Here is a 115,343-nt window from a genome sequence, read left to right as displayed (position 1 = left end):
GGGGATGGACAGATCCTACAAACAATAATGAATACGCAATAATGGGCGTAGAAAACGGAACTGTTTTTATTGATATAACAGACACTAATAACCCTGTATATTTAGGTAAATTACCTACAGCAACAGTTAGTAGTTCTTGGCACGATATAAAAGTATACAAAGACCATGCTTTTATTGTAAGTGAAGCTAGCAACCACGGAATGCAAGTTTTTGACTTAACAAAACTAAGAAATGTTGCAAACCCTCCTGTTAATTTCACTGCAGATACACACTTTACTGAATTTGGTAGTGCACATAACATCGTTATCAATGAAGATTCTGGTTACGCCTACCCTGTAGGAACAAGTAAAACAGGAACATATAAAGGTGGTCCTTTATTTATCAACATACAAGATCCTAAAAATCCTAAAAGCGAAGGCGGATGGGGAACCGATAATTACAGTCACGATGCACAGGTAATAAACTACAATGGTCCCGACGCTAGATATATTGGTAAGGAAATTTTAATAGGAAGTAACGAAAATGAAGTTGTAATTGTTGACATTAGCGATAAAGCAAACCCTGTAAATATTTCTAGAATATCATACGCAAATGTTGGTTACACACATCAAGGTTGGTTTACTGAAGATACAAAATATTTTATTTTAGGTGACGAATTAGATGAACAACGCTTTGGAAACAAAACAAGAAATATTATTTTCGATTTTACGGATTTAGAAAACCCTAAAGAACATTTTACTTACTTAGGTCCAACTGCTGCAATAGATCATAACGGATATGTAAAAGACAATACTTTTTACTTAGCCAATTATACCGCAGGTGTACGTTTTATCGATATTTCTAGCATAGAAAGTAAAACCATCACAGAGACTGGTTTTTTCGATACTTACCCAAGTAATAACGGCGCTAATTTTAATGGTGTTTGGAATGTATACCCTTATTTTAGTAGTGGTAAAATAGTAGTAAGTGACATTAACAAAGGCTTATTCATCATAAAAAAACAGTAAATGCCTAAAAAAATCTTCTTCTTATTACTTATACTGATGTATGGTTGTAGTAATGATACGAACCTACAATTGCCTGCAAAAACAATACAAGTTGATTTTGTTAAAACTTACGGTGGCACAAAAAATGAAAGTGGAAGAAGTATTGTTGAAACTTCTGATGGTGGTTATATTGTTTTAGGCTTCACACAAAGTATCGATGGAGATATTATCACAACAAAAACAACTGTTCAATATGATTATTGGCTTTTAAAATTCAATGAAAATGATGAATTACAATGGCAAAAAACATACGGAGGTTCAAACGACGAGAAAGCATACAAAATTATTCAAACCAAAGATAATGGTTTTGCCGTTATTGGCTACAGTAAAAGTGATGACGGAGATTTAAATTCTAACCAAGGATTTGAAGATATTTGGGTTTTGAAGCTAGACACAACAGGGAATATTATTTGGAAAACAAGCACAGGATTTTCTGGTACAGACCAAGGTTTTAGCTTAATTCAAACCTCAGACAATGGCTATTTTATTGCAAGTATATTAGACGTAACAGCATCCGGAGGTTTAGGAAACGCAAAAACAGCCGCAAAACATGCTGGTGGCGATTATTGGGGAATAAAACTAGCTGCTAACGGTACAATTGAATGGCGTAAATATTTTGGTGGCACAAATACAGATACTTGTTACGACATAATTGAAACTTCTGACGGTTATTTAATGGTTGGTTCTTCTGATAGTGATGATGTTGACATTACAAATAACAAGGGTGGTTATGATTTTTGGATTATAAAAATTGATAAAACAGGAACCTTACTTTGGGAGAAATCATTTGGCGGTGATGAAATTGATGAAGCCAGAGCAATTACAACAACCGATGATGGTAATTTTATAATTATTGGAGACACCCGTAGCGCTACCAAAGATGTAACACAAAATAATGGAGGAGCAGATTTATGGGCCATAAAAATAACTTCGGATGGTGATTTAATTTGGCAAAAAAATTACGGTGGTGCTAGCTTTGATGTTGGCCGTTCTATTCGTAAAACCATCGATGGTGGTTTTCTTATTTCAGGGAGCTCAAGAAGTGCTGATAACGAATTTACCAACAAAGGGCAAAATGATGCTTTAATTCTTAAAATTGATGCAAACGGAAATCAACAATGGCAAAAAACTATTGGCGGTACCGAAATAGATTTTTGTTACGATGCAATAGAATTAACAAACGGAAATATTATCGCCGTAGGCGAAAGCAGCAGCAACAATCAAGACATAACAACAAATAAAGGTTTTTCAGACCTGTTGATAATCAAATTAAAATAAAAATGAAGCAATATATAGTCCTTTTCTTAAGCATATTATTTTTCTCATGTAGTTCAGACAACGATGAGTTAATTAAAGAAGTTAGTGTGAAAATCAATTTTACCCAAAATTGGGATGGTGATTCTTTTCAAAAATCAGATTTAAGCAACACAGAACTCACCAATAAATTAGGAACTAAACTTACTATTGATAAATTACGTTATTTAGTATCAAAAATCACTTTAACAGATGCAGCCGATAAAGCTACTGTTTCTGAAGGTTATAAATTAATTGACTTAAGCGATCAAGAAAGCTTAGTATTTAGTCCGTCATTAAAAATAACTGAAGGGAATTATAATTTAGCCATCACTTTTGGTTTTAATAATGATGATAATATAGACGGGACGTATGCCGATTTAAATACGGCTTCTTGGAATGTTCCGATGATGTTAGGTGGTGGTTATCATTTTATGCAACTAGATGGAAAATACAAAGATGATGTTCCTAATGAAAATCCTTATAACTTTCATGTAATTAGAGCTTACGACACAACAACATCAACACCAGAAGATACTTCTTTTGTTGTAAGTTTAGGTAACGTAAACATTAAAAGTGATGCTAACATAGAGGTTAAAATGAATATTGCTGAATGGTTTAAAAACCCTAATGACTGGGATTTAAACGAAAAAAACACCAACTTAATGATGGATTTTGATGCTCAAAAGGAAATGTCTGCAAACGGTAAAAGCGGTGTTTTTAGTTTAGGAAAAATCTCACAATAAGGACGAGACAATGAAAAAAGGTATATCCATTTTATTACTATTTCTTTTAATGAGTTGCTCATCAAAAGAAGAAAATGATATATATACTCCTGTACCAGTAAATTTAGAAATCCCTGAATTATTTCTACAAAAAATAATTGCACCAGTAATACCCACAAACAATCCGTTAACCGAAGAAGGAATTGCTTTAGGTAAAAAACTATTTTTCGATAAAATATTATCAAAAAATAATACACAATCATGTGCTACATGTCACAATCCTGCAAAAGCCTTTACAGATAACACGCAATTTAGCGAAGGTGTAGATGGATTACTTGGCAAGAGAAACTCAATGCCTTTATTTAATTTAGCGTGGAATTTCGATGAACGTTTTACTTGGGACGGGAAAGAACTTAGTTTAGAGCGACAAGCGTTAGAGCCTGTTCGAAATCCGATAGAAATGCACAGCAAATGGACGAATGTTGCTGAACGCATTAAAAACAACCCAGAATACCCAACATTATTTCAACAAGCTTTCGGAAACACAAAAATAGACTCTATTTTAATTACCAAAGCAATCGCTCAATTCGAAAGAACACTTATTTCTGGAAACTCTAAATTCGATCAATTTTTACTCGGAAAAACAACATTAACTCCACAAGAACAAAACGGATTTGATGTTTTTATGGATGAAGCCCGTGGCGATTGTTTTCATTGTCACGGAAGTAATAACAATCCACTTTGGACCGATAATAAATTTCACAACAACGGCCTGGATGCTGTTTTATCTGATATTGGATTAGGTAAAGTTACTGGCGACCCAAATGATAATGGTAAATTTAAATCACCATCACTTCGTAACTTAAAATTTACTGCACCTTACATGCATGACGGTCGTTTTGCTACTTTAGATGAAGTTATCAATCATTATTCAACAGGTTTACAATCTTCTTCAACGATTGACCCTTTAATGAAAAAAGTAAATGAAGGTGGCGTTAATCTTTCTGACAACGACAAATCTGACTTAAAAGCTTTTTTACTTTCCTTATCTGATAATGATTTTGTTAATAATTTAAATTTTCAAGAATAATCAGAAAATCAAATAAACCCATCAAAAAACACAATGACGAGTTATGTATTTAACTGATACTTATATTGTATATTTGCAAACTATTTAGAGTTAATCCACTTAAGTAATGATAAAAGTTTCAGATATAGCAAAAAAGAAAGTTATCGAGTTAATGACAGATGATGGTTTTGATGCTACAGTAGATTTTGTGCGTGTTGGTGTAAAAAGCGGAGGTTGTTCAGGTTTATCTTACGACCTAACTTTTGACAAAAGCACACAAGAAAACGATAAAATTTTCGAAGAGAACAACGTTAAAATCGTTGTTGATAAAAAAAGTTTTTTATACTTAGTAGGAACTACATTAGAATACTCTGGAGGTTTAAACGGAAAAGGATTTGTATTTAACAATCCGAATGCAAACCGTACCTGTGGATGTGGCGAAAGTTTTTCACTATAATATTACAACTCAATTATGAGCAAGTATACAGAAGATGATTTAAGAGAAGAGTTAAAAACCAAAGAATATGAATATGGTTTTTATACTGAAATAGAAAGCGAAACCTTTCCTAAAGGACTGAATGAAGATGTAGTTCGTGCAATTTCTAAAAAGAAAAATGAACCAGAATGGATGACCGAATGGCGTTTAGAAGCATTTAGAGTTTGGCTAACAATGGAAGAACCAGAATGGGCAAATGTTCATTACGAAAAACCAAATTTTCAAGATATTGCTTACTATTCTGCACCGAAAGAAAAGCCAAAATTAAATAGTTTAGATGAAGTTGATCCGGAATTATTAGATACTTTTAAGCGTTTAGGTATTTCTTTAGATGAGCAAAAAAAACTAGCCAATGTTGCTGTTGATATTGTAATGGATTCAGTTTCTGTTGCTACAACTTTTAAAGAAACATTAGGTAAAAAAGGTATTATTTTTATGCCTATTTCTGAAGCTATTCAAGAACATCCTGAATTAGTAAGAAAACATTTAGGAACTGTAGTTCCTACTACCGATAATTTTTATGCCGCATTAAATTCAGCAGTTTTTTCTGATGGATCTTTCTGTTACATACCGGAAGGCGTTCGTTGCCCGATGGAATTATCTACTTACTTCAGAATTAATGAAGGAGGAACTGGTCAGTTTGAAAGAACTTTAGTAGTTGCTGACAAAGGTAGTTATGTTTCTTATTTAGAAGGCTGTACTGCACCAAGTAGAGATGAAAATCAATTACATGCCGCAGTTGTTGAATTAATTGCGTTAGATGATTCAGAAATTAAGTATTCAACAGTACAAAACTGGTATCCTGGAAACAAAGAAGGTAAAGGTGGTGTTTATAACTTCGTAACCAAAAGAGCTATTTGCGAAACCAACGCAAAAGTTTCTTGGACACAAGTTGAAACAGGATCGGCAGTTACTTGGAAATACCCAAGTTGTATTTTAAAAGGAAACAACTCTGTTGGAGAATTTTATTCGATTGCTGTAACTAATAATTATCAGCAAGCTGATACCGGAACGAAAATGATTCACTTAGGTAAAAACACCAAGTCGACTATTATTTCGAAAGGAATCTCTGCAGGTAAATCACAAAATTCATACAGAGGATTGGTTCATATAGGGCCACGTGCAGAAAACGCTCGTAACTTCTCTCAGTGTGATTCTTTATTAATGGGTAACGAATGTGGCGCACACACGTTTCCATACATCGAAACTAAAAACAAATCAGCACAAATAGAACACGAAGCTACAACGAGTAAAATTGGTGAAGACCAATTATTTTACTGTAACCAACGTGGTATTGATACTGAAAAAGCAATTGCGTTAATTGTTAATGGTTTTAGTAAAGAAGTATTAAATAAGTTACCAATGGAATTTGCTGTAGAAGCACAAAAACTATTGGAAATTAGTTTAGAAGGAAGTGTTGGATAATTTAAATCATAAAATGATGAAAAAAATATTTTTACTTGCACTTATCGCAATTACAGCTATTAGTTGTAAAAACACTGATAAAAAAGAAAATGCTGATAAATTAGCTACTGAAGAAGCTACTGTGAAACTATATGTTTTAAATGGTGGATCTATATTAGTCAATAAATTAGAGGTTTTTTCTCAAGACACAACGTATACAGGACAAACAAAACAATTTACTGATGCTTATTATGTTATTTCACACCCGAAAGGAAATTTAATGTGGGATGCGGGTCTACCAGAAAACTTAGTTTTACCAAAACCAGTAACTCCTGGTGACGGAACATTTACAGTACAAAGAGCAGACTCATTAGCAAATCAATTAGCAACAATTGGTTTTAAAATTAAAGATTTTAAATATTTTGCAATGTCTCATTCTCATTTCGATCATACTGGGCATGCAAACTACATGAAAGATGCTACATGGCTAATACAAGAAAACGAATATAATTCAGTTGCTGGAGATTCTTTAAAACAGAAAAATCCTGCGGTAGCAGCATTAAAAAATGTTAAAAAATTAAATGGTGATTACGATGTTTTTGGCGACAGTACTGTTGTTATAAAATATATGCCAGGTCATACAGTTGGCCATCAAGCTTTATATGTAAAAGTATCAGGTATTGAAAAGCCAGTTTTATTAACGGGTGACTTATATCATTTTGAAGAGAACAGAGCCAGTAAAGGTGTTCCTTCATTCAACTATAATGTTGAGCAAACTTTAGAAAGCATGCAAAAATTTGAAGCTTTCGCTAAAGAAAAAAATGCTGAGGTGATCATTCAACATTCGCCAAAAGCTTTCAAGAAATTACAAAATCTATTAAAAAAGTAACTAGTAATGTTAAAAATAGAAAACTTACACGCTAACATAGAAGATAAATCAATTTTAAAAGGATTGAATTTAGAAGTTAAAGCAGGTGAAATTCACGCTATAATGGGGCCAAATGGTGCTGGTAAAAGTACGTTAGCCAACGTAATTGCGGGAAAAGAAGAATACGAAGTTACAAACGGTTCTATAGAATTAAATAACGAAGATATTAGCGAATTAGGCCCTGATGAAAGAGCGCACAATGGTGTATTTTTATCTTTTCAGTACCCTGTAGAAATTCCTGGTGTTTCGGTTACTAACTTTATTAAAACAGCAATTAACGAAAATCGTAAAGCTAAAGGTTTAGAAGACATGCCTGCAAAAGACATGTTAAAAATGATTCGCGAGAAATCTGAATTATTAGAAATAGACCGTAAATTTTTATCTCGTTCTTTAAACGAAGGTTTTTCTGGTGGGGAAAAGAAACGTAACGAGATTTTTCAAATGGCAATGCTAGAGCCAAAATTAGCTATTTTAGATGAAACAGATTCTGGTTTAGATATCGATGCATTACGTATTGTTGCTAATGGTGTAAACAAATTAAAATCTAAAGACAATGCTGTAGTTGTAATTACACACTACCAACGTTTATTAGATTATATTGTTCCTGATTTTGTACATGTATTATACGATGGTAAAATCGTAAAATCGGGTGATGCTTCTTTAGCTTTAGAGTTAGAGGCAAAAGGATATGATTGGATTAAGGAAGAAGTTAATTCTTAAGAAAAATGGAGTTAAAAGATAAATTAACCACGTCATACGTCGCTTTTGAAAATGGAGTGGATATCAATTCGGACATACACGATATTAGAACAAAAGCGCTACAGAATTTTGAAGAATTAGGTTTTCCTACTAAGAAATTAGAAGCTTGGAAATACACTTCTTTAAATGCTGTATTGAAACAAGACTATAGTATTTTTCCTACTTCGGAAAACGCTATAGAATTAGCAGATGTTAAGAAATATTTCATCCACGATATAGATACTTATAAAATTGTATTTATCGATGGGAAATATAGTTCTTTCTTATCTGAAACTACACATGATAAAATTGATGTTTGTTTAATGTCATCTGCATTAACAAAACCAAAATACAAAGCTGTTATTGAAAACTACTTCAATAAAATTGCAAAGCAAGATAATTTAACATCGTTAAATACTGCATTTGCAAAAGAGGGAGCTTACATTAACATTCCTAAGAATGTAGAAGTAGATAAGCCAATTCAGGTTATCTACTTTACTACAGGTTCTGAGGAAGCTATCATGACGCAACCTCGTAATTTAATTGTTGCAGAGCAAAATGCACATGTTCAAATTATAGAGCGCCATCAGAGTTTAACTTCTAATTCGGTTTTAACAAATGCCGTAACAGAAGTGTATGCTGCAAAAGATGCAACGGTAGATATTTATAAGATTCAGAATGATGATGAAAATGCTTCTTTGGTAGATAATTCTTACATAGAGCAAAAATCAAATAGTATTGTTTCTGTACATACTTTTTCTTTCGGAGGAAATATTACCCGTAATAACTTAAACTTTTATCAAAGAGGAGAGCATATCGATTCTATCTTAAAAGGAGTTACTATTACTGAAGGAAAACAACATGTAGATCACCATACATTGGTACATCATATCGAACCAAACTGTGAGTCTCATCAAGATTACAAAGGTATATATGGTGACCGCTCTACAGCTGTTTTTAACGGAAAGGTAGTTGTTGAAAAAGAAGCGCAGAAAACAAATGCGTATCAACAAAACAACAACATTCTAATAAGCGATAAAGCAACAATAAACGCAAAACCTCAGTTAGAGATTTTTGCTGATGATGTAAAGTGTTCTCACGGTTGTACGATTGGCCAATTAGACGAAGATGCTTTATTTTACATGCAACAACGTGGAATTCCGAAGAAAGAAGCGAAAGCATTACTAATGTATGCGTTTGCTAATACGGTATTAGAAAGTGTAAAAATACCAGAAGTAAAGACACGAATTAACAAGTTAATCGCAAATAAATTAGGAGTAAATATAGGTTTTGATTTATAAAACTCTTATATTCACACATATAAAACAAAGGTCGTTCAATATTGAATGGCCTTTATTTTTAATAAATTATTTATTTTTTGTAATGATTAATAAAATGATTCGTCAAAAATAGACAAATGTAAAAACTATAAAAAAAATGAAAAAAACTATTACATTGATTGTATTGCTATTTATTAGCATTCAATCTTATTCACAAACCGATGTGTTTAACGCGCTTCTAAAAACGTATGTTGATACTGAAGGGAACGTAGATTATAAGGGTTTAAGAAAAAATCGTGCTTTATTAGATATTTACTTAAACCATTTAGAAAATCAAATTCCTGGTAGAAATTGGTCTCAGAATAAAGCAAAAGCTTTCTGGATGAATGCATACAATGCATATACTATTAAATTAATATTAGATAGTTACCCTTTAAGAAAGATAACTGATATAAAAAGAAAAGGTAAAAATGCCTGGAAAATTCCTTTTGCTGTTGTTGGTAAGGAAACCTACTCTTTAGATTATATAGAGCACAAAATATTGCGTAGATGGCACAATGACCCTAGAGTTCATGTTGGTATAAATGCAGCCTCTAAATCGGGTCCTACTTTCCCTAATTATGCTTTTACTGCTAAAAACTTAAATAGTACTTTAGAGTTGTTAATGAAGAATTTTATAAATGATACATCTAAAAATAAAATAACAATAACTAAAGTTGAAGTTTCAAAAATGTTTGAGTGGTATAAAGAAGATTTTACAGAAAAGAATACTTTAATAAATTATATTAATAAATATTCTACCATCAAGATAAACGATGATGCTGAAGTAACCTTCTTAGAATATGATTGGCATTTAAACGGTTTGCAATAACCTATAAATTTCCCTACTTATAATCCCCCCACTCCCCCCTTTTTTTCTAATTATTAACTATGTATTAATATCTATTTTTATAGTTTCTATGTTCATTCCTCTCTCATTTAGCTAATTTATCCACTAGCTTCTCTAAATAAGATACTTGCTTAGTTAATATCATCTATTATATACTCAATTTATATCTTTATTTGAGGCTTTTTTTGTATTCTTTCGTGCTATAAAAACCCTATAAAAGTTACTTTCTCTTCTGTTAATTGCTTTAGTTTTATTTCGCAACAACTAGTCAACCATCTTAGTACTTAAAGTAATTTATCTATAACTCTACGTTTCATTATTGATTTATTCTTTTAATGTGGCCTTACAAAACATTAAAATCGCAATACGTTCGTTACATTAAGCTGTTAATGTAATTTTTTAATCATTTTTTCGGAATAGAATAGTAGTTTACTAAACTCTACTAAATAAAAGGAAAAATATCTGTTTTAAGGAAGCTAAAAAAAAAAAGTATAGCCTTGATTAAAACGGCATCCTTTTTCTGATTCATTCTAAACTCGAAATAACGTCAAAAAAAAGCCACACCTTACAAAAAGCAACTTCTCTTTGACAAACAGAAAAAAGATATAGTGGAAAGCAGCTAATAGCTACAAACAAAAAAAATCCCAAGCAACAGCTCGGGATAAATTTAAAACTTTCTTTTTCATGTTAAGCAAAGATAATTGTGTCAAATAATAAATACTTTATCATTATTTATTATTTCAAAAATAAAAATAATTTTATTATCAAAAAATACTTAATATTAGGTATTTATAAAAGCAAAAAATCCCATGCTTTCGCATAGGATTTTAATATTTATAGGGCAACATTGTTACCTACATTTCTAATGCTTTCTTAATGTTGTTATCCATTAATAATTCTTCTGGATTTTCTAACGCCTCTTTAACGGCAACTAAGAATCCTACAGACTCACGACCATCAATAACTCTGTGATCATAAGATAATGCAACGTACATAATTGGCTGAATTACTACCTCTCCATTAACAGCCATAGGACGGTTAACGATATTGTGCATTCCTAAAATTCCACTTTGAGGTGGGTTTAAGATTGGTGTAGATAACATAGATCCAAATACACCACCATTGGTAATTGTAAATGTTCCTCCTGTCATTTCATCAACAGTTATTTGCCCATCACGAGCACGTATAGCTAAACGCTTTACTTCGCTTTCAACACCTCTAAAAGATAAATCTTCAGCATTTCTAATTACAGGAACCATTAATCCTTTAGGTCCAGAAACTGCAATAGAAATATCTTGAAAGTTATTTTTTATTTGATAATCTCCATCAATCATAGAGTTTACATCAGGGTACATTTCTAAAGCTCTAACAACTGCTAAAGTAAAGAATGACATAAAACCTAATCCAACACCATGTTTTGCTTTAAAATCTTCTTTATACTGCTTACGTAAATCGAAAATTGGCTGCATGTTCACTTCGTTAAACGTAGTTAACATTGCAGTTTCGCTCTTTACAGCAACTAAACGTTGTGCTACTTTACGACGTAACATCGACATTTTTTTACGCTCTGTACCACGAGAACCATTTGTTGGTTGCGTTCCCATAGAAGGCACAGCATTTACTGCATCATCTTTTGTTACACGACCATCTTTTCCTGTTCCTTTTACTGAACCAGCATCGATTCCTTTCTCAGCTAAAACTTTCTTAGCTGCAGGTGAAGCAGTACCAGTTGCATACGTTGCAACTTTTGGTTCTTCTTTTTTAGGAGCCTCCTTTTTCGGGGCTTCTTCTTTTTTTGTTTCAGTAGACAATTCTCCTGCTGGTTTTTCAGCACTCATGTCTATAAGACAAACAACCGCTCCAACCTCAACAGCATCACCTTCTTCTGCTTTTAAAGTAATAACTCCGCTTTCTTCCGCAGGCAATTCTAACGTTGCTTTGTCAGAATCTACTTCGGCAATAGGTTGATCTTTTTCAACATAATCACCATCTTCAACTAACCAAGTTGCTATTTCTACTTCTGTAATTGATTCTCCCGGAGAAGGAACTTTCATTTCTAAAACACTCATGTTTCTTTATTTTTATTCGGAAATATTTTATTTTTTTGGGCGTTCGAGCGGGCTTTTCACTATATGTTTTTAATTTGACTACTTCTCGACTCCGCTCGAAGAGACAAATTAAAAGGATGTCGTTTCAATCCCTAACGCATATACTTTTTGGTTGTTGATATTAATCAAAAACCATATCTAATACTCTTTGGTGACGGCGTTTAAAACGTGCACTTGAACCTGCAGCTGGTGCCGAATGGTAATCTCTCGATGCACATTCTAACTTCGCTAACTCAAAACGTTCTAACATGTAACTCCAAGAACCCATATTTTTAGGTTCTTCTTGTGCCCAAACGTAACGTTCTACATTCGGATACCTATCCATCACTTCTTTTATTTGCTCGTTGTGTAAAGGAAATAATTGCTCTATTCTTACTAAAGCAACATCTTCTCTCTCTAATTGTTCACGCTCTGCTAATAAATCATAGTAGAATTTACCTGAACAAAACACCATTTTTTTCACTTTAGCTGTATCAACAGTATCGTCAATTACCTCCTTAAAAGCACCGTTACCTAAATCTTCAATAGTATTTACTGCTTTTGGTAAACGCAACAAACTTTTAGGTGTAAAAATAACCAATGGCTTTCTAAAATCACGTTTCATCTGACGACGTAATATGTGATATATATTTGCAGGTGTAGAACAATTTGCAATCGTCCAATTATCTATTGCAGATGATTGTAAGAAACGCTCAATTCTACCTGATGAATGCTCTGGTCCTTGCCCTTCATATCCGTGAGGTAATAACATTACCAATCCGTTTTGCAACTTCCATTTATCTTCTGCTGAAGATATATATTGATCAAATACAATTTGTGCTCCGTTTGCAAAATCTCCAAACTGAGCTTCCCAAATAGTTAATGTATTTGGTGCTGCCATTGCATAACCATAATCGAAACCTAAAACACCATATTCAGATAAATGAGAATTATAAATTGTCATTTCTCCTTTATTCTTCGGATTCGTGTTTAATAAATTTACACGTTCTAAAGTTTCTTCGTCTCGCATAATAGCGTGACGGTGAGAGAAAGTTCCTCTTTCTACATCTTCTCCCGAAATACGAATATTAAATCCTTCTTCAAGTAAAGTTCCGTATGCTAAATTCTCTGCCGTACCCCAATCTAAAGTATTATCTTCAAAGACCATTTTTTCACGGCCTTTTAAAATACGTTCGGCTTTACGAACAAACTTATGTCCTTTAGGAGTATTAGATATTACTTTAGCGATATCTTTTAATGCCTCAACCGAATATGTAGTATCTACTGGCTTTAACATGTCTTGCAACTGCTTACGAACAAACCCTTCCCATACTGCTGGCATGAATTCTTGAATTTTAGACGTTGCATTCTTTTTAGATTCTGTAAATTCAGCTTCTAAATGTGATTTAAAATCGTCTGTTATTTGCTGTACATATTCTGCTGAAATACTGCCTTCTTTAATTAGTCTCTCAGTATAAATATCTTTTGCATTTTTATGCTTAGAAATTGCTTTATATAATTTTGGCTGTGTAAAACGAGGCTCATCACCTTCGTTATGACCATATTTACGGTATCCTAATAAATCAATATAAATGTCTTTTTTGAATTTCATACGATATTCAACAGCCATTTCCATTGCATGACAAACCGCTTCTGCATCATCTGCATTAACGTGTAATACTGGCGACAACGTTACTTTAGCTACATCTGTACAATAGGTACTAGAACGAGCATCTAAGTAATTCGTTGTAAAACCAACTTGATTGTTTACTACAATATGAATTGTACCACCAGTTTTATAACCATTTAAAGTCATCATTTGCGCAATTTCATACACGATTCCCTGACCTGCAATTGCAGCATCACCATGCACTAAAATTGGTAATATTTTACTATCGTCTCCGTTATAATCTAAATCTACTTTAGCACGTACAATACCTTCTGCTACTGCTCCAACAGTTTCTAAATGTGATGGATTTGGAACCAAATTCATCTTCATTTTCTGTCCGCCTTTGTATGCCTTACTTAAGGTTAACCCTAAGTGATATTTTACATCACCACCAATATCTTGATCTTCAAAATCTTTACCTTCAAATTCGCTAAACAAATCGCGAACAGGTTTTTTAAAGATATTTACTAACGTATTTAAACGACCACGGTGGGCCATTCCTAAAACACATTCTTCAACACCATATTTTTCAGCTGCATCACGAAGTGCTACACTTACTCCTGGTATTAATGTTTCACCTCCTTCTACAGAAAAACGTTTTTGACCTACATATTTTGTCTGCAAAAAACTTTCAAAAACAGAAGCTTGGTTTAATTTTGTTAGAATATATTTTTTGGCATCAATACTATAATTAGATTGATTATCATTTTTATTTAAACGATTTTGCCACCATTTTAATTCTTCAGGGTTACGTAAGTACATATATTCAACACCAATACTATCACAAAAAATAGCTTTTAGGTGTTTAATAATTTCCTCTAATGTTTTTGCTCCAATACCTAAAACGCCTCCTGCGTTAAAAACGGTAGATAAGTCTGATTGATTTAACCCGAAGTTCTCGACATCTAATGTTGGAGAATATTTTCTACGCTCACGAACTGGGTTTGTCTCTGTAAAAAGATGTCCTCTTGTTCTGTAACCGTTTATTAAATCAATTACTAAAAACTCTTTATGTACTTTCTCTGGGATTTCAACAGAAACTACTTCATCAGTAAACGAATAATCTTCGTTAGCTAAATCGTATCCTTGAAAAAAACTTCTCCAACTTGGTTCTACTGCATCTGGGTTTTTTTGATACTGTTCGTATAAATCTCCTATAAAACTTGTATGTGCTGCGTTCAAGAACGAAAACTTGTCCATATATATTTACTATGCTTTTTCTATCAATAAGAATAATGATGACAAAAATACAACTTTTACTAAAAACAAGACTTTTTTTTATGCTAAATTTAAGCCTAACAATTATATCAGAAAGATAAGAAAGCTTCCACATAAACTAATACCAACCCGAAACAAACTACTGACAATCAAGCATAAACATTTTTTATTTTATTTTTTATCAAAAAATGTTTGCAAATATGAAAAAAGCCCTTAAATTTGCACTCGCTTTTAAAGCAAGTCCGCTTTAAATTCCTCCTTAGCTCAGTTGGTTAGAGCATCTGACTGTTAATCAGAGGGTCTTAGGTTCGAGTCCTAAAGGAGGAGCAAAAAAGGCTTACATTCGTGTAAGTCTTTTTGTATTTTTACACTATGCTATTTCCTAAAAAACTTATCCGAAAAATATTACTACGTAAAGAGAACACTTCTCTCAGGGCACTTGGTAGTGAAACTCATTTAATAGATTTTTCATCAAATGATTATCTAGGTTTTGCTAAATCTGATTTGATTTTCGACAAAACCCACCAATTTTTAATTGATAAAAACATAAAACAAAACGGAGCAACAGGTTCTCGTTTACTTTCCGGAAATCACAAACTATATATTAGTGTTGAAAAAAAAATCACTGAATTCCATAATACGGAGGCTGCTTTAATATTCAATTCTGGCTACGATGCCAATATAGGCTTCTTTTCGTCTGTACCTCAACGCAGCGATATTATTTTATACGATGAGTTTATTCATGCTTCTATTCGCGATGGTGTCCAATTATCAAACGCTAAAGCTTATAAATTCAAGCATAATGACATAGAAAACCTAAAGAATAGAATCTTGTCTGTTCGAGCTGAGTCGAGAACTCAAGAATCAGAAATTTATGTTGTTACCGAAGCTGTTTTTTCTATGGATGGTGACTCGCCTGATTTAATTGCTTTAGTTGAAACCTGTAAAAAACACAAGGTTTATTTAATTATAGATGAAGCACATGCTGTTGGTGTATTTAATAATGGACTTGTTGAAAAATTGAATTTAGAAAATGATGTTTTTGCTAGAATTATAACTTTCGGAAAAGCATTAGGTTGCCACGGAGCGGTAGTTTTAGGCAGTAATGAGTTAAAACAATACTTAATTAATTTTGCTAGAAGCTTTATTTATACCACCGGATTATCACCACATTCATTGGCAACCGTACTTTGTGTTTACGATGAACTTGAGAGCTCTAACGGAATAGAGAGCTCAAAAAAATTACATCGAAATATTCAACATTTTATATCAGAAACAAAACGACTTAATTTAAAGTTTATAAATAGTGATTCTGCTATTCATTGCTGCGTAATTCCTAGTAATGAAAAAGTAAAATCAGCTGCAAAAAACCTTAAAGAAAAAGGATTCGATGTAAAGCCAATTTTATCTCCCACAGTAACAAAAGGAGAAGAGAGATTACGTTTTTGTTTGCATGCTTATAATTCTAGGCTAGAAATCACCAATGTTTTAGAACATCTTGCTATTTTTGTTTAATTATGGAAAATACTTTTATAACAATAGCAACCTTTAATTACTCTTCAGAAGCTCATATAATTAAAGGTAAATTAGAATCTGAGGGGGTTAAAGTCTTTTTAGCTGATGATTTTACAATTGATGTTGATCCTATGCTAAGCAATGCAGCAGGTGGCGTTAAAATAAAAGTACATAATTCTGACAAAGAAAAGGCCTTGGATATTTTAAAGACCATAAGCGAATACTGTGTAAGTGATACAGGAGAAAAAATAACCTGCCCTAAATGTAATAGTAATAAAATTAATTATTTTTCTACTATAAAAGATTTAAAGTCTTTGCTTCATTTTTTACTGGGCTTTTTGATTTCTGCACTACCCTTTTACATTAAGTATAAATATCGATGCGAAAACTGCAATACTGAATTTGACAAATGAAAAAATATTTTATTACCGGAATTTCTACTGAAGTAGGAAAAACTATTGCTTCAGCAATTGTAACCGAAGCATTAAAAGCTGATTACTGGAAACCGATACAAGCAGGCGAATTAGAAAATTCTGATTCACACAAAATAAAGCAGCTAATTTCTAATTCAGCTACTATAATTCACCCAAACTCTTATGCACTAAACACGCCTATGAGTCCGCATGCAGCTGCAGAAATAGACGGAATTACAATTGAATTATCAAAAATAACAGCTCCTAAAACTGATAACAATTTAGTTATAGAGGGCGCTGGCGGATTATTAGTTCCGTTAAATAATTCGGAAACCATTTTAGATATTATCAAACCCGACTATAAAGTAATTATTGTTTCTCGTCATTATTTAGGGAGCATTAACCATACTTTATTAACGGTGAATCTATTAAAAGAAAAAGGCTATGATGTTGCTCTTATTTTCTCTGGAAATGAACATAAAACTACAGAAGAAATCATCAAAAAAATGACAAACGTTTCTGTAATCGGGCGCATTGATGAAGAACCTTATTTTGATAAAAATGTAGTTAGAGAATACGCCGAACTTTTTAAAGAGAAGCTATTGAATTTATAAACGCCCTACTGAACTTATTATCAGTATAACGAAAAAACAAAAAATGACACTTCAAGAAAGAGATAAAAAGCATTTGTGGCATCCGTTAAAACAACACCAAACACATCCAGATAGTTTAGGAATTGTAAAAGCCAAAGGATGTATTTTAACCGATGAAAATGGCTATGAATATATCGACGCTATTTCATCTTGGTACACTTGTATGTTTGGGCATTGTAATGATTTTATTACCAATCGTGTTTACCAGCAAATGCAAACATTAGATCAAATAATGTTTAGTGATTTTACACACGAACCTGCTGTTAAATTATCCGAAGAACTGATTAAAATTCTTCCAAAAAATCAAAATAGAATTTTCTTTAACGACAACGGATCAACAGCGGTAGAAGCGGCTATTAAAATGGCATTGCAATACTATTTTAATAAAGGTGAAAAACGAACTACTTTCATTGCTTTTGAAGATGGTTTTCATGGTGATACTTTCGGTGCGATGTCGGTTTCTGGCTTATCAGCTTATAACGGTCCATTTGAAGATTTTTTAATGGATATTGAGCGTATTCCTGTTCCGAACGGGAAAAATAATCAAGAAATTTTAAATCAGTTAGAAAAAATCGTTGCAAAAAATAATATTGCTGGCTTTATTTACGAACCTTTAGTACAAGGTGCTGCCGGAATGAAAATTCATGAAGCAGAAGATTTAAACGAGATTTTAAATTTTTGCAAAGAAAATAATATTTTAATGATTGCTGATGAAGTGATGACTGGCTTCGGAAAAACAGGAAATCATTTTGCTTCGGATGAAGTTGCTACAAAACCAGATATTATTTGTTTAAGTAAAGCTTTAACTGCTGGTTTAGTGCCGATGGCAATTACCTCTTGTACTGAAGAAATTTACAGTACTTTTTTAAGCAATGATATTGCTAAAGGTTTTTTTCACTGTCACACCTACTCCGCAAATCCTATTGCTTGTAGTGCTGCTTTGGCAAGTATCGAGTTGCTACAAACCACAAAAACTCAAGAAAGCATACAAACTATTATAGCTTCTCACAAAACGTTTGAAGAGCGTATTAAAAAGCATCCAAAAGTAACAACTACAAGAACTAAGGGTGTAATTTTAGCAATCGATTTAAAAACCAATGCGAATCGTTACGGTACGTTACGAGATCAATTATTAAAACACTTTATGAATGACGGCGTGTTTTTACGTCCGTTAGGAAACACCATTTATATTCAACCGCCTTATGTAATTACAAAAGAGCAGTTACAAAAAGTATACACCACTATCGAAAAGGTTTTAGATATCTTCTAAGACCTTTTCTTTAACTAATAAATTTATTTCTGCTTGTGTTTCTTTAATACGCACATATAAATCTTCATAAATCCATTCGCCATTAGTTCTTATTCCGCGAATAATTAGTGTTCCTTTTCCGTTTGGTCCCGAAATCGGAATTGAGAAATCAACGTCTCCTTCATCGTTATTTATTGATATATTTCCTGATGGAATTCCGTATTTTTCAATTGGCTCCCCTAAATAAAGAAGTACTTCTTTATTTTTAGAAGCTTGTTCTATAGCATACTCTACAGGCGTAGCATTTGTAATCATTTCTGATATGCCAAAAAACGCAGCGCCAATACCAAAAACAAACAATAAAATAAGCCCGATACATCCGCAGCCACAACCACCAACAGGCACTACCCAACCCCAATTTCTACCAAACCAACTTTTTTGTTCCTGCACTTCCATTTGTTCTCTTTTTTTCACAATATAAATATTTATTTATTTCGTAATGCTTGATTTTACCTTTATTTTTGTGAAAACTTTAATACGTTGAAAAAACCAATTTCTATTACCTCTTTTGCTTCCGTTTCTGCTTTAGGAAGTACTCCTGAGCAAATTTGGGAGAACTACTTAAGCACAAAACATTTCTTAACGCTAAGAAAAAATGTTTGGACAGGTAGCTTGAATCAACAAGATAAACTTGCTATTACCGAAATAAGAAATTCAGATAATAAATATAAAAACTTAGACGATTCGGTTATATATACTTTGTATGTAGCAAGAAAGGCTATTGAAAAAACGAATTGGAATTCTGAAGATAACTTCGGAATTAACATTGGTTCGTCAAGAGGAGCAACTTCTTTATTTGAAAAATATCACAAAGAATTTTTAGAAACTGGTAAATCTTCAACCTTAAGTTCGCCAACCACTACACTAGGTAATATTTCTTCTTGGATAGCACACGATTTACAAAGTAACGGGCCAGAAATTTCACATTCAATTACCTGCTCTACAGGATTACATTCTTTGTTAAACGGCGTTGCATGGTTGCAGTCTGGCATGTCAGAAAAATTTATGATTGGTGCTAGTGAAGCTTCTTTAACTGATTTTACGATTGCCCAAATGCAAGCGTTAAAAGTGTACTCGAAAGAAACCGATGAATATCCCTGTAAAGCTTTTGATTTAGAAAAGAAACGAAACACAATGGTTTTAGGAGAAGCTGCTGCCGTTTTTTGCTTAGAAAAAGGAGTTCAAGAAAATGCAATTGCACTTATTAAAGGTGTAGGTTATGCTACAGAGGTTTTAAAACACAATACTTCGGTTACTGCAAATGCTGATTGTTTTCAGAAATCTATGAAAATGGCTTTAGGCACAATTTCTGCTGATGAAGTTGATGTTATTGTAATGCACGCACCAGGAACTATAAAAGGAGATTCGTCAGAAATTAACGCTATACAAAAAGTTTTTTGTAACAAAACACCTTTCTTAACTACTAATAAGTGGAAAGTCGGACATACTTTCGGTACTTCTGGCTTGCTTAGTTTAGAATTAGGCGTATTTATACTACAGCATCAAAAATCAATTGAAGTTCCGTTTGCCAAAAAACAAGACCAACCAAAAAAAATAACTAAAGTGTTAGTAAATGCAGTTGGTTTTGGTGGTAATGCTGTTTCCGTTTTATTGACAAAATAATAGTGCGTCTTTCAGTCAATTTATTTACTTTTAGTAACTTATTAAAATAACTGCTTTATGATGGAATGGTTTAATGAATTAACTTCTTTTCAGAAAATGTATTGGGTTGTTACAATTGCTTCAACCATAATATTTTTATTTGTTCTTATAAGTACTTTTGTGGGAGCTGATACTGATGATATAGGTGATGTTGATGCCGAAATAGATGCCGATACTGGTGCCGGATTTCAATTTTTTACTTTTAAAAACATGGTTGCTTTTTTCACCATTTTTGGATGGAGCGGAATTACAAGTATCGATGCTGGAAACTCAAAAAGTATTACCTTATTTATTTCTATTTTCTGTGGATTATTAATGATGACAGCGATGGCAGCATTATTTTACTACATCAGTAAATTAACTTCTAGCGGAACTTTAAAAATAGAAAATGCGCTAAACGCTATTGGCGAAGTGTATTTAACCGTAGGAGCTAAAAAATCTAAAATAGGAAAAGTACATGTTAAAGTACAAAACTCGTTAAGAGAATTAGAAGCATTAACAAATCACGAAACAGATTTAACACAGGGAACTGTGATAAAAGTAGTTGAAGTAACACCAAACGGATTATTAATTATTGAACCTCAAAAATAAAAATTGACTATGCTAAAAGGAACACTATTACAAATTGATGGGTTTGCAGGACCTATCGGAATCATTATTGCGATTCTATTTATTTTTATCTTATTTATCACTTTAATTAAACGCTATAAAAGATGTCCTTCGGATAGAATTTTAGTAGTTTATGGTAAAGTTGGTGGTGGCCAATCGGCAAAATGTATTCATGGTGGAGCCGCATTTATTTTTCCGGTAATTCAAGATTATCAGTTTTTAGATTTAACGCCTATTTCGATAGAAGTAAATTTAGTAAACGCACTTTCTAAACAAAATATTCGTGTAAATGTACCAAGTAGATTTACAATTGGTGTTTCTACAGAGCCAGGAATTATGCAGAATGCTGCAGAAAGATTGTTAGGTTTAGATCAAGATAGTATTCAAGATTTGGCGCAAGAAATTATTTTTGGTCAGTTACGTTTAGTTGTTGCTTCTATGGATATAGAAGAAATTAACAATGATAGAGATAAATTTTTAACCAATATTTCTCAGTCTGTAGAAACAGAATTAAAGAAAGTAGGATTAAAGTTAATCAACGTAAATATTACAGATATTGTTGATGAATCTGGTTATATTGAAGCTTTAGGTAAAGAAGCTGCTGCACATGCAATTAACGCCGCTCGTAAATCGGTTGCCGAAAAAACAAGAGATGGTTCTATTGGTGAAGCAAACGCTGTACAAGACGAAAGAAGTCAGGTAGCTGCTGCAAATGCAAAAGCTGTAGAAGGAGAAAACACTGCAAAAATTGCCGTTGCTAATTCAGATTCTTTACGTAGACAACGTGAAGCAGAAGCAGAACGTACCGCAATTGCATCAGAAAAAGTACAAACTGCAAATGCCTTAAAAGAATCGTATGCTGCAGAGCAAGAAGCTGAAGTTGCTAGGGCAGAAAGAGAACGTTCTTCTCAATTAGCAGATATTATTGTACCTGCCGAAATTGATAAAAGAAAAGTTGAAATTGATGCGGAGGCAAAAGCCGAAAATATTAGAAGAATTGCAAAAGGTGAAGCAGATGCAATTTTATTTAAAGCACAAGCAGAAGCACAAGGTTTATATGAAGTTTTAACAAAACAAGCAGCTGGTTTAGATCAGGTTGTAAAAGCAGCTGGTAATAGCTCTAAAGACGCAGTTTTACTTTTAATTGCTGATAAATTACCTGAGTTGGTTAAAACACAAGCCGAAGCTATTAAAAACATTAAGATTGATAAAATTACTGTTTGGGAAAACGGTGGAGGGAAAGATGGAAAAACATCAACTTCTAACTTTATTTCTGGCATGTATAAAGCAGTACCACCTTTACAAGAAATGTTTAACATGGCAGGAATGGAGTTGCCTGAGTATTTAAAAGGTAAAGAATTACCTACTAAAAATATTGAAGAGGCTAAAGAAGATAATTTACCTTCTTAAACTTTAAATTAATAAATATAAAATTCCGCTTTCATAGCGGAATTTTTGTTTCTTATAATTCTTTATTTTTAATGAATATTCGTTTTGATTCAGAATTGTGTCTTTATAACAAATAGTATTGATTCATGATGAGAACCTGAAACAAGTTCAGGTTGAAGGAAGCAATTTATAGTAAAGGCAATTAAGTGACATTTATTAATTGTCTGTTCGAGCGGAGTCGAGAACTCGTTAAGCTTAAAACAATCTCGACTCCGCTCGAACAGACAATAAAAGAATAGAAGTTGACAATCAAAACACAGAAGTTACACTCTATCTTAGCAAGACTCTGCTCGATTTGACAAAAAGAAATAAAAAACTAGTAGATAAACGTTGTTCTTATAAATAAGTTTAGCCCTGATAGAGCGGTTTGTTTGAGCTCTTTTTTACTGCCTGTTCGAGGGAATTTTGAAGGATGAAAAAATTGTATCGAGAACAGCTGAAAAAAAAGCGAGTAGCGAAAGCAGGAAATAGCTTCTAAAAACAATAGAAAGCCAATTAGTTTTTTTATTTTTGACAACACAAACAACTTGAATTCATGAGCGAAGTAAGACATAACTGGACGAAAGAAGAAATTCTTGAAATATATAATAAACCTATGATGGAGCTTTTATACGAAGCTGCAACGATTCATAGAAAAAGTCACGACCCTAATGTAGTACAGGTTTCTACATTATTATCTATAAAGACTGGTGGCTGTTCTGAAGATTGTGGATACTGTCCGCAAGCGGCACGTTACCACACCAATGTTGACGGAAACGATTTAATGTCGGTTCAACAAGTAAAAGCACAAGCTTTAAGAGCAAAATCTGGTGGAAGTTCTCGTGTTTGTATGGGTGCTGCTTGGCGTAATGTAAAAGACGGCCCAGAGTTTGACCAAGTTTTAGACATGGTAAGAACCATTAACAAACTAGATATGGAGGTTTGCTGTACTTTAGGTATGGTTACCGAAAACCAAGCGCAACGTTTGGCTGAAGCTGGTTTATATGCCTATAATCACAATTTAGATTCATCAGAAGAATATTATAAGGAAGTAATTTCTACACGTGGTTACCAAGATCGTTTAGATACGATTAGCAATGTTCGTAAAACAAATGTAACTGTTTGTTCGGGTGGAATTATTGGAATGGGAGAAAACGCAGCAGACAGAGCAGGAATGTTAGTTGCTTTATCTACTTTAGATCCGCAACCAGAATCTACACCTATTAACGCGCTAGTTGCTGTTGAAGGAACGCCGTTAGAAGATGAAAAGCCTGTAGAAATTTGGGATATGGTGCGTATGGTAGCTACCACACGTATTGTTTTACCAGAAACGCAAGTACGTTTATCGGCAGGAAGAACACAAATGAGTAGAGAAGGACAAGCTATGTGTTTCTTTGCAGGAGCAAATTCTATTTTTGCAGGTGATAAGTTACTTACAACACCAAATCCTGATGTTAATGAAGACATGAAAATGTTTAAAATGTTAGGAATGAATCCTCAAAAGCCATTTACTAAAAAAGTACAACCGCAAACAGTGGAGGCTGCAGACTCTAAATTTGAAACATTAGGTGAAAAACCAAAATGGACAAGACCTGACCATAAAATTGAACGTAACGAAGAGAAAAAGCAAGAAGCTTTAGCTTTTAGAAAACAATAATTACAGCTTTTATTAAACATAAAAAAGCGCCAATATTGGCGCTTTTTATTTTTTAAAATCTAAATAAAGTATTTCTTTTTTAGATTAAAACCAACCTTTTTGGTTTACTTGGTATGTTTGTACAAACTCTTCATCAGATTTTGTTAAATAGATAATTCCTTCTATAAAAGGCACTAAAGAAGCAAAACCACAAGTTACAAACGTTAATACTACTTGAATAATCCCTTCTTTTGTATACCCTAAGATAAATTTATGAATACCTAATGATCCAATTACTATTGCTAGAATACCCGCTAAAATTCGTTTACTTTCTTGATTTGGAACAGCGCTTCCATTTTCATCAATTACATTCATTTTTTTTGTTTTTAATAATTAGTTGATGCCGAATTTATAAAAAAGCTTCGTCTTTTGGCTCCCAAAGTTCAATTTTATTTCCGTCTAAATCTATAATCCAACCAAACTTACCATAATCATACTCTTCTATCTTGCCTAAAACCTGCACTCCTTTTGTTTTTAGTTCTTCTAATAATTCTACCAAATTTTCTACGCGGTAGTTAAACATAAAATCTTTATCTGATGGCTGAAAATGTTTGGTATCTTTTGTAAACGGACTCCATTGTGTAGATGCTTTTTTACCTTCGTTATCTTTCCACCAAAAAGTACAACCCCAATCATCCGTATTAAAACCTAAATTATTTTTATACCAATCTTTGGTTTCTGATACATTTTCTGTTTTAAAAAACACACCGCCAATTCCTAAAACTTTACCTTTTTTCATTATTTCTTTTTTATAGCCGATTCATAAATAGCAATCCATTCTTTAACCGTCATTTTTGTACAGAGTTCTTTGATTAAATCAAACGGAATTTCTTCCATTTTTTTAAATCGAACACAGCTTTTACCCATATCTAATTTACTTTTACAATGTTTCGGATATTCAGCAACAAACCAATCGAATAATTCTTTTTTAGCATAAATTCCGCTATGATATAAATTGATTGAATTTTTCTGTGAAGCAATATTTATAAACGGCAGTGGTAATTTAGGGTCACAATGATAACCATCTGGATATACAGCATGAGGTACATAATAGCCAATCATATTGTAACTCATACCTTCTTCAAAACCTTTTGGAAGGTTGTTCTTAATAGTATTTCGTAGTTTCTCTAGAACTGCTTGTCGCTCTTCCGGAATTTGCACTATATATTCTTCAGGTGAATTGGCTTCGTATTTCATTATAACTGATTTTAAAAGCTACAAGTTAACAAAATTTTGCTTTTATTTTATCTACAATTGTTTGTGCTAGTTTCTCTTTACTTTCAACCGTCCAGCCTGCAACATGCGGAGAAAGTAAAACATTTTCTGAATTTATTAAATATTGAAATGCGGATGGCATCTCTTGATTTACAAATAAATTTTCAAATGATTTTTTCTCGTATTCTAGAACATCTAAACCTGCACCTAAAATTTTATTTGACTTTAGGGCATCAACTAAATAGGCAGTTACAACCGATTTTCCTCTTGCCGTATTTAATAACCAAAAAGGATTCGAGAAAGCATTGATAAAATCAGCGTTTATCATATTCATCGTCAAAGCTGTTTGTGGAGTATGCAAGCTTAAAACGTCCGATTTTTCTTGTAATTCTTCTAATGAAACTTGCTTACAATTTTCATCGCCAACATTTGGTTTAATATCATAGCAAATTACATCTACATCAAACCCGCGAAGTTTTTTGGCAAAAGATTTACCCATATTACCATAGCCGATTAAACCAATTGTTTTTCCGTCGAGTTCAATTCCGCGATTTTCTTCTCGCAACCATTTACCATTTCTAACTTCTTTATCTGCTTTATTTAACTTATTAAAAAGTGATAATAACATTCCCAAAGTATGTTCACCAACAGCATTTCTGTTTCCTTCAGGAGCCGAAATTAAATACACGCCTTTTTTCTCGGCATAGTCACAATCTATATTTTCTAAACCAGCACCTACTCTACCAATAAACTTAAGATTGGTTGCTTTATCTAAAAAAGTAGCATCAATAGAAAATCTACTTCGGATGATGATTCCGTCATAGCGATGAATTTTAGCTTCAATTTCTGATTTTGTAGACTTATAATCTTCTTCATTCTTAAAACCTGCATTATTTAATTGCTCTAATAACAACGAGTGATTTGAATCTAAGTGAAGTATTTTCATTTTTTATCTTATAAAAAAAAGCCTTCTTTTCAGAAGACTTTTCAGTTTAATATTGTTCTTTTTCGCTAGGGAAATCTTGCGATTTCACATCGGCTATATAATTTTGAAAAGCGCCTGTCATTTCTGAGTATAAATCTAAATACCTACGTAAAAAACGCGGATTAAATTCATGGGTCATTCCAATCATATCATGAGTAACTAATACTTGTCCGTCTACGCCTGCTCCAGCTCCAATACCAATAACAGGTATTGTAAGCGCATCTGCTACTTTTTTAGCTAAACCTGCAGGTACTTTTTCTAAAACAAGAGCAAAGCAACCTATTCTTTCTAACATTAAAGCATCTTTTATTAATTGTTCTGCTTCTTCCTCTTCTTTTGCTCTTACTGTATAGGTTCCGAATTTATAGATAGATTGAGGTGTTAATCCTAAATGTCCCATTACCGGAATACCAGCATTTAAAATACGTTTGATAGAATCTTTTACCTCTTTACCTCCTTCTAATTTTATTGAATGACCTCCAGACTCTTTCATTATTCTAATAGCAGAACGCAATGCTTCTTTAGGATCTGATTGGTAACTACCAAAAGGCAAATCAACCACGACTAAACAACGTTCAATAGCTCTTACTACAGAACTTGCATGATATATCATTTGATCGAGTGTAATTGGTAAAGTTGTCTCATGACCCGCCATTACGTTTGATGCCGAATCACCTACCAAAATCACGTCAATTCCAGCTCCGTCTACAATTTTTGCCATCGTATAATCATAAGCAGTAAGCATAGAGATTTTTTCTCCGTTTGCTTTCATATCTACTAAAGACTTCGTTGTTACTCTTTTATATTGTTTTTTAGCTACTGACATTGTTTTAAATTTTCTTGATTGTAAAAATACGCAATTATTCGCTTGATTTATCCCTAAATACAAGTTAGCAATACATTATTTAATCTTTATGGAAGTAGTTAATCTTCTGTTAATTATAATTTAACTGAGTTCATTTTTAATAATTTCACTTTTCAAAGCCAAACTACTATGCCTAAAATAATTACATTTATTATTATTTTTATTCTTACTTCTGTTACCAGCGCTCAAAACACCACAGAGAGCAATGTTATAAAAAAGACTGTTGAGATTTTTTTTGACGGACTTCATAAAGGTGATAGTACTTTAGTGAGTTCAACCTTTCATTCAACAATTAAAATACAAACTACTTTTACGGATAAAGACGGAAAAAAAACTTTAGTAACCGATAGTAAAGAAAAGTTACTAACAGGAATTGCAAATAAAAAAAGTGACCATACTTATTTAGAAAAAATTCTTTCTTGGCAAATTCAAGTTGATGGAAATTTAGCTTCTGTTTGGATTCCTTATCGATTTTATTTAAATGATAAATTTAGTCATTGTGGCGCTAATTCTTTTCAATTATTTAATGATAATGGAAGTTGGAAAATAATTTATTTAGTAGATATGAGACGTAAAAATGACTGTAAACCTTTAAAAAAATAAAATGAAAAAAATATTAATTATCATATTATTACTTATTCAAAATATCAATGCTCAAGAGGCTAAAATATTCTTACCTCAATTATTTAACGGATTACCTAATGTTAGGGATTTTTCTATGATTAATACTGGTGATGAGTTTTATTTCACTGTAGAAAGCTATACAAAAGAATACTCGTTTATTGCATTTTCAAAAAAAATAAATAATTTATGGACGAAACCAGAAACGGTTGCTTTTTCAGGAAAATATAAAGATTTAGAACCTTTTTTATCTCCAGATGGATTAAGGTTATTCTTTGCATCTAACAGAAAAAATAACACTTCCCCAGAAATCAAGAATGATATTGATATTTGGTATGTTAAAAAAAATACATTGGCTGATGTTTGGTCTGAACCTATAAACGTTGGTGAAACAATTAATACTTTGGCGGATGAATTTTATCCGTCGGTTACAAATAGTGGCGATTTGTTTTTTACAGCTTCTTATGCAAATTCAAAAGGGAAAGAAGATATATATGTAAGTAGGTTTATTGATAATAAATATACAACACCTGTTTCATTAGGCACTAATGTAAATTCAGAAAAATATGAATTCAATGCTTTTGTTTCTCCAGATGAAAGCTATATTATATTTACATCGTACGGAAGAAAAGATGATTTAGGTAGAGGCGATTTATATATCAGTAAAAAAGACTTAGATAACAATTGGCTGCCAGCAAAACATTTAGGAAAGAAAATTAATAGTCTCAAATTAGATTATTGTCCGTTTGTTGATATTAACAAAAACATTCTATACTACACCACAAATAAAAGTGACATTCCGAAAAGCTTTAAATCAAGAAAAACCATTAAACAAACTATTAATTTTATAAACAGCAATCCCAATGGGTTAAGCAGAATATATAAGGTTTCATTAAATAAAAAATAACTTATATTTGGGGTGATGAACCAAACAGACAAATCCAACACTTTATCTCCAAATAACTGGGTAGATGCTTATGCTGATTATTTATTTAATTATGCTGTAGCACGTGTAAATGACTCTAATACTGCTAAAGATTTAGTTCAAGAAACATTTTTTGCGGGCCTTAAATCTGCTAAGAATTTTCAGGGTAAGTCAACAGAAAGAACATGGTTGGTTTCCATATTAAAAAGAAAAGTAATAGATCATTATCGAAAAATAAATTCTAAGAAAGGCCAGGCTGAAGTTAGAATGAATTTTTATGAGAATGGTGAAAACGAAGGAGATTGGATTGAAGAACGTGTGCCACAATCTTGGGATAATGAGATTGATAAAAGTATTGAAAACGTTGAATTGAAATCTCAACTAGATAGCTGTATAGATAAATTACCTGAGAAATATGCTATGGTTTTTAGAATGAAAACTATACAAGAATTTGAGACAGAAGAAATTTGTAAGGAATTAAATATCACTCCGTCGAATCTATGGGTTATCATCCACAGAGCAAGAACACAGTTAAGAAGCTGTATGGAAAAAAATTGGTTTAACAAGTAAGACGTAATGTTTAAAAAATTTAAATTAACATGCAATGAAGCAACTACAATTTGTGATAAAGCACAATATGGAGAGGCATCATTCTATGAAAAAATACAACTTAATTGGCATCTAATAGTCTGTAAAATATGTGCGATCTATACTAAGCAGAATAGTAAAATGTCAGACATTTTTAAAATGAAAGCTGCTAATTGTAAAAGTGAAACAAGATGTTTATCTAACAAAGATAAAGACGCAATAAAGGAACAGTTAAGTCAAATTAATTGATTCTTTTGTTTTTTAAGATTGAAACGGAATTTATTTTATAATAAGTTCCGTTTTTTTATACCTTTGAACCAAAAATAAAACCATGCATTTTCTTCCTGAAAAAATTGATACTTATGTTGTTAATCACTCACAGCAAGAGCCAAAAATATTACAAGAATTAACCAAAGAAACTTGGCAAAAAGTATTAAATCCTAGAATGTTGAGCGGCGCTTTTCAGGGAAGAGTTTTATCAATTATTTCAAAACTAATTAATCCGAAATCTATTTTAGAAATTGGTACTTATACTGGTTATTCTGCACTATGTTTAGCCGAAGGTTTAGCTAAAGATGGAAATCTTTATACTATTGATAAAAATGAAGAATTAGAAGAACTACAAACTACATATTTTCAAAAATCAGATTACAAAAATCAAATCCATCAATATATCGGAAATGCGATTGATATTATTCCAACATTAGAAACTAAGTTTGATTTAGTTTTTATTGACGCTGATAAATCAAATTATCTAAATTATTTCGATTTAATTATTGAAAAAATGAATAGCGGTGGTGTTATTTTATCTGATAATGTACTTTGGAGTGGAAAAGTAGTCGAAGAGCTAAATCCGAAAGATATCGACACTAAAGTTCTTTTAGAATATAACAGGAAGCTTAATGAAGATAATCGCATAGAAACTGTTTTATTGCCGATAAGAGACGGATTGACTATAAGTAGAGTTAAATAGTTTTTACTACCTACGTTTTATAGGCCCTGTAAAATCATCAATGTTATCTTTAACCTTATTAACTTCTTTATTAATATCTTTTACGAAGTCGGTATCTATACCTTGGTTTTTGGCACTGTTGTTTATTTCTTTTTTAATATCATTTGTAGCGTCTTTTACCTGACGTATACCTTTCCCGAGCCCTCTAGCTATTTCTGGAATTTTATCTGCTCCGAATAACATAACGACTAATAACAAGATTACAAAAATCTCAGGGCCTCCTATAAATAAAAATACTGTATTCATTAGTACAAAGGTAATTAAAATAGATAGTAAAATTCTTTATAAAATAAAAAAAGCCAAACTTTAGGTTTGGCTTTTTTTTATGATGTTTAAGTAATTAATCTGCTAGGATAATTACTTTATTATCTTTCATCTCTAAAGTTCCAGATTTGATTGCTAAAGTTAACACTTTATCATCTCCTGGTAAACTTACAATACTGCCATGTAAATCATCAAAAACTAAGTGATTTTGTGTGTGCACATGCACTTTTACGGTTCCTTGATTTAAAATAGACACAACTGGTGCGTGATTATTTAACATCTGAAATTCACCGTTAATACCTGGTACAGTTACAGAATCTACTTCTGATGAAAACAAGATAGCTTCTGGAGTTACAATTTCTAAAAACATAATTTCAATAGAATTAATTATTGTTAATTGTTATTTGAACTATGCTTCAGCTAACATTTTCTCTCCAGCATCAATTGCTTCTTGAATTGATCCTTTTAAGTTAAATGCTGCTTCAGGATACTTATCTAATTCACCATCAATAATCATATTAAATCCTTTGATTGTGTCTTTAATATCAACTAAACATCCTGGTATACCAGTAAATTGTTCAGCTACGTGGAAAGGCTGAGATAAGAAACGTTGTACACGACGTGCTCTGTGAACTACTAATTTATCTTCTTCAGACAATTCTTCCATACCTAAAATTGCAATAATATCTTGCAATTCTTTATATCGTTGTAAAATTTCTTTTACGTTTGTTGCTGTATCATAGTGCTCAGCTCCTAAAACTTCAGCAGATAAAATTCTTGAAGTAGAATCTAATGGATCTACTGCAGGATAAATACCTAATTCTGCAATTTTACGAGATAATACTGTAGTTGCATCTAAATGGGCAAACGTTGTTGCTGGTGCTGGATCTGTTAAATCATCTGCAGGTACATAAACTGCTTGCACAGATGTAATAGAACCTTTCTTAGTAGAAGTAATACGTTCCTGCATCGCTCCCATTTCTGTAGCTAATGTTGGCTGGTAACCTACGGCAGAAGGCATACGACCTAATAATGCCGATACTTCAGAACCTGCTTGTGTAAAACGGAAGATATTATCTACGAAGAAAAGAACATCCTTTCCTTGCGCTTCTCCTGCTCCATCACGGAAATATTCTGCTATTGTTAAACCAGATAATGCAACACGTGCTCTTGCTCCAGGTGGTTCGTTCATTTGTCCGAATACGAAAGTAGCTTTAGAGTCTCTCATTCCTGGCTTATCTACTTTAGATAAATCCCATCCTCCTTCTTCCATAGAGTGCATAAAGTCATCACCATACTTGATAATTCCTGACTCTAACATCTCTCTAAGTAAATCGTTTCCTTCACGAGTTCTTTCACCTACACCAGCGAATACAGATAAACCTCCGTGTCCTTTTGCGATGTTGTTAATTAACTCTTGAATTAATACTGTTTTACCTACTCCTGCTCCACCAAATAATCCAATTTTACCTCCTTTTGCATACGGCTCAATTAAATCAATTACTTTAATACCTGTAAACAACACTTCTGTTGAAACTGATAAGTCTTCAAATTTTGGTGCTTGACGGTGAATTGATAATCCTGCATCACCCGTTTTAGGCAAATTACCTAATCCGTCAATAGCATCACCTGTTACGTTAAACAAACGACCATAAATATCGCTTCCTATTGGCATTTGAATTGGGTTTCCGGTAGCGATTACTTCTGTACCTCTACTTAAACCATCTGTCGCATCCATTGAAATGGTACGAACTGTATCTTCACCTATATGTTGTTGAACCTCTAATACTAAAATTGAGCCATCAGCTTTTTTAATTTCTAATGAATCGTAAATTTTTGGTAATTCAGCATTTTCTGTATTAAACTCAACATCGATAACTGGACCAATAATTTGAGAAACTTTACCTGTTATTGTAGACATTACTATATGTAATTAAAGTTATTTAATTTGCTATGTGAGCTTTAGCTCATTTTTCAAAGTGCAAAGGTAATTTTTTTAGTGGAATTTAAAAAACGTTTGACGCTATTTTTACTAAAAATATTGCACAAAAAAATGCCTCACAAATGTGAGGCATTTTATAAAACTTACGTTTTAATTAAATTATTTTGTTAATTTAATTTCAACACGTCTGTTTTGAGCTCTACCAGCTCTTGTTTTGTTATCAGCAATAGGATAGTCTTCTCCAAATCCAGCAGAAACTAATCTTTTAGCAGGAATACCAGATTTAACAACTAAATAATCCATAACAGCCTTAGCTCTTCTTTCAGATAAACTTTTGTTATTAGAAGCTCTACCTTGACTATCTGTGTGACCTTGAACACTAAAGTTAGCTTTAGAATATTCTTTCATGATCGCAGCAATTAAGTCTAATTTACCAGAAACTCCAGCTCTAAAAGTTGTTTTTCCTGAGTTAAAATAAATAGCTCTTGCGAAGTCATTTAATTTTTTCTCTGCAGCTTTTGTAATTACTACTTCAGGACATCCGTTGTTAGAAGCAACACCTGCAACTTTAGGACATTTATCGTCTTTATCTAAAACTCCATCACCATCAGTATCTGGCCAAGGACAACCTGCGTTTGCAGCAGGACCAGCTACAGCAGGACACTTATCTTTACCATCAACTACACCGTCTCCGTCAGTATCAGGACATCCGTTGTTTGCTTTAGTTCCTTTTTCAGTAGGACAAGCATCGTCTTTATCAGCAATACCATCACCATCAGTATCAGGACAACCGTTTAAAGCAGCTAAACCAGCTACCTCAGGACATGCATCATCTGCATCTTTGATTCCGTCATTATCAGTATCAGGACACCCGTTAAATTCTTTTAATCCTGCAACCTCTGGACAAGCATCGTCTTTATCGAAAATACCATCACCATCAGTATCAGTACCACCAAATTTAAACACTAAACCAACTGAATGTTGGAAGTGATCTTGTACTTTATCACTAAACTCTTTTTTACCACCAGTTTGAAAGTTTAAACCTAAGTTATCGTTAAACCAAGTATTGAAACCAAAACCTGCATTTAACATACCTTCTCCTTGATCATCTAAAGAAGTGTAACCACCCCCTAAATATACATAAGGATCAAACCAAGAAGTTTCACCAACTAAGTTATTTAAGTCATACTTTACGTTTGCATCAACAGCCCAATAAAGAGCATCGCTATCATTTTTCGCTCTAAAAGTTTCAATCTTGTTTATAGACCCTGCTAATTCTAAAGTAAAACCTTCGTTTAAATACTTTCCAACAGTAATTCTAGAGATAGAAGGAAGAACATTCCAGTCACTAGTACCAATATAATCTTTTGCATATCCTGAAAATTCAGTTGGAATTCTAACGTCTACGGCGTTAACTCCAAAACCAACCGCCCATGGGTTGTCCGAATCTTGTGCGTTTATCGTTCCTACAGTAGCGAACGTAAACAAAGCTATCACAGCTAATTTGATTTGTTTCATTATAAAAAATTTAAATTAAAAGTTCGTTTATATATTTAGCAAATGTAAGTTGTTAAAACTTATTTACAAAAGCAAATCTACAAAAACTTACAATAAATGCAAGTTTTAGTTTAAGATATTTAAATCACTCCCAGCTCTTTCCCTACTTTTATAAAGGCTTTTATCGCTTTATCTAAATGTTCTTTTTCATGTGCTGCAGACAACTGCACGCGTATTCTTGCTTTTTCTTTTGGCACAACTGGAAAGAAAAAACCAATAACATAAATACCTTCATCTAATAATTTATTTGCCATGTTTTGAGAAAGCTTTGCATCATACAACATAACAGGTACAATTGCAGCATCAGCACCTACTAAATCGAAACCAGCTTTCTCCATTTCTGTTCTAAAGTAGTTTGTATTCCATTCTAACTTATCTCTTAAAGAAGTATCGTTAGAAATTAAATCAAAAACTTTTAACGCTCCTCCAACTAAAGAAGGCGCTAATGAGTTTGAAAATAAATACGGACGAGAACGCTGACGCAATATTTCGATAATTTCTTTTTTACCTGTGGTATAACCTCCCATAGCACCACCAAGTGCTTTTCCTAAAGTACCGGTTACAATATCAACACGATCCATTACATTCTTAAGTTCAACAGTACCACGACCAGTTTTACCGATAAATCCGGTTGCGTGACATTCATCAACCATTACCATTGCGTCATATTTATCAGCTAAATCACAAATTTCATCAAGCTTTGCTACAATTCCATCCATAGAGAAAACCCCATCAGTAACAATAATCTTAAAACGGTGTTCTTGTTTATTTGCTTCAATTAACTGCGCTTCTAAAGAACTCATATCATTATTGTCATAACGATAACGAGCTGCCTTACACAAACGAACTCCGTCTATAATAGAAGCATGATTTAAACTATCAGAAATAATAGCATCTTCTTTTGTTAATAACGGCTCAAAAACTCCACCATTTGCATCAAAAGCTGCAGCATATAATATCGTGTCTTCTGTTGTATAAAATTCTGCAATTTTTGCTTCTAGTTGCTTATGAATATCTTGTGTTCCACAAATAAAACGAACAGACGACATACCGAAACCATGTGTACCCATAGTATCTTTTGCTGCTTGAATTACTTCAGGATTATTTGACAATCCTAAATAATTATTCGCACAAAAATTAATTACCTCCTCGCCTGTTGCTATTTTTATAGCAGCATCTTGAGAAGATGTTATAATACGTTCTGATTTATACAATCCCGCGTCTTTAATTTCCTGAATTTCTTGCTGTAGTTGTTCTTTTATTTTTCCGTACATAATTTATATTTTAGTTACATCTACAATCGATGTGGTATTTATATTTAAAAGGTCAAAGTTAATTGTTAAACTTCTTCAACCAAAATTTCTTCATTAATATATATAAGTAGTTTTTTATCCACCTTAAAATCCATCGATTTTAAAACACGTTCGTATCGCAATAATTGCTGATGATAACTTTTGGATGGTTTTCCTGTTTTGTAATCGATAATAGTTACAATATTATTCGTGTCAATCACCAATCGATCGGGAATTAGAATCTGATTATCAACATCAACAATTTCACGCTCATTATATATAGTTACTTCTTGTGAATAATAATGTTGCAAATCTGAATGAGCTACAATTTTATTAATATCCGTTTTAATCGTTTTTGCTTGTTCTTTGTCTATTACACCTTGTTGCTCGTATTGATTCACTATTTTATCTACATCGCGCTGAGTTGTAATTTTCGCCATCATTTCGTGAATCAAGTTTCCAAACTCAATTGCTTTTCCTTGTTCAGTGTTCCATAATTTCGATGCACTTGCCAACATATGAATATTGTGCTCTTGCCAAGGCGTAGATATAAATTCTTCTTGAATCGCTGCCAAAGAAGCGATTTCTTTACGTTTACTTATTCGCGTTATATCGCCAAAAGAATACTCCGACTGATCATTATTCCAAAGATTTTTTTCTTTTAGATAATTGATAAATATTCCTGAATAAAAATTAACATTCTCTTCTCCTTTAGCCGTAATTTTATATTCGGTAATTATATGCAACTGTTCTACCGAACGCGTTAAAGCAACATACAAAAGATTAAAATTATCTAATTCTAATTCTTCTCTTTGTTGGTCGTATATTTCTAAACTTCGATCGTTTATAGCTTTTAAATCTTTATTAAACGGCACTAATAATTCCTTAAAATTTTCAAAGTCGGCTGGTAAATCATCCAACCAAATTTTCGGATTTATTTGTCGATAAATTTCTAAATCGTACGGAAAAATAACCACCGGAAATTCTAGTCCTTTCGATTTATGAATCGTCATTACCTGAACAGCGTTTCCACTTTCGGGAGCCACAATGCTTAAATTTGCTTTTTTATCTTCCCAAAAATCTAAAAACTCCTGAATACTCGTTCCTTTTCTCTGTTGTTCTAAAACTACATCTAAAAAGAATTGCACATAGGCATCTGAAGAGTTTATTAATTTAAAACTTCGGATGATTTCCTCTACTTTTTCATAAAACGGTAATTGATGAAAATCAGCTAATTCAAAAGACACTTGGTAACTTAATAACTCTTTAAAAATTGCATCATTCGGCTGATGAATCATTGCTGATATAAAAGCATGTTTTTCCGTTTTCAACCCTAAATGCTCGTGTAAGAAATACAAAACCTCTAACAATGCTTCTTTATCATTCGGATGTTGAATTACCTGTAAAACATCAACAATAAAATTTACTTTCGAGCTGTTTTGTAGCAACAACGTTTCTGAAGAAATAATGTTAATTCCGTTTTCAGATAAATAATTTGCCACTGCAATTCCGTCTTTTTTCTTACGGACTAATACACAAATTTCATTTAAAGAAAAATCGGCTTCTAAACTTTTAATGGTTTCTAATATTTTCTTCGGATATTTTAAAACCTCATCCTCTTTTTCCTCTTCCTTATCTAAAAAAGACAACGAAACGTATCCGCCTTTTTTTGCTGTTGTTAACTGCTTATTTCCTTCAATAAATAATTGTTTATAGTTTTCATTTTGAAGAAAATTTGACGTGTGCTGAAAAAATTGATTGTTAAAATCAATTACCTCCGTGTAACTTCTATAATTAGTCTCTAGTGTTTTAATTTCTTTCGGAACATGAAACGGATTCTCAACATCCGAGCCTAAAGAAATAAACTGTTCTGCTTTACCGCCACGCCAGCGATAAATAGCTTGTTTACCATCGCCAACCAACAACAAATTACTTTTTTCTTGTGCTAATGCATTGTCGATTAACGGAATTATATTTTGCCATTGTAACACCGATGTGTCTTGCATTTCATCAATAAAATAATGCATAAATCGTTGCCCAATTCTTTCGTAAATAAACGGCGCTGGTTGATCCTTTATATTGTCGGAAATTAATTGATTAAATTCGGCATTTAATCTGATATTATTTTCTTCTTTTATATGTGTTAATTCTAAATTAATATGATTTAAAACTGCTAACGGAATGATACTTTTTAATGCCAATTTGTTCATTAAAAATTGCTGATACAATTCTTCTGATTGACTGTATAAGTTCAACAATTCTGGTAAAACACTTTCAATAGCGTTTTTTATGTCGTCTGATTTTGACTTTGCATAAAAATTATTTTCTTCGATACGTTCACGAAGCTTTGAGTCTTCGAAAAACTTTGCTTTCTCCGGATTTTGAGACAACGCCAAAAAATGATTCGGCAACATCGAGCGATAAAAATCTTTATGATTTATTTGTGCCGTTTCTATAATCGCTATTCCCTGATTACCAATTGCGATAAATCGAGCTTTTATCTCTTTTTGATGTTTAGAAAGTTTAGTTTTTAAGTTCGTAAAATCAGCTAGTTTTTTATCCGCCAGTTTTCTAAAATGCTTTGTATCGTCTTCATTTAATAAAATTCTAGAAAACTCATTTAGCTCCAACGAAATATCCCACGATTTATCATCATCTGCTTTATCAAGCGAAAAATCAATTAATAATTTCGTTAAATCTTTATCAGTTCCAATTTTAGAAATCAATATATCAACAGCTTCATTTAATAAAGAAACAGCATCCATTTCAACCTCAAAATTTAGTGACAATCCTAAATCGTACGCAAAACTTTTTATTATTTTATGCGTAAAACTATCAATCGTAGTAATTGAAAAAGCGGAGTAGTTTTGTAAAACAGCATCTAATATTTTCTTACTTCTGTCTTTAACGGTTTGTTTATCAATTGTAATTTCATTGATAATAAGTTGAAACAAATCGTTTTCTTTTCCTTCAGAGAATTCTTGTAAATTTTCTAACACACGCTCTTTCATTTCACCAGCCGCTTTGTTGGTAAATGTAATCGCCAATATTTTCTGAAAAGTGAAAATATCATCAGAACTCAATAAAACTTTTAGATATTCTTTTACAAGCGTAAATGTTTTTCCGCTACCAGCAGAAGCATTGTACACTTCAAAATTAGAAGAATTTTGCACAGGTTATTTTTTATGCAAAGTAACCTATTTAAAGAAAATAAGAAAGCAGAGAGCAGAAATATTATTATTTACCCTCTAAACAAAAAGAAATCTTTTTTCATCGATTCAATCTTAGAATCGTCGTTTGTTATAATATAATCTATTGCCTTTTCGGTAAAGGTTTTTCCTTTTTTGGTAAGTGATATAATTTGATTTTCTACAACAATCATATTATTTTTTCTAGCTAAATCTACCACAGATTTTGCTTTTATTTTATGCCAATTTATATGCTCATTTAAATGATTAATATGTCTCTCTCTTTTTTCAGTATGATTATTTAAGTGTAGCAAAAAAGTAAGTAATTGTACTTCTTTTTGTTGCTGCTTATTTCGATAAATTACTGAAATTAATCCTCTGTTTGGTGCTAATAAATACACAAAAAAGAACACCAAACCAAGCATACTAATCATAGATCCAGATATTGAAGCATCTAACCAATGCGCTAGCCAATAACCCGAAATGGCCGAAAAAACACCAAATAACCCAGAAAAAACTAACATTTTCTTTAAATCATTTGTTAATAAATAAGCGGTGGCCGCAGGCGCAATCATTAAGGCTACAACTAATATTGCTCCGACTGCATCAAAAGCTCCAACTGTTGTTATGGATGCCACACTCATTAATCCGTAGTGAATTACAATTGGCGAAAAACCTAAGGCTGTTGCCAAACCAGCATCGAACGTACTTATTTTTAATTCTTTAAAAAAAGCGATTAAAAGGCTTAAGGTAATTACTAATATTGTTCCTATAATCCATAATGATTTCGGTCCGATATCTGTTCCGTTAATCAACAATCGATCAAACGGAGCGAAAGCCAGTTCACCCAATAAAACAGCATCAACATCTAAATGAACATCGTTTGCATTTTTAGCTATTAAAAGTACACCAATACTAAACAATGCTGGAAATACTAAACCAATTGCTGTATCTTCTTTTACCAATTTTGTTTTCTGAATATACTCAACCAATACTACTGTTAAAATTCCTGACAGGGCTCCCATTAAAATTAATAAAGGAGAATTTAAATCATGTGTAATAAAAAACCCGATTACCAAACCAGGTAAGATCGAATGGCTAATAGCATCGCTAATTAATGCCATTTTTCGCAATACCAAAAACACGCCAGGTATTGCACAAGCTACTGCTACTAAACTTGCTATTAATTGTATTTCTATCTGAGCGCTACTCATTTTCTATATGTTGATTATACAAATTACCTGCAAATTGATATCCTTCTTCCGTCATCGACCACATTCTACCTTGCACTTTTATATATTTTTTCTCTTCTAACTCTTTTAAAGTTGCTCTTGTATATCCTTGAAAGTTATTTAAAATTTTTACCGCATGCGGATGCGATTTATCCTCGTGCGTTTTCACCAAATCAAACATAAAAGACAAGGTTTTATGCAACTGTAAATCTCTTCTATTCTTTAAAAGACGTATTTGACGGAATAACAAACCCCTTGAGGGTGAGAAAATAAATGAAAACACCACAAACACCGCTGCTACTAACACTATTACAGGCCCAGTAGACAAATTAGATTGACTTGCACTAATTCCTGTACCTACAACACCAGCGAGTGAACCGAAAACAGCTGCTAAAATAACCATTGTACTCAGGCTATTTGTCCATTGTCGAGCTGCCGCTGCTGGTGCCAATAACATCGCACTCATTAAAACAACTCCTACCGTTTGCAACCCTAAAACAATAGCCAACACAATAAAACTTGTGATTAAAGCATCTATAAAATTTATATTAAAGCCCAATGTTTTTGCATAATCGGCATCAAATAATAAGAGTTTAAATTCTTTCCAAAAAAGGAGTAATACAAACAAACAGATAGCGGTAACTATTGCCATAAACCAAACATCTTTAAGTAACAATGTTGCGGCCTGACCAAATAAAAACTTATCTAATCCTGATTGATTTGCATTCGGTAATTTCTGAATAAAAGTTAAAAGCAACATTCCAAAACCAAAGAAAACAGAAAGAATAAGCCCTAAAGCAGTATCTGTTTTTAAATGGGTGTTTTTCACGATTCCTCGTATCCAGAAAGCTCCGATTAGCCCGCTAATCAATGCCCCCAGCAATAAAATACTGGTATCTTTTGTTCCTGTAATTAAAAATGCGATTGCAATACCAGGAAGCGATGCATGTGAAATTGCATCTCCTAATAAACTTTGTTTTCTTAGTACAGCAAAACTTCCTAACATACCACAAATAGCGCCTAAAATTGCCGTTCCGATGGTGATTGTTCGAAGCGTGTAGTCTGAAAAAACGAGATTAAAATATTCTTGTAAATCCATTATTGCTGTACACTTACTTTATAATTAATTCCGTATGTTTTTGTTAGGTTATCATCGTTAAAAATTTCTTTAACTGGTCCCGTTGCTATTTTTTTTACATTTAAAAAAGTTACCCAATCGAAATATTCTGGAACGGTTTGTAAATCATGATGTACAACAACTACTGTTTTTCCTGCTTTTCGTAATTCTTTTAAAATATTAATAATAGTTATTTCGGTAGTCGCATCTACTCCCTGAAAAGGTTCATCCATAAAATAGATAGACGCATCTTGTGCCAATGCTCTGGCCAAAAAAACACGTTGTTGTTGCCCACCTGAAAGCTGAGAAATTTGTCTACTTTTAAAAGCTAACATTCCTACTTTTTCAAGCGCTTCTAATGCTGTTTTTTTCTGTGATTTCCCTGGGCGTTTTATCCAACCTAAACTTCCATAAGTCCCCATCATAACAACATCTAAAGCTGTAGTAGGAAAATCCCAATCTACACTTCCTTTTTGCGGAACATAAGCAACTAATTTTCGTTGTTTATCATATGATTTTCCATAAATAGAAACACTTCCTGCAATGGGATTTATAATTCCTAAAATAGATTTTATCAATGTAGATTTTCCTGCACCGTTTGGACCAACAATTGCCATTAAAACTCCTTCAGGAATGGCTAAATCAATATCCCAAAGTACTGGTTTGTAATTATAAGCAACCGTTAAATCATCTACCGTTACTGCGTATTTTGTTTCCATATTATTTTAATGCGTTAACAATCGTATTCACATTTGCTTTGTACATGCCTATATAAGTCCCTTCTATTGTTCCTGCATTTCCTAAAGCATCAGAATACAACGTTCCGCCAATTACCACTTCCTGATCTTTAGATTTTACAGCTTCCTGTAAAGCTTCAATAGTTCGTTTTGGAACAGAACTTTCTACAAAAATTGCTTTTACATTCTTTTCTATAATAAACTTCGCTAACTTCTGAACATCCTGAACACCAGCTTCTGTTGCCGTTGATAATCCTTGTAAGCCTACAACATTAAATTGATGCTGTTTTCCGAAATAATTAAAAGCATCGTGTGCAGTTACCAAAATTCTTTTCTCTATTGGTAATTCGTTTATTTTGCTTTCAACCTCTTTGTTTAAAACTACTAGTTTCTCTAAATATTCTTTCGCACTTTGGTGATAAAAAGCGGCATTTTTAGCATCTATTTCTGCTAATTTTTCTGCTACGTAAGATGTTATTTTACTCCAATTATTAAGATCAAACCAAATATGAGGATCGTAATTTGAAGCGAACAACTCTGAACTTATCAAGTTCTTTTTATTAATTACATCAGAAACAACAATCGTTTTTTTATTTTGATGTTGCATTTTCTCAAAAACCTCTTCTAATTTCCCTTCTAAATGTAATCCGTTATAAATAACAACATCAGCATTAAATAATTTTGAAACATCACCTTCACTAGCTTTATACAAATGCGGATCTACTCCTGCACCCATTAAACCTTTAACTTCTAATTTATCACCTCCAATATTTTTTACTAAATCGGTAATCATCGTAGTAGTTGTAACTACCTTTAATTTACCATTTTCGTTTTTTGTTTTTTTACCACAACTTACTGCTAATAAGATTACAAATAATAATGCTATTCTTTTCATCTTAATTTTTTTGTATATAAATATTGTTTGCTACTTTGTTTGAAATCGTCATTTCTTTCTCGTTGATTTTCACTAAAAAAGAATCATCAAAAGGTTCTTTATCTAACACTTCTATATTGAGTCCTAATCCGATTTCTTGCTTGTCTAAAAAACGCAAAAACTCAGAAGAAGTATCGTTTACACCTACACAAACTCCTTTTTCGTTTTTTTGCAGTGTAGATAACAAGCTTTTTTTTATTTGAGGTAAATTCCCTTCCTTATCAGGAATTGGATCTCCGTGAGGATCTCTTTTAGGGTGTCCTAAAAAAGCATCCAACTCGTCTATTAGTTTTGGCGATTTTATATGCTCTAATTGTTCTGCAACTTCATGCACTTCATCCCAAGAAAAATTAAGTTTTTCTACCAAAAAAACTTCCCACAATCGATGTTTGCGAATAATGCTAGCCGCAGTTTTTTTTCCGAGTTCGGTTAACGTAACACCTTGATACTTTTTATAAACAACGACTTCTTTATCAGATAGCTTTTTAATCATATCTGTTACCGAAGAAGCTTTTGTTTTTAACCGCTTAGCAATAGCATTTGTACTGATTCCTTTATCAGATATTGCTGCTAGGTGATAAATGGTTTTAATATAATTTTCTTCTGACTGGCTAAACATTGTATTTTTTTGACTTTACAAATATATAAATTTTCATTTACATAAAATAATTTTTAGTCTTACCTAAAAATTTATTTACCTTTGCGTAAAAATATTTAATAAATTACCAATGAAGAATGCTGTTTTTTTAATTATTCTATTTGTTACCAGCCTTGTAAAAGCACAAACAATTACAGGAAAAACAACTAATACGAAGGGAGAAACAATCCCTTTTGTAAACATTCTTGTAAAAGGAACAAACACTGGAACAACAACTGATGAAAACGGAAATTACACGATAGAAATATCAAAAAGTAAATTTGTTTTAGTCGCTTCTTCAATAGGTTTTTTATCAGAAAGAAAAAACATCAACTTAAAATCATCCGAAGAAAAAAAAGTAGATTTTATTTTAACTGAAACTACCGAGGTTTTAGATCAGGTTACTGTAACAGGAACAAGAACCGACAGAAGAAGTACTAAAAACCCTGTAATTGTAAACGTAATTAACAATGAAACTTTAGCAAATGTACAGGCATGTAATTTATCTGAAGGTTTAAAATTTCAGACTGGACTGCGTGTAGAAACCGATTGCCAAACTTGTAATTACACACAATTACGTATGAACGGATTGGCGGGTGGTTATTCTCAAATATTAATAAATGGGCGACCAATTTTTAGTCCGCTAACTGGTTTATACGGTTTAGAGCAAATACCTACCAATATGATAGATCGTATTGAGGTTGTTCGCGGTGGTGGCTCTGCATTATACGGGTCGAGCGCTATTGGTGGTACTGTTAATGTGATTACTAATGTTCCTAAAAAAGACGATTATAGTATTCAATATACTTATCAAAATTTTAAAGGTGCTTCAGACCATATCATTGCTGGTAATGCAACTGTTGTTAATGATGCTAAAAATGCTGGAATTTCTTTTTTCATCAACAATAGAGCTCGAGAAATTTACGATCATAATGGCGATAATTTCTCTGAATTACCACAATTAAAAAACAACTCTTTTGGTACTAGTTTATTTTTCTTGCCAACAGAAAATCAGAAGCTAGAAATTAACTTTAGTAAAATGAATGAATACCGTTATGGCGGCGAAATGATTAAAAACGCGCCGCACTTTGCATTACAATCCGAAGAGAGAACACACGATGTATATGTTGGTAATATTGATTATCAAATTAATTTTAATGAAGATAAAAGCTCATTAATTACCTATTTTGCTTCTCAATATACCGCCAGAGATCATTACACAGGTATTCGCCCAGAAATAGGTACTCCAGAAGATACTGCTCATTTGGCAAATCCGCCTTATGGAAATTCAGAAACCACTACTTTTCAAGGAGGAATTCAGTTTAATCATAAACTAGAAGATTTCTTACAAGGAAATAATGTATTAACTATTGGTGGGGAGTTTGTACAAGATGATGTGTACGACGAAATTGATGCTTATAAATATGTTGTGGATCAGGTTACTAAAAACTACGGATTCTTTTTTCAGAGTGATTGGGAAATAAACAAAAAGTGGAATTTACTTGCAGGTGTTCGTTACGATCATCATAAATTAAATGCTTTAAAAAGAGACGGATCCAAAAAATTAATAACCAATAATGTGGCGAGTCCACGAGTTTCTTTACTTTTTAAACCTTTTGAAAAAGCACAAGTAAGAGCCACTTGGGGAACCGGTTTTAGAGCGCCACAAGCTTTTGACACCGATTTACATATTGCTTTTGCAGGTGGCGGAATATCGAGAGTACAACTTGCTGATAATTTAAAAAGAGAACGCTCTAATAGTTATACCGTTTCTTTTAATTACGATCAACCAACAGAACATTATATATACGGCTTTACAGTTGAAAGTTTTTATACCAACTTAAATGATGCTTTCTTTTTAGAATCTATAGGGGAAGATGAATTTGGTGAAGTTTTTGAAAAAAGAAATGGTGATGGCGCTATTGTAAAAGGAATTACTTTAGAAACAAGATTAAACTACGACGGAGTTGTTCAGTTTGACGCTGGTTTTACGTATCAATCAAGTAAATACAATACTGCCATTAATAATTCTGATGCTTTAAATTCGAAGAAAGAATTTTTACGCACTCCAACTACTTACGGATATGCAACGGCAACATACACTCCAAATCAGAAATTTAAAACGGCGTTAAATGTAGTATATACTGGTAAAATGGATGTGCTTCATTTAGCTTCTGATTTAAATTTAGCGAATGACGAATATTTTAAGTCTCCTAAATTCTTTAATGTAGGAATTAAAACAAGTTATAATTTTGAATTAGAAAAGCTAGATAGTAATATTGAATTTTTTGCAGGTATTAAAAACGTTTTTGATTCTTATCAAACAAATTTCGATGTAGACAAGGAACGTGATAGTAACTTTATTTACGGTCCTGCAAACCCAAGAACTTACACTTTAGGCTTTAAAATATATAAATAACCTATTAATACATACAATATACTGAAACCGGGAAGCTTACGTAAGCTTTTCGGTTTTTTCGTAATCTACAGTTAATATTCTCATAACAAAACAAGCCTTCATTAACATTTAAGAAACATTCTAATAAAACAAGCATAATTTGCGTGTAACATTAGCTTTACAATATAACGTCAGATTTGCATTGTATTTAAAACGTAAGTTAATTAGAATGAAAAATTTAATATTAATAACTCTTTTAGGCCTTTGTAGTTTTGCTTATTCACAAGACAAAGGAACAGTTAGTGGTCTTGTTACAGATAAAGAGATGAACAATGAAGCATTGCCATTTGCCAATGTTTTTATTAAAGGAACAACTATTGGAGGAACTACCGATTTTGATGGTAAGTACACTCTTAATGTTCCTGCAGGAAATCAAATAGTAGTTTTTAGTTTTGTTGGTTATCAAACCATAGAAAAACAAGTTATTGTTAAAGCCAATCAAACAATAACCCTTAACCAACAATTAGGAGCAAACGAAGGTGTTGCTTTAGATGAAATTGAAATTAAAGGTAGCACAAGTAAAGATAAAGCCAGCGCTTTATTACTTGAGCAAAAAAAGGCCGTTGTTATTAAAGAAAGTATTGGTGCCGAAGAGCTATCATCAAAAGGAATATCTGATGCGGCAGGAGCAGTATCTAAAATTTCTGGAGTTTCTAAGCAAGAAGGTTCAAGCAATGTATATGTTCGTGGTTTAGGAGATCGTTATTTAAATACCACAATGAATGGTTTATCATTACCATCAAACAACATTGCTAAGAAAAACATCGATTTAAATTTATTTCCTTCGGACATTATACAAAACGTGTCTATCAGTAAAGCTTACTCTTCTACTTTTTATGGAGATTTTGCTGCAGGTAACATCGATGTTTCATCTAAAGAATATAATGGTAACGGATTTGTAGAAGTAAATCTTAGTTCTGGAGTAAACTCTAGGGCAATGGGTGAAGATTTTAAAAAGAGCGAAGGAACTGGCGATTTTGGCTACTACAATAGATTTAAAAGTAATCCGTATGCAGTTGTACTTTCTCATGGCGTAGATCCTATAAATGCTAGTAGCCCTGTTAACAATTCTATTGGTATTAATACTGGTAAATCTTTTAATTTTAATGACGGATCTAGGTTAAGTCTTTTCGGAACAGCTTCTTTTAGTAGAGATTTTGAATATAGAGAAGGTCCTATTGTAGATTTTTCTAATGTATTTAAAAAGAAATATCCGAACGCAAAAGAATACTCTTACTCAACATCTACAACAGCAATGTTAAGTGCTTTGTATAAAATTAATAGCGACCATAAATTAAAATTCACTTCTCTTTTCTTAAACAATTCTAGTGATGAAGTTGGTTACTATGGTTATAAAGGTTTAGGTGAAAACAGAGATGCTTTAAGAAATACTGATGAAGGTTTTTATCAAATGAATGTGCAATATAATCAAGATCTTGTTTTTGTAAATCAAGTAACTGGTGATCATAAATTTGAAGATGAAAAACTAAAGTTAACTTGGGGTATTGGTTATAATAATGTTTTTGCTCATGAGCCAGACAGAAAAAGAATTAGTTTAGAAAATTTTCAATATTCTTTAGACAACGATCCTAGTACCAATCCTGTTTTTTACACAAATAACTCTTTTGATAACCAACGTTATTTTCAGAAAATTATTGATGAGGAATTAAACAGTAGAGTAAACTTAACTTATAAGACTTCTGAAAACTTAGCTTTAAACTTTGGGTATAACGGAAGGATTAAAGAAAGAAGTTTTGAAAATATTAGATATGGTTACGACATTTTAAACAAACAATTTGAAGTAACAGATGTTAACAATCTTAATGCTATATTTAACATTAACAATGCTCAGATATTTAAAGATCAAACGGGTAAAATATTTAAACTAGATGCTTTTAGAAACATTCCTGGATATGAAAATAGTAACATTGCTAGTTTACCTGGTTTAAACGAAAACACATATGACGGTCAATTAAAAATACATGCAGGTTATGTTTCTGCTGAAATAAGCGCAGGTGAAAAATGGGTGATTGTACCTGGTATAAGGCTTGAATCTTTTAATCAAAATATTAATTATAATGTTATTAATATTAACCCGAATGATCCTGGTTACAGAAGTGCTTCTGAAACATTTTTCTTACCTAGTTTAAACCTTAAATACGCCGTAAACGAAGATCAAAACTTACGATTTAACTTTAGTCAAACTGTATCAGTACCAGAATTTAAAGAAGTGGCACCCTTTATTTACGAAGGTATTGGACAAAGAATTGGTGGTAATCCAGATTTATTAGACAACCCATCATTTTCTAAAGTATTTAACATCGATTTAAAATACGAATGGTTTATTTCTAGAGATGAAATATTATCTATCGCTGCATTCGGAAAACAAATTAACAACCCCGTAAACCTTGTAATAGCAAATAGTGCGGCAGGTAACCAACGTTATTTTAGAACAGGAGATAAAGCTACTGTTTTAGGTGTAGAGTTAGAGGTACGAAAAAACTTAATAAAAAATGAAGATGATGAAACAATAATTTCTACTGGTTTTAATTTCACATACATGCACACTAAGCAAGATTTAAAACAAAACATTTCAGGAGTTTCTCGTTACAGCACAACCTTTAATAGAGATAGTGATGAGCTTCAAGGTGCATCTCCATTCTTAATAAACGCAAACATTAATTATAGTCCGATAAGTTTTAAAAACTACAAGCCAATTACCTCAATCGTTTTCTCTTATTTTTCAGATAGAATAGATGCTTTAGGAGCTGGTGCATTAGGAAACATTATCGAAAAGGGAGTACCAACTTTAGATTTTGTTTGGAAGAATAAAATTGGTGAAAAATGGGAAGTAAACTTAAAAGCCAAAAACTTATTAGACCCATCAATAAAAAGGGTTAGAGAAAACACTTCTATAGGAGATGTTATTTTATCTGAATATAAAAGAGGAACGAATATAGGCTTAGGTCTTAAGTACAAATTTTAACAACTAAATAAAAACACTTATTAAACTTTAAAAAAATGAAAAACAATTTTTTATTAGGATTAGCAATTGCAACTACATTATTAACATCATGTGGTGAGGATGGTACTGCTGACATCGTTATAAACGACAACAGCGTAACAAACAATAACGGAGGTGGTACAAACCCTACAACCGGTGAAAATGTTGAATTAAGAGGAAACTACACAAATGATTTAACTTTAGATGCTTCTAAAAACTATACTATAACAGGACCAACAATTTTTGAAGATGGTACAACATTAACAATACCAGCTGGTACAGTTATAAAAGCAGCCGCTACAGGTGCTGATGTATATTTAGCAATTGCACAAGGAGCTAAAATAATGGCAGAAGGTACTTCTAGCCAACCAATTATTTTTACATCAAGTGCTAATACTCCAAATGCTGGTGACTGGGGTGGTTTAATTTTATTAGGAAGAGCCCCTATAAATTCAGTAGTTGGTGGTACTGCTACTTCTACTTCAGAGATTGCAAGTTTACCTTATGGTGGAAATATTTCTGATGATAACTCTGGAAAATTAAGATATGTAAGAGTAGAATATTCTGGTGGTAAAGCTGATGGATCATCAGAAAACAACGGATTTTCTTTTTACGGAGTTGGTAATGCAACTACTGTAGAATATATTCAAATGTTTGAAGGAAAAGATGATGGGGTTGAATTCTTTGGTGGTACTGTAAACGTAAGTAATGTTTCTGTAGTAAATGCAGAAGATGATTCTATCGACTGGACAGAAGGGTATTCAGGAACCATTACAAATGCTTATGTAAAACACGGTACTGATCATGATAAGGGATTTGAATGTGATGGTTACAATACCGATATAGGAAATTTATCTAGCACGAACTTCTTTTCTAAGCCTACTGTTACAAACGTAACTATTGAAGGTTTAGGTTCTGGAACGGCAAATGAAGCTATTCGTTTAAGAGCTGGTACACAAGGTATATTTAACAATGTTTTATTAGTAGGTTTTGCTGAAGGATTTGATCTTGATGGTGATGATACCGATAATCCAACTGGTAATGGCGTTACCGATGGTAATTTAAAAGCTACTGATGTAAAGTTTGAAGATGTTACTGTTAAAGTAAAAAATGATACAGGTGTTGCTTTTACTCCTACTGATTTTTTAACTGAAAATGCAGCTGCTACAGGTACAGATTATGCTACATGGGGTGCAGGTTGGACTAGAGAATAACCTTAATTACTTTATAAAAAAACCGAGCAATTGCTCGGTTTTTTTATGCGCTTATTTTTTTATCAAACTGTATAATAAATCTTCTAGTTTTTTTAATTCTTTAGGCGGGTTACCCGCATCAAAACTTGATGATAGATATTCCTTACCTTTTAATGTAATAGCTATTTTACCTATTAAAGCCATGTCAGCAGCGCTGTTATTGGTTGGTGCTTTTAAATCGGCTATTTCAGCTAGTTTTATTAAACTTACCAACTCATTTAAACTAGTTAATTGTTCGTTAGAAAGCTCATATCTCGCTTTTTTATTGGGTAATTTATAAGATACCTCTTTAGCATCAACATTAATTAATGTCATACTTCCTCTAGTTCGAGCTTCATACTTAATACTATCAAAATTCTTATCTATATTTTGTGAAGCGCAACTCATGGTTAATAGCATAAAAAAAGGTGTAATTATTTTTAAATATTTCATTTGATTAAATTTTAAGGCCACATGTAAATATAAAAAAAGACACCTTAAATAAGGTGTCTTTTAAAATTATATAGTAAGTTTAAATTTACTTCAACTTCTTCTTAACTGCTATTTCAGTATAAGCTTCAATTACATCTCCTTCAGCAATATCATTGTATCCTTTTATTTGAACACCACAATCATATCCTTTTGTTACTTCTTTAACATCATCTTTGAAACGTTTTAATGCAGTTAATACTCCATCATGAACTACAATTCCGTCTCTAATAATACGTATTTTAGAATCTCTTGTAATTTTACCACTAATTACCATACAACCTGCAATGTTACCAACTTTAGAAATTTTATAAACTTCTCTAATTTCAATATTTCCAAGAATTTCTTCTTTCATATCAGGAGATAACATTCCTTCCATGGCATCCTTAAGATCGTTAATAGCATCATAAATAATAGAATATGTTCTAATATCAACTTCTTCTCTATCTGCTATTACTCTTGCGTTTGCTTGTGGTCTTACATTAAACCCTACAATAATGGCATCAGATGCTGTTGCTAACAACACATCAGATTCTGTAATTGCTCCAACTCCTTTATGTAAAATATTTACTTGAATTTCTTCAGTAGATAATTTCTGGAATGAATCTGTTAAGGCTTCTACCGAACCATCTACATCTCCTTTTAAGATAATGTTTAATTCTTTGAAATCTCCTAACGCAATACGACGACCAATTTCTGCTAATGTTAATGTTTTTTGAGTTCTTACAGATTGTTCTCTTTGTAATTGAGAACGTTTTGCTGCAATTTGTTTTGCTTCACGCTCATCTTCAAATACATTAAACTTATCACCTGCTTGTGGCGCACCGTCTAATCCTAATATTGATACAGGTGTAGATGGTCCGGCAACTGAAACTTTGTTTCCTTTATCATCAAACATAGCTCTTACTTTACCACTATGCTTACCTGCTAAAATATAATCTCCAATTTTTAATGAACCTGTTTGCACTAAAATTGTAGATACATATCCTCTACCTTTATCTAATAATGCTTCAACAACTGCTCCTGTTGCAGTTCTATTTGGATTTGCTTTTAATTCTAAAATTTCTGCTTCAAGTAATACCTTTTCTAATAACTCAGGAATTCCTTCCCCTGTTTTAGCTGAAATATCTTGAGACTGAATATTACCTCCCCATTCTTCAATCAATAAATTCATCTGCGATAATTGTGTTTTCACATTATCTGGATTTGCATTTGGTTTATCAATCTTGTTAATAGCAAAAATAATTGGTACACCTGCTGCCTGAGCATGAGAAATAGCTTCTTTTGTTTGAGGCATTACATCATCATCTGCTGCAGCTACAATAATTACTAAATCTGTTACTTGAGCTCCACGCGCACGCATTGCTGTAAAGGCCTCATGACCTGGTGTATCTAAAAATGCTATTTGTTGATCTCCAACGTTCACTGAATATGCACCAATATGCTGAGTAATACCTCCTGATTCACCTTCAATTACATTCGCCTTACGGATGTAATCTAATAATGATGTTTTACCATGATCTACGTGACCCATTACCGTAATAATTGGCGCACGTGTTATTAAATCTTCTGGCTTGTCTATAACTTCTTCAATAGATTCTTCTACCTCAGCGCCAACAAACTCTACTTTATGGTTAAACTCTTCAGCAACAATAACTAATGTTTCAGCATCTAAACGCTGATTCATTGTTACCATCATTCCTAACATCATACATGAAGAAATAATGTTTGTTACAGGAACATCCATCATCGTAGCAACTTCACTTACAGTAACAAATTCAGTTACTTTTAAGATTTTGTTATCTAATGCTTGAGCTTCTAATTCTGCTTCAGTATGCTCTCTGTGTGCATCCCTTTTATTTCTACGGTATTTAGCTCCCTTACCTTTTTTAGATTTACCTTGAAGTCTTTCTAAAGTTTCACGTACTTGTTTTTGTACTTCTGCCTCTGTAGGCTCTTCTTTTTTGACTACTGGCGATCTTTGTCCTGGTCTTCCTCTTCCTCCTGGGCGACCAACACCACCTCTTCCTGTTGGACGACCAACACCACCACCTCTTGTAGAAGGTCTTGCTGCTGTTCCTGGTTTTGCTGTTCCTGGCTTACTAATTCTTTTACGCTTCTTTTTATCAGCGTCAGATTTAGCATCTGGTTTTTTCTTTTTAGGTCTTTCAAATTGCTTTAAGTCAATTTTTTGACCTGTAATTTTAGGACCGTCAAGTTTTTTATATTGAGTTTTAAGTTTCTCTGCGTTTTCTGGAGTAACCTCAACAGGCTTCTCTTCTTTCACTTGTTCCACTTTTTTCTCTGCTACTTTTTCAATTGGTTTTTTTTCAACCTTTTTAGGAGCCTCCTTTACTATTTTAAACTTTGCTTTTACTGGCTCTTTTCTTTCAATCTTAGCTGTAGGTGCTTCAGTTTTCTTTTCCACCACTTTTTCAGTTAATTTCTCAACTTCTTTAGCTTCTTGAACAGGAGTTTCTTCTTTAGGTGTTTCTTCAACCTTTTTCGGAGCTTCTTTTGTAGGTGCTGGTTTCTCTTCAACTGCTTTACCAGTTTTCACATCAATCTTTCCTACAGTTTTAAGCTCTAATTTTTTAGCCTTAGCTTTTAAAACTTCTTGCTTTTTGGCTTCGTCTTCTACCCTCTTCTTCTCTTGTTCTTCTTCTACTTGTAGACGAATAGCTTCCTTTTCTTTACGCTTTTCTTCGCTTACTTCTTTAGAGGCTACTTTCTTAGATTTATCTGTTTGAAAACCATCAAATAATATTTGATATTCTTTATCAGAAATTTTAGTAGTAGGACGAGCTTCTATTTCATGACCACTTTTAGCTAAGTGTTCTACTGCTCTATCTAAAGAAATGTTTAATTCTCTTAATACTTTATTGAGTCTTAATTTGTTGCCTTCAGCCATAAATTATTTTATACTTTATATTCAAAAAACACACTTTATACTTTCGTATAGTTACGTTCTTTTTCTCTTAATGTCAGATTTTGTATTGATTATCATCAATTTTGCAGGAGACTGACTTCCTTTATTTTCTTTTATTCTTCGAATTCTTCTCTTAAAACTCTCTGAACATCTAATATTGTTTCTTCTTCTAAATCGGTTCTTTGTACTAACATCGAAACATCTTTCTCAAGAACACTCTTTGCTGTATCTAAACCTATTTTTTTGAATTCTGCAATTACCCAAGCTTCAATTTCATCAGAAAACTCTGTTAACTCAACATCTTCTTCTTCTAAACCTTCACGTTGTACATCTATTTCGTAGCCTGTTAATTCACTAGCTAAACGAATATTTACTCCTGATCGCCCAATTGCTTTAGATACTTCTTCTGGCTTTAATAAAACGCTTACACGTCCTTTCTTACCATTTTTCTCTTCTTCGTAAGGCTTAATATCAACCGATGTTACTTTTGCAGGGCTTAATGCTCTTGCTATAAATAACGCTTCGTTTTTTGTGTAATTAATTACATCGATGTTTTCGTTTCCTAATTCACGAACAATACCGTGAATACGAGATCCTTTTACACCAACACAAGCTCCTACAGGATCTATTCTATCATCATAAGAATCTACCGCTACTTTTGCTTTATCACCAGGTATTCTTGCAACACCTTCAATGGTAATTAATCCATCAAAAACTTCTGGTATTTCTTGTTCAAATAACTTTACTAAGAAAGCAGGTGAAGTTCTTGATAAAATAATAGCAGGTTTGTTACCTCTTAATTCTACTGTTTTTATAACTCCACGAACAGAATCTCCTTTTCTAAAGAAATCTGAACGAATTTGCTCACTTTTTGGTAAAACGATTTCGTTTCCTTCGTCATCTAACAAAATTACTGCATTATGTCGAATATGGTGTACTTCTGCACTATAAATCTCACCTTCTAACTCTTTAAATTGCTTAAAAATGTTTGTGCTATCGTGCTCGTGTATTTTAGAAATTAAATTTTGGCGTAATGCTAAAATAGCACGTCTTCCTAAATCGATTAATTTTACTTCTTCAGATACATCTTCACCGATTTCAAAATCTGGTTCAATTCTTCTTGCTTCTGCAAGCTCTATCTCTTCATTATCATCTTCCGAAAAACCATCAGCAACTACTACTCGGTTTCTCCAAATTTCTAAATCCCCTTTATCTGGGTTAATAATTATATCAAAGTTTTCATCAGACCCAAACCTACGTTTTAATGCTGCACGGAATACTTCTTCTAAGATAGACATTAGTGTTACCCTGTCTATACTTTTATTATCTTTAAACTCTGAAAATGATTCAATTAACGCAATATTTTCCATTTCATTCTCTTATTAAAATATGATCTTCACTTTTGCTTCCTTAATATCGTCATACGACAAAATCATTGTTTTCTCTACCGTATGTTTTCCTTTACCAATTGGCTTAGGCTCTCTCGCTTTCCAAAACAATGTAATAGTATCATCGGTTGCTTCGGTTAACGTTCCTTCAAATTCTTCAGTTGCTGTTTTAACTTTTAGAATTCTACTAATATTCTTTTTATACTGACGCTTTACTGTAAGCGCATGTGCAATATCAGGTGTTGTTACCTCTAAAGAAAAATCTTCTTCTTCTCTATCTAAATTATGCTCTATTTTTCTACTAATACGCATGCATTCATTTAAAGGCACTCCTGAATCACCATCAACAATCACTTTTATTTTACTGTTCGCCAAAAATTGCAAATCAATTAAATATAACGATTCGTTCTCTTGCAAAGCTTCTTGTAATAATTCTTTTACTTTTTCTTGATTCATCCTAAGGTATAAAAAGAGGGGACTCTCGTCCCCTTCCATCCATCTAATTAATAAATTTGCTGCAAAGATAGTAAGTTATTCATTAACACGCAAATATCTTCTTCTTCAAAATACTTCACGTAATTAAAATGAATTATCTACTTATAAATCCATCTGTTATGAAAAAAACATTCACTTCTATAATTTTCTAATACTTGATTATTTATAAAAATTAATCTTGATTATCAATTTGATAAAAGCACTATTGAAATCCTTACATGACTTACTGTTTAGCATCTAACCAATTTTGCAATCTTAACTCGCTATTCATTTTAACATCTAACCAAAACAAATTAATATCTCCCGCATGATAATTCTTAAGAAATGACATAAAAAAACGCAACGGAAATTTAGGATTTGTAGACCAAACTAAGCCGTCTGTAATTTGAATTTTTAATGCTTTACAATACAAATTTCCATTACTATATAAGAAACCTTTATGCTGATTTAATTCTGTAGTTTTAGACGCATCCCATGTTATTGGGTTTGTTGTTACACTTCCTTTATAAAAATCTTTATTTTTAGGGAAATTATTCTTTTTAAAAGTATTCCAAGAAACAAAACCTCCTGTTTCTTCTGGAGAAACCATTGGCTTAATTGTTTTAAACTCATTAGGCGCTACACGCATTCCCGGAATATAAGCCGCTACCAACCTGTTTTGAAGTGACTTTTCATCAAAAAAATCTTTTAATAATCGAATTGCGTGTCTAGAACCCTGACTGTGACCTGCAATTATAATAGGTCGATTATTGTTGTACTTTTTTAAATATACTTCAAAAGCATTTTTTACATCTTCATACGCTAAATCTAAAGCCTTATCGCCTCCTTTTTTATACCTTCTATTAAAAGATCGATAATGCGCTTGCCTATAAAAAGGTACATACATTTTTCCTGATGTTGCAAAGGCTGAGGCTTGATATAAAACTACCTTATTTAATACTTTATCATTCTGTTCTTGATCGGTTACAGGAACATTCCATCGCTCATCTTTTTTACTCGTATTTAAAGTTGGATATATATAAAAAACATCTGCTTTTAAAGCGGCATTTTCAGAAGGTAAATATTTAGCAAAACCTTTTGGGTATTTAGATGGTAAAACTGCCCATGAATTTTCTAACTCATAATTTGGTTTTGAAGGACTGTTTTTATCGCTAAACATTTGTGTATTGTAAGTTGATTTACAACTACCAAAAATGACTAACAAAAACACACCTACTACAACTTTAATACTTTTCATTTTTTATGTTTTTGGGTAGATGATTAACTCTATTCGTTATTTCTTCTTTTATGAAAATGAGTATGTATAACTATTAGATCTGAATTCATTTTAAATAAATCTTCTTTCAATTATTGAAAACAAACGCGCTTCGTATTCTTCTTTATTAGACCAATCATAATCTGGTTTAATCATTTTATTAATAAATTTTTTAGCTTCTTTCTCTGTTTTAAATGTATTTAACTGAGAAATCACTCTATTAAAATCACTTTGATTCCCATCAAACAAGTGCTTTACAAAAACAATTCTATCGTTTAGGTCTATTTGGATGGTACTTTGTAATTGATCATTTAATGATTTTCTTAAATCAACCTTCTCAAATAAATCAGCCATAACATCAACCGAAATCGTTCCTTCTAACTCATCCTCAAGAGTGCCTTTTTTCAACTCTTTAATCTCTTCTATCTCATCCTTAACCACTTCTTCTTTTGAAAATAATAAATTCTCAATTTCATCAAAAGGTTGTTCTGTAATTTCTTTTACCTCTTCTAAACTTATTCTTTCCTCTTCAACTACTACAGTAACTTCCTCAACAGCCTCAACCTTGGTAATTTCAACGATCTCCTGAACATCTTCAATCTCGGTAGCTTCAACAACTTCTGCAACAGGTTCGTTTGTAACTTCAGTCACGACTCCTACTTCTGCTATCTTTTCTTCAGCTTCTTCTAGTTGATGTATAACTTTATTTGTTGTTTTAAAAGAATCTTCAGCGTTACTTTCTTTGCTTTTCTTTTCTTCTGCCAACAAAACATCCTCTAACAATTCTTCCTTTGTTTTTAAAGGATTGGGGGTGTTATTTATGTATTCTTCTACATATGCTAAAACCGAAAGTTTTTCATAAACCTCATGTGCCTTCTGTTTTAACTCAAACACATCATCTTTATTTTTCATTCGTAAAATGCTGTGTGCTAAACTGGTTAAATCTGATGCTAGTTTTTTGTGCATAAGTTGTTCTTTGATTTTAATTTTTGCTGTTAAATTTTAATAAATTTGTTGCTTACTCGAAAGTAACACAAAAATCAATAATAGCGCTTAAAATTACAAAATGTTTCTTGAAAATACAGTAAATCATACAGAACAATTTGGTTGGATTGAGGTAATTTGTGGCTCAATGTTTTCGGGTAAAACCGAAGAATTAATTCGCAGACTTAAACGTGCGCAATTTGCAAAGCAACGCGTAGAGATTTTTAAACCATCAGTAGATACTCGTTACGACGATGAAGAAGTGGTATCTCATAATGCTACCAGAATTAGATCAACACCAGTGCCGTCGTCATCAAATATTAGAATATTAGCTAATAACGTTGATGTTGTTGGTATTGATGAAGCACAGTTTTTTGACGATGAAATCGTTGCTGTCTGTAACGATTTAGCCAACAGAGGCGTGCGTGTTATTGTTGCTGGTTTAGATATGGATTTTAAAGGAAATCCTTTCGGGCCAATGCCAGCATTAATGGCAACTGCCGAATATGTAACAAAAGTACATGCCGTTTGTACTCACACTGGTAATTTAGCACACTATAGTTATAGAAAAGCTTTAAATGACGATTTGGTTTTACTTGGCGAAACCCAAGAATACGAACCATTAAGTAGGGCTGCTTATTATAAAGCAATGCAAGCGCAAAACAAAAAGAAAGAAAATTTATCGGATGAATAATCATGTTACTGTTTTAGAAATTGATGCAGAATCTCTACATCATAATCTTGCTTATTTCAAGCAAAAATTAAATCCTAAAACCAAGGTTTTAGCGGTCGTAAAAGCTTTTGGTTATGGCAGTGAAGCTACAGAAATAGCAAAAATGCTTCAAGATAAAGTAGATTATTTTGCGGTTGCTTATTCAAACGAAGGAATTATTTTACGCGATGCAGGTATTAAAACACCTATTTTAGTTTTACATCCACAGATTCAGAATCTAGAGGACATTGTAAAATACCGACTAGAACCAAACCTGTATAACTTTAAAATATTGGAGGCTTTTTTACAATTAGCGGATAAAAAGCCATTAATGAATTATCCTATTCATATTAAATTTAACACAGGTTTAAATAGATTAGGTTTTTGGCATACTGATACTCCGGTGCTTATTTCTCAATTAAAAAAGTCTAACAACATAAAAGTTGAATCGATTTTTTCGCATTTAGCAGCAAGTGAAGACCCTAATGAACACGATTTTACAATTGGACAAATAAACAACTTTGCTTATATCGTAAAAGAGATTTACCAGCATTTAGGTTACAAACCTATGATTCATATTTTAAACACCTCTGGTGTTGTTAATTATCCACAAGCTCAGTTTGATATGGTTCGTATAGGTATCGGTCTGTATGGTTTTGGAAATAACGACCATGAAACTTCTCAATTAAAAAACACACATACTTTAAAATCTATTATATCACAAATACATTTAATTCAACCTGGCGAAACTGTAGGTTACGGCAGAGCTTTTGTTGCTAGTAAACTAACTCGTAGTGCAACGATTCCTGTCGGACATGCAGACGGTATTTCGCGAAAACTAGGAAATAAAGAAGGTTTTGTATTTATCAACAACCAACCAGCACCTATTATCGGAAATGTTTGCATGGACATGATTATGGTTGATGTTACAAAAATAGAATGTAAAGAGGGTGATGAAGTTATTATTTTTAACCATCAAAAACACATTCAATATATTGCTCATAAGTGCGAAACCATTTCTTATGAAATACTTACTGCCATATCTCAACGTGTAAAAAGATTGGTTAAATGCTAAATTTTATTTACTTTTCAACTCAATTAACTATTAAAACTCAAAAACATGGGAATGCTTAAAGAATTTAAAGAATTTGCAATGAAAGGTAACTTAATCGATATTGCTGTTGGTTTTGTTATGGGTGCAGCTTTTAAACAAGTAGTAACTTCTTTTACTGGCGGTATTGTATCTCCTTTAATTGGCCTACTATTTAATGCCGATTTTAAAGATTTAAAATATATTGCAAAAGAAGGAGTCGCAGACGAAGCTGGAAAAATAACTGGTGAAGTTGCTATATTATATGGTGAATTTCTAACCAACGTTATCGATTTTATTATTGTTGCTTTTGTAATGTTTATGGTGGTAAAAGCTATAAACGCAATGAAGAAAAAAGAAGTACCTGCTCCTGAAGCTCCAAAAGGACCAAGTCAGGAAGATTTATTAGGTGAAATTAGAGATTTATTAAAAAATAAATAACAGCTAATTACAAATACAAAAAAGCCGGTAAAATTAAATTTTACCGGCTTTTTATTTATTTTATCTTTTAAACATGCTTCCCTTTTTCCCAACCTGTTTTTCCAAGATATTGTTCTCCGCTTTCTACGGCTCCTTCTTCAATTGAAGTTCCCATAGAGTCGTTCCAACGGTTTAAATATCCGAAGAGAGAAATAACACCTAACATTTCTACAATCTCACCTTCATCCCAATATTTATACAATTCGGTTTTTATTTTTTCATCCACCATATTTGGTACCATTGAAGCTGCTAAAGAAAAATCTAACGCAGCACGTTCTGCTTCAGAAAAAGCAGCGTGCGTTTTATATTCCCAAATATTATCTAACTGCTCTTGTTCTGCTCCGTAACGTTCCGCAGCTCTAATAGCATGTGCCTGGCAATATCTACAACCTGTAGCGTTACTAGAAACCCAAGCAATCATTCTTTTTAAAGCCGATGTTACCTTGCCTTCATTTGCCATAACTGCTTTATTTAAGTTGATAAAAGCTTTTGAAATAGCAGGACGCCTTTGCATTGTTAAAACCGAATTTGGGCAAAACCCAAGTGTTTCATTAAAAAATTCAGCTAATTCTTTTGTTTCTTTATCATGATCGGCAGATAATGGTGTTACTAATGGCATATGTTTTATTTTTTGATGATTTTTTACTGTAGTTTTGTAAAAGAGCACAACATCTCGTTGCTTCTTTTTTAAATTTGCTTACGCAATAAACAAAAAAATAATCAAATTATGGCATCACATACAGTTACAACAGTTTGGAAAGAAAACATGCAATTCGAAACTGATAATCCAAGCGGACATAAAGTTTTAATTGATACTTCGGAAGAAAACGGAGGAAACAATTCTGGCTTAGGGCCAAAAGCAATGATGCTTTCTGCATTAGCTGGTTGTTCTGGCTTAGATGTGGTTTCTCTATTAAAAAAAATGAGAACAGAAATTGTTGATTTTAAAATGGAAGTTACTGGTGAACTAACAGAAGAGCACCCTAAATACTATGATAAAGTTTCAGTTGATTATCATTTTTACGGAACAAATTTAGATGAAGAAAAAATTCATAAAGCAGTAAAATTATCAGTAGACAAATATTGTGGTGTTATGGAAATGTTTAGAAAATTTGCGGAAGTAAAAACTACAAATCACTTTCATGAGCAATAAATATTCGCTTTAATCCATAATCTTTACGTCATTCTGAATTTATTTCAGAATCACATACTTACAATAAACAACTGAGGATTAATTCACGTAATCCTTTCGTTATAAATTAAAAATATGCGTTGGACTTTAAAACCAGCACCCGATTCTAAAAAAGTAAATCAATTAGCTAAAGAATTATCTGTCGATAAAACTTTGGCTAAAATTCTTGTACAACGTAATATTGATACTTTTGATAAAGCAAAACAGTTTTTCAGACCTTCATTAAACGATTTACACGATCCGTTTTTAATGAAAGATATGGATATTGCTGTTCAGCGAATTGAAAAAGCAATTACCAATAACGAAAATATTTTAGTTTTTGGTGATTATGATGTTGACGGAACTACTGCCGTTTCTTTAATGTCGTCTTATTTAAAAACAATTCACCCAAATATTGCCACATATATTCCCGATAGATATGCCGAAGGTTATGGCGTTTCTTATATGGGAATTGACTTTGCAGAAGACAATGAATTTTCTTTAATTATCGCTTTAGATTGCGGAATAAAAGCCGTCGATAAAGTTGCGTATGCATCTAAAAAAGATATCGATTTTATTATTTGTGATCATCACAAACCAGGAGCAGAAGTACCAAGAGCTGTTGCCATTTTAAATCCGAAGCAAGTAGATTGCTCGTATCCGTATGATGAATTATGTGGTTGCGGAGTTGGTTTTAAATTGATTCAAGCATTGGCTTCAAAAAGAAATCAAACTATTGATGATTTGGTAGGTTATTTAGATTTGGTAGCCACTGCAATTGCCGCAGATATTGTTCCGATGACTGGCGAAAACAGAACGCTAGCTTATTGGGGTTTACAGGTAATTAATTCGCAACCAAGAAACGGAATTAAAGCAATTATTCATCAATTAGATAAAAAAGAATTAACCATTACCGATGTTGTTTTTATTATCGCTCCGCGGATAAATGCTGCGGGTAGAATGAAGCACGGTAATCATGCTGTTGAGTTGCTAACTGAAATGGATTTTGAGGCTGCTATTGATTTTGCTGCATCCATAGAAAAATACAATTCAGACAGAAAAGAACTCGATAAAAAAATTACGCAAGAAGCCTTGCTTCAAATTGAAGAAAACGAAGAAACTGAAAAATTTACTTCTGTTGTTTTTGATGAAAGTTGGCACAAGGGTGTTATCGGAATTGTAGCTTCTCGCTTAATAGAAACTTATTACAGGCCAACCTTAGTTTTTACTAAAAGTGGTGATAAATTAGCTGCTTCTGCACGATCGGTAAAAGGGTTTGATGTATATAATGCGCTAGAACAATGTACGGAGTTTATTGAGCAATTTGGTGGGCACAAATATGCTGCGGGCTTAACTTTACTGCCTGAACAATATGAAGGTTTTAAAAATAAATTTGAAGAAGTAGTTGCAGCAACTATCGATAAAGATTTATTGATTCCTGAAATTAGCATCGATGCTGAATTAGATTTATCTGAAATTTCTCCAAAATTTTATAGAATATTACAGCAAATGGCGCCTTTTGGTCCGTTAAATATGAAACCTACTTTTTCAACCTCATCCGTAAGAGATAATGGCTACGGAAAACAAGTTGGCGCAGATAAAACACACTTAAAACTAAATATTATTTACGGTTCAGATAAAAGAACATACAATGCTATTGGTTTTAATTTAGGTAATAAATTATCTTTTGTTCAGAATGAATTTGATATTGTGTATGCATTGGATGAGAATACTTGGAACGGTAATACCTCTATTCAATTAATGCTAAAAGATTTAAAATAATTTATTTAGAATTATTCTAAATAAATTATATATTTGTTTCCATAATACGGTTTAATATGGAAAATATTATTAAAATATACGACAACAAAATTGGTGTTTCATTTTGTTGGAAAGACACAAGTACTAATTTAATTCAGATTATATTTCGTGACACAGGTTTTCATTTAAATGAAAACGAAATTGAAAGCTTTTTAGAAAAAGTAATTGACTCAAAAAATCAAAAAAATTGCCCTACCTGCACCGAAGGAGAAAATTGTAAATCTATTTTATTACAAACCCCCTCTAACAAAGTAAGCATGGCTGTGTCGATGGTAGAATTGTCTCAAATAGATGATTTACTTAAGGGAACGTTGTTTCAAATGCGCATGAACAACTATTTAGATGATTTATGTAAAAATTAATGTGCTTGTTACTCTAATTTTTCTTTTATTAAATACATATAAACAGGATAATGATCGCTGTAGCCACCAGTATATTTTCCGCTTGAAAAACTTCTAAAAGGATATCCTTTATAGCGTCCTTTTTTTTCGGTTAAAAACTGTTTATTAAAAATTGATGCTTTAAACATTTTAAAAGAAGAATACTCTTTTTTTCCATTATCTAATAACGATGAAGTTATTACAATTTGGTCAAACAAGTTAATATTATCTCGATACATTAAAGTATTAAATCCGCGACGAAACATGTTTTCATACGGATTGTAAAGATCATCTTTTTTAACATCGCTCTTTTTCGCTTTAGTTTTTAAAACTGTTTTAAAACTAGAGTTTGTAGGATCGTCATTAAAATCACCAAGAATTAATATCTTTGGATTCGGATCGTTTTCTTTAATGTTTTTAATGATCTGAGTTACTTTATAAGCTGCTTTTTCTCGTAATGCTCTACTTTTTTTCTCACCGCCTCTTCGCGATGGCCAATGATTTACAATTACATGAATTAATTCATCATCTAAATAACCTGAAACCCACAATATATCGCGAGTATAAACCTTTTTATTTTCTTTATAAATATTGGGATTAAAAACTTCGAAGTGAATTGGTTTAAAATATTTTTTTTGATACAATAAAGCAACATCAATACCTCTTTTATCAGGAGAATCGAAATGGATGATTCCGTAATCTTTGTTTTTTAATTTATCAGTATCGATTAAATCTTCTAATACTTTTTTATTCTCAACCTCAGCAACACCAATAATAGCCGGACTCGTTTTTGTTTTTTCTGAACCAAGTTGTGAAATAACATCAGATAATTTTTCTAATTTATCTTTATATACCTTTTCCCTATTTTCTTTAATCTCCATCATCGGGCTGGCTTCATCATTCTTCTCAACATCATCAACGGTATCAAAAAGATTTTCTAGATTATAAAAACCAATCGTTCTTATTTTATATGTTTTTTGAGCATAAGAAGATGCTGTAATAAGTACTATAAATATAAGCGCTGCTACTTTTTTCATTTTATAATATTTGTTGGTAAAAGTAAAACAAATTCGACACCTAAAAATATCTAAAGACAAAACTTACCAAATTTTGATTTAAAATAAAAACACTAACTTTATATAAAAAGCTAAAATAAAGGTATTTAACTTATTTTTAAACTAAAATTCTATGAAAAAATTCACAACAACAATGTTGTTGATGCTTTGTAGTTTGTTTGCTATAAATGCTCAAAACAAGGTAAAAGGAACCGTAATTAATAGTAACTCAGAAGAACCCCTAAAAAACGTTTTGGTAAATGTAAAAGGAATTAACACTTATAATTCAACCAATAATACTGGTGCTTTTTTATTAAATAACTTACCCGAAGGCAAACAAATTATAACTGTCTCCTTAAAAGGATTTCTAACTCAAAGCTTTCCTATTACGTTATCTGGATCTACTATCGATTTAGGTACTATATTAATGTATGAAAACGCTACTGAATATCAAGATTTAAGTATTATAACACTTACTGATGATGAGTTAAATGATGAATCTAACAGCGCTGATAATATTTCTGGCTTGCTACAATCATCGAAAGACACCTATTTGCGTGCTGCTGCTTTTGAGTGGAGTTCTTCTTTTTACAGAATTAAAGGTTTGGATTCTGATAACGGAAAAATATTAATTAACGGAATTGAAATGAACAAGCTTTACAACGGTCGCCCACAATGGAGTAATTGGGGTGGCTTAAATGATGCTTTAAGAAATCAGGAGTTTAGTAACGGTTTAGCTCCTTCTAATTTTACCTTCGGTGGCGTTTTAGGATCTACAAATATGAACACGCGTGCTTCGGAATATAGAAAAGGCGCAAGAGTATCTTATGCTTCTTCTAACAGAAGTTACTCTCACCGTTTAATGGCAATGTATGCGACTGGTCTTATAAAAAACGGATGGGCGTTCACAAGTTCTGTAAGTAAAAGGTATGCCGACGAAGGCTTTACAGAAGGGTCTTCTTATGATGCATTCTCGATGTTTTTCTCTATAGAAAAACAACTTAACAAAAAACACAGCTTAAATATTACCGCTATTAAAGCCGAAAACAACAGAGGGAAATCTGCCGCTAACACGCAAGAAGTTTATGATATTAAAGGAATTAAATACAATCCTTATTGGGGTTATCAGAATGGAAAAATCAGAAATTCTCGTATAAAAAGAGTCGACGAGCCCATTATTATGGTAAATCATTATTGGAATATAAGCGACAAAACTACTTTAAATACCGGAATTGCTTATCAGTTTGGTGAAATAGGTAATAGTAGAATTGATTTTAATGGAGGTAGTGATCCTAGCCCAACTTATTATAGAAAATTGCCTAATTTTTTTCTAAACGATTCTTATGGTCCCGATTATGAAAACGCATATAAAGCCTTAACCAATTTTAAAAACGACGGACAATTAAATTGGCTTGATTTACATATAGCCAATGAAAATAGAGGTGACAATGGTTTGTTTGTTTTATATGAAGATCGTAATGACGATAAACAAATAAGTATGAACACTATTTTAAGTTCTCAGCTAACTGAAAACATTACTTTAAGTGGTAATTTAGAGTATAAAAAATTGGTTTCAGAAAATTTTGCTAGTGTAATAGATTTATTGGGCGCTACTGGTTATTTAGATATTAATAAGTTTGGCAATCCGCTTGAAGATGCTTTTCAAAACAATTTATTAAATCCCAATAGCATCGCAAAAAAAGGAGATCGATTTAAATATAACTACAAATTAACATCGAATGTATACGGTGGTTTTGCACAATTATTATTTAAGTACAATAAAATAGATTACCATATTAGTGCTTCTGTAAATAACACCACACACCAAAGAGAAGGTTTTTATAAAAACGGAATTTTCCCTGGTGATGACTCTAATTCTGAAATACCTAATTCTTTTGGGAAATCTAAAAAATTATCATTTTTTGGTTATGGTGTTAAAGGAGGACTAACCTATAAAATTACGGGGCGGCATTTAATCGATTTTAACGCTGGCTATATTAGCAAAGCTCCCTTTATTCGTAATTCTTTTGCCAACTCTAGGTCTAATAACTTAACAGTTGCTGATGTAAGTACTTTACTGAATGAAAAATTGATGTCTTTTGATGCTAGTTATATTTTAAGAACACCCTTTGTAATGGCAAAATTATCAGGGTATTTCACAAAAACACAAGATGCTACAGATATTGCTTTTTATTTTACAGGTGCAGATAATCTTTTTATCCAAGAAATTGTAACAGGAATCGCCAAAAAACACTTTGGTGCAGAACTAGGTATCGAAGCACAAGTATTATCAACATTTAAGTTAAAGGCTGCTGCTAACATCGGGCAATATACGTATGATAATAATCCGAATATATCGTTGGCTTCAGAAATTAGTACAGAATCTAATAATGCTGGTTTTAATGAAAGAGGAATAAAAAATTACGGTACTGCAAATCTTAAAAATTATAAAATAGCTTCAGGACCGCAAACAGCTTATTCTTTTGGTTTTGAGTATCGAGATCCTGATTATTGGTTTGTAAGTGTAACGGGTAATTATTTAGACAATGCTTATGTTGATCCTTCAGCTATAAAAAGAACCACCTCTTTTATTTCTGATGATGGGCAACTTTTTCCAAATTTCGATCCCGATATACTAAGACAATTATTAACACAAGAAAAATTTGATGGTTATTTTACCTTAAATGCTATTGGCGGCAAAACCTGGCGGATTGGTAAAAACAAATACATAGGCTTCTTTGCAAGTGCAAGTAATTTACTTAATGAAGAATATAAAACAGGAGGCTACGAGCAAGGACGAACTGCTAATTACGGATTAGAAAGTGAAGATAACGCAAACGGAACTCCAAATTTCGGTAGTAAATATTGGTACGGTAGAGGTGCCACCTATTTCTTAAATGTGAATTATAGATTCTAAAAAAACATTGAAAATGAAAACAAAAAATATAATTAAATTCGGAACAATACTTTTTATCTTCTTCTCTTTTTCTGCTTGTGTAGAGGATGGCGATTTTACGATTCCTACTTTAGGAGATGAAAAAGAATATGCAACTATAAAACCGTTAACAGAAATTGCTGATTTATACCAAGGCAGCTTAGTTGATTTTGAAGAAGATATTACAACCTTCGGATATGTGGTTTCTAATGATAAAGAAGGTAACTTTTATAAAAATATTATTATTCAGGACTCGCCAGAAAATCCATCTATAGGGCTTGAAGTTTTAATAAATGATTTTAACTTAAATGCAAGATATACTGTAGGTCGAAAAATTTTCATCAAATTAAAAGGCTTGTTTTTAAACAGAAAGAACGGAGCTTATCAAATCGGAACTGAAAACACTTTTCGAAATGGCGTTACGCAAATCGGGCCAAACGATTATGTTTATTTTATTGATAGGGCTGCTGAAATTGCAACTGTTATTCCAACCGAATTAAAAACAACTCAATTAACAGACGTACATATTAATACCTTAATAAAAATTAACAACCTACAATCAGAAACACAAGGATTAACCTATGCGAATTCTTCTAATACAGATACTGTAGATAGAATTTTTACGAGCTGTGATTCTTTCGAAACAATAACATTAACAACAAGTGGTTTTGCTGATTTTAAAGCGTTGCCTATTCCTGATAAAAAAGGTAGCATAACTGCTATTTTAAATAAATTCGAAAACAATTATCAACTATTAATTAGAGGTATAAACGATGTTGATTTAACTGAAGAATATGGCTGTTTTCAAAACCCAACAGAAACATCTTTAGCTGATATTAAAACGTTGTTTACAGGAACTGAAACAACGATTACTCAAAATTCAAAAATAAAAGTAATTATTACTTCTGACCTTTCTAAAAAAAACATTTCTAATCAAAATGCTTTTATTCAAGACAATTCGGCTGGCATATCGTTAAACTTTAGCGATACACATAATTTAAACTTAGGGGATGAAATAGAAATTGCAGTAGGCGGATTAAAACTAAATGAAAACAATGGATTATTACAATTAAACTTAACTACTTCAAACATATTAAGCACTACAAGTGGTACTTTACCTACGCCTGAAATAATTAGTTTTTCTCAAGCATTATCTGGAGAATACGAAAGTAAGTTAGTACAAATTGAAGACGTTCAATTTAAAGATATTACAAAAGTATATGTTGGTGTCAATACATTAACCTCTGATTGCCTTGATGAACTAAGAATACTATCCGTTAAGCCAGAAGCTACATTTGCAAACAATCAAGTAAGTGATCAAAAAGGAACAATTACAGGTGTTATGACACAAGCAAACGGAGTTTATTTATACATTAGAGATATAACTGATGTAAACTTTACTGAAACCTACGCTTGTACTCCTGTTGGTGGAGGTGGTTCTGGTAATGATTTGTTTTTCTCTGAATATGCAGAAGGATCAAGTAATAATAAGTACCTAGAAATATATAACGGTACTGGTGTATCAGTAGATTTATCCACATATAAAATTGAGCTGTATGGTAACGGCTCTGTTACAGCTACTAGAAATTTAGATTTAAGCACATTAACAAATACAACTTTAGCTAATAACGAAGTATTGGTAATATACAATGCTAGTGCAAATGATGTTATTAAAAATGAAGGCGATTTTGCAGCAGGTGTTATTTTTTTTAATGGTGATGATGCTATTGCGCTATTAAAAAATGATGTGGTAATAGATGTAATTGGTAAAATTGGCGAGGACCCTGGTGTTGGCTGGGAAGTTGCAGCCACTACCGAAGCAACTAAAGATCATACTTTAATAAGAAAATCAACCATTATAAAAGGAAGTACTGATTGGACAGTAAGCGCAGGAACAAACACTTCTAATTCGGAATGGGAAGTAAAAGACAAAGATGATTTTTCATCCGTAGGAAATCGATAAATTATTTCTTTATGAAGAGTCGAGTTTTATAAGCTCGGTTTTTTTACGCATATTTATCGCATAAATAGCATATATGTCATCAAACAGCAGAATTACTAGGGCTTTTAATCAAGCTAAAAAACTACCTTTAAATCAAGATTCTAAATATATATTATTTTCTGATTGCCATAGAGGAGATAATAGTTTTGCTGATGATTTTTCTCACAACCGAAAAGTATTTCATCATGCTTTGTCGCAGTATTTACAAAAAGACTTTACCTATATAGAATTAGGTGATGGTGATGAATTATGGGAAAACAAATTTGTAAATATCTTTAAGGCAAACAAAGATATATACTTACTTTTAAAACAATTTCACGACAAAAACAGATTGCATTTAATATGGGGAAATCACGATATGGATTATCGAAATCCGAAAAAAGTAAATGCCAATTTAAATTACTATTATGATGTTACAGATAGTAAAGAAAAAGAATTGATGATAAATATTTCTTTTTCTGAAGCGATAAAATTAGAACAAGAAAACGGAAAGTCAATTTTTCTTTTACATGGCCATCAAGCAGACTGGTTTAATTATACTTTTTGGAAATTAAGTAGGTTTTTAGTAAAAATTCTATGGAGACCGCTACAATTAATCGGTATTGATGACCCAACAAGTCCCGCTCAAAACTTTAAAGAACTTATAAAAGTAGAAAGTCGTCTTGAAAGATGGATAAAAGCAAATAATAATCAAATGATGGTTACAGGTCATACACATCGGCCAAGGTTTCCTTCTGAAAACGAATTACCACACTTTAATGATGGTAGTTGTGTACACCCTCGCTGTATTACAGGTCTTGAAATACAAAATACCGAAATCACTCTTATTAAATGGCATGTTGTTACAAACGAAAACGGCACAATGCAAATTACTCGCACTATCTTAGAAGGACCAAAACCTCTGTCTTTATTTATTTAACTTTATATAACAGTTTATTAAAATGTTCTTAATACTAAAATAAATATCAATGAATACTTTTGATAAATCTTATTATAAGAAGTAAAGCCACTAGATAACTATTAGTTTTTGTCGACTATTTTATTAGGCTAACTGCCTTTGGCCGAGGCAGTTTTTTTATTTAATACCATATTAACAATAAATTAACATTAGTGTTGGTTATTTGCTGCGACAAAAACTAATAAACAACAACTAATGAGTCTTAAAACAGCACTTACAATTGTAAGTATGTCTGTGTTATCGTACACGTATGCACAACAAACAAATGCACCCAAATTCGGAAAAGGATTATTTAATTTAGTCGGACAAGACAGTACTTGGGCTATGAATATTAGCGCAAGAATGCAGTTTTTAGGAACCCATCAATGGGATTCTAATAGCGATGGTCTTTCTAATCCTGCAACTTCATTTTTAGTACGAAGAGCTCGTTTAAAATTTAATGGGTTTGCGTACTCTCCGAAATTAAAATACAAATTAGAACTAGGTTTAACGAATAGGGATATTGGTGGAGCATCAGAATTTACAAACAACGCTCCTAGATATATTTTAGACGCTGTTATAAAATGGAATTTTCACGAAAACTTCGAGTTATGGGTAGGACAAACCAAATTACCAGGAAACAGAGAACGTGTAATTTCTTCTGGTAACCTTCAAATGGTAGACAGATCTTTATTGAATAGCAGATTTAATATCGATAGAGATATGGGGTTACAATTAAGACATCACTTTAAATTATCTGACAACTTTATTATTAAAGAAGCTTTATCAATAGCACAAGGAGAAGGTAGAAACGTAACTACAGGTAACCTTGGAGGGCATCAATATACAGCTCGTTTAGAATTTTTACCTTTTGGTAACTTTATAAGTAAAGGTGATTATAAGGGAAGTGATTTAAAAAAGGAACAAACGCCAAAATTAGCCATTGGTACTAGTTATGATTTTAACAATAATGCTGTTAAAAACAGAAGTAATCAAGGTTCTTACATGAAAAATGATACTGGCTTTTATCAAACAAATATTACCACCCTTTTTGTAGATGCGATGTTTAAGTACAAAGGATTTTCTTTTATGGGTGAATACGCCTATAGAGATGCTAAAGACCCTATGGCAAAAAATTCTGATGGAACTTTAACAGGAGATGTGGTACAAGTTGGTAACGGATTAAACTTACAAACAGGTTATTTACTGGGTAAAAACTGGGAAGTTTCTGGTCGTTTTACCAACATCAACTTAGATAAAAAAATAACAAACAAGTCAAGAGAAAATCAATACACTTTAGGTTTATCAAAATACATTGTGGGTCATAAATTAAAAGTACAAACTGACGTAAGTTACTTAGAATTAGCAGGTGCCACTAATGAATTAATGTATCGCTTACAAGTTGATATTCACTTTTAAAAAAAATAACGTAAACCTAACATGAACACTAGAATAGTGTTTGTAGATTTGCAAAAAAAATAAAAACAAAAAAATGGGAGATCCATATATTTTAATGCTTGTTGCCTTAGCTATTTTAGCTGTTGTAGATTTAGTTGTAGGTGTTAGTAATGACGCTGTTAACTTCTTAAACTCGGCTATTGGCTCTAAAGCAATTAAGGTTAGAAACATTATGATTATTGCGAGTGTAGGTGTGTTCTTTGGAGCCATTACCTCTAGCGGAATGATGGAAGTTGCACGTAAGGGTATTTTTAACCCAAATATGTTTATGTTTCAAGACATAATGTTCATATTTATGGCAGTAATGATTACCGATATTTTATTACTAGATATCTTTAACTCATTAGGTATGCCAACATCTACAACAGTTTCAATTGTATTTGAATTATTAGGAGCTGCGGTTTGTATTTCTTTAATTAAGATCTCTGGGGATGATTCTCAATCTTTTAATGATCTTTGGAATTACATTAACTACGAAACAGCTACTAAAATTATTTTTGGTATTCTTCTCTCTGTAGTAGTCGCATTCTCTGTAGGTGCTATTGTTCAGCTTGTATCTAGATTAATTTATTCTTTTAATTTCGAAAAAAGGGCTACCTATATTAATGCTTTGTTTGGTGGTTTTGCAATTACAGCAATTACTTATTTCATTATTATAAAAGGAATGAAAGGAACTCCTTTTTATAAAGATATAAAACATTTAATTGAAGGAAATACCTTATTAATTATTGCAGGTAGTTTTGTTGCTTGGAGTTTAATTTCTCAAGTATTGATAAGTGCTTTTAAAGTAAATGTTTTAAAATTAATTATTGGTATTGGTACATTCTCTTTAGCAATGGCCTTTTCTGGTAACGACTTAGTAAACTTTGTTGGAGTGCCAATTGCAGCATGGAATTCATACCAAGCATGGGAAGTATCAGGGGTTTCTGCTGATGCTTTTTCTATGGGAATTTTAGCAAAAAAAGTCCCATCTAATGTATGGTTATTATTAATTGCTGGGGCCATTATGGTAATTACATTATGGACATCTAGTAAAGCCCAAAACGTAATTAAAACAGGTATCGATTTATCTAGACAAGGTGAAGGACACGAAAAATTTCAACCAAATCCTTTATCTAGAATTGTAGTAAGAACTGCCATGGTAATTAATGCTGGTATTCGTAAAGTTGTTCCAGTAAAAACATTGACTTTTGTAGATGCTAAATTTCAGAAACCTGTAATTGAGTTGCCAAAAGACAAAACCTATGAAATGCCAGCTTTCGATTTAGTAAGAGCAGCCGTTAACTTAATTGTTGCTGGTATCTTAATCTCTATTGCAACATCTATGAAATTGCCTTTATCAACAACCTATGTAACATTTATGGTTGCAATGGGTACCTCTTTAGCTGATAGAGCTTGGGGACGTGAAAGTGCAGTTTATAGAGTAGCTGGTGTAATTAATGTTATTGGAGGATGGTTTTTAACTGCCATAACTGCATTTTTAGCTTCAGCAACAGTTGCTTATTTAATTAGCTTTAACATGGTTATGATTCCTATTTTATTATTAGTGGTTGCACTTTTAATCGGAAGAAATACATTAATTCATAGAAAAAAATCGAAAGAAGTTAAAAAGCAAATGCATTTCGAAAGAGCCGAATTAATTACCATTAATGGAGTAATTGAAGAAAGTGCAGATCATATTGCAGAAGTTGCAACACGTGTAAATAAATTATACACAAGTGTTGTTAATGATTTAGCAAATCATGATTTAAACAAACTACGTAAAACAGATAAACACGTAGGAAAGTTAAATGATGAAATTGACGGATTAAAAGATGGTGTTTTCTATTTTATTAAATCTTTAGATGATACTTCGGTACAAGCAAGTAGATTTTATATTTTAGTTTTAGGGTACTTACAAGATGTAGCACAATCAATTAGCTATATCTCTAGAGCAAGTTTTAAGCACGTAAATAATAATCATAAGAATTTAAAGAAAGGTCAATTAAAAGACTTAAAGCAAATTGACAACACACTTTCTAAACTGTTAGATGATATTAGTAGTACTTTCGAAAACAGAAGTTTTGATAACTTAACACCTATTATTAACGAAAAGAAAGAGTTATTAAAAGATGTTGCTGCTTCTATCGAGAAACAAGTTGCTCGTATTAGAACCGACGAAACAAGTCCTAAAAACACTACTTTATACTTTAGTATATTAATTGAAACACAAGATTTAGTTTCAGCTCTTATGAGCTTATTAGAAACCTATGAAGAGTTTCATATAAGTAGTAAAACAGTATAAAACTATATATTAAATAAAAATCCCCGAGTGAATTTCACTCGGGGGTTTTTTATTTATCAAAAATTAATTTACTTTTTCATTGGGCGCATTAAACCTTCTTGTGCTACTGAAGCAATTAACTTACCTTCTCTCGTATAAATATTACCACAAGCAAAACCACGAGCTCCAAATGTATTCGGACTTTCTATAGAGAACAACATCCAATCGTTAAAATCAAAATCTCGGTAAAACCACATTGAGTGATCCAAGCTAGCCATTTGAGTGTTACCAAAATTAGCAACACTCGCATTTGGGTTTAAACAAGCTGTTAAAATATTATAATCAGAAATATACGTAAGTATTTGTTGTTTTAACGCTAAAGATAAATCAAGCGGATCTCCTTTTAATCGAAACCAAACATCAACAAACGGTTGTACATCCTTTTTTTCTAAAGGATTTACAATTTCAACAGGTTTAAACTCTATTGGACGCTCTACACTTAAAAAAGCCTTTAATTTTTTTGGTAAAAAATCACCAAACTGAACTAACATATCTGTCCAACTAAACAATTCTTCTGGTTGTTTTATATGCTTTTTAATAGGTATTTGATGCTCGTGCCCTTTCTCTTCTTTATGAAAAGAGCAAGATAGAATAAAAATATTTTTATCATTTTGATGTGCAGTTACACGTCGGGTAGAAAAACTACCTCCATCACGAACAACTTGTACATTATATGTTATTGGTAAATCTAAATCTCCTGCTTCTAAAAAATAAGAATGTAACGAATGTAAAATTCTATTGTTTGATATAGTTCTATAAGCTGCATTTAAAGATTGTGCTAAAACTTGGCCTCCAAATACATTCGGACTTCCAATATCTTTACTAACGCCATTAAAGTTATTATTACCTAAATCTTCTAAGGTTAGTATATTTAATAATTCTTGAGTATTTTTCATTATTACAAATTAGCTTCTACTATTAATTCTTTATTTTTAAATGGATGTTTCTGTTTGAACTCTGATGGTTGAATTCGCTTTAAAAACAAACTTAAAATTCGGTTTGGTATTGTCTTTTTATGTCGTAAATAAATAGTTAAATTTTTTGGAGTGGCACCAACTGAACTTTTTATTTCACTTGCTGTTCTTCCTAAGTTTATTGTTTTTACTTTACTTCTTATCCCCAAAGCTATGTAATCATATAGCATACGCTGGTAAATTGCAAACTCTTTATTGTTTGCATAATCTATACCTACAAAATGAGCATCTAACGATTCTTGATTAAATATTCCTGATAAAAAACCTACCAACTTATCTTCTAACCAATATGCTTTTAAAAAATAATCACTTCCTAAATTATCTTTTAACGACTTATAGGTTTCTAAATTAAAATCACCCAGATTAAAACTCGATTTTGTTGATACTGTTTTATAAAGAACCCTCATTTCTGGCAATAAATCTTTAAGCCTGTCCGCTGTAACATCTTCTACTTTTAACGATGCACTAAGCTTTAACGCTTTTCTTGCCTTTACTCTAAATTTTGTTTTTAAGGCCGCTAAATAATCATCTAAGTTATGCCAATCACTTTCTAAATGCAATACCATGTTAGGATCTACATTAAATGAATTATAGCCTTCTTCGTATAGCTTGTTGGTTGTAAATAGCGATTCGTTTTCAAAATCTTTTAACATAAATGCATCTACATCATTTATCAAATTAGAATTCGATAAATCTACTACAGCTTCAGCTATTCTGGTTAAGATTAACTTCTTGTCCTGATTTTTATGAATAAAAATTCCGTGTTCGCCACTAACAAAAGTGTTTCCACAAGTAAGTACTTTAAACACTTTTTCCGAAGGTATAATTCGTAGTTTTCTTCCCAAGCACTTCACCCATTCTACAATAGATTGCATTTCATTCTTAACACTATCTAAATAAAAATCTACTACTTGAATTGTTGCTAAAGCCACGGCTTTATCAGTTTCATTGAATAAAATGATATAAACGAATTGTATATTCGAATTATTTTGCTGAAGTGCTTCTAAGTACTTCGGATGAAAATACAGGTTATGAGTACAATTTAACTGCTGCCAAATATCATTCGATATTTCACTAACTGTATTAAAGTATTGAACATTTAAAGTATGTTTATTGCAAGATGAAAAAATCAAAGCCCCTTTTATTTTGGGTGTAAATTACTAAAAGTTTATGTAAACGTAATTATACAACTCCGTTATTCCAAACTGGCACTTTTAATAAGTTACTTATTTTCATCATATCACTTAAAATATACATTTTATCTCCATGGTTTAGCAAATTAAATCGATCTCCTTTATTTGTTATCAAATTTAATTCATATGAAAAATAGCCACCTGAAGAGCTCCCCCCCGACGAAAATTTTTCTAATACTTGTAACGCGTATACCTGTTGAAATTGAAGAGTTTCACTACCTATAATAATTTTTCTTTTTCTAGTATGGATAAATACTTTAGGAGAAAACATAAATAGTAAAAACAACCCTATTAATAAAAAAGGCCCACCAGAAGTAAAAAACAATTTTCCTCCTTTCATAAAAGTAAGTGGAATATCATAAACTTGATAGTATTCGTAAAATGAAATTGCTACATAATTTAAACCCATTAAGAAAAAACTCCAAGCAAATACTTTGGTAAACGAGCTAGCGGTTATTTTGTAACCTTGTGCTGTTTTTTTAAACACTTCACTTGCAAAATTACTAGCAGAACTCTCTAGAGCATCCCAAGATATTTTTTGTCCAATTACATCAGTTGTAGGGTCTTCAAAAACAAAATCTACTTGTTTGTTTGTAGATGAAGTTTTCTTTTTATTAGACATATAATTTGTTACCATCATGCCTATTCCCATAAACACTAAAACAATAAGCATTCCACCTGTTTTATAAAATATGAATTTCTCACCGCCATAAACCTTTGTATGAATTGGCACTGTGATTTCTAATTTTTGAAGTAAATGTTTCCCTTTTGAGCTTAGTTTTTCTGATTGCTTTAAAGAATCTAAAGTATGAATATCTTTTTGGAGTGTAATTTGGTGATTATTATATCGCTCATAATTTTTTTCAATTTCTGGTATTACCACAAAAAACGCAACACCAATAGGAATTAATAAAAAAAGCCAGAAGCTTTTAAAAGGTAATTTTTTCATAGAAATTTTTAATTACAAATTTGAGGATTATTTTAGTTTTTAGACAAAAAAACACCCTTATTTATTTACAATAAACAAGGGTGTTAATTATATAATTGATAAAAAACTATCCTACAATATTAATAATTTTTCCTGGTACAATAATTACCTTTTTAGGTTCTTGCCCTTTTAATTGTGCAACTGTACGTTCATCTGCCATTACTATTTTTTCGATTTCTTCTTTACTTAAATCTAAAGATAATTCTAAAGTAAAACGCATTTTTCCGTTAAAAGAAACTGGGTATGTTTTAGAGCTTTCTACTAAATGAGACGCTTCAAACTTAGGGAAATCTATTGTTGCTATTGAACCTTCATGCCCAAGCTGGCTCCATAATTCTTCTGCAATATGCGGCGCATATGGAGAAATTAATGCTAATAAAGGCTCTAAAATTGCACGTTTATTACACTTTAAAGCAGTTAATTCATTTACTGCAATCATAAAGGTAGAAACCGATGTATTGAATGAGAAATTCTCAATATCTTCTTCTACTTTTTTAATTGTTTTATGTAAAACTTTTAACTCCTCTTTCGTTGGTTCAGCATCAGTAACAAGTACTCCTTCTTCGCCAATATATAACTTCCATAATTTCTTTAAGAAAGAATATACTCCCGAAATACCTGATGTTTTCCAAGGTTTTGTTTGCTCTAAAGGACCTAAAAACATTTCGAATAAACGCAATGCATCTGCACCAAACTCTTCACAAATTAAATCTGGATTAACAACATTGTATTTAGATTTAGACATTTTCTCTACCTCTCTATGACACACAAATTGTTTGTCTCTTCCAAAAACAAATTCTGCTGTTTCAAATTCGCCTCTCCAAGCTTTTAACTTATCAATATTTACGTTTACATCTCCTTCAAGTGTGCTTACATCAATATGAATAGGTCTGTAAGATAAAGTCTCCTCATTTTCTTCAGTGAGACCTGCTTCTTTTAGTTTTTTATCTAAACGAGTCCATAATTTATCGTCTGCTTCTATTTCTTGTATTTGATTTTCTCCTTGAAAATAATCAGACGAGATATATAAATTATTCTTTTTTCCGTCAAACAATGCTTCATAAACAAATGCTGATGTTCCTAAAATCATTCCTTGGTTGATTAATTTTTTCGCAAACTCATCAACAGGAACAACACCTTTATCAAATAAGAATTTTTGCCAAAAACGAGCATATAATAAGTGCCCTGTTGCATGCTCAGAACCACCAATATATAAATCTACTTGTTTCCAATAATCAGCAGCTTCTTTGCTTACAAATTCACCGTCGTTAGTAGAATCCATATACCGGTTAAAATACCATGAGCTACCTGCCCAACCTGGCATTGTATTCAGCTCTAACGGGTATACTGTTTTATTTTTTAACTTATCATTCGATACAACTTTCTTTGCGCGAGAATCCCAAGCCCATTCTGTAGCATTTCCTAACGGTGGTTTCCCATCTTCTGTAGGTAAATACTTTTCTACTTCTGGTAAAACTATTGGTAAATGTTCTGCAGCAATCATTTGTGGCATTCCGTCCTTATAATACACTGGAAAAGGTTCTCCCCAATAACGCTGACGGCTAAATACAGCATCACGTAAACGGTAGTTTATTTTACCAAAACCAAAACCTTTTTGCTCCATTTCATAAATCGCTAATTTCATCGCTTTCTTATACGATAAACCATTTAAGAAATCAGAATTTGCAATTTTAGTTCCTTCTTTATCTGTATGTGCCTCTTCAGAAATATCTACATTATCAAAAACATTAGGAATCTCTAATTCGAATTTTTTTGCGAAATCATAATCACGCTGATCTCCACAAGGAACCGCCATAACAGCACCTGTACCGTAGTTTGCTAACACGTAATCTCCAATCCAAATTGGTACTTGTTTTCCCGTAAACGGATGTAAAGCATACGCACCTGTAAAAACACCTGAAATTGTTTTTACATCTGCCATTCGTTCTCTTTCAGAACGCTTTGCTGTTGCTTTAATATAATCGTAAACAGCTTTTTGTTGCCCTTCGCTTGTAATTTTAGCTACTAATTCGTGCTCTGGTGCTAAGGTCATAAATGAGACTCCGTAAATAGTATCTGGTCTCGTAGTAAAAACATCGATTTTATAATCGTTTGCTATTGCTGTTTCTACAACCTCAACAATTGTTTTTTCAATAGGTTTTGCAAACTGAATCGTGTTGTTAATTTTAGATATAGCACCTAAAACATTTTCTAACACTTCTGCATTTGTAAAACGCAATACATGAAATCCTTCGCTGGTAAAATAAGCATCTCTTTTTGCTTCGTCTTCTTTACCAGAAAATTCCACTATTATATTTTTTGCTAAGCATACATAATCTACTAAAAAAGTACCAATGGTATATTTTTTTCTGAATTTTGCAGCTCCTTTTTTATTTTTTAATTCATTCCAAAGTACTTCTTCAGCCTTCGAAAGGTTTAAACGCATTTCTTTTAACGCCTCTAGTTCTTTATAAGATAAACGCACGCCAGCTTCTGGTGCATCTAAAGCATCAACTTTAAAAGTTACCATTGCACCTTGCGAACGACCAATCCAATTTGTTTGGCTATCTTTTAAAGGTTGCGGCCAATCAATTGTTTCTAATCCGTCTAATAAACGTTGTGCATATGCAGAAATTCGCATAGACCATTGGGTCATTTTCTTGCGCTCTACAGGGTGACCACCGCGCTCTGAAACTCCATTTATAATTTCGTCATTCGCTAATACCGTTCCTAATTCAGGGCACCAGTTTACTTCTGTATCCGACAAATACGTTAAACGATATTGTAATAAAATTGCTTCTTGTTCTGTAGTTGAAAATGCTTTCCATTCATCCGCAGAAAAAATAGTAATATCTTCTTCTGAAACAGCATTTACAGTTACGTTTCCTGATTTTTTAAATACCGATATTAATGTTTTAACATCTTCTGCTTTATCTGTATCTTTATTGTACCAAGAGTTAAAAAGCTGAATAAAAATCCACTGTGTCCACTTATAGTATTCAGGACTAGAAGTACGAACCTCGCGAGACCAATCAAAAGAAAAACCGATAGTATCTAACTGTCTTCTATACGTTGTAATATTTTCTTCAGTTGTTTTTGCAGGATGTTGCCCCGTTTGAATTGCATATTGTTCTGCTGGTAAACCAAAAGAATCATACCCTTGCGGATGCAATACGTTAAATCCTTTATGACGCTTGTAACGTGCATAAATATCTGACGCAATATATCCTAAAGGATGCCCAACATGTAAACCTGCTCCTGACGGATAAGGAAACATATCTAAGACATAGTATTTAGGTTTCTCCGATTCATTACTGGCTTTAAATGTTTGGTTTTCTGCCCAAAATTGTTGCCATTTCTTTTCTATCTCTTGATGATTATATTGCATTTTGTATCTTTTTAAGAAGTTGCAAATTTACGGTTATTTTAAATACTATTTTTATTTCTTTTCCTTAACAAAAATGGAACTTTTTAAAAAAAATGCGGGCTTAAAAATCACATGATTTTTAAGCCCGCATATAAAAAATATTTTTGCTTATTTTAAACAATCTTTGTAGTTAGAATCTCTTTTATATAACGTTGTATTTAATTCTCCATCTCTAAAAAATTCTACAATATTTTTATCACATGAAAACGCTACATTATAAGTATATACATTTCCAAAATAAAAATCCATTGTTAACAAACCTTCTTCAGCCATATAATCCGCAGAAGATGCTGTACTTCCTTCCTGCCAAACACCCTCACTTTTGTAGGAGTTAAATCGTTTCCCATTAGAAAACGTATACATTACATTTGGCTCATTATCTCCATTTTCTAAAAGCCATTCACTAGCCTCTAAAGATTCTATTTTTTCTTGAATTGTTAATTCTTTGTCTACATTTTCTGAGGAGTCACTACAACTCATAAATAAACAGATTACCATCAGAATTACAATAAAAATGTTTGAATTACTTTTCATAGAATTTATATTTAAACTGAATTATAAACTTAATGAAGTTAAATAACTTACGCAAAAATATTTTTTTCTAAAAAACTATCCTTTAACTGGTACAGATACAACTACGTCTCCCCAACCTATAAACATTGTAGCGTCATTATCTTTACCATCAAAAGCAATTGAAAAAGCTTCAATAGATATTTCTGATTTAGCTTTTGATGCCATTACGCGAACCACATCTTCTTCTTCGTTATAAAAATAAGAACCCCATACATTTTTAGCAGTGCTTAAAATCACTGTCCATTCTTTATCTCCTGGCATTGTAAATAATGTATAAGTTCCTGCTTTTACATCTTTCCCTCCAAATTTCACATCTTTATAAAACGTAATTTCTGGCGCTTCATTTGCACCTGTTCTCCACACTTTTCCTACAGGAGCTAACTTAGCCACGTTTCTTCCTTTTAATTGTGGACGACTATATGTTATTTTTACTAATTTATCTGATACTCTATAGCTACTTGGGTATGATGCAGCATCCATAGGACTTTTATCTAACCCTTTAAATTCTTGCGCCATTGCTTCTGTAGAGAATAATACAGCGACCATTAACATTGCTAATACTAAAATTCTTTTTTTCATTTTTTACTTAATTTTAAGTTATTTTTAACTTTTTATTAGTCATCAAAACTACAAATCCTTACATAAAATAGTGACTAAAATTATATATACTTTTGATAAATTTAAAAACTATCATAGTCAATATTTCTATTTTTAAATACTTTTTCTGAAATGATTATCAGTACTAAACTTAAGCCAAATATTGGTAATAAAACACCTAATAGAATAAGTATAAAAACAATTAATTTACCAACCTTAAACCTAGAAGAACCTTTCGGTATGCTCCAACTTCTTTTTTGCTTTCTGCACAAATAAGAAATTAAACCAGCAATTGTCATTATTGTTAAACCAACAGCAATTCCAAACATTAACCACCAATTCCATCCACCAAATTGACCTTGATGAAATGCCATTAACCATATTCTTGATTTCATTAAAAATCCAACATCATTCCAAGTATGTTTTTTTATTAATTGACCAGAATATTGATCGAAATGTAACATTTGTTGCGCAGCTAAAGGAAATGTTTTATTAGAAACACTAAAGGTGCTTTTAGGTGATTTTGGTAAACCTAAAGTAATCAGTCCTTTTAATTTTTGTTGGTTTGCAATAGCTACCATTTCTTCAATAGTTAATGCTTTCTCTTTTGGTATTGATGATAAACCTCTTCCGCTCCAAGTTTTTGGATATCCGGTATTAGTTACTTTTTGTACCCATTTAAAATTACTACCAAAAACATCTGTCCAAGGAAGACCACCAGCTAAAACGATTAATAATAAAATAGACATCCAAAAACCTGTTACAGCGTGTAAATCTCTAAATAACGTCCTTTTTCCTTCTTTAAATCGAACGATAAAAACACCTTTTATTCCTTTTGTTAATGGCCACCAAATGTACAATCCGGTTAAAATTAAAACCACCATCCAACTGGCAATGAGTTCTACTATTTTTGTTCCTACTTTTCCTGCTAATAATTCACCATGTAATTTTCTTACCGTATGCATCCAAGTGCTTTTTGGACTGAATTCACCTGAAAACTCACCTGTATATTGATTGATAAAGACGGATTTTTTATGGCTAAACCTACCAGAAACAAACTCGGTACTTTTAGTTGCTTCATTATGTAGGATTAAAGCATTCGGTTTCTTTTTTAACTGTGTAGTAGCAATAGCAAACTGTTTTTTATAAGAAACTGTTTTTTGTTCTCCTTTTTTTATATTTTGAATACTTGCAATTGCATCCTTTTCTACATCTGGACTGAATAAATAAATAGCCCCTGTTATAGATAATAATAATACAAAAGGGAGCGAAATAAGGCCAGCAATAAAATGCCACTTCCAAAGCCACTGATTTAATTTTTTGTTTTTCATTGTTTGGTAACTTAATAATCGTCATTGCGAATGAATAATGAGAGAAGCAATCCGTTTATTATAAAACAGATCGCTTCGTTCCTCGCGATGACATTAATTCTTTTTTGATTTCTGTTAAGACAATTAAATAATTAGCTATCGCTTTGTAATTAAAAATTATATTTTACGCCAAAATGAAAAGCTCTTGGATTACCAATACTATAGGTATTTGCTTTGTTCCAAATACTATACGAAGCTCTTACCGCATATAATTCATCAAAAACATTTAATGATTGTCCCCAAACTTCAAATTTACCTATCGTATAATTTGCTCTGAAATTAAATACATGATGTCCACCGTAGGTAGATGTTCCTAAAATATCTTCATCAGCAGCATTTACACCAACTACAGCTTGTCCTTCAAAACTTGTAGTATAAGAACCTACTTGTTCGTGTTCTAAAGTTAATAATAGGTCTCTTAATGGCTTGTAATTAATACTCGCATTGGCTAAGTAATTTGGTGCAGTTTGCATATCGGTATTTGAATAATCTACAGCATCTTCAAAAAAGTCAATGTATTTGTGAGTAGCATAACTTCCACTATAGGAGACCCAAAGATTTTCCATAAAATTATATCTTACGCCTAATTCAACACCACGAGATTGTGTTTTACCAGCGTTTAATTGTAGGTAATTATCGTTTTCATCTTGAATAGAAATTAAACGATCTTTTCCGTCTAATTGATAAATAGCAACGTCAACTTTTAATTTTGATGGAATGGTAAAATATCCACCAACTTCAAAGTTATTAAACTTAGCAGGTTTTAAATCAAAAACCGTATTTCCTGCAGCATCATTCTCTCCATTTCTGAATAAGGTTGATGTTTGTGGTGGCGTAAATCCTTTAGAATAATTACCATAGAATCCTGCATTTTTAGATAGGTTGTAGTTGAATCCTAATTTTGGTGCAACATTGGTATAGGTAACTTTTGTGTCTGAAACACCAATAAATTCTTCTACCAAGTTATTATAATCGTAACTAAATCCGTCATAACGAATAGCACCAGTTAATTTTAAGTTTTCAATAGGAGAAATTTCAAACTGAGCATAACCAGCGTAGTTAAAAATATCAGCTTGATAATTTAAAATATAATCACCAGAATTTACGGTGTAACTCGTGTTTTTATTTGTTTCAGCATCTGTAACAACAGTTATTGTTTCTGCTACATAATCTTGTGGAGAAAAATCTGCAGTTGCACCAACAATTAAAGAAGCATCAGCAAAGTCTAAATTAATTTTGTGTTGTACTAAACCAACATAGCTTCTAAATGTATTAGAATTAATTTCACCTGTACCATTTCTTTGGCTAATTCTATACGAAGGAATTTGATCCATCACATTATTTCTATAAATAAAATTGAAAGAGGTTTTATTGTTATCATTCCATTTTTTATCTAATGTAGATCTAAAACGTAAAGCTCTTACTACTCTTTCGGTAAATGTTTGATCGCTTTTATATTCGCCAGCTTCATAATTAGTTTGTGATATTGAGCCTGACATGTCCGAACGATAATCTACAAAAGTTACCATATTTGTCCATTTTAAAGTTTCAGAAAAATCATTTACGTTTTTAAAGCTAATCGCAAATTTCTCATAATCTGAGTGTTCAACAGGTCCATTTTTACGTTGCACATAATGTCCGCCAACATAAAAGCCATATTTTTCGTTTGCAGTTATAGACGCTTCTGCTTCAAAACGACTTAAACCCATAGTATTTATTTGAGCGCCTAATGAACCTTCAAATTCTTTACTTGGGTTTTTAGTGATGAAATTAAAACTTCCGCCAATGGCTTCACTTCCGTAAATACTAGAAGCAGGTCCTTTTAAAACTTCAACACGATTGAATGTTGTACTATTCATTTCCAATAACGCATTATGATTAAAAACAGCAACAGGACGAATTGGTAAACCATCTTCTACATACAAAAACAAAGATTTTGTAGATATTGGCGAACGCGTAGCCATAAAATGTTGTTCGTTACTAGCTGCTTTTGATGTACTCATAAATACACCAGGAACCTGATTAACCAATTGTTCTATACCAAAAGCTTTTGTGTTTTCTATTTGATTTGCGGCTAAAACACCAATTGCTCCAGAAACTTCACTTCTTTGTTGTGTTTCTCTACTTGCAGAAACAACAACTTCTTCTAAATTTTCTATAGCTTGTTCTAAAATTATGGTATTTAAATTTAACACAAGTATTACTTCTTTTGTTTGAAAACCTACAGAAGTTACTTTTACAATTGGAGTATTTAGTTTTACAGTAAAACGTCCTTCAAAATCGGTAGCTGTTCCTTTGTTTTTATTAGAAGCTGAAATTATCGATGCTCCAACTATTGGGTTCTTGTTTTTATCAGTAACCTGACCTTTATATGTTGTTTGTGCGAAACTTTTTAACATAGGCGTTAGTAAGCCTATGAATAAAATTATTGCTAATTTTTTCATTTTATGAGTGTGTATTATAAATACTATAATTTATAGTTAACCTATCTTTTATAACTAGATTGTCTAATCAAGTAAAGTTGGAAAAATCAAAAGAAAATTAATTTAGATAAACATGTTTGTTACAAATATTCTCGATACGATTTTATTGCGTTTCACTTTATAAAATCACTCGAACTGAATTCGTTTTCTTTAGTAAACTTTCTTAGTTATTACTTCGAATAAATTATATTAAATATGTTTTTTTGGATGTGTTTGAGCTTACATTGAATACTGTAAACCTAAAGTGATTGTTTGTTTTTGCTCTAACTGAATTCCGTTTAAATCTTGATAAATTGGCAATGCATATTCAGCTCCAAAACGAACATTTTTTAAGGATCCTTTAAAAGCATAAATATTAAAACCTAAACCTCCATTAATTTGGTATCCGCCAGAGTTTGCAGTATCTGCAGTAGTTACCATCATTGGTGTTAAATTAGGATTTGCACCGTTTATTTTTTCCGTTGCAGCTCCTTCTATTCTAGCTGAAATACTTAACCAATTTGAAGTTTTTACGGCAAACCAAGAATTTAAACTGTAACGGTTTCCTAAAGAATAATCGTATTTATTTCTTCCAAAACGATAAGTAGCTTTTAATTGAGACCCCCAAGAAACTTGATTGTTTTGACCTAAATATGTTAACCCTAAATCAAGATCATAAGTTCCGCTACCAACCTGCATTGGATAAGGTAATATTATTTCATTTGGAGAAGACATTGGTGTTTGATCTTTAGCCTCTAAACTTCCTGTAGGAATAGATATATTTACCAAACTATGTAAAGATTGACGGTTCTTATTAATGAATTTATATAAGATTCCTAATTTTAAATCTCCAAAACCAGATGATGCTGTTGAAAATTTAGTTTTCATTCCCATCATTCTCATCTGCAAATCCATATCATTAGTACTATAGTTTGCCATGGCCATTAAAGTTATTTTATCCGTTGGCGCATACATAACCCCTAACATATGCATGTTCATTGGCATACTTAAAGGTGTTATCATATAACCAGCATCATGAGCTGCATCATTAATAATAGTAGTACCATTTTGCTGTAATCCTTTCATATACATATTCATATAACGATAAGAAAACATTAAATTTCCTTTCTTATGATAATGATCTCCCATTACACTAATTGGAGCATGCCCATCTGGCCTACTAGTTTTCCATTCGTTATTTTGTGTTGTTATTTTTTGTGCGTTTACTACTTGAAATAAGAACATAAAAATTCCTATAAAGATGATTTTTGATGATTTCATCAGTTTATTTTTTTTTAAATTTTACACTATTGTTTTATACAGTTTAATTTTAAACTGTATTCTTAATTATCTGTATGTAAAATTTAAAAATTAGGTGGGTGAAAAATGGCTATTGAAAATAGGAAAGAATAATTTTTTGTATAAAAATATGTTTTTTTCACATATTTATTATAGCTGTTTTTTGCGTTTACAGAAAGTAACTCTACAAAACCAATTGGATAATCTTTTATAACAATACTTAATGATTTAAAATCATCTTCTTGTTGCTGCTCTATCTTTTGCATTAATTGACATTTACCATTACATTGAAGTGCTGGTTTGTCTTTATTAATACATAACACTTTTGATATATAATCATAATTTACTGCATACTCAACAAACGGTGCAATTGGCCTAAGCATAGCAACCATGTAAAGTAGAATAAAAAAATAAACGCTTATTTTTTGCAGCAAAACTTATTTTTAAAATAGATGAGACAAAGATAGTTTAACCATCTTTTTTTTAAGAAAAAAATCACAACAAATATTATTTTAATTTATTCTAAATAAAGTATTATATTTGCACCGAATTACACCAATTATGATCATATTTTATACTAAAAATAAAAAGGCTATTCCTGTTGTTTCAATGCAACAAGATGCTGTGTGCTCTGCTGTTTGCACATCAAATTGTATAAAACCAAAAAATAAATGTTGTAATAAATACCAAAAAAAAGGCATCAACTGTAAGCGATGCCCTTTAACTTTTGATATTAAAATAGCTTCTTAATTACGCTACTTTTAATAAGAAATAACTCTTTTTCCCGCGTTGTAATAACACATATTTATCAGCAATTAAATCTTTTGCTGTAATTTCAAAATCTTCTTTTACCTTTTCTTTATTTACCGAAACTGCATTTTCTTTTAAAGCTCTTTTTGCATCTCCATTAGATTTTAAAAAGCTTGTTTTTCCTGACAAAGCATCTATCATTGATAAACCTTCTGAAATATCTTCTTTAGACACTTCCGCTTGCGGTACGCCATCAAAAACATCTAAAAACGTTTGTTCATCTAAACTTTTTAAATCTTCTGAGGTAGATTTTCCGAATAAAATATTAGATGCACTGATTGCTTTTTCTAATTCATCCTTTCCGTGAACCAAAACGGTTACTTCTTCTCCTAATCTTTTTTGCAAGATACGTTCGTGTGGTGCTTCTTTATGTGCTGATATTAAAGCATCAATAGTTTCTTTATCTAAAAATGTGAAGATTTTAATATATTTCTCAGCATCTTCATCCGATGTATTTAACCAGTATTGGTAAAATTTATATGCTGATGTTCTTTTGGCATCTAACCATACATTTCCTCCTTCTGATTTTCCGAATTTAGAACCGTCTGATTTTGTAATTAACGGACACGTAATTGCATATCCTTTTCCGCCACCAATTCTTCTAATTAATTCGGTACCTGTAGTAATATTTCCCCACTGATCAGAACCTCCCATTTGTAAAGTTGCTGATTCTTCTCTAAATAAATGTAAGAAATCATATCCTTGAACCATTTGGTAGGTAAACTCAGTAAAAGACATTCCGTCTTTAGATTCTGAGCTAATTCTGTTTTTTACAGAATCTTTTGCCATCATATAGTTTACGGTAATGTGCTTACCTATATCACGAATAAACTCTAAGAAAGAAATCTCTTTCATCCAATCGTAATTATTTACTAAAAGCGCTGCATTTTTTTCATCTGAAGTAAAATCTAAAAAATGCCCTAATTGTGCTTTTACACAATCTTGATTATGGCGTAATGTTTTTTCATCTAACAAATTACGTTCAGCAGATTTTCCTGAAGGATCACCAATCATACCTGTTGCTCCACCAACCAAAGCAATTGGTCTATGCCCACATCTTTGATAATGTGCTAATAACATTATAGGAACTAAATTACCAATATGTAACGAATCTGCAGTTGGGTCAAAACCAACATACGCACTACGCATTTCTTCTAATAGGTGTTCTTCGGTTCCAGGCATGCTATCATTCAACATTCCTCTCCATTGTAATTCTTCAATAAAATTTTTCATCGTCGTAAATTTATCAGTCAACAAAGATACATTTATCGTTCAAAAAATTCTACTTTCGTTATATGATTTTAGTTACCGGTGGAACAGGTTTAGTAGGGGCACATTTATTATATCATTTAACTCAAAAAAATGATGTAATTCGAGCTATTTATAGAACAGATGAAAAGAAAAATCATGTAAAAAAAATATTTTCTTATTATACAGATGATGTTGAGCTCTTCTTTGCTAAAATTGAGTGGATTAAAGCTGATATTACTGATGTACCTTCATTAGAGCCTGTTTTTAAAAACATTACCAAAGTATATCATTGCGCAGCCTTAATTTCTTTTAATCCGAAAGATTATAGAAAAATGCGCCAAGTAAATATTGAAGGTACAGCAAATATGATTAATCTTTCTATTGATGCCAATGTTGATAAATTCTGTTTTGTAAGTTCAATTGCTGCCGTTGGAAATTCTATTAATGAAAAACCAATTGACGAGGAAAATGAATGGTCTGACGAAGACAATAACAGCGGCTATTCTATTACAAAATACGGTGCAGAAATAGAAGTTTGGCGAGGTAGCCAAGAAGGATTAAATGTTGTTATTGTAAATCCGGGAGTAATATTAGGAAGTGGCTTTTGGAATGAAGGATCTGGTAAATTATTTACACAAATAAATAATGGATTAAAATTTTATACTGAAGGAATTACTGGTTTTGTAGGTGTAAATGATGTTATAAAAGCAATGATTTTATTAATGAATTCTGATATTAAAAACGAACGATTTATTTTAGTTTCAGAGAATAAGTCGATTAAAGATATTTTAGTTGCTATAGCTGATGGATTGCACAAAAAAAGACCATCGGTGAAAGTAGGTAAACTAATAACTTCATTTTTGTGGAGAATTGATTGGATACTAACGTTGCTTTTTAATAAAGCCCCTTTATTAACCAAGAGTTCTGCAAGATCTTCACACACTAAATCATTTTACTCTTCAAAAAAAACAAAAAAAGTAATAGGTTTAGAATTCGAATTAATTGATAATATAATTAATAGTGTCTCTGAAAAATTTCACACTTAAATCACTTAATTTCTTTAAGTTTCTTTGCTGGCTTTTGTAACTTACTATTTTTATCACTTAATTTTAAAGATAGTTTATTTTTTGAATACTTCTTCTTTTTGTATAACGAGTCATTAACAAGTGCCTTTTGTTTATAAAAAAAATCTAAAGTATCTAAATTACTTTTCACTTCTTTTAAAATTTCTGCATATTCCTCAGATAGAGAGGTATAATATAGGTTAGAACTTTTAAAACGAGTACTATCTATTTTGTATTTTTCATATACTAATCCAACATAATTCCTCTCTCTTTTCAAGAATTTATTCTTCACGTTTTTAGCAGACGATGCTATATACATGTCTGTTAACAAAGTAACCATCGAATCTTTTGGAATTAAATCTTTAGGTGCTTTATAAAATGTGTTACTTGTACATGAAACAAATAACGTAAAGAGCGCTATGTAAAGAAAATTTTTCATCTATTTTTTAAATTCTAAGCGTTTTCCTTTAGTTTTTTCATCAAAAACACCATTTACAAACATTAAGTTTCCGTTTACAAAAGTGTGTGTTATTTTGTGTGAAAACTCAACCCCTTCAAAAGGAGACCATCCACATTTATATAATATATTTTCTTTGGTAACTGTCCAATTATCCTTTGCATCTATCAATACTAAATCAGCAAAATATCCTTCTTTAATAAATCCTCGCTTTTCTACTTTAAATAATTTTGCAGGATTATGACACATCTTCTCAACTGCTTTTTCAATTGATAAAACTCCTTCTTTTACTTTTTCTAAAATTGCAGGAATAGCGTGTTGTACTAATGGTCCACCACTTGGTGCTTTCATATACACATTATCTTTTTCTTGTAAAGTATGAGGTGCGTGATCGGTGGCTATTACATCGATTCGATCATCTAGCAAAGCTTTCCACAAACCATCTTTATCTTTTTGAGATTTCACAGCAGGGTTCCATTTAATATGCGTCCCTTTTTTATCGTAATCCTTATCTGTAAACCATAAATGGTGTATACAAACCTCGGCAGTAATTTTCTTTTCTTCTAACGGAATATCATTTCTAAATAAATGCGTTTCTTTTTCTGTTGATAAGTGAAAAACGTGCAACCTTGCTCCTGTTTTCTTAGCCAATTCTATAGCTCTTGAAGAAGATAAGTAACAAGCCTCTTCACTCCTAATAACTGGGTGGTATTTTAACGGAATATCATCACCATATTTAGCTTTATATTCTTCCGTGTTTTTTCTAATCGTTGCTTCATCTTCACAATGTACAGAAATTAACATATCTGTTGATGAGAATATTTTTTCTAAAACTGCTTCGTTATCTACCAACATATTTCCTGTTGATGAGCCTAAAAACAACTTAATTCCCGCTACATTTCTAGGATTTGTTTTTAACAACTCTTCTAAATTATCATTTGTTCCACCAAACATAAACGAATAATTCGCATAAGATGTTTTTGAAGCAATCTTAAATTTATCTTCTAACAATTCTTGAGTCGTTGCTTGAGGAACGGTGTTTGGCATTTCTATAAAAGATGTAATTCCTCCCGCAATTGCTGCCTTACTTTCGGTTGCTATATTTGCTTTATGAGTTAAACCTGGTTCCCGAAAATGCACTTGATCATCAATCATACCCGGAATTAAATATTTTCCTGCAGCATCAATAACTTCTACGTTTGAAGTTGCCGAAATTTCTACTGAAATTTCTTTTATATAATTTCCGTCAATTAAAACATCACCTTTAAAAACCTTGTTTTCGTTAACGATGTTTGCATTTTTAATTAAATATGATTTCATAATTATTTTGGTAAACCTTTTAATCTCATTTTTATAACTCCGAATACTGCTTCTTTTATAATACCAGAACTTAGTTTCGATTCTCCTAAAATCCTATCAGTAAATATAACTGAAACTTCTTTTATATTGAATTGATGCTTCCATGCCTTAAATTTCATTTCTATCTGAAAAGCATATCCTATAAATTTAATTTTATCTAATTTAATAGTTTCTAAAACTTTTCTTTTGTAACAAACAAAACCTGCTGTAGTATCGTGAATTGGCATTCTTGTAATTAATCGCACATATTTTGATGCAAAATAAGACAACAAAACTCTACTCATTGGCCAGTTAACAACATTTACACCAACAGAATAGCGAGAACCTACAGAAACATCTGCGCCCTGAATTGCACAAGAATTGTATAATTTAATTAAATCGCTTGGATTGTGCGAAAAATCAGCATCCATTTCAATTACAAAATCGTAACCTTTATTTATAGCCCATTTAAACCCATGAATATATGCAGTTCCTAATCCGTTTTTACCTGTTCTTTTTTCAATATAAAGTCTGTTAGGATATTCTTTTTGTAGTTGTTCTACTATAGTGGCTGTGCCATCAGGAGAGTTATCATCAACAACTAAAATATCAAACTCTTTTTCTTGCTTAAAGGTTGCTTGTATTATCGCCGCTATGTTTTCTTTTTCGTTATAAGTAGGAATTATAACTAAAGCGTCTGATTTCATGTAATTTTCATCTAAATCTAAGCAAATATACACTAAATTATCACTAATTTTGTGTTAATTAAAAGCATTAAAAAAATACATTTGCAAGCAGTTGAACGCCTTATATCTGACAATAATTGGATTACTTTAGTAATTATATTTGCGGTAATTTTATTAACAATGTTGAAGTCACTTAAACCAACTAAGTTATTAGGGTACACTCTCGCGCCTTTTACACCTAGTTTTCTCAAAAAAAAGATTGAAGAAAACACATCTTTTTACTCGCCTTTTTATTTACTTCTTTTCTTTTTTTCTACAATTGTTATTTCATTGTTTTTATTTTTAATAGTATTTCCTAACACAAACAAACATAGTTTTTTAAGCTATTTTACTTTATTAACATTCACAACTATTTACTTTGTAATAAAGTCTTTTTTAGATTTTATTTTAGCTAACATTTTAGGCCTTTCTAATATAACCAAGTATTTTATTATTACAAAAAAAGGGTATTTAAACAGTCTTAGTTTATGGCTATTTCCTACCTTAATAATATATCTATATGGTTTTAATAACCGCACATTTTTATTAATCGTTTTTGGTATCTTATTTGTTTTCAGGGGGTTTTTAATTATTAAAAACAACAAAAAAATAGTTATACGCAAGTTCTTTTATTTTATTTTGTACTTTTGCACCCTTGAAATAGCACCGCTATTAATTGTTTATAAAATAACAACGACTACGTAAAGAGAAAAATATATGAAAGTGAAAACTATTTTAGTCTCTCAACCTGCTCCTAAGACGGAAACGTCTCCTTATTTTGATTTAGCTGAAAAACAAAAAGTGAAAATTGATTTTCGCTCTTTTATTCACGTTGAAGGTATTGATGGAAAAGAAGTTAGATCTCAAAAAATTGACCTAAACAACTACACTGCAATTATTTTAACAAGTAGAAATGCCGTAGATCATTTTTTTAGAATTGCTGAAGAAATGCGTTTTACAGTTCCAGATTCTATGAAATACTTTTGCCAATCTGAAGCTGTTGCCTATTATTTACAAAAATATGTAGTTTACAGAAAACGTAAAATTTATGTTGGTACTAGAACTTTTCCTGAACTAACTAAATTAATAAAAAAGCATAAAGATGAGAAATTCTTATTGCCTTCTTCGGATAAATTAAAACCCTTAATTCCTGAAGAATTAGATAAATTAGGTATTGATTGGAAACGTGCAGATTTATACAAAACTGTAGTTAGTGATTTATCTGATTTAGAAGATGTTTTTTATGACATCTTAGTATTCTTTAGCCCTTCGGGGATTGACAGTTTATTTGAAAACTTTCCAGATTTCAAACAAAACGAAACAAGAATAGCTGTTTTTGGTAACACAACTATTAAAGCTGTTGAAGACAGAGGTTTACGTGTAGATATTGCTGCACCAACACCAGAAACACCTTCAATGACAATGGCTTTAGACAAGTATATTAAAGATTTTAATAAAAAGTAACAACTACTTTTATTCACATAAAAAAAACCCATCAAACTAAAATTTGATGGGTTTTTTATTTCTAACCGTAAGCACAAAGTAGGCAACACGTCTAAGCAATAGCATTTAAAAATTTAACTCAATGATTTTACTACTTTTGTTTATTGCCGCTTGTTTTTTAGCATATAGTAATGGTGCAAATGATAATTTTAAAGGTGTTGCAACATTATTTGGCTCCGGAACTACGAATTACAAAAAAGCAATTAATTGGGCGACAATCACCACTTTTTCAGGCTCTATTGCTGCTATTTTTTTAGCAGAAGAACTCGTTAAAAACTTCTCAGGAAAAGGTTTAGTTCCTAACGAATTGATACAAACACCTATTTTCGCAATTTCAATTGCTCTAGGAGCTGCTCTAACTGTTTTTTCAGCAACCAAAATTGGTATGCCAATTTCTACGACTCACAGTTTAGTTGGTAGTTTATTTGGTGCTGGTGTAATGGCTGTTGGTACTGAATTCAATTTCAACAAACTCGGTAGTACTTTTTTAATACCTTTAATTGTAAGTCCGCTTATGGCTGCAATTTTAAGCTTACTTGCTTATCTTTTATTTAAGTTTTTAAGAAAAAAAACACCCTTTTTGAACAAAGAAAATCCAACGCTATTCACGATTAACTTTTCTAAACTTTTAGATTCTTTACACTATCTAAGTTCTGGTGTTGTGAGTTTTGCTAGAGGATTAAATGATACACCCAAAATTGTTGGCCTACTAATAATCATTAATACTATTGATATTAAATGGAGTATGATTTCTGTTGCTATTATAATGGCATTAGGGGGGTTATTAAATGCAAAAAAAGTAGGAGAAACAATGAGTAAAAAGATTACAAAAATGAATTCTAGCCAAGGGCTTACAGCCAATATGATTACCGGCCTACTGGTAACTACCGCTAGTGTTCATGGCTTACCTGTTTCTACAACACATGTCTCTGTAGGTTCTTTATTTGGTATTGGTACAATTACCAAAAAAGCAAATTATAAAGTAATCGGGAAAATTATTTTATCTTGGGTACTTACATTACCTATTGCTGCATTTATGAGCGCGATTATTTTTAAAGTATTAGAAACAATAGCGTAAAAATCATTACTTTTATTTCATACATATTATAATAATATTTTTTAAAAATTGATGGATAAATACCTCAACATCATAAAAAACTCTTATTCCGATTATTGGAATTACCTCAAACAATCTGTTTTTATGGAATTGAATTGGGAAAATTATTTTTACGGATTAATTATAATCTCCTTGGTTGTTTGGGGGCTTGAAATAGTTTTTCCTTGGCGTAAAAATCAGGCTATATTTAGAAAAGACTTTTGGCAAGATGTATTCTATATGTTTTTCAATTTTTTCTTATTAAACTTACTTGTATTAATTGCTTTATCTAATTCAGCTGCACAAATTTTTAATGACATCTTGGGTTATTTTGATTTATCGATAATAAGTTTTCAACTTTTTAATATCAACGAATTTCCTTTTTGGTTTAGAATTTTCACCTTTTTTATTATTATAGATTTTGTACAATGGTTTACACATACACTATTACACAAGTATAAGTTTTTATGGAACTTTCATAAAGTACATCATTCTGTAAAAGAAATGGGATTTGCTGCGCACCTAAGATACCACTGGATGGAGCCCGTTGTTTATAACTCTATGAAATATATTCCGTTGGCCATAATGGGTGGATTCACTGCGCAAGATGTTGCCTTGGTCCATTTTTTTAACATTACTATTGGCCATTTAAATCACGCAAATATTAATTGGGATTATGGTTTTTTAAAATATATTCTAAACAATCCAAAAATGCATATTTGGCACCATGCAAAAGAACTTCCTAAAGAAAGATGTAAAGGTGTAAACTTCGGAATTACATTAAGTATTTGGGATTATATTTTTAAAACAAACTACATCCCTCATTCTGGTAGAGATATTGAAATTGGTTTTGATGGAGATGAATTTTTTCCTAAAAGTTTTATTAACCAAGAAATGTATCCGTTAGGAAAGAAAGATTAAAAATATTGCCCAATTCCAAAAACAAATCCTTTAGATGAATTCTGAGTTAAACCTTGTCCGTAATCAATTCTAAACACAGCATTAAATATTTTCTTATTGATAAATCTTAGTCCAATTCCTGAATAAGCTTGAATATTTTTCTCTTTGACAAAATCACTAAAACCTCCTCCAGGAGCTCTCCATGTACCAATATCAATAAATGCATTTCCTTGTATTGCCAACCATTTATTATCATGAATAGTGTATCTATATTCGGTATTCCAAACAATACTACCCGTACCACGATCTACTAAAATACCAACACCTCGTAAATTTATATTATTATCTAATGCAAAAGGAGCAAAAGGACTTTTGGCATTTGATGCTAAACCAAAACGTAATCTATTTGCCCAATTTCCTTTTTCACCTATACGTTTGTAATAAAATAAATCGTTCCAAAAAATTAAAAAATCTTTTTGAGATTTTTTTCCTGACATTACGTACTGACCATAAAATTGACTTTTAAACCCATTTACATATTGGTAATGATAATCAAGATTGTCATACACGTATACAAACTTAAGAAGCTGTTTATTTAAGTTTAAACTGGTAGGAATATCATTAGAAGTATCACCACTTAAATAATTGTATTTTTCTTTAAAAAAATTAACACCAAACTGTAATTGATTTTTAAAGTTGATTTGATACAGCCCTAAAACTTCATAAGAAGTGTTTTGATACTTGTAATTTGCTGTTTTATCATCAAAATATAAAGGCTCTTCACTTACCCATTTTTGATGATGTAAAGCCAAACCCCATTTGTTAGAAAATAATGTTGGAGCTCTAAAATTAATTCCATAAGAATCAAACCCATTATTTTGATAAAATCCACCCAAAGCAATATTCCTTCCTAAAAAATTATAGTCAGAAAGCCCAATTTTATAAGCTGTTTGTTTATTTGTAGTTGTCCAAATATTGAAATCGGGAATTAGGGTAAAGTTCTCTTCAATATTAATAAAAACATTGTATTTATTTTCATGTGAATGAAATATCTGAAAATATGCATGAGAAATTGCTGGCAAACGTTTTAAACGAACAATATCATTTAGCAATAAAACAGAATCTAAAGACTTATTAATTTTTGATTCTATAATACTCTTAACTAGGTTAATTTTTGTTTTTTTAGCGCCTTGAACCTTTATATCAAGAATTGTATTCATTTGAGAAAACGAACAAAAACTAAAAAAACTTATTAAAACAATTAATACTTTATTGCGCATATAATTTTGTTATTAACTCTTCAGTAGGCTTATTTTGAGGTGTAAATCTATTATTCTTATCTCCACCTGCTTCACTGTGTCTATGAAACCACTTCCAAATAAATCCACCAGAAAACCAATCTTCTTTCCAAAATTGATTGTAAATAGCTTGTGTTGCATTTTTTTGAGCTTCTAGATTTACACTTTCTATTACACTATCTGATTTCCAAGGCTCTTTACCGTTAAAATCAACACTTCTATACCCATACTCTGTAAATAGAACAGGTTTATTTACTTCCTCCCTAATTTGTTTAATTTCTTTCTTATGAGGTATCCAACCTTTTTCAAATTCTGAAACTGATGGTGTTTTTTTATCGCTTAAAGGAAAATAAGCATCAATACCTATATAATCTAACTGATTCCAAAATGGCACTCTCTTAAATTCATCCCAATTGGCAGCATAAGTTAATTTTCCTTTATAAACACTTTTTATTTTTTTTATTAATTTCTTCCAGAAAACAGGTCGATTTATAACAAATTTTTCTAACTCAGTACCAATACAAAATACATCAGCACTTAGCTCTTCAGCTATTTTTGCATACGTTAAAATAAATTCTGAATAAGAACCTTCTAATACTTTCCATTTTTCTTCGGATTGCATCTCAATATACCCTGTAAATTCTCCTTTCCAAACCCAAATTTGAGGTTTTATCATTAGTTTAACTTTATTCTTATTAAACTCTTTTCCATATTGAAGAATTCCTTTTTCAGTTTCACCAAACCATTGCCTATCTGTATTGTGAGTTATTTTAGGTGATGCTAAATCTTTAATAAAACCAAAAGGCATCAGCGCAACATAATTGGCTGATACCTTTAGTAGGGGTGAAACATGTTTGTGGTTTATTTTATCAGGGGAAGCCACAAAGCTAATTCCATTTATTTTTTTTGTTTGACTTTCACAAGACAAACATATAAGACACATTAAAAGGAGTTTACATATTTTCATAACTCCGAAGTTACCATTTTTTAAAACAATGCTCGTACACCAATACTATACGTACTTCCTAAACCTTGAAAACTTTCTCCTCTGAATATGTTACTATACAATGCTTCTAAATTCAATATTTTAGACAATTGATATTTACCTCCAAAACCTGCTGAAGTACCATTCTGTTCGAAATCTCCAAATCTTTGATTATGTTGTACAAAACCCAATACTGTTGATTTATCTGATGGAAAATAACTCATAAATACTCCTGGAGCGACCAAAAAAGTATTATTAGCAAAACTCTTTTCATCACCAAAACCATACTCTGTATTTAATTCAGTAAAAAGTTGCCAGTTTCCGCCATCAAAAGTATAATCATAGAAAAATCTATTCTGGAAAGACCAAGCTGTTTGATCTAAAAAACCATCTTTATTGCCTTCATCTCCCTTTTCTAATAACGGAATATGTATAGCACTTTGAATAGAAAAATTACTTACACTTTTAAAAGGCTGAAACTTTACAGACGGTGCAATAGAGCTAATTCCTTTTCTATCTGAATTAGTATCTTCTGTACTAAAAACAGAAAAAGCCTGTCTTCCATTAAATGTATTAGAACGAAACTCGATAATAGTACCAATATTAAATCTAGCATTATCAGAAATACCCGTAAAGAGTTCTAAAGTAGAGGTAAAAAAATTCTCCCTAGTAATATCTGTAGATTTACTTCCTCTGTCTGTTTTTTTAGTTTGAGTATATAACCCGTTAAAAAACTTAATATCCCACTGCCCTTTACTTAAAAGCTTAGAAGGTGTGTATGTTTGAATATTTGATTTCTCTTCTTGGTCCTCTTCTTGAGAAAACGCTTGAGAAAAACTAAACAACGTAATTATTACTATAATATATTTCATTTTTATTCTTATTAAATAATTATATTTTAAGACGAATAAATTTAAAAGGAATTACATATTTATATTATTTAAATTCATTCTAAATTAATTTACCCTATTAAGTTATTAACTTTAACCTCGACCAAACTGCAAATCAACTTTTATGGAACACGTTGTTATTATTGGTAATGGAATTTCTGGTGTTACAGCCGCAAGGCACATTAGAAAATTATCAGATAAAAAAATTACTATTGTTTCTTCTGAAACAACTTACTTTTTTTCTAGAACTGCTTTAATGTATGTATACATGGGGCACATGAAGTTTGAACATACACAACCATATGAGTCTTGGTTTTGGAAAAAAAATAATATTGACCTTAAAAAAGGGCTTATTACAAATATAAATTCAGCTAATAAAGAATTAGAATTTAAAGACGGCGGAAAACTTTCTTATGACAAGTTAATTATAGCCACAGGCTCTAAACCTAATAAATTTGGTTGGCCAGGGCAGGATTTAGATGGTGTTATGGGAATGTATCACAAACAAGATTTAGAGAAACTTGAAAAATATGCTCCCGATAATAAAGCATGCAAAAGAGCTGTAATTGTTGGTGGTGGATTAATTGGTATAGAGCTTGCCGAAATGTTACATAGTAGAAATATACCTGTAACTTTTTTAGTTCGTGAAAAGAGTTTTTGGAACGGTGTTTTACCTGCCGAAGAATCGGAAATGATTAATAAAGAAATTTTAGATAACCATATAGATTTACGCTTAGGTGTAAACTTAAAAGAAATTAAATCTGATGAAAACGGACAAGTAAAATCGATTATAATTGCAGAAACAAATGAAGAAATTGAGTGTAATGTTGTTGGTTTAACCGCAGGTGTTTCTCCTAACGTTGATTTTTTAAAATCCTCTGAAATAGAAATTGATAAAGGCGTAAAAGTTAATCGATTTTTAGAAACCAATATTAAAGATATATATGCAATAGGTGATTGTGCAGAACAACATTTAGCTATTGGCCAACGAAGAGTAATAGAAGCCGTTTGGTATACCGGAAGAATGATGGGCGAAACAGTAGCTCAAACTATTTGTGGTAATAAAACGGCTTACAAACCGGGCCATTGGTTTAACTCTGCTAAATTTATAGACATAGAATACCAAACCTACGGTTGGGTTTGGGCGCAACCAAAAGAAAATGAAGCACGCTTTTATTGGGAACATGAAGATGGCAAAAAATGTATTCATATAAATTATGATAAAAAAACACATAGGTTTATCGGCATTAATAACTTCGGAATTAGAATGCGTCACGAGTTTTTTGATAAAATTTTAAACGAAAAACGCTCTATAGAGTATGTATTAGAGCATTTAGCTGATGCCAATTTCGATCCTGAGTTTTACAAACTACACGAGCCAGCAATAATTGCCAAATTCAATAAAGAAAACAACACTAATATTCAGCTGAAAAAGAAAAGTTGGAAACGAATTTTTAGTAAAGCATAAAAATATGAAAATAGTAAAACAATCAGGTTTAATCATTTTTTTAGTAGGTTTAGCCATCTTTATAGGAACTATTTTCACAGGTTCTTTCAGTTTAAACAAAGGAGAATTAGATATTTTTCTAAAAGAACAAAATTATAAAAGTACCGTTATAAATGACGAATTAACAAAGGCTGTTGTAACCTCAGAAGATTTAAACATCTTTCAGTTTTCTAGTCGTGTTATACAAGCGTATGAAAACTCTAATAATTATTATGATGCCCTTATAGCAAAATACGACGCTGAAAAGAATTGGGACAAAAAAGGGGCCCAATTTCAATATAAAATTTCTGGAAAACCACATAGTTTAAGTTTTACACTTGCTAAAAAATCAGGTAAAGGTTTTGCTGTTGAAAACTCAGGCTTAGCATGGTTTTTAACCTTTGGCTTAGGTATTCTAGGAGCATTACTGTTTATCGTCCCTGATATTATTATACTAGGAAAGCCAGGAATAAAAAACAATGGAATATTTTTAAATGCAGGTACAAATCGTGGTTGGGTGGGCTGGTTTGCTTTTGTCTTTTTGGTTACTTTTTATGTATTGCTTTACTTTTATCCAGATTTTATCGTAAACTGGGTTTATTTGGTAGATCCAATTAGCCAATCTATTAGTAATAATCCGGCAAGTCAATGGTTTCTATATGGTTTCTTATATTGTGTAGTTATGACTGTTATGGCAATAAGAATGTACATAAAATACCGTCATAATAAATATCAAATATTAAGAACAACGTCAGTATTATTCTTTCAAATCGTATTTGCTTTTTTAATTCCTGAGATTTTAGTTCGTTTCGAAAAACCTTGGTATGATTTTAAAAATGCGTTCCCTTTAGATTATGATTTCTTTTTTAAATGGAACTTAGATGAACTACTTTCTAGTGGTGGTTTTGGTTTATTCATTTTAGTCTGGGGAATTGTTTTAACTATTGTAGTGGTACCAGTAATGGTATATTTCTTCGGAAAAAGATGGTATTGCTCTTGGGTATGTGGCTGTGGTGGTTTAGCTGAAACTTTAGGAGATCCCTACAGACAACTTTCAAATAAAACATTACTTTCATGGAAAGTAGAGCGTATTGTAATTCACTCTGTACTTGTTTTTGTTTTAGTAATGACAGGTTTTGCTTTATACACCTTCTTTTATGGTGCAGATCAAGTTTTAGGTATTAAAACACAAACAATTCAAGATATTTATGGCTTTCTTATCGGTTCTATTTTCGCAGGTGTAATTGGAACTGGATTTTATCCGATTTTTGGAAACAGAGTTTGGTGTCGTTTTGGTTGTCCATTAGCAGCATATTTAGGTTTTATACAACGTTTTAAATCTCGTTTTAGAATTACAACAAACGGTGGTCAATGTATTTCTTGTGGAAACTGTTCTACATATTGCGAACAAGGAATTGACGTAAGAGCTTATGCTCAAAAAGGAGAAAACATTGTAAGATCTAGTTGTGTTGGTTGTGGTATTTGTTCTGCAGTTTGCCCACGTGGAGTTTTAAAGTTAGAAAACGGACCAGAAGAAGGAAGAATAAATCCTACAGATGTATTATTAGGTAACGATGTTGATTTAATGGAGTTAGTTAACAAGAAATAACACTTTGTTTTTAATCATTTAATAAAAATATTCAACACTTTCGTTGATTATAATATAAGACATTTTTTAGCCCTTATGAGAGTTCTCATAAGGGCTAAAAAATGTCTTAAAAATTGATTTTCTGTGATAAACTATAATAGAGTGTTATAATAGATAACCTTTCATAAAAAGAATAAAGAATAGATTTATAGGGCTGTATTTAGGAAAAAGAGATTGTTTTTTTGATTCAAACTGTATTTATAGCATCTCTAAAAACAGTTTTACATTTAAGGGTTTAACACAGAATTATATGGTTTTATAGAGTAATAAACATTTAAAGCAGCTGTTACATGAAACTAATAAACGAGGCTTTATAGATAGTAATATAACTCTACTACTTACAACCTAGGTTGATTATCTCAGATAGCTAAGATTATTAGCTTATAAATTACCTTTTCTTCAAGGTTTATATTGATAATTTTATGAATGCATTGCTATTTCAGAAAAAAAGCAAACATCAATTATAGTTATATGGATTAGACTTTATATAAATAAATAAAGCCACAGAAATAAATCTGTGACTTTAAATATCAAACTAACTAACACTAATTTTTTTATAAATTTGGTAATAATACTCTATCAATTACGTGAACAATTCCGTTGGTAGTTTGTACATCTGGAATAACCATGTTTGCTGCATCAGCACCATTTCCTGCTCCAGTAACCGTAAGTATACCATCAGTAAAAGCACCTAAAGTTAATGCGTCTCCACCAAGCGGAGTTACTGCTCCTTGATTTAACTCAGAAGTAAATTTACCATCGTTTGCTATTACGTGATTTAAAAGTACAGCTGTTACAACATCTACTGGTAATTGACGTATATCAGATGGTTGTGTAAAGCTTAATCCTAATATTGCACCTAAATCAATAAATGCTTGATCTGTAGGAGCAAATACTGTAAATGAAGGACTTCCTTCTGATGCCGAAAGTGCACCAACTAAGTTCGTATAAACTACAGCTTCAACTAAGTAAGTTAATTCTGGCGCTGTAAAAACCTGAGCACTTTGAAGTGCTAAAGCTGTTTGTACAATATCTGCACCAGAAGCAATCATAACCTTATCAATTACATGAACAGTACCATTACTTGCCGAGATGTCGGTTGCTAATATTTTAGAACCATTAATATAAGTATCACCATCACGAGTAACAAAACGTCTATCTACACCAAGAGCTGATGTTGATGAAACATCTTCTGAAATATCAGCACCTAATAAGTTTCCGTTAGAAACGTGGTATAATAATGTATTTGTTAAAAATGATTTTTGAAGAGCACCTAATGTTTCACTATTTAAACCTAACCTAGCAAAAGCATCATTAGTTGGCGCAAACACTGTATAATCTCCAGAAGGATCATTTGGGTTAGAATTACTTAAAACACCTGCAACACCTCCAGCAACAGCTGCAGACTCTAAAGTACTAAAAGCTGGGTTTGTTACTGCTATATTAGCAATTGACGGTGCAATATCTTCATAACTAGATGATGATTCACATGAACTTAATGTACCAATGGCAATAGCTGACACTAGCATATATTTAAAAATAGATAAATTTTTCATAATTGTATTTCTTTTATTTATTAAAATGAGTAAACTAATCCACCATAAAAACCTGTAGATTTTCCGATGTTTCTACCAGTAAGGTAGCTATTAACTCCTGCTGTTAAACCTACACCTCCATATAAAGGAGCGTAACCATTAACACCTACTCTTGTGTAATTTACACGTGTTGCAGGGAAAAAACCTACAAAACCTTCGCCTAAAATATCTACACCTTCTTTATCTGATAATTGATTAGCAACAAATGCATCTACATAAAATTTTGATGCTGCATATCCTAACTTTAATTCAGTTATTAAAGCATTTGGCACATTACTAGCTCTAAAGCTATAACCAGCCTGACCTGTTACAAAAATTCCTGAATTCATTTTAAAAGTTGCAATTCCTAAAGCAGTAAATCTAAAAGACTCGTTACCTATAGCAATAATAGACTGTAAACCTTCATTTGCACTGTAATCACCTAAAGGAGTTTCTACACCTACTGATCCAATAAAATCTAATGAACTTTTTTCGAAATCGATAGTATGAAATTTATACTTTGCATAGATTTTTAAATCTTGCAATCCTTTTCTTTCATTCTCAAAACCATTATTTGCTAACTCAGCACTACTTGCATTACCTTCTGATTTAATATAAGGTACATTTAAAACAATGTTAAACTTATCCGTAACACCAATCTCTCCATAAAAAGAAATACTTGTTGTAGTTACATCATTAAATACAGGCACTCCATCAGCCTCATTAGGTACTAAAAAAACCTTATCATAAGACTCGTGAGAGTAAGACAAGACTAAAGCGCCTTCTCCTTTCTTTTTCATAAATCCACTTACTGGGCTCTGAGCCATACAAAAAGTGGTTAACAACATGCATACTACTGCAAGCGTTAAAACTCTGTCATTTTTTTTAATTGTCATAATTATTTTGTTTTATGTGTTAGTGACATCAATATATACGAAAAAAAAGTAATCATGGTTTTCTATTTTTAAAAAAAACTTTAATTTTAAAAATTACGTACATATAATAGGTATGAAAATAAAATGCTTAATAAAAAAATAAAGTACTTTGTTAATTAATGGTTAGCTATTCGACTACCTAATTATAACTCAACAAAAAAACAACATATAAAAACTACATTTTATGATTCTTAAATATGCCTTATCTCTTTTTTTTGCTATAACCTTAGCGCGAGAAGAAAAAGAATTTGTTCGAATTTTTGATGCGCACGAAAATTTACAATCACAAGGTTGGATGTTAAACAACCAAAAGGTAGATTTTTGGACATTTTATCATTCAAATGGTAATATTTCAAAAAAAGGTCATTATAATCACGATAAAAAAACTGGATATTGGTATTTTTACAACGAAAACGAGATGCTATTAAAAGAAGGTGCTTTTACAAATGATAACGCTAATAATTGGTGGATTTTTTATACTGAAAAAGGAAAGAGAAAAATTCAATACAAAAACGGTATCAAGGATGGTTATGCATTAATTTATAAAAACAACTCCCTTGAAAAGGCTGAACGTTACTCTGAAAATGAAAAAACTGGAGAATGGACTTCTTATGTAATATTTAAGAAGGATAATCCAAATATAAAATTTTAATGAATCAATCAATTAAAGTTATTATTCCTGCTTACAACGAGCAAGATTCAATAGCAAATGTTATTAATGATATTCCATCAATTGTAAATGAAATAATTGTTATTAGTAACAACTCTACAGACGCAACAGAACAGAATGCAAAAAATGCAGGAGCAACAGTTTTAAAAGAAAACCGAAAAGGCTATGGCTATGCTTGCTTAAAGGGCATGGATTATATTGCTGAACAAAAAAACAAACCCGATATTATTGTTTTTTTAGATGGTGATTATTCTGATTATCCTGAGCAATTAACCGAATTAATTCATCCTATTATAAACGACAACATCGATTTTGTAATTGGTGCCCGTGTAAAAGAATTAAGAGAAAATGGCTCTATGACTCCTCAACAAATATTTGGGAACTGGTTAGCGACTTTCTTAATGTCTTTATTTTTTGGAGCGAAATTTACAGACCTAGGTCCGTTTAGAGCAATAAAATATGATAAATTATTAGCCTTAAAAATGGAGGATAAAACTTATGGTTGGACGGTAGAAATGCAATTAAAAGCATTGAAACAGAAATTTACCTATACAGAAATCCCTATGAAATACAGAAATAGAATAGGCGTATCTAAAGTTTCAGGCACTGTAAAAGGTAGTATATTAGCGGGCGTTAAAATATTAAGTTGGATATTTAAATACAGTTTTAAATAATGATTGTAGAGTATATTATAATAGTGATTTATGTTATTTCGTTAATTTTAATTTTTATGTATGCTTTGGCGCAATTAAACTTATTGTTTAATTACTTAAAGGCTCAAAAAAAAGAAGATAATTCTCCTAAATTCGATTTCTCTAAATCAGCAGAAATTCCTTTTGTAACGATTCAACTGCCAGTATTTAATGAGTTATATGTAATGGAGCGTTTGTTAACCAACATTGCAAAAATTAAATATCCGAATGAAAAATTAGAAATTCAGGTTTTAGATGATTCTACAGATGAATCGATAATTTCTACGGCTAAGCATATTGCTCAACTTCAAGAAACAGGATTAGACATTGTACACATCCGAAGAGAAAATCGCCAAGGATTTAAAGCAGGAGCTTTAAAAGAAGGTTTGGAAGTTGCTAAAGGAGAATTCATTGTTATTTTTGATGCTGATTTTTTACCACAAGAAGATTGGCTAGAACAAACAATACCATATTTTAAAAACCCTGAAATTGGCGTAGTACAAACTCGCTGGGGACATATTAATAGAAATTATTCAACCTTAACAAAAATTCAAGCATTTGCTTTAGATGCTCATTTTACTTTAGAACAAGTTGGTAGAAATAGTAAAGGTCATTTTATTAACTTTAACGGAACAGCCGGTGCATGGCGTAAAGAATGCATTTTAGATGCCGGAAACTGGGAAGGAGACACCCTAACCGAAGATATTGATTTAAGTTATAGAGCACAGCTTAAAAACTGGAAGTTTAAATACCTAGAGCATGTTGAAACTCCTGCAGAATTGCCAGTCGTTATCAGTGCAGCAAGAACCCAACAATTTCGTTGGAATAAAGGTGGTGCAGAGAATTTTCAGAAAATGGGAAAACGTATTATTTTAAATAAAAACGTTTCGGCCAAAACTAAAATTCATGGACTATTACACTTACTAAACAGCTCTATGTTTACCTGTATTTTTTTAGTTGCTGTTTTAAGTATTCCGATGTTATACATTAAAAATGAATACACCCATTTAAGGCCTTTTTTTTACGTGATGAGTTTTTTCGTTTTAAGCTCTATTATATTTTTTTTCTGTTATTGGTTTATGTATAAAAAAACGAATGGCGGCGGATTTAAAAATTTTATAAAATACATTGGTGCTTTCTTTACATTTTTTACCATTGTAATGGGCTTTTCTTTACACAATACCATTGCTGTTTTAGAAGGTCATTTTGGTAAGAAAAGTGAGTTTGTTCGTACGCCAAAATTTAATATAAAAACACTTAAAGATGGTTGGAAAAACAACAAATATGTTAAAACCAGGGTTTCCTTAAATGTTATTATCGAAGGATTATTAACACTATATTTTATTTTCGGTATGTATAGTGCTTTTGTTGTTGGTAACCAAGATGGAGATTTCGGTTTATTTCCTTTTCATTTGATGTTAACTATCGGATTTGGCTACGTTTTCTTTAAATCACTTTTTTCTAAAGCCTAATGCTTTTCTGGAAAAAATATAGCTCGCTACTACTAACTCTTATTGGTAGTGTCCTTTATTTTTTCTTTGCTTATTTTTTAGAAAGAACTGAATTTTCGAAGTTACTTTTTTTGTGGTTTTCTTTATTTTTGACCACCTACTTTTTATGGAAAAAAAATAAAAACAACTTTATACTTTTAGCAAGTATTTCAATTGTATTTCGATTGATTTTTCTTATTGCTACTCCAAATTTATCACAAGATTTTTATAGATTTATTTGGGATGGAAGAATGATTTTAGAAGGATTAAATCCGTATTTATCATTACCCAAAACATTTATAGAACAACAAACATACCCAGTAAACCAAGCTATTGATTTATACAAAGGAATGGGTACAATGAACGGAAGTCATTACACTAATTATCCGCCTATAAATCAGTTATGTTTTTTAATCGCGGCTATTTTCGCTAAAAAAAGCATTTTAGGAAGTGTGCTTGTAATGCGAATTATTATAATTTTGGCAGATATAGGAATACTTTGCTTCGGAAAAAAACTACTCGAGAAACTCAATTTACCAGTTCAGAATATCTTTTTTTATGCTTTAAATCCGTTTATAATAATCGAGATGACTGGCAACCTACATTTTGAACCTGTAATGTTGTTCTTTTTAGTGTGGAGTTTGTACAAATTACAACAGCGAAAATGGATTTGGGCTGCAATACTGTTAGCTTGTTCGGTCTCTGTAAAATTAGTTCCTTTACTGTTTTTACCATTGTTTTTACAATGGTTTATAAAACCTTTAAACACAAATAACAAAAAAATTATTAGATGGATTGGCTTTAAATTTCATCCAAAAGAATTACTAAAACTAATCTCTTTTTATCTATTAGTTATAATAGTTACACTCTTATTATTTCTTCCTTTTTACTCACCAGAATTAATTGCCAACTATTCTAACTCAGTTGGATTATGGTTTAGAAATTTCGAATTTAATGCTAGTTTTTACTACGTTGCTAGAGAAATAGGTTATTTATTTAGAGGCTATAATGAAATTGCTGTAATCGGTAAAATAATCCCGTTTTTAACCATTCTATTTTTAATTTTCATCACTTTCATCAGAAATAATAAATCGTTTACACAATTACTAACAGCCATGTTATTAGGCTTGTCTTTTTATTATTTTACAGCAACAACTATGCATCCTTGGTATATTGCTACTCTTTTAGTTTTATCTTTATTTACAAAATATCGATTTCCTGTAATTTGGAGTATCATAATTATTTTTAGTTATCAAGCATACGCTAATCAACCTTGGAAAGAAAATCTTTGGTTTGTTGCTTTAGAATATATCGTTGTTTACGGCTTTTTGTACTGGGAATTGTTCATAAAAAAACCCACTCAATAAATTGAGTGGGAAAAATTGCTATGAAAAAGAAAAAGTAGTGGTTTTAAAACCACTAATCAAATATAAATAACTTCTTTCTTTTAAACAAATACTTTTTAATGAAAATTAACCTTTTATTTACGTTTAAGTTACACTCTTATTACTTTATTATTTTTTAATTTATATTGCTGTTTACTTTCTATACATATAGCATCACCATTTTCATTAAATTCTAATCGATGCCCATACTCACTAACCCAACCTATTTGTTTTGATGGATTACCAACAACTAATGCATATGGTAACACTTGCTTTGTTACCACCGCTCCTGCACCAACGAATGCATATTCACCAATATCATTACCACAAACTATTGTTGCATTAGCACCAATACTAGCACCTTTTTTAACGGTAGTTTTTAAATACTGATCTTGCCTTTTAATAGCACTTCTAGGATTAATAACATTTGTAAAAACCATTGATGGACCCAAAAAAACATCATCTTCACAAATAACACCTGTGTAAATAGATACATTATTCTGAACCTTTACATTGTTTCCTAAGATTACCTTTGGTGAAACTACCACATTTTGACCTATATTACACTTACTACCAATTTCACAGTTTGGCATAATATGGCTAAAATGCCAAATTTTGGTTTCTGAACCTATACGACAGTTATCGTCTATTACCGCTGTTTTATGCGCAAAAAAGTTTTTAGTTGTATTCATACTAACAAAAATAAAAAACTCAACCTAAATAGTTGAGTTTTTAACTTTATTCTACATTAAAAGTAATAGGTAAGGTATATTTTACTTTAACAGGCGTATTATTTTGTTTTCCTGGAGTAAATTTCGGAATTTTACCTACCACCTTATTTGTTTCTTTTTCTAATCTTTTATGTGGAGCTCTAATTTTCACATCAGATATAACACCTGATTTATCAATTATAAACTGCGTAAATATTTTATACTTTCCTGATCTTAGCCCTACATCTTGCGCTAATTCTACATTAAAATAGCGCTGAACATGTTGTTGAATTTTCTTCTCAAAACATTTTTTGTTTTCTTCTTCGGATAAACCTTCACATCCTTTAAAAACAGGTCTGTTTTGAACGTTATTAATAGACATCGTATTTTCTACTGAAGGAATTACTGCTGGAACTGTTTTTTCAGGAACTACAGCTATCTCTGATTTATCATCAACTGGTATTTTTATTAATGTTTCAACAATCTTTTCTGTATTCTTTACAATTTTTGGTGGAGCAATTGTTTTAACAACCTGTTTCTTTTCTGTTCTCTTTAAGCTCTTTTCAACTTTTTTAATAACAACTGGGCGCGAAAATGTAAATACGGTTTCTAATGTATCATGATTTAAAAACATAGCTACATTTAAATCTTTTTCTGTTTCATGTTCTAACGAGACAAAAACAATAAATAATGTAAGTACTAAACCTAATTGCTTGAAAATTGATGAAAATTTTTCTAATTGTTTTCTTGGGTTCTTTTTTTCTTCTTTCATAGCTCTTAATATTTTAAGTTAATACTATGTTAAAACCAAGAAGTGTGCCAATAAAAAAAGCAATCCAAATTGGATTGCTTTTTTTATTTTTATTTTGTGAGTTAATTTACTCTACATTAAAAGTAATTGGTAATGTATACCCTACTCTTACTGGTCTACCTCTTTGTCTACCTGGTTTCATTTTAGGGATTTTACTTGCTATACGAATAGCTTCCTTTTTTAACCTTGGGTGAGGAGCTCTTGCGTTTATACCTGTTATAGAACCGTCTTTATCAATTTTAAATTGAACATAAATTCTTTTCTTACCTGGTGCTAAACCTAACTCGTTTGCAAGTTCTGCATCGAAATAACGCTGAACGTGTTTTCTTAAATTTTTATTTAAACATTCTTTTTTCTGAGCTTTTGTACCCGTACAACCTGGATAAATTGGCACTTCTTCAATAATAGAAAAAGGTACATCTTCTACGAAAACTTCTTCTTCTACAGCTTCTTGAATATCATCAACTTCTACAGCTTCAGATTCATCAGTTTCAGTAGATTCGATAATAGTTTCTTCAACTTCTTTCTCGTCTTCTACGATTTCAATTTTTTCTGGTGCTGGTGGTGGTGGTGTATTTGGTTTTGGCTTTGGTGGCTCTACAATAAGTTCTATTGTTTCTTCTTCAATTTCAGCAGACATATTAGCCATCCCTAAATCTCCGTATTGCTTATCATATGTTTTGTTTTCAATTGCAACATATGTAATAAATAATGCTAAAACCAAACCTAACTGCATAAACAGTTTACTATAATTCTCTAAGTTTGACTTTGGATTTTTCTTAATTTCCATCGTAAATATTTTTTAATAGTTCGCTAATTTAATTAAATTATTTTAACTTTTACAAGCTAATTCTTTAAATAGCTATATTTTTCTTAAAAAAAGAAAGTAAATAATATAAGCTATTAAAATACCCGTCGTATTTGCTACAATATCCAAAACATCACCTGATCGGTATGTTGTTACTGTAACTTGAAGAGCTTCAATAATTATGCCGTAAATAAAGCAACAAAAAACAATGCTAAATTCATTGATTTTTGTTTTTTTAAAAGCTAGTAAACAAATAAATGTTAAAACAAAATAAGCAAGTGCATGCTCGTATTTATCTAAATTATTTATTTGAATTGGTTGCTTTCCAATGTTTATTAAGCTAAGAATTGCAATACTAATTGCTATTAATATTGCTATTCCTACTAAATTATCCTTTAATAAGTTCTTGATACGCTTCAGCACTTAATAAATTTGCTATTTGTGAATCATCCGATAATTTAACTTTTATCATCCATCCATCACCATAAGGATCAGAATTTACTAATTCTGGTTCGTCTTCTAACGCTTCGTTAAACTCAATTACTTCTCCTGATAAAGGCATAAAAAGATCAGATACTGTTTTAACAGCTTCTACTGAACCAAAAACTTCTTCAATATCTAAAGATTCATCTAAAGTATCAACGTCTACATATACAATATCACCTAGCTCTCCTTGTGCAAAAGAGGTAATACCAATTGTAGCTACACCTTCTTCTATCTTAACCCATTCGTGGTCTTTCGTGTATTTTAATTCTGATGGAATGTTCATTGTACTATTTTTATTGTGTTTGTTTTAATTTCCTAAATTGTATATAATATTTATCCCTGCATTGATAGATTGTCTGGGAAACGTAGTTGACACAGCATATTGAAACGTTTGATGATTGTAATAAAACGATGCTGTTAAACTGCTACTTAAATTATAATCAGCTATAAATTTTAATCCGAATAATTTTTCTCCTCCTGTTATTTGGCTATTTTCTTCATCAACACTGTGTATTAAGGTTAAATTATCTCGCAAAGATACGTCAGCTCTTAGATTAATATCTCCTTTTAATGTTTCTTTTTTTCCTGTAAATCGTGTTACAAATTTAACATCTCTAATTTTATAACCAAAACCTACAACAAATTCTGTTCCTCTAATATCAGTTAAAGTGTTGTTATTAAAGTTTAATGTTAAGCTTCTATCTCTTCTTATTTCTCCTTTAAATGAAAATGAATTTTTCATTCTAAAATCAACTTTCATTAATGGCGAAAACTCATCTATTAAAGTTGCCGACGAAAGTAATAGTTCTGGCTGATAATTACCAGAAGTATTTGTATTTGTTGCTAAATTTGTTGAATCGTATTGTAAGTTGTTGGTGTAGTTACCAATTGTATAAGACGATTTGTATCCATGTGATAATGTGAAAGAAGAAAAAGTCTTTTTAAACCACTTATACTTCATAAAACCATTAAAACGCATTGTCCAATTCGGAATTGGTATATTTTTAAAGATACCTGTACTTACTGAGTTCGCATTGTTACCTGAATATGCTGCTATAAAGGCTGGCAACATTGCTTGCTGACCATTTTCTTTAAATCCGCTTACGGGTTGATTTCCTGTTGCTAATCTATTAGCAATTACACTTCTGTTTGATAAAAAATTTTGATATAACTCTTCACTATCTGTAAAAACAGTACCTAACATAAAGTGACTAATACTGTAATTACCTGTTTCGAAAGCTTTAATATCCGGATCTTGCTCAAAACCTCCATTTCCATCAGAAATAATATCTAACTGTTGATTTAAATTACTTGTTTGAATTCTATTTCCTCTTAAATCTATCGTTAAATCTTTAAAAGGTTTTACAGAAACATTATAATCTAATTTTTTAAATCTTGTTTTACCATAATTCTTACTATAATAAGGATCGTCTACGTCTCTTGTAACCAACCATCCGTTTTCAATGGCTGTATTTAAAATATCTGTTTGACTACCAAATACAAATCCTAATGAAGGTGCTGTACTACCATCATAACTATTTCTTCCTAAAAACCCTACCGATGGTTTATATCCTTGTAATAAAGTTCCGTTGTTTTGAGAATAACTAATTTTTGCTCTCTTTACTGACGTTAACACATCGTACATTCCCTTCATTACTTTATGACCAAAAGAAGCGTTCTTTTTTAATTTAGCCTTTCCTTTAGGTGTTTTATCTGCCCCCAAAGTTGCTTTTCCTTTCTTAACAGGTTTCTTTTTGGTTCCTTTTAGTAATAGCTTATCTAACTTTAACGTTTTATAAAATCGTCCAAAATCTATATTTGTATTTAAATTATGGGTGTTTGCATTCTGAATCATGTTACCAACTTGGTCTACATAACTTTGTGAACTCGCTTTCCAATCAAAATCTGCAGTGTAACCATAATCTGCACTTAAAAAGTTTAAATATGGCAATTTGCTTAGCGGCAATTTATAGGTTGCATTTAATTTCTGATGATAATTATCAGGCCTACCAACGGTAAAAAATTGATCGTAAATCTCTAAATCTTCATCATCACCAAAACTATCGTAAATATAATTGTTAGTTGCATTGAAGTTTAGCTGAAACGATTTTGTTAAATCGAAACCAATCGTATAATCCCAATTAAACAAAAACCTACGCTGTGCTAATTCTGGTTGTGCTGTTAATCCTTCAATTAAATTTCTTGATTGTTGTGAATTATAATTTCTATTAATTCTAGAATTAAGTGCTATTGTTTTTGGCACTGGGTTAAAATTAAGATCTTTTATAAATCGTAAATATCTACTCTTAAATCTTTTTGATTTTTTAAAAGGCTCTATAACAAAAGGTTTAAAGTTAAAATTATAACTTGCTCCTGCCATTACATTTTTATTTTCGAATTTCTCGATATTATAATCCTTATGAAATTCTTCATTGTGCGCATACGATGCTGAAAAATTTTCTACATCATAAAACTTTGGAGTTTTCTTGCTTTTCGGATCTTTATTCTTTTTTACATTGATAAAACTAATACTCTTTCTTCGTGTATAATCTTGTGCATTTTCGCTGTTAGGATTTTTATCTAAAGCATCTTCTAATTCCACATCCTGAAACTGTGGGTCGTATTTAGGATCTCTAAACTCTTCACCATAACTATAACTCATAGGTATTTGCATGTTCCAATCTTGGGGCATCATTTTACCTAACTGAATATTTGTTGCAACGCTATATTGTTTAATTTCTTCTATACTTCTTTGCTGAACTCTATCTTCTACATTACCAAAACCAATGGTAGACATTCTTCCTGCTAACGAAACATCCATTACATCGGCAAGATTTGCATCTGCATTTACAACAGCTGCCCATCCTCCTTTATTATCAAAACCTACCGCACGTAATTCGTTAAACCAAACTTCTACAGTTTTATCTGAATTAGATACATTTTTAACACCAAGCATTACAGTTCTTACTTGCGCTAAAGTTGGATTTCCTTTTACTGATATTTTTAAACCATTAGAACTTGTTGCTGAAAAAACATCTGTAATATTAGTTCCTACACCTGTTGGTCTTTCTAGTTTTAAGTTCGCTAATTCTTGTAACGGTACTTCTAAATTATTTGCTTCAGGCCAAACATCTAAAGAGGTTGCTCTAGAGGTTGATAATGTTAATGGTTTTTCAATTTCGTAGTAATTATCATTTAAGTCGGTTCCTAAACGAATCACAGCAACCATATCTCTATCTTGAGTAGCGGCTGTAGTTGGTTTTTCTGCATGTAAAAACATTCGTAGTTTTTTATACCTACGCATATCTATACTTATATTCTTATAAATAGTTCTTACATCATCGGCTGCTAAATCTGTTACTTTTAAGGTTACCGATTGTTCGTTCTGACGTTGAATTCTGTTTGTTCCTTGTAATTCTTCTCGTTGAATTCCTGGAGGTAATTTATATTTTTCTGAATTTTGCTCTATACTTACCACACCAACTTCAAAATTATTAAGTTCTGTGTTATCTAAATTTACAGGAACGCCAGTATTTGGTAATGTTTTTGTGTACCTACGCCAATCTCCTCTAACCAACTCTAATTCTCCGAATCGTAAAACAACTGGCATTT

General features: G+C 31.6%; 99 protein-coding genes and 1 tRNA gene (2 of these 100 running past the window's edge). 48 read left to right on the top strand and 52 right to left on the bottom strand.

Features of this window, described 5'->3' with window-relative positions:
• The 10 genes from AC28QF_RS03630 to AC28QF_RS03585 form a co-directional block, all read left to right on the top strand.
• Nucleotides 1-1,007, top strand: partial view of a choice-of-anchor B family protein gene (locus AC28QF_RS03630; protein WP_488200910.1) — the 3' portion only. The gene continues 418 nt to the left of window position 1, outside the view; the window shows 1,007 of its 1,425 coding nt (coding positions 419-1,425); its start codon lies off the left edge, out of view; the stop codon is at nucleotides 1,005-1,007.
• A complete protein-coding gene (locus tag AC28QF_RS03625; RefSeq protein ID WP_488200725.1) occupies nucleotides 1,008-2,324 on the top strand; it encodes a hypothetical protein in 1,317 nt (438 codons plus the stop codon).
• A 2-nt stretch (nucleotides 2,325-2,326) separates the two neighbouring features.
• On the top strand, nucleotides 2,327-3,085 hold the full coding sequence (locus tag AC28QF_RS03620; RefSeq protein ID WP_488200726.1) for an MbnP family protein: 759 nt from the start codon (nucleotides 2,327-2,329) through the stop codon (nucleotides 3,083-3,085).
• A 10-nt stretch (nucleotides 3,086-3,095) separates the two neighbouring features.
• On the top strand, nucleotides 3,096-4,154 hold the full coding sequence (locus tag AC28QF_RS03615) for a cytochrome-c peroxidase (protein ID WP_488200727.1): 1,059 nt from the start codon (nucleotides 3,096-3,098) through the stop codon (nucleotides 4,152-4,154).
• Between the two features lie 106 nt (nucleotides 4,155-4,260).
• The gene (locus AC28QF_RS03610; RefSeq protein ID WP_488200728.1) at nucleotides 4,261-4,590 is read left to right on the top strand and encodes a HesB/IscA family protein; all 330 of its coding nucleotides are present in this window, start codon (nucleotides 4,261-4,263) and stop codon (nucleotides 4,588-4,590) included.
• A 15-nt stretch (nucleotides 4,591-4,605) separates the two neighbouring features.
• Nucleotides 4,606-6,054, top strand: coding sequence for a Fe-S cluster assembly protein SufB (sufB, locus tag AC28QF_RS03605; RefSeq protein WP_488200729.1), 1,449 nt, complete (start codon nucleotides 4,606-4,608; stop codon nucleotides 6,052-6,054).
• A 16-nt stretch (nucleotides 6,055-6,070) separates the two neighbouring features.
• Nucleotides 6,071-6,922: an N-acyl homoserine lactonase family protein gene (locus AC28QF_RS03600; RefSeq protein WP_488200730.1), complete on the top strand. Its 852-nt coding sequence runs from the start codon at nucleotides 6,071-6,073 to the stop codon at nucleotides 6,920-6,922.
• A 6-nt stretch (nucleotides 6,923-6,928) separates the two neighbouring features.
• Nucleotides 6,929-7,681 (top strand): Fe-S cluster assembly ATPase SufC, encoded by a 753-nt coding sequence (gene sufC, locus AC28QF_RS03595; protein WP_488200731.1) that lies wholly within the window; start codon nucleotides 6,929-6,931, stop codon nucleotides 7,679-7,681.
• 5 nt (nucleotides 7,682-7,686) lie between these two features.
• Nucleotides 7,687-9,000 carry a Fe-S cluster assembly protein SufD gene (sufD, locus tag AC28QF_RS03590; protein WP_488200732.1) on the top strand — a complete coding sequence of 438 codons (1,314 nt, stop codon included), beginning with the start codon at nucleotides 7,687-7,689 and terminating at the stop codon, nucleotides 8,998-9,000.
• Nucleotides 9,001-9,136: 136 nt separating this feature from the next.
• Nucleotides 9,137-9,850, top strand: a complete 714-nt coding sequence (locus tag AC28QF_RS03585) for a DUF547 domain-containing protein (protein WP_488200733.1) — start codon at nucleotides 9,137-9,139, stop codon at nucleotides 9,848-9,850.
• An 872-nt stretch (nucleotides 9,851-10,722) separates the two neighbouring features.
• Here AC28QF_RS03585 and odhB read toward each other — a convergent pair.
• Both odhB and AC28QF_RS03575 read right to left on the bottom strand, forming a co-directional pair.
• Nucleotides 10,723-11,937: a 2-oxoglutarate dehydrogenase complex dihydrolipoyllysine-residue succinyltransferase gene (odhB, locus tag AC28QF_RS03580; protein ID WP_488200734.1), complete on the bottom strand. Its 1,215-nt coding sequence runs from the start codon at nucleotides 11,935-11,937 to the stop codon at nucleotides 10,723-10,725.
• Nucleotides 11,938-12,097: 160 nt separating this feature from the next.
• Nucleotides 12,098-14,824: a 2-oxoglutarate dehydrogenase E1 component gene (locus AC28QF_RS03575; protein ID WP_488200735.1), complete on the bottom strand. Its 2,727-nt coding sequence runs from the start codon at nucleotides 14,822-14,824 to the stop codon at nucleotides 12,098-12,100.
• A 271-nt stretch (nucleotides 14,825-15,095) separates the two neighbouring features.
• On the opposite strand from AC28QF_RS03575, the gene AC28QF_RS03570 reads away from it, so the two are divergent.
• The 5 genes from AC28QF_RS03570 to bioA all read left to right on the top strand — a co-directional run bounded on the left by AC28QF_RS03570 (nucleotide 15,096) and on the right by bioA (nucleotide 18,693).
• A tRNA-Asn gene (locus AC28QF_RS03570) sits at nucleotides 15,096-15,169 on the top strand.
• A 45-nt stretch (nucleotides 15,170-15,214) separates the two neighbouring features.
• Complete coding sequence (locus tag AC28QF_RS03565) at nucleotides 15,215-16,357, top strand: aminotransferase class I/II-fold pyridoxal phosphate-dependent enzyme (RefSeq protein ID WP_488200736.1); 1,143 nt, start codon at nucleotides 15,215-15,217, stop codon at nucleotides 16,355-16,357.
• A 2-nt stretch (nucleotides 16,358-16,359) separates the two neighbouring features.
• Nucleotides 16,360-16,770, top strand: a complete 411-nt coding sequence (locus tag AC28QF_RS03560) for a putative signal transducing protein (protein WP_488200737.1) — start codon at nucleotides 16,360-16,362, stop codon at nucleotides 16,768-16,770.
• Entirely contained in the window at nucleotides 16,767-17,384 is a 618-nt protein-coding gene (bioD, locus tag AC28QF_RS03555; RefSeq protein WP_488200738.1) for a dethiobiotin synthase, read from the top strand. Before AC28QF_RS03560 ends, bioD begins: the two co-directional genes overlap by 4 nt.
• A 43-nt stretch (nucleotides 17,385-17,427) precedes the next feature.
• Nucleotides 17,428-18,693, top strand: a complete 1,266-nt coding sequence (gene bioA / locus AC28QF_RS03550; RefSeq protein ID WP_488200739.1) for an adenosylmethionine--8-amino-7-oxononanoate transaminase — start codon at nucleotides 17,428-17,430, stop codon at nucleotides 18,691-18,693.
• Here the strand turns inward: bioA and AC28QF_RS03545 are convergent.
• On the bottom strand, nucleotides 18,679-19,146 hold the full coding sequence (locus AC28QF_RS03545; protein ID WP_488200740.1) for a cytochrome c oxidase assembly factor Coa1 family protein: 468 nt from the start codon (nucleotides 19,144-19,146) through the stop codon (nucleotides 18,679-18,681). The two genes, bioA and AC28QF_RS03545, sit on opposite strands and share 15 nt — an antisense overlap.
• A 66-nt stretch (nucleotides 19,147-19,212) precedes the next feature.
• Here AC28QF_RS03545 and AC28QF_RS03540 point away from each other — a divergent pair, with 66 nt between their 5' ends.
• The 4 genes from AC28QF_RS03540 (at nucleotide 19,213) to bioB (ending at nucleotide 24,088) form a co-directional block, all read left to right on the top strand.
• Nucleotides 19,213-20,355: a beta-ketoacyl synthase N-terminal-like domain-containing protein gene (locus AC28QF_RS03540; RefSeq protein ID WP_488200741.1), complete on the top strand. Its 1,143-nt coding sequence runs from the start codon at nucleotides 19,213-19,215 to the stop codon at nucleotides 20,353-20,355.
• A gap of 57 nt (nucleotides 20,356-20,412) precedes the next feature.
• The gene (locus AC28QF_RS03535; RefSeq protein WP_488200742.1) at nucleotides 20,413-20,985 is read left to right on the top strand and encodes a hypothetical protein; all 573 of its coding nucleotides are present in this window, start codon (nucleotides 20,413-20,415) and stop codon (nucleotides 20,983-20,985) included.
• Nucleotides 20,986-20,994: 9 nt separating this feature from the next.
• The gene (locus AC28QF_RS03530; protein WP_488200743.1) at nucleotides 20,995-22,413 is read left to right on the top strand and encodes a flotillin family protein; all 1,419 of its coding nucleotides are present in this window, start codon (nucleotides 20,995-20,997) and stop codon (nucleotides 22,411-22,413) included.
• 574 nt (nucleotides 22,414-22,987) lie between these two features.
• A complete protein-coding gene (bioB, locus tag AC28QF_RS03525) occupies nucleotides 22,988-24,088 on the top strand; it encodes a biotin synthase BioB (protein ID WP_488200744.1) in 1,101 nt (366 codons plus the stop codon).
• Between the two features lie 84 nt (nucleotides 24,089-24,172).
• On the opposite strand, the gene AC28QF_RS03520 is transcribed toward bioB, so the two are convergent.
• Genes AC28QF_RS03520 through panB form a run of 5 tightly spaced genes read right to left on the bottom strand, consistent with a single transcriptional unit; the run spans nucleotide 24,173 to nucleotide 27,153 of the window.
• Nucleotides 24,173-24,442 carry a TM2 domain-containing protein gene (locus AC28QF_RS03520; protein ID WP_488200745.1) on the bottom strand — a complete coding sequence of 90 codons (270 nt, stop codon included), beginning with the start codon at nucleotides 24,440-24,442 and terminating at the stop codon, nucleotides 24,173-24,175.
• Between the two features lie 34 nt (nucleotides 24,443-24,476).
• Nucleotides 24,477-24,866, bottom strand: a complete 390-nt coding sequence (locus AC28QF_RS03515) for a VOC family protein (protein ID WP_218771621.1) — start codon at nucleotides 24,864-24,866, stop codon at nucleotides 24,477-24,479.
• A complete protein-coding gene (locus AC28QF_RS03510) occupies nucleotides 24,866-25,324 on the bottom strand; it encodes a DUF1801 domain-containing protein (RefSeq protein WP_488200746.1) in 459 nt (152 codons plus the stop codon). The genes AC28QF_RS03515 and AC28QF_RS03510 overlap by 1 nt, the downstream gene beginning before the upstream one ends.
• Nucleotides 25,325-25,349: 25 nt before the next feature.
• On the bottom strand, nucleotides 25,350-26,288 hold the full coding sequence (locus tag AC28QF_RS03505) for a 2-hydroxyacid dehydrogenase (RefSeq protein ID WP_488200747.1): 939 nt from the start codon (nucleotides 26,286-26,288) through the stop codon (nucleotides 25,350-25,352).
• Between the two features lie 46 nt (nucleotides 26,289-26,334).
• The gene (gene panB, locus AC28QF_RS03500) at nucleotides 26,335-27,153 is read right to left on the bottom strand and encodes a 3-methyl-2-oxobutanoate hydroxymethyltransferase (RefSeq protein ID WP_275314977.1); all 819 of its coding nucleotides are present in this window, start codon (nucleotides 27,151-27,153) and stop codon (nucleotides 26,335-26,337) included.
• A gap of 168 nt (nucleotides 27,154-27,321) precedes the next feature.
• Between panB and AC28QF_RS03495 the strand changes: the two genes are divergently transcribed.
• The 4 genes from AC28QF_RS03495 (at nucleotide 27,322) to AC28QF_RS03480 (ending at nucleotide 30,299) form a co-directional block, all read left to right on the top strand.
• Nucleotides 27,322-27,795 carry a nuclear transport factor 2 family protein gene (locus AC28QF_RS03495; protein ID WP_488200748.1) on the top strand — a complete coding sequence of 158 codons (474 nt, stop codon included), beginning with the start codon at nucleotides 27,322-27,324 and terminating at the stop codon, nucleotides 27,793-27,795.
• Nucleotide 27,796: 1 nt separating this feature from the next.
• On the top strand, nucleotides 27,797-28,720 hold the full coding sequence (locus tag AC28QF_RS03490; RefSeq protein WP_488200749.1) for a TolB family protein: 924 nt from the start codon (nucleotides 27,797-27,799) through the stop codon (nucleotides 28,718-28,720).
• A 15-nt stretch (nucleotides 28,721-28,735) separates the two neighbouring features.
• Nucleotides 28,736-29,308, top strand: a complete 573-nt coding sequence (locus tag AC28QF_RS03485; RefSeq protein WP_488200750.1) for a sigma-70 family RNA polymerase sigma factor — start codon at nucleotides 28,736-28,738, stop codon at nucleotides 29,306-29,308.
• Nucleotides 29,309-29,657: 349 nt separating this feature from the next.
• Nucleotides 29,658-30,299, top strand: a complete 642-nt coding sequence (locus tag AC28QF_RS03480; protein ID WP_488200751.1) for an O-methyltransferase — start codon at nucleotides 29,658-29,660, stop codon at nucleotides 30,297-30,299.
• A gap of 6 nt (nucleotides 30,300-30,305) precedes the next feature.
• On the opposite strand, the gene AC28QF_RS03475 is transcribed toward AC28QF_RS03480, so the two are convergent.
• The 11 genes from AC28QF_RS03475 to AC28QF_RS03425 form a co-directional block, all read right to left on the bottom strand.
• Complete coding sequence (locus AC28QF_RS03475; protein WP_218771630.1) at nucleotides 30,306-30,584, bottom strand: Sec-independent protein translocase subunit TatA/TatB; 279 nt, start codon at nucleotides 30,582-30,584, stop codon at nucleotides 30,306-30,308.
• A gap of 94 nt (nucleotides 30,585-30,678) precedes the next feature.
• On the bottom strand, nucleotides 30,679-30,972 hold the full coding sequence (locus tag AC28QF_RS03470) for a F0F1 ATP synthase subunit delta/epsilon (RefSeq protein ID WP_488200752.1): 294 nt from the start codon (nucleotides 30,970-30,972) through the stop codon (nucleotides 30,679-30,681).
• A 39-nt stretch (nucleotides 30,973-31,011) separates the two neighbouring features.
• Nucleotides 31,012-32,523, bottom strand: coding sequence for a F0F1 ATP synthase subunit beta (atpD, locus tag AC28QF_RS03465; RefSeq protein ID WP_488200753.1), 1,512 nt, complete (start codon nucleotides 32,521-32,523; stop codon nucleotides 31,012-31,014).
• Nucleotides 32,524-32,703: 180 nt separating this feature from the next.
• On the bottom strand, nucleotides 32,704-34,062 hold the full coding sequence (locus tag AC28QF_RS03460; protein ID WP_488200754.1) for an OmpA family protein: 1,359 nt from the start codon (nucleotides 34,060-34,062) through the stop codon (nucleotides 32,704-32,706).
• A 119-nt stretch (nucleotides 34,063-34,181) separates the two neighbouring features.
• Complete coding sequence (kbl, locus tag AC28QF_RS03455) at nucleotides 34,182-35,375, bottom strand: glycine C-acetyltransferase (protein WP_488200755.1); 1,194 nt, start codon at nucleotides 35,373-35,375, stop codon at nucleotides 34,182-34,184.
• A gap of 65 nt (nucleotides 35,376-35,440) precedes the next feature.
• On the bottom strand, nucleotides 35,441-38,566 hold the full coding sequence (locus tag AC28QF_RS03450; RefSeq protein WP_488200756.1) for a UvrD-helicase domain-containing protein: 3,126 nt from the start codon (nucleotides 38,564-38,566) through the stop codon (nucleotides 35,441-35,443).
• A gap of 68 nt (nucleotides 38,567-38,634) precedes the next feature.
• Entirely contained in the window at nucleotides 38,635-39,795 is a 1,161-nt protein-coding gene (locus AC28QF_RS03445; protein ID WP_488200757.1) for a metal ABC transporter permease, read from the bottom strand.
• Nucleotides 39,788-40,912 carry a metal ABC transporter permease gene (locus AC28QF_RS03440; RefSeq protein WP_488200758.1) on the bottom strand — a complete coding sequence of 375 codons (1,125 nt, stop codon included), beginning with the start codon at nucleotides 40,910-40,912 and terminating at the stop codon, nucleotides 39,788-39,790. The genes AC28QF_RS03445 and AC28QF_RS03440 overlap by 8 nt, the downstream gene beginning before the upstream one ends.
• Nucleotides 40,912-41,649: a metal ABC transporter ATP-binding protein gene (locus AC28QF_RS03435; protein WP_488200759.1), complete on the bottom strand. Its 738-nt coding sequence runs from the start codon at nucleotides 41,647-41,649 to the stop codon at nucleotides 40,912-40,914. Before AC28QF_RS03435 ends, AC28QF_RS03440 begins: the two co-directional genes overlap by 1 nt.
• Nucleotide 41,650: 1 nt before the next feature.
• Nucleotides 41,651-42,562, bottom strand: coding sequence for a metal ABC transporter solute-binding protein, Zn/Mn family (locus tag AC28QF_RS03430; RefSeq protein WP_488200760.1), 912 nt, complete (start codon nucleotides 42,560-42,562; stop codon nucleotides 41,651-41,653).
• A 1-nt stretch (nucleotide 42,563) separates the two neighbouring features.
• Nucleotides 42,564-43,220: a metal-dependent transcriptional regulator gene (locus AC28QF_RS03425; RefSeq protein WP_488200761.1), complete on the bottom strand. Its 657-nt coding sequence runs from the start codon at nucleotides 43,218-43,220 to the stop codon at nucleotides 42,564-42,566.
• A 109-nt stretch (nucleotides 43,221-43,329) separates the two neighbouring features.
• Between AC28QF_RS03425 and AC28QF_RS03420 the strand changes: the two genes are divergently transcribed.
• The 3 genes from AC28QF_RS03420 to AC28QF_RS03410 all read left to right on the top strand — a co-directional run bounded on the left by AC28QF_RS03420 (nucleotide 43,330) and on the right by AC28QF_RS03410 (nucleotide 49,914).
• Nucleotides 43,330-45,657: a TonB-dependent receptor gene (locus AC28QF_RS03420; RefSeq protein ID WP_488200762.1), complete on the top strand. Its 2,328-nt coding sequence runs from the start codon at nucleotides 43,330-43,332 to the stop codon at nucleotides 45,655-45,657.
• A 208-nt stretch (nucleotides 45,658-45,865) separates the two neighbouring features.
• A complete protein-coding gene (locus tag AC28QF_RS03415) occupies nucleotides 45,866-48,682 on the top strand; it encodes a TonB-dependent receptor (RefSeq protein WP_488200763.1) in 2,817 nt (938 codons plus the stop codon).
• A 35-nt stretch (nucleotides 48,683-48,717) separates the two neighbouring features.
• On the top strand, nucleotides 48,718-49,914 hold the full coding sequence (locus AC28QF_RS03410; RefSeq protein WP_488200764.1) for a multidrug transporter: 1,197 nt from the start codon (nucleotides 48,718-48,720) through the stop codon (nucleotides 49,912-49,914).
• Nucleotides 49,915-49,965: 51 nt separating this feature from the next.
• On the opposite strand, the gene AC28QF_RS03405 is transcribed toward AC28QF_RS03410, so the two are convergent.
• The 6 genes from AC28QF_RS03405 to AC28QF_RS03380 form a co-directional block, all read right to left on the bottom strand.
• Nucleotides 49,966-50,385, bottom strand: coding sequence for a hypothetical protein (locus AC28QF_RS03405; RefSeq protein WP_488200765.1), 420 nt, complete (start codon nucleotides 50,383-50,385; stop codon nucleotides 49,966-49,968).
• Between the two features lie 85 nt (nucleotides 50,386-50,470).
• Nucleotides 50,471-53,332, bottom strand: coding sequence for a translation initiation factor IF-2 (gene infB / locus AC28QF_RS03400; RefSeq protein ID WP_488200766.1), 2,862 nt, complete (start codon nucleotides 53,330-53,332; stop codon nucleotides 50,471-50,473).
• A gap of 131 nt (nucleotides 53,333-53,463) precedes the next feature.
• Nucleotides 53,464-54,720 (bottom strand): transcription termination factor NusA, encoded by a 1,257-nt coding sequence (gene nusA / locus AC28QF_RS03395; protein WP_483703612.1) that lies wholly within the window; start codon nucleotides 54,718-54,720, stop codon nucleotides 53,464-53,466.
• 12 nt (nucleotides 54,721-54,732) lie between these two features.
• A complete protein-coding gene (rimP, locus tag AC28QF_RS03390) occupies nucleotides 54,733-55,194 on the bottom strand; it encodes a ribosome assembly cofactor RimP (protein ID WP_488200767.1) in 462 nt (153 codons plus the stop codon).
• Between the two features lie 262 nt (nucleotides 55,195-55,456).
• Complete coding sequence (locus tag AC28QF_RS03385) at nucleotides 55,457-56,470, bottom strand: DUF3089 domain-containing protein (protein WP_488200768.1); 1,014 nt, start codon at nucleotides 56,468-56,470, stop codon at nucleotides 55,457-55,459.
• 90 nt (nucleotides 56,471-56,560) lie between these two features.
• A complete protein-coding gene (locus tag AC28QF_RS03380; RefSeq protein ID WP_488200769.1) occupies nucleotides 56,561-57,454 on the bottom strand; it encodes a hypothetical protein in 894 nt (297 codons plus the stop codon).
• Nucleotides 57,455-57,554: 100 nt separating this feature from the next.
• Here AC28QF_RS03380 and AC28QF_RS03375 point away from each other — a divergent pair, with 100 nt between their 5' ends.
• Genes AC28QF_RS03375 through mscL form a run of 3 tightly spaced genes read left to right on the top strand, consistent with a single transcriptional unit; the run spans nucleotide 57,555 to nucleotide 59,715 of the window.
• Entirely contained in the window at nucleotides 57,555-58,166 is a 612-nt protein-coding gene (locus AC28QF_RS03375) for a thymidine kinase (protein WP_488200770.1), read from the top strand.
• Complete coding sequence (gene alr / locus AC28QF_RS03370) at nucleotides 58,159-59,259, top strand: alanine racemase (protein ID WP_488200771.1); 1,101 nt, start codon at nucleotides 58,159-58,161, stop codon at nucleotides 59,257-59,259. Before AC28QF_RS03375 ends, alr begins: the two co-directional genes overlap by 8 nt.
• Nucleotides 59,260-59,310: 51 nt before the next feature.
• Nucleotides 59,311-59,715, top strand: coding sequence for a large-conductance mechanosensitive channel protein MscL (gene mscL, locus AC28QF_RS03365; protein WP_488200911.1), 405 nt, complete (start codon nucleotides 59,311-59,313; stop codon nucleotides 59,713-59,715).
• A 67-nt stretch (nucleotides 59,716-59,782) separates the two neighbouring features.
• On the opposite strand, the gene AC28QF_RS03360 is transcribed toward mscL, so the two are convergent.
• Entirely contained in the window at nucleotides 59,783-60,373 is a 591-nt protein-coding gene (locus tag AC28QF_RS03360; protein WP_488200772.1) for a carboxymuconolactone decarboxylase family protein, read from the bottom strand.
• A 108-nt stretch (nucleotides 60,374-60,481) separates the two neighbouring features.
• Here AC28QF_RS03360 and AC28QF_RS03355 point away from each other — a divergent pair, with 108 nt between their 5' ends.
• From AC28QF_RS03355 to AC28QF_RS03345, 3 genes are all read left to right on the top strand, one after another.
• Complete coding sequence (locus tag AC28QF_RS03355; RefSeq protein ID WP_488200773.1) at nucleotides 60,482-60,907, top strand: OsmC family protein; 426 nt, start codon at nucleotides 60,482-60,484, stop codon at nucleotides 60,905-60,907.
• 114 nt (nucleotides 60,908-61,021) lie between these two features.
• Complete coding sequence (gene recJ, locus AC28QF_RS03350; RefSeq protein ID WP_488200774.1) at nucleotides 61,022-62,707, top strand: single-stranded-DNA-specific exonuclease RecJ; 1,686 nt, start codon at nucleotides 61,022-61,024, stop codon at nucleotides 62,705-62,707.
• A gap of 56 nt (nucleotides 62,708-62,763) precedes the next feature.
• Nucleotides 62,764-63,108, top strand: a complete 345-nt coding sequence (locus AC28QF_RS03345; protein ID WP_488200775.1) for a hypothetical protein — start codon at nucleotides 62,764-62,766, stop codon at nucleotides 63,106-63,108.
• 8 nt (nucleotides 63,109-63,116) lie between these two features.
• Here AC28QF_RS03345 and AC28QF_RS03340 read toward each other — a convergent pair whose 3' ends face one another.
• On the bottom strand, nucleotides 63,117-64,163 hold the full coding sequence (locus tag AC28QF_RS03340; RefSeq protein WP_488200776.1) for an endonuclease/exonuclease/phosphatase family protein: 1,047 nt from the start codon (nucleotides 64,161-64,163) through the stop codon (nucleotides 63,117-63,119).
• Nucleotides 64,164-64,314: 151 nt separating this feature from the next.
• Between AC28QF_RS03340 and AC28QF_RS03335 the strand changes: the two genes are divergently transcribed.
• The 5 genes from AC28QF_RS03335 (at nucleotide 64,315) to AC28QF_RS03315 (ending at nucleotide 73,797) form a co-directional block, all read left to right on the top strand.
• On the top strand, nucleotides 64,315-67,098 hold the full coding sequence (locus AC28QF_RS03335; RefSeq protein WP_488200777.1) for a carboxypeptidase-like regulatory domain-containing protein: 2,784 nt from the start codon (nucleotides 64,315-64,317) through the stop codon (nucleotides 67,096-67,098).
• A 13-nt stretch (nucleotides 67,099-67,111) separates the two neighbouring features.
• Nucleotides 67,112-69,079 (top strand): DUF5689 domain-containing protein, encoded by a 1,968-nt coding sequence (locus tag AC28QF_RS03330; protein ID WP_488200778.1) that lies wholly within the window; start codon nucleotides 67,112-67,114, stop codon nucleotides 69,077-69,079.
• A 73-nt stretch (nucleotides 69,080-69,152) separates the two neighbouring features.
• On the top strand, nucleotides 69,153-70,037 hold the full coding sequence (locus tag AC28QF_RS03325; protein ID WP_488200779.1) for a metallophosphoesterase: 885 nt from the start codon (nucleotides 69,153-69,155) through the stop codon (nucleotides 70,035-70,037).
• Nucleotides 70,038-70,271: 234 nt separating this feature from the next.
• On the top strand, nucleotides 70,272-71,474 hold the full coding sequence (locus AC28QF_RS03320) for a porin (protein WP_488200780.1): 1,203 nt from the start codon (nucleotides 70,272-70,274) through the stop codon (nucleotides 71,472-71,474).
• 73 nt (nucleotides 71,475-71,547) lie between these two features.
• Nucleotides 71,548-73,797: an anion permease gene (locus AC28QF_RS03315; RefSeq protein WP_488200781.1), complete on the top strand. Its 2,250-nt coding sequence runs from the start codon at nucleotides 71,548-71,550 to the stop codon at nucleotides 73,795-73,797.
• A gap of 68 nt (nucleotides 73,798-73,865) precedes the next feature.
• Here the strand turns inward: AC28QF_RS03315 and AC28QF_RS03310 are convergent, their stop codons facing one another.
• The 11 genes from AC28QF_RS03310 to tyrS all read right to left on the bottom strand — a co-directional run bounded on the left by AC28QF_RS03310 (nucleotide 73,866) and on the right by tyrS (nucleotide 88,762).
• A complete protein-coding gene (locus AC28QF_RS03310; RefSeq protein ID WP_488200782.1) occupies nucleotides 73,866-74,732 on the bottom strand; it encodes an acyl-CoA thioesterase in 867 nt (288 codons plus the stop codon).
• 2 nt (nucleotides 74,733-74,734) lie between these two features.
• Entirely contained in the window at nucleotides 74,735-75,943 is a 1,209-nt protein-coding gene (locus tag AC28QF_RS03305) for a GNAT family N-acetyltransferase (protein ID WP_488200783.1), read from the bottom strand.
• Between the two features lie 49 nt (nucleotides 75,944-75,992).
• The gene (locus AC28QF_RS03300) at nucleotides 75,993-76,952 is read right to left on the bottom strand and encodes a hypothetical protein (protein ID WP_488200784.1); all 960 of its coding nucleotides are present in this window, start codon (nucleotides 76,950-76,952) and stop codon (nucleotides 75,993-75,995) included.
• Nucleotides 76,953-77,058: 106 nt separating this feature from the next.
• Nucleotides 77,059-80,379: a leucine--tRNA ligase gene (locus tag AC28QF_RS03295; protein ID WP_488200785.1), complete on the bottom strand. Its 3,321-nt coding sequence runs from the start codon at nucleotides 80,377-80,379 to the stop codon at nucleotides 77,059-77,061.
• A gap of 147 nt (nucleotides 80,380-80,526) precedes the next feature.
• Nucleotides 80,527-80,952, bottom strand: coding sequence for a hypothetical protein (locus AC28QF_RS03290; protein WP_488200786.1), 426 nt, complete (start codon nucleotides 80,950-80,952; stop codon nucleotides 80,527-80,529).
• 75 nt (nucleotides 80,953-81,027) lie between these two features.
• The gene (locus AC28QF_RS03285) at nucleotides 81,028-81,570 is read right to left on the bottom strand and encodes a DUF2911 domain-containing protein (RefSeq protein WP_488200787.1); all 543 of its coding nucleotides are present in this window, start codon (nucleotides 81,568-81,570) and stop codon (nucleotides 81,028-81,030) included.
• A gap of 101 nt (nucleotides 81,571-81,671) precedes the next feature.
• On the bottom strand, nucleotides 81,672-82,919 hold the full coding sequence (locus AC28QF_RS03280) for a PepSY-associated TM helix domain-containing protein (RefSeq protein WP_488200788.1): 1,248 nt from the start codon (nucleotides 82,917-82,919) through the stop codon (nucleotides 81,672-81,674).
• 149 nt (nucleotides 82,920-83,068) lie between these two features.
• Nucleotides 83,069-85,402, bottom strand: a complete 2,334-nt coding sequence (locus AC28QF_RS03275; protein WP_488200789.1) for a TonB-dependent receptor — start codon at nucleotides 85,400-85,402, stop codon at nucleotides 83,069-83,071.
• Nucleotides 85,403-85,660: 258 nt separating this feature from the next.
• Nucleotides 85,661-86,701, bottom strand: a complete 1,041-nt coding sequence (locus tag AC28QF_RS03270) for a transporter (RefSeq protein ID WP_488200790.1) — start codon at nucleotides 86,699-86,701, stop codon at nucleotides 85,661-85,663.
• 83 nt (nucleotides 86,702-86,784) lie between these two features.
• Nucleotides 86,785-87,102, bottom strand: a complete 318-nt coding sequence (locus AC28QF_RS03265) for a hypothetical protein (protein WP_275315016.1) — start codon at nucleotides 87,100-87,102, stop codon at nucleotides 86,785-86,787.
• Between the two features lie 367 nt (nucleotides 87,103-87,469).
• Nucleotides 87,470-88,762 (bottom strand): tyrosine--tRNA ligase, encoded by a 1,293-nt coding sequence (gene tyrS, locus AC28QF_RS03260; protein ID WP_488200791.1) that lies wholly within the window; start codon nucleotides 88,760-88,762, stop codon nucleotides 87,470-87,472.
• A gap of 62 nt (nucleotides 88,763-88,824) precedes the next feature.
• On the opposite strand from tyrS, the gene AC28QF_RS03255 reads away from it, so the two are divergent.
• A complete protein-coding gene (locus tag AC28QF_RS03255; protein WP_488200792.1) occupies nucleotides 88,825-89,826 on the top strand; it encodes an NAD-dependent epimerase/dehydratase family protein in 1,002 nt (333 codons plus the stop codon).
• 1 nt (nucleotide 89,827) lies between these two features.
• Here AC28QF_RS03255 and AC28QF_RS03250 read toward each other — a convergent pair whose 3' ends face one another.
• From AC28QF_RS03250 to AC28QF_RS03240, 3 genes are read right to left on the bottom strand one after another with little or no spacing between them, the layout of a single operon-like run.
• A complete protein-coding gene (locus AC28QF_RS03250) occupies nucleotides 89,828-90,283 on the bottom strand; it encodes a DUF4296 domain-containing protein (RefSeq protein WP_488200793.1) in 456 nt (151 codons plus the stop codon).
• Nucleotides 90,284-91,621 (bottom strand): dihydroorotase, encoded by a 1,338-nt coding sequence (locus tag AC28QF_RS03245; RefSeq protein WP_488200794.1) that lies wholly within the window; start codon nucleotides 91,619-91,621, stop codon nucleotides 90,284-90,286. It lies immediately after the preceding gene.
• 2 nt (nucleotides 91,622-91,623) lie between these two features.
• Nucleotides 91,624-92,346: a polyprenol monophosphomannose synthase gene (locus AC28QF_RS03240; RefSeq protein WP_488200795.1), complete on the bottom strand. Its 723-nt coding sequence runs from the start codon at nucleotides 92,344-92,346 to the stop codon at nucleotides 91,624-91,626.
• A gap of 51 nt (nucleotides 92,347-92,397) precedes the next feature.
• On the opposite strand from AC28QF_RS03240, the gene AC28QF_RS03235 reads away from it, so the two are divergent.
• The 4 genes from AC28QF_RS03235 to AC28QF_RS03220 all read left to right on the top strand — a co-directional run bounded on the left by AC28QF_RS03235 (nucleotide 92,398) and on the right by AC28QF_RS03220 (nucleotide 95,884).
• On the top strand, nucleotides 92,398-93,069 hold the full coding sequence (locus AC28QF_RS03235) for a DUF4271 domain-containing protein (protein WP_488200796.1): 672 nt from the start codon (nucleotides 92,398-92,400) through the stop codon (nucleotides 93,067-93,069).
• Between the two features lie 12 nt (nucleotides 93,070-93,081).
• Nucleotides 93,082-93,828, top strand: a complete 747-nt coding sequence (locus tag AC28QF_RS03230) for a uroporphyrinogen-III synthase (protein WP_488200797.1) — start codon at nucleotides 93,082-93,084, stop codon at nucleotides 93,826-93,828.
• Between the two features lie 121 nt (nucleotides 93,829-93,949).
• A complete protein-coding gene (locus AC28QF_RS03225; protein WP_488200798.1) occupies nucleotides 93,950-94,945 on the top strand; it encodes an anion permease in 996 nt (331 codons plus the stop codon).
• Between the two features lie 51 nt (nucleotides 94,946-94,996).
• Nucleotides 94,997-95,884, top strand: a complete 888-nt coding sequence (locus AC28QF_RS03220) for a sterol desaturase family protein (protein ID WP_488200799.1) — start codon at nucleotides 94,997-94,999, stop codon at nucleotides 95,882-95,884.
• Here AC28QF_RS03220 and AC28QF_RS03215 read toward each other — a convergent pair.
• The 3 genes from AC28QF_RS03215 to AC28QF_RS03205 are packed head-to-tail and all read right to left on the bottom strand — an operon-like array spanning nucleotide 95,881 to nucleotide 99,018.
• Nucleotides 95,881-97,083: a BamA/TamA family outer membrane protein gene (locus AC28QF_RS03215; RefSeq protein WP_488200800.1), complete on the bottom strand. Its 1,203-nt coding sequence runs from the start codon at nucleotides 97,081-97,083 to the stop codon at nucleotides 95,881-95,883. The genes AC28QF_RS03220 and AC28QF_RS03215 overlap by 4 nt on opposite strands.
• A 49-nt stretch (nucleotides 97,084-97,132) precedes the next feature.
• On the bottom strand, nucleotides 97,133-98,128 hold the full coding sequence (locus AC28QF_RS03210) for a glycoside hydrolase family 113 (protein WP_488200801.1): 996 nt from the start codon (nucleotides 98,126-98,128) through the stop codon (nucleotides 97,133-97,135).
• Between the two features lie 20 nt (nucleotides 98,129-98,148).
• A complete protein-coding gene (locus tag AC28QF_RS03205) occupies nucleotides 98,149-99,018 on the bottom strand; it encodes a hypothetical protein (protein WP_488200802.1) in 870 nt (289 codons plus the stop codon).
• A gap of 142 nt (nucleotides 99,019-99,160) precedes the next feature.
• Between AC28QF_RS03205 and AC28QF_RS03200 the strand changes: the two genes are divergently transcribed.
• Both AC28QF_RS03200 and AC28QF_RS03195 read left to right on the top strand, forming a co-directional pair.
• Complete coding sequence (locus tag AC28QF_RS03200; protein WP_488200803.1) at nucleotides 99,161-100,504, top strand: NAD(P)/FAD-dependent oxidoreductase; 1,344 nt, start codon at nucleotides 99,161-99,163, stop codon at nucleotides 100,502-100,504.
• Nucleotides 100,505-100,508: 4 nt separating this feature from the next.
• Nucleotides 100,509-102,131, top strand: coding sequence for a 4Fe-4S binding protein (locus tag AC28QF_RS03195; RefSeq protein WP_488200804.1), 1,623 nt, complete (start codon nucleotides 100,509-100,511; stop codon nucleotides 102,129-102,131).
• 593 nt (nucleotides 102,132-102,724) lie between these two features.
• On the opposite strand, the gene AC28QF_RS03190 is transcribed toward AC28QF_RS03195, so the two are convergent.
• Nucleotides 102,725-103,726: a fasciclin domain-containing protein gene (locus AC28QF_RS03190; protein WP_488200805.1), complete on the bottom strand. Its 1,002-nt coding sequence runs from the start codon at nucleotides 103,724-103,726 to the stop codon at nucleotides 102,725-102,727.
• Between the two features lie 20 nt (nucleotides 103,727-103,746).
• Nucleotides 103,747-104,640: a hypothetical protein gene (locus AC28QF_RS03185; protein ID WP_488200806.1), complete on the bottom strand. Its 894-nt coding sequence runs from the start codon at nucleotides 104,638-104,640 to the stop codon at nucleotides 103,747-103,749.
• Nucleotides 104,641-104,863: 223 nt separating this feature from the next.
• On the opposite strand from AC28QF_RS03185, the gene AC28QF_RS03180 reads away from it, so the two are divergent.
• The 4 genes from AC28QF_RS03180 to AC28QF_RS03165 are packed head-to-tail and all read left to right on the top strand — an operon-like array spanning nucleotide 104,864 to nucleotide 108,898.
• Entirely contained in the window at nucleotides 104,864-105,331 is a 468-nt protein-coding gene (locus AC28QF_RS03180; protein WP_488200807.1) for a toxin-antitoxin system YwqK family antitoxin, read from the top strand.
• Nucleotides 105,331-106,023, top strand: a complete 693-nt coding sequence (locus AC28QF_RS03175; RefSeq protein ID WP_488200808.1) for a glycosyltransferase family 2 protein — start codon at nucleotides 105,331-105,333, stop codon at nucleotides 106,021-106,023. Before AC28QF_RS03180 ends, AC28QF_RS03175 begins: the two co-directional genes overlap by 1 nt.
• Nucleotides 106,023-107,513, top strand: coding sequence for a cellulose synthase family protein (locus AC28QF_RS03170; protein WP_488200809.1), 1,491 nt, complete (start codon nucleotides 106,023-106,025; stop codon nucleotides 107,511-107,513). The genes AC28QF_RS03175 and AC28QF_RS03170 overlap by 1 nt, the downstream gene beginning before the upstream one ends.
• Nucleotides 107,513-108,898, top strand: a complete 1,386-nt coding sequence (locus tag AC28QF_RS03165) for an MptA/MptB family glycosyltransferase (protein ID WP_488200810.1) — start codon at nucleotides 107,513-107,515, stop codon at nucleotides 108,896-108,898. The genes AC28QF_RS03170 and AC28QF_RS03165 overlap by 1 nt, the downstream gene beginning before the upstream one ends.
• 128 nt (nucleotides 108,899-109,026) lie before the next feature.
• Here AC28QF_RS03165 and AC28QF_RS03160 read toward each other — a convergent pair whose 3' ends face one another.
• The 6 genes from AC28QF_RS03160 to sov form a co-directional block, all read right to left on the bottom strand.
• Nucleotides 109,027-109,608, bottom strand: coding sequence for an acyltransferase (locus AC28QF_RS03160; RefSeq protein ID WP_488200811.1), 582 nt, complete (start codon nucleotides 109,606-109,608; stop codon nucleotides 109,027-109,029).
• Nucleotides 109,609-109,654: 46 nt separating this feature from the next.
• Nucleotides 109,655-110,398: an energy transducer TonB gene (locus tag AC28QF_RS03155; RefSeq protein WP_488200812.1), complete on the bottom strand. Its 744-nt coding sequence runs from the start codon at nucleotides 110,396-110,398 to the stop codon at nucleotides 109,655-109,657.
• 106 nt (nucleotides 110,399-110,504) lie between these two features.
• Nucleotides 110,505-111,227 carry an energy transducer TonB gene (locus AC28QF_RS03150; RefSeq protein WP_488200813.1) on the bottom strand — a complete coding sequence of 241 codons (723 nt, stop codon included), beginning with the start codon at nucleotides 111,225-111,227 and terminating at the stop codon, nucleotides 110,505-110,507.
• A gap of 72 nt (nucleotides 111,228-111,299) precedes the next feature.
• A complete protein-coding gene (locus AC28QF_RS03145) occupies nucleotides 111,300-111,668 on the bottom strand; it encodes a VanZ family protein (protein WP_488200814.1) in 369 nt (122 codons plus the stop codon).
• A complete protein-coding gene (gene gcvH / locus AC28QF_RS03140; RefSeq protein ID WP_275315034.1) occupies nucleotides 111,634-112,014 on the bottom strand; it encodes a glycine cleavage system protein GcvH in 381 nt (126 codons plus the stop codon). The genes AC28QF_RS03145 and gcvH overlap by 35 nt, the downstream gene beginning before the upstream one ends.
• 24 nt (nucleotides 112,015-112,038) lie before the next feature.
• A protein-coding gene (gene sov / locus AC28QF_RS03135; RefSeq protein WP_488202411.1) for a T9SS outer membrane translocon Sov/SprA crosses the window boundary here: on the bottom strand, nucleotides 112,039-115,343 show its end. It continues 3,751 nt past the right edge of the window; only the last 3,305 of its 7,056 coding nucleotides appear in the window; its start codon lies beyond the right edge, outside the window; it ends in the stop codon at nucleotides 112,039-112,041.

The organism is Tenacibaculum sp. M1.3A (assembly GCF_057732375.1).
The sequence above is the reverse complement of the archived record's forward strand: the minus strand, read 5'-3'. Positions and strand labels throughout refer to the sequence as shown.

Coding starts and splice junctions, on each gene's coding strand:
- AC28QF_RS03625 (WP_488200725.1), top strand. CDS start 1,008: ATGCCTAAAAAAATCTTCTTCTTATTACTTATACTGATGTATGGTTGT.
- AC28QF_RS03620 (WP_488200726.1), top strand. CDS start 2,327: ATGAAGCAATATATAGTCCTTTTCTTAAGCATATTATTTTTCTCATGT.
- AC28QF_RS03615 (WP_488200727.1), top strand. CDS start 3,096: ATGAAAAAAGGTATATCCATTTTATTACTATTTCTTTTAATGAGTTGC.
- AC28QF_RS03610 (WP_488200728.1), top strand. CDS start 4,261: ATGATAAAAGTTTCAGATATAGCAAAAAAGAAAGTTATCGAGTTAATG.
- sufB (WP_488200729.1), top strand. CDS start 4,606: ATGAGCAAGTATACAGAAGATGATTTAAGAGAAGAGTTAAAAACCAAA.
- AC28QF_RS03600 (WP_488200730.1), top strand. CDS start 6,071: ATGAAAAAAATATTTTTACTTGCACTTATCGCAATTACAGCTATTAGT.
- sufC (WP_488200731.1), top strand. CDS start 6,929: ATGTTAAAAATAGAAAACTTACACGCTAACATAGAAGATAAATCAATT.
- sufD (WP_488200732.1), top strand. CDS start 7,687: ATGGAGTTAAAAGATAAATTAACCACGTCATACGTCGCTTTTGAAAAT.
- AC28QF_RS03585 (WP_488200733.1), top strand. CDS start 9,137: ATGAAAAAAACTATTACATTGATTGTATTGCTATTTATTAGCATTCAA.
- odhB (WP_488200734.1), bottom strand. CDS start 11,937: ATGAGTGTTTTAGAAATGAAAGTTCCTTCTCCGGGAGAATCAATTACA.
- AC28QF_RS03575 (WP_488200735.1), bottom strand. CDS start 14,824: ATGGACAAGTTTTCGTTCTTGAACGCAGCACATACAAGTTTTATAGGA.
- AC28QF_RS03565 (WP_488200736.1), top strand. CDS start 15,215: ATGCTATTTCCTAAAAAACTTATCCGAAAAATATTACTACGTAAAGAG.
- AC28QF_RS03560 (WP_488200737.1), top strand. CDS start 16,360: ATGGAAAATACTTTTATAACAATAGCAACCTTTAATTACTCTTCAGAA.
- bioD (WP_488200738.1), top strand. CDS start 16,767: ATGAAAAAATATTTTATTACCGGAATTTCTACTGAAGTAGGAAAAACT.
- bioA (WP_488200739.1), top strand. CDS start 17,428: ATGACACTTCAAGAAAGAGATAAAAAGCATTTGTGGCATCCGTTAAAA.
- AC28QF_RS03535 (WP_488200742.1), top strand. CDS start 20,413: ATGATGGAATGGTTTAATGAATTAACTTCTTTTCAGAAAATGTATTGG.
- AC28QF_RS03530 (WP_488200743.1), top strand. CDS start 20,995: ATGCTAAAAGGAACACTATTACAAATTGATGGGTTTGCAGGACCTATC.
- bioB (WP_488200744.1), top strand. CDS start 22,988: ATGAGCGAAGTAAGACATAACTGGACGAAAGAAGAAATTCTTGAAATA.
- AC28QF_RS03520 (WP_488200745.1), bottom strand. CDS start 24,442: ATGAATGTAATTGATGAAAATGGAAGCGCTGTTCCAAATCAAGAAAGT.
- AC28QF_RS03515 (WP_218771621.1), bottom strand. CDS start 24,866: ATGAAAAAAGGTAAAGTTTTAGGAATTGGCGGTGTGTTTTTTAAAACA.
- AC28QF_RS03510 (WP_488200746.1), bottom strand. CDS start 25,324: ATGAAATACGAAGCCAATTCACCTGAAGAATATATAGTGCAAATTCCG.
- AC28QF_RS03505 (WP_488200747.1), bottom strand. CDS start 26,288: ATGAAAATACTTCACTTAGATTCAAATCACTCGTTGTTATTAGAGCAA.
- panB (WP_275314977.1), bottom strand. CDS start 27,153: ATGTCAGTAGCTAAAAAACAATATAAAAGAGTAACAACGAAGTCTTTA.
- AC28QF_RS03495 (WP_488200748.1), top strand. CDS start 27,322: ATGCCTAAAATAATTACATTTATTATTATTTTTATTCTTACTTCTGTT.
- AC28QF_RS03490 (WP_488200749.1), top strand. CDS start 27,797: ATGAAAAAAATATTAATTATCATATTATTACTTATTCAAAATATCAAT.
- AC28QF_RS03485 (WP_488200750.1), top strand. CDS start 28,736: ATGAACCAAACAGACAAATCCAACACTTTATCTCCAAATAACTGGGTA.
- AC28QF_RS03480 (WP_488200751.1), top strand. CDS start 29,658: ATGCATTTTCTTCCTGAAAAAATTGATACTTATGTTGTTAATCACTCA.
- AC28QF_RS03475 (WP_218771630.1), bottom strand. CDS start 30,584: ATGAATACAGTATTTTTATTTATAGGAGGCCCTGAGATTTTTGTAATC.
- AC28QF_RS03470 (WP_488200752.1), bottom strand. CDS start 30,972: ATGTTTTTAGAAATTGTAACTCCAGAAGCTATCTTGTTTTCATCAGAA.
- atpD (WP_488200753.1), bottom strand. CDS start 32,523: ATGTCTACAATAACAGGTAAAGTTTCTCAAATTATTGGTCCAGTTATC.
- AC28QF_RS03460 (WP_488200754.1), bottom strand. CDS start 34,062: ATGAAACAAATCAAATTAGCTGTGATAGCTTTGTTTACGTTCGCTACT.
- kbl (WP_488200755.1), bottom strand. CDS start 35,375: ATGTACGGAAAAATAAAAGAACAACTACAGCAAGAAATTCAGGAAATT.
- AC28QF_RS03445 (WP_488200757.1), bottom strand. CDS start 39,795: ATGAGTAGCGCTCAGATAGAAATACAATTAATAGCAAGTTTAGTAGCA.
- AC28QF_RS03440 (WP_488200758.1), bottom strand. CDS start 40,912: ATGGATTTACAAGAATATTTTAATCTCGTTTTTTCAGACTACACGCTT.
- AC28QF_RS03435 (WP_488200759.1), bottom strand. CDS start 41,649: ATGGAAACAAAATACGCAGTAACGGTAGATGATTTAACGGTTGCTTAT.
- AC28QF_RS03430 (WP_488200760.1), bottom strand. CDS start 42,562: ATGAAAAGAATAGCATTATTATTTGTAATCTTATTAGCAGTAAGTTGT.
- AC28QF_RS03425 (WP_488200761.1), bottom strand. CDS start 43,220: ATGTTTAGCCAGTCAGAAGAAAATTATATTAAAACCATTTATCACCTA.
- AC28QF_RS03420 (WP_488200762.1), top strand. CDS start 43,330: ATGAAGAATGCTGTTTTTTTAATTATTCTATTTGTTACCAGCCTTGTA.
- AC28QF_RS03415 (WP_488200763.1), top strand. CDS start 45,866: ATGAAAAATTTAATATTAATAACTCTTTTAGGCCTTTGTAGTTTTGCT.
- AC28QF_RS03410 (WP_488200764.1), top strand. CDS start 48,718: ATGAAAAACAATTTTTTATTAGGATTAGCAATTGCAACTACATTATTA.
- AC28QF_RS03405 (WP_488200765.1), bottom strand. CDS start 50,385: ATGAAATATTTAAAAATAATTACACCTTTTTTTATGCTATTAACCATG.
- infB (WP_488200766.1), bottom strand. CDS start 53,332: ATGGCTGAAGGCAACAAATTAAGACTCAATAAAGTATTAAGAGAATTA.
- nusA (WP_483703612.1), bottom strand. CDS start 54,720: ATGGAAAATATTGCGTTAATTGAATCATTTTCAGAGTTTAAAGATAAT.
- rimP (WP_488200767.1), bottom strand. CDS start 55,194: ATGAATCAAGAAAAAGTAAAAGAATTATTACAAGAAGCTTTGCAAGAG.
- AC28QF_RS03385 (WP_488200768.1), bottom strand. CDS start 56,470: ATGAAAAGTATTAAAGTTGTAGTAGGTGTGTTTTTGTTAGTCATTTTT.
- AC28QF_RS03380 (WP_488200769.1), bottom strand. CDS start 57,454: ATGCACAAAAAACTAGCATCAGATTTAACCAGTTTAGCACACAGCATT.
- AC28QF_RS03375 (WP_488200770.1), top strand. CDS start 57,555: ATGTTTCTTGAAAATACAGTAAATCATACAGAACAATTTGGTTGGATT.
- alr (WP_488200771.1), top strand. CDS start 58,159: ATGAATAATCATGTTACTGTTTTAGAAATTGATGCAGAATCTCTACAT.
- mscL (WP_488200911.1), top strand. CDS start 59,311: ATGCTTAAAGAATTTAAAGAATTTGCAATGAAAGGTAACTTAATCGAT.
- AC28QF_RS03360 (WP_488200772.1), bottom strand. CDS start 60,373: ATGCCATTAGTAACACCATTATCTGCCGATCATGATAAAGAAACAAAA.
- AC28QF_RS03355 (WP_488200773.1), top strand. CDS start 60,482: ATGGCATCACATACAGTTACAACAGTTTGGAAAGAAAACATGCAATTC.
- recJ (WP_488200774.1), top strand. CDS start 61,022: ATGCGTTGGACTTTAAAACCAGCACCCGATTCTAAAAAAGTAAATCAA.
- AC28QF_RS03345 (WP_488200775.1), top strand. CDS start 62,764: ATGGAAAATATTATTAAAATATACGACAACAAAATTGGTGTTTCATTT.
- AC28QF_RS03340 (WP_488200776.1), bottom strand. CDS start 64,163: ATGAAAAAAGTAGCAGCGCTTATATTTATAGTACTTATTACAGCATCT.
- AC28QF_RS03335 (WP_488200777.1), top strand. CDS start 64,315: ATGAAAAAATTCACAACAACAATGTTGTTGATGCTTTGTAGTTTGTTT.
- AC28QF_RS03330 (WP_488200778.1), top strand. CDS start 67,112: ATGAAAACAAAAAATATAATTAAATTCGGAACAATACTTTTTATCTTC.
- AC28QF_RS03325 (WP_488200779.1), top strand. CDS start 69,153: ATGTCATCAAACAGCAGAATTACTAGGGCTTTTAATCAAGCTAAAAAA.
- AC28QF_RS03320 (WP_488200780.1), top strand. CDS start 70,272: ATGAGTCTTAAAACAGCACTTACAATTGTAAGTATGTCTGTGTTATCG.
- AC28QF_RS03315 (WP_488200781.1), top strand. CDS start 71,548: ATGGGAGATCCATATATTTTAATGCTTGTTGCCTTAGCTATTTTAGCT.
- AC28QF_RS03310 (WP_488200782.1), bottom strand. CDS start 74,732: ATGAAAAATACTCAAGAATTATTAAATATACTAACCTTAGAAGATTTA.
- AC28QF_RS03300 (WP_488200784.1), bottom strand. CDS start 76,952: ATGAAAAAATTACCTTTTAAAAGCTTCTGGCTTTTTTTATTAATTCCT.
- AC28QF_RS03295 (WP_488200785.1), bottom strand. CDS start 80,379: ATGCAATATAATCATCAAGAGATAGAAAAGAAATGGCAACAATTTTGG.
- AC28QF_RS03290 (WP_488200786.1), bottom strand. CDS start 80,952: ATGAAAAGTAATTCAAACATTTTTATTGTAATTCTGATGGTAATCTGT.
- AC28QF_RS03285 (WP_488200787.1), bottom strand. CDS start 81,570: ATGAAAAAAAGAATTTTAGTATTAGCAATGTTAATGGTCGCTGTATTA.
- AC28QF_RS03280 (WP_488200788.1), bottom strand. CDS start 82,919: ATGAAAAACAAAAAATTAAATCAGTGGCTTTGGAAGTGGCATTTTATT.
- AC28QF_RS03275 (WP_488200789.1), bottom strand. CDS start 85,402: ATGAAAAAATTAGCAATAATTTTATTCATAGGCTTACTAACGCCTATG.
- AC28QF_RS03270 (WP_488200790.1), bottom strand. CDS start 86,701: ATGAAATCATCAAAAATCATCTTTATAGGAATTTTTATGTTCTTATTT.
- AC28QF_RS03265 (WP_275315016.1), bottom strand. CDS start 87,102: ATGCTTAGGCCAATTGCACCGTTTGTTGAGTATGCAGTAAATTATGAT.
- tyrS (WP_488200791.1), bottom strand. CDS start 88,762: ATGAAAAATTTTATTGAAGAATTACAATGGAGAGGAATGTTGAATGAT.
- AC28QF_RS03255 (WP_488200792.1), top strand. CDS start 88,825: ATGATTTTAGTTACCGGTGGAACAGGTTTAGTAGGGGCACATTTATTA.
- AC28QF_RS03250 (WP_488200793.1), bottom strand. CDS start 90,283: ATGAAAAATTTTCTTTACATAGCGCTCTTTACGTTATTTGTTTCATGT.
- AC28QF_RS03245 (WP_488200794.1), bottom strand. CDS start 91,621: ATGAAATCATATTTAATTAAAAATGCAAACATCGTTAACGAAAACAAG.
- AC28QF_RS03240 (WP_488200795.1), bottom strand. CDS start 92,346: ATGAAATCAGACGCTTTAGTTATAATTCCTACTTATAACGAAAAAGAA.
- AC28QF_RS03230 (WP_488200797.1), top strand. CDS start 93,082: ATGAAAGTGAAAACTATTTTAGTCTCTCAACCTGCTCCTAAGACGGAA.
- AC28QF_RS03225 (WP_488200798.1), top strand. CDS start 93,950: ATGATTTTACTACTTTTGTTTATTGCCGCTTGTTTTTTAGCATATAGT.
- AC28QF_RS03220 (WP_488200799.1), top strand. CDS start 94,997: ATGGATAAATACCTCAACATCATAAAAAACTCTTATTCCGATTATTGG.
- AC28QF_RS03215 (WP_488200800.1), bottom strand. CDS start 97,083: ATGAATACAATTCTTGATATAAAGGTTCAAGGCGCTAAAAAAACAAAA.
- AC28QF_RS03210 (WP_488200801.1), bottom strand. CDS start 98,128: ATGAAAATATGTAAACTCCTTTTAATGTGTCTTATATGTTTGTCTTGT.
- AC28QF_RS03205 (WP_488200802.1), bottom strand. CDS start 99,018: ATGAAATATATTATAGTAATAATTACGTTGTTTAGTTTTTCTCAAGCG.
- AC28QF_RS03200 (WP_488200803.1), top strand. CDS start 99,161: ATGGAACACGTTGTTATTATTGGTAATGGAATTTCTGGTGTTACAGCC.
- AC28QF_RS03195 (WP_488200804.1), top strand. CDS start 100,509: ATGAAAATAGTAAAACAATCAGGTTTAATCATTTTTTTAGTAGGTTTA.
- AC28QF_RS03190 (WP_488200805.1), bottom strand. CDS start 103,726: ATGAAAAATTTATCTATTTTTAAATATATGCTAGTGTCAGCTATTGCC.
- AC28QF_RS03185 (WP_488200806.1), bottom strand. CDS start 104,640: ATGACAATTAAAAAAAATGACAGAGTTTTAACGCTTGCAGTAGTATGC.
- AC28QF_RS03180 (WP_488200807.1), top strand. CDS start 104,864: ATGATTCTTAAATATGCCTTATCTCTTTTTTTTGCTATAACCTTAGCG.
- AC28QF_RS03175 (WP_488200808.1), top strand. CDS start 105,331: ATGAATCAATCAATTAAAGTTATTATTCCTGCTTACAACGAGCAAGAT.
- AC28QF_RS03170 (WP_488200809.1), top strand. CDS start 106,023: ATGATTGTAGAGTATATTATAATAGTGATTTATGTTATTTCGTTAATT.
- AC28QF_RS03165 (WP_488200810.1), top strand. CDS start 107,513: ATGCTTTTCTGGAAAAAATATAGCTCGCTACTACTAACTCTTATTGGT.
- AC28QF_RS03160 (WP_488200811.1), bottom strand. CDS start 109,608: ATGAATACAACTAAAAACTTTTTTGCGCATAAAACAGCGGTAATAGAC.
- AC28QF_RS03155 (WP_488200812.1), bottom strand. CDS start 110,398: ATGAAAGAAGAAAAAAAGAACCCAAGAAAACAATTAGAAAAATTTTCA.
- AC28QF_RS03150 (WP_488200813.1), bottom strand. CDS start 111,227: ATGGAAATTAAGAAAAATCCAAAGTCAAACTTAGAGAATTATAGTAAA.
- gcvH (WP_275315034.1), bottom strand. CDS start 112,014: ATGAACATTCCATCAGAATTAAAATACACGAAAGACCACGAATGGGTT.